111 protein-coding genes, 2 tRNA genes, 1 other RNA gene and 2 pseudogenes (1 of these 116 only partly in view) are annotated in these 112,262 nt (G+C 69.6%); 74 read left to right on the forward strand and 42 right to left on the reverse strand.

The window, feature by feature from the left end:
• Positions 1-223 carry the 3' end of a hypothetical protein gene (locus IH68_RS0135365; protein ID WP_030943436.1) on the forward strand. Its footprint begins 599 nt before the window's first position, so 223 of the gene's 822 nt are visible here — the last part of the coding sequence; its start codon lies off the left edge, out of view; it ends in the stop codon at positions 221-223.
• A gap of 105 nt (positions 224-328) precedes the next feature.
• Here the strand turns inward: IH68_RS0135365 and IH68_RS0135370 are convergent, their stop codons facing one another.
• Positions 329-520, reverse strand: coding sequence for a hypothetical protein (locus tag IH68_RS0135370; RefSeq protein WP_016438128.1), 192 nt, complete (start codon positions 518-520; stop codon positions 329-331).
• Positions 521-867: 347 nt separating this feature from the next.
• On the opposite strand from IH68_RS0135370, the gene ftsE reads away from it, so the two are divergent.
• From ftsE to IH68_RS0135405, 8 genes are all read left to right on the forward strand, one after another.
• Positions 868-1,557 carry a cell division ATP-binding protein FtsE gene (gene ftsE, locus IH68_RS0135375; protein ID WP_030943440.1) on the forward strand — a complete coding sequence of 230 codons (690 nt, stop codon included), beginning with the start codon at positions 868-870 and terminating at the stop codon, positions 1,555-1,557.
• A gap of 34 nt (positions 1,558-1,591) precedes the next feature.
• On the forward strand, positions 1,592-2,512 hold the full coding sequence (gene ftsX, locus IH68_RS0135380) for a permease-like cell division protein FtsX (protein ID WP_030943443.1): 921 nt from the start codon (positions 1,592-1,594) through the stop codon (positions 2,510-2,512).
• Positions 2,513-2,579: 67 nt separating this feature from the next.
• Entirely contained in the window at positions 2,580-3,758 is a 1,179-nt protein-coding gene (locus tag IH68_RS0135385; RefSeq protein ID WP_078912754.1) for a S41 family peptidase, read from the forward strand.
• Positions 3,759-3,849: 91 nt separating this feature from the next.
• The gene (smpB, locus tag IH68_RS0135390; RefSeq protein WP_030943448.1) at positions 3,850-4,392 is read left to right on the forward strand and encodes an SsrA-binding protein SmpB; all 543 of its coding nucleotides are present in this window, start codon (positions 3,850-3,852) and stop codon (positions 4,390-4,392) included.
• Between the two features lie 92 nt (positions 4,393-4,484).
• Positions 4,485-4,871, forward strand: a transfer-messenger RNA (tmRNA) gene (gene ssrA / locus IH68_RS52430).
• Between the two features lie 141 nt (positions 4,872-5,012).
• Entirely contained in the window at positions 5,013-6,395 is a 1,383-nt protein-coding gene (locus tag IH68_RS53920; protein ID WP_051833892.1) for a hypothetical protein, read from the forward strand.
• Positions 6,396-6,485: 90 nt separating this feature from the next.
• Positions 6,486-6,959 (forward strand): hypothetical protein, encoded by a 474-nt coding sequence (locus IH68_RS0135400; protein WP_030943452.1) that lies wholly within the window; start codon positions 6,486-6,488, stop codon positions 6,957-6,959.
• Positions 6,960-7,049: 90 nt separating this feature from the next.
• On the forward strand, positions 7,050-8,036 hold the full coding sequence (locus tag IH68_RS0135405; protein ID WP_030943454.1) for an alpha/beta hydrolase family esterase: 987 nt from the start codon (positions 7,050-7,052) through the stop codon (positions 8,034-8,036).
• On the opposite strand, the gene IH68_RS0135410 is transcribed toward IH68_RS0135405, so the two are convergent.
• The 7 genes from IH68_RS0135410 to IH68_RS0135440 all read right to left on the reverse strand — a co-directional run bounded on the left by IH68_RS0135410 (position 8,023) and on the right by IH68_RS0135440 (position 18,878).
• Positions 8,023-10,929: a glycoside hydrolase family 3 protein gene (locus tag IH68_RS0135410; RefSeq protein WP_030943456.1), complete on the reverse strand. Its 2,907-nt coding sequence runs from the start codon at positions 10,927-10,929 to the stop codon at positions 8,023-8,025. The genes IH68_RS0135405 and IH68_RS0135410 overlap by 14 nt on opposite strands.
• Positions 10,930-10,970: 41 nt before the next feature.
• On the reverse strand, positions 10,971-11,978 hold the full coding sequence (locus IH68_RS0135415) for a LacI family DNA-binding transcriptional regulator (protein ID WP_030943459.1): 1,008 nt from the start codon (positions 11,976-11,978) through the stop codon (positions 10,971-10,973).
• Complete coding sequence (gene yicI / locus IH68_RS0135420) at positions 11,978-14,260, reverse strand: alpha-xylosidase (RefSeq protein WP_030943463.1); 2,283 nt, start codon at positions 14,258-14,260, stop codon at positions 11,978-11,980. Before yicI ends, IH68_RS0135415 begins: the two co-directional genes overlap by 1 nt.
• A gap of 11 nt (positions 14,261-14,271) precedes the next feature.
• On the reverse strand, positions 14,272-15,096 hold the full coding sequence (locus IH68_RS0135425; protein ID WP_030943466.1) for a carbohydrate ABC transporter permease: 825 nt from the start codon (positions 15,094-15,096) through the stop codon (positions 14,272-14,274).
• Positions 15,093-16,052 carry a carbohydrate ABC transporter permease gene (locus IH68_RS0135430; protein WP_030943471.1) on the reverse strand — a complete coding sequence of 320 codons (960 nt, stop codon included), beginning with the start codon at positions 16,050-16,052 and terminating at the stop codon, positions 15,093-15,095. Before IH68_RS0135430 ends, IH68_RS0135425 begins: the two co-directional genes overlap by 4 nt.
• Positions 16,049-17,344 (reverse strand): ABC transporter substrate-binding protein, encoded by a 1,296-nt coding sequence (locus tag IH68_RS0135435; protein WP_051833893.1) that lies wholly within the window; start codon positions 17,342-17,344, stop codon positions 16,049-16,051. Before IH68_RS0135435 ends, IH68_RS0135430 begins: the two co-directional genes overlap by 4 nt.
• A gap of 268 nt (positions 17,345-17,612) precedes the next feature.
• Positions 17,613-18,878, reverse strand: a complete 1,266-nt coding sequence (locus tag IH68_RS0135440; RefSeq protein ID WP_030943477.1) for an MFS transporter — start codon at positions 18,876-18,878, stop codon at positions 17,613-17,615.
• A 96-nt stretch (positions 18,879-18,974) separates the two neighbouring features.
• On the opposite strand from IH68_RS0135440, the gene IH68_RS0135445 reads away from it, so the two are divergent.
• Complete coding sequence (locus IH68_RS0135445; protein WP_030943478.1) at positions 18,975-19,958, forward strand: LysR family transcriptional regulator; 984 nt, start codon at positions 18,975-18,977, stop codon at positions 19,956-19,958.
• 95 nt (positions 19,959-20,053) lie between these two features.
• Here the strand turns inward: IH68_RS0135445 and IH68_RS0135450 are convergent, their stop codons facing one another.
• From IH68_RS0135450 to IH68_RS0135460, 3 genes are read right to left on the reverse strand one after another with little or no spacing between them, the layout of a single operon-like run.
• Positions 20,054-20,842, reverse strand: a complete 789-nt coding sequence (locus IH68_RS0135450; protein ID WP_030943480.1) for an ABC transporter permease — start codon at positions 20,840-20,842, stop codon at positions 20,054-20,056.
• Entirely contained in the window at positions 20,839-21,798 is a 960-nt protein-coding gene (locus IH68_RS0135455) for an ATP-binding cassette domain-containing protein (RefSeq protein ID WP_030943482.1), read from the reverse strand. The genes IH68_RS0135450 and IH68_RS0135455 overlap by 4 nt, the downstream gene beginning before the upstream one ends.
• 30 nt (positions 21,799-21,828) lie before the next feature.
• Positions 21,829-22,497 (reverse strand): DUF4097 family beta strand repeat-containing protein, encoded by a 669-nt coding sequence (locus tag IH68_RS0135460; RefSeq protein WP_030943484.1) that lies wholly within the window; start codon positions 22,495-22,497, stop codon positions 21,829-21,831.
• A gap of 246 nt (positions 22,498-22,743) precedes the next feature.
• On the opposite strand from IH68_RS0135460, the gene IH68_RS0135465 reads away from it, so the two are divergent.
• The 4 genes from IH68_RS0135465 (at position 22,744) to IH68_RS0135480 (ending at position 27,055) form a co-directional block, all read left to right on the forward strand.
• Positions 22,744-23,505: a helix-turn-helix domain-containing protein gene (locus IH68_RS0135465; protein ID WP_030943487.1), complete on the forward strand. Its 762-nt coding sequence runs from the start codon at positions 22,744-22,746 to the stop codon at positions 23,503-23,505.
• A 64-nt stretch (positions 23,506-23,569) separates the two neighbouring features.
• Positions 23,570-24,184, forward strand: a complete 615-nt coding sequence (locus tag IH68_RS0135470) for a Uma2 family endonuclease (protein WP_030943489.1) — start codon at positions 23,570-23,572, stop codon at positions 24,182-24,184.
• 213 nt (positions 24,185-24,397) lie between these two features.
• Complete coding sequence (locus tag IH68_RS0135475; protein WP_030943492.1) at positions 24,398-25,777, forward strand: nitrate/nitrite transporter; 1,380 nt, start codon at positions 24,398-24,400, stop codon at positions 25,775-25,777.
• 117 nt (positions 25,778-25,894) lie between these two features.
• A complete protein-coding gene (locus IH68_RS0135480; protein ID WP_030943495.1) occupies positions 25,895-27,055 on the forward strand; it encodes a uroporphyrinogen-III synthase in 1,161 nt (386 codons plus the stop codon).
• A gap of 53 nt (positions 27,056-27,108) precedes the next feature.
• Here IH68_RS0135480 and IH68_RS0135485 read toward each other — a convergent pair whose 3' ends face one another.
• On the reverse strand, positions 27,109-27,672 hold the full coding sequence (locus tag IH68_RS0135485) for a DUF1772 domain-containing protein (RefSeq protein ID WP_078912755.1): 564 nt from the start codon (positions 27,670-27,672) through the stop codon (positions 27,109-27,111).
• 187 nt (positions 27,673-27,859) lie between these two features.
• Here IH68_RS0135485 and IH68_RS0135490 point away from each other — a divergent pair, with 187 nt between their 5' ends.
• From IH68_RS0135490 to IH68_RS0135515, 6 genes are all read left to right on the forward strand, one after another.
• Entirely contained in the window at positions 27,860-28,459 is a 600-nt protein-coding gene (locus IH68_RS0135490; RefSeq protein ID WP_030943501.1) for a CGNR zinc finger domain-containing protein, read from the forward strand.
• Positions 28,460-28,775: 316 nt separating this feature from the next.
• A complete protein-coding gene (locus IH68_RS0135495; protein ID WP_010039908.1) occupies positions 28,776-29,297 on the forward strand; it encodes a sigma-70 family RNA polymerase sigma factor in 522 nt (173 codons plus the stop codon).
• Positions 29,298-29,344: 47 nt separating this feature from the next.
• Positions 29,345-30,118 (forward strand): anti-sigma factor family protein, encoded by a 774-nt coding sequence (locus IH68_RS0135500; protein ID WP_030943504.1) that lies wholly within the window; start codon positions 29,345-29,347, stop codon positions 30,116-30,118.
• 92 nt (positions 30,119-30,210) lie between these two features.
• A complete protein-coding gene (locus IH68_RS0135505; protein ID WP_030943506.1) occupies positions 30,211-32,616 on the forward strand; it encodes a HelD family protein in 2,406 nt (801 codons plus the stop codon).
• 325 nt (positions 32,617-32,941) lie between these two features.
• The gene (locus IH68_RS0135510) at positions 32,942-34,354 is read left to right on the forward strand and encodes an NAD-dependent malic enzyme (RefSeq protein WP_030943509.1); all 1,413 of its coding nucleotides are present in this window, start codon (positions 32,942-32,944) and stop codon (positions 34,352-34,354) included.
• 345 nt (positions 34,355-34,699) lie between these two features.
• The gene (locus tag IH68_RS0135515) at positions 34,700-34,981 is read left to right on the forward strand and encodes an HU family DNA-binding protein (RefSeq protein WP_007382399.1); all 282 of its coding nucleotides are present in this window, start codon (positions 34,700-34,702) and stop codon (positions 34,979-34,981) included.
• 182 nt (positions 34,982-35,163) lie between these two features.
• On the opposite strand, the gene murA is transcribed toward IH68_RS0135515, so the two are convergent.
• Positions 35,164-36,504 (reverse strand): UDP-N-acetylglucosamine 1-carboxyvinyltransferase, encoded by a 1,341-nt coding sequence (murA, locus tag IH68_RS0135520; RefSeq protein WP_030943512.1) that lies wholly within the window; start codon positions 36,502-36,504, stop codon positions 35,164-35,166.
• A 252-nt stretch (positions 36,505-36,756) separates the two neighbouring features.
• Here murA and IH68_RS0135525 point away from each other — a divergent pair, with 252 nt between their 5' ends.
• The 9 genes from IH68_RS0135525 to IH68_RS0135565 all read left to right on the forward strand — a co-directional run bounded on the left by IH68_RS0135525 (position 36,757) and on the right by IH68_RS0135565 (position 46,814).
• Positions 36,757-37,329 carry a YqgE/AlgH family protein gene (locus IH68_RS0135525; protein WP_030943515.1) on the forward strand — a complete coding sequence of 191 codons (573 nt, stop codon included), beginning with the start codon at positions 36,757-36,759 and terminating at the stop codon, positions 37,327-37,329.
• Positions 37,330-37,359: 30 nt separating this feature from the next.
• Positions 37,360-37,641 carry a DUF3039 domain-containing protein gene (locus IH68_RS0135530; RefSeq protein ID WP_078912757.1) on the forward strand — a complete coding sequence of 94 codons (282 nt, stop codon included), beginning with the start codon at positions 37,360-37,362 and terminating at the stop codon, positions 37,639-37,641.
• 271 nt (positions 37,642-37,912) lie between these two features.
• Positions 37,913-39,562 carry a beta-N-acetylhexosaminidase gene (locus tag IH68_RS0135535; RefSeq protein ID WP_030943521.1) on the forward strand — a complete coding sequence of 550 codons (1,650 nt, stop codon included), beginning with the start codon at positions 37,913-37,915 and terminating at the stop codon, positions 39,560-39,562.
• 244 nt (positions 39,563-39,806) lie between these two features.
• Entirely contained in the window at positions 39,807-40,700 is an 894-nt protein-coding gene (locus IH68_RS0135540; RefSeq protein ID WP_030943523.1) for an FAD binding domain-containing protein, read from the forward strand.
• Positions 40,697-42,478 (forward strand): 2Fe-2S iron-sulfur cluster-binding protein, encoded by a 1,782-nt coding sequence (locus IH68_RS0135545; RefSeq protein WP_030943526.1) that lies wholly within the window; start codon positions 40,697-40,699, stop codon positions 42,476-42,478. Before IH68_RS0135540 ends, IH68_RS0135545 begins: the two co-directional genes overlap by 4 nt.
• The gene (locus IH68_RS0135550) at positions 42,475-44,784 is read left to right on the forward strand and encodes a xanthine dehydrogenase family protein molybdopterin-binding subunit (protein ID WP_030943529.1); all 2,310 of its coding nucleotides are present in this window, start codon (positions 42,475-42,477) and stop codon (positions 44,782-44,784) included. The genes IH68_RS0135545 and IH68_RS0135550 overlap by 4 nt, the downstream gene beginning before the upstream one ends.
• The gene (locus IH68_RS57345) at positions 44,781-44,918 is read left to right on the forward strand and encodes a hypothetical protein (RefSeq protein WP_180292124.1); all 138 of its coding nucleotides are present in this window, start codon (positions 44,781-44,783) and stop codon (positions 44,916-44,918) included. The genes IH68_RS0135550 and IH68_RS57345 overlap by 4 nt, the downstream gene beginning before the upstream one ends.
• Before the next feature lie 20 nt (positions 44,919-44,938).
• Positions 44,939-45,466 (forward strand): AAA family ATPase, encoded by a 528-nt coding sequence (locus tag IH68_RS0135560; RefSeq protein ID WP_030943532.1) that lies wholly within the window; start codon positions 44,939-44,941, stop codon positions 45,464-45,466.
• Positions 45,467-45,638: 172 nt separating this feature from the next.
• A complete protein-coding gene (locus IH68_RS0135565; protein ID WP_030943535.1) occupies positions 45,639-46,814 on the forward strand; it encodes an SUKH-4 family immunity protein in 1,176 nt (391 codons plus the stop codon).
• Between the two features lie 58 nt (positions 46,815-46,872).
• Here the strand turns inward: IH68_RS0135565 and IH68_RS0135570 are convergent.
• A tRNA-Cys gene (locus IH68_RS0135570) sits at positions 46,873-46,947 on the reverse strand.
• Positions 46,948-47,163: 216 nt separating this feature from the next.
• Between IH68_RS0135570 and IH68_RS0135575 the strand changes: the two genes are divergently transcribed.
• The 4 genes from IH68_RS0135575 (at position 47,164) to IH68_RS0135590 (ending at position 50,611) form a co-directional block, all read left to right on the forward strand.
• The gene (locus tag IH68_RS0135575) at positions 47,164-47,361 is read left to right on the forward strand and encodes an Arc family DNA-binding protein (protein WP_013003224.1); all 198 of its coding nucleotides are present in this window, start codon (positions 47,164-47,166) and stop codon (positions 47,359-47,361) included.
• On the forward strand, positions 47,362-47,748 hold the full coding sequence (locus IH68_RS0135580) for a type II toxin-antitoxin system death-on-curing family toxin (RefSeq protein ID WP_030943541.1): 387 nt from the start codon (positions 47,362-47,364) through the stop codon (positions 47,746-47,748).
• 116 nt (positions 47,749-47,864) lie between these two features.
• Positions 47,865-49,670, forward strand: a complete 1,806-nt coding sequence (locus IH68_RS0135585) for a DEAD/DEAH box helicase (protein WP_030943544.1) — start codon at positions 47,865-47,867, stop codon at positions 49,668-49,670.
• Positions 49,671-49,969: 299 nt separating this feature from the next.
• Positions 49,970-50,611 (forward strand): IclR family transcriptional regulator, encoded by a 642-nt coding sequence (locus IH68_RS0135590; protein ID WP_030943546.1) that lies wholly within the window; start codon positions 49,970-49,972, stop codon positions 50,609-50,611.
• A 120-nt stretch (positions 50,612-50,731) separates the two neighbouring features.
• Here the strand turns inward: IH68_RS0135590 and IH68_RS0135595 are convergent, their stop codons facing one another.
• Positions 50,732-52,273: a PucR family transcriptional regulator gene (locus IH68_RS0135595; RefSeq protein ID WP_030943549.1), complete on the reverse strand. Its 1,542-nt coding sequence runs from the start codon at positions 52,271-52,273 to the stop codon at positions 50,732-50,734.
• Between the two features lie 122 nt (positions 52,274-52,395).
• Between IH68_RS0135595 and IH68_RS0135600 the strand changes: the two genes are divergently transcribed.
• From IH68_RS0135600 to IH68_RS0135610, 3 genes are read left to right on the forward strand one after another with little or no spacing between them, the layout of a single operon-like run.
• On the forward strand, positions 52,396-53,166 hold the full coding sequence (locus IH68_RS0135600) for a chorismate synthase (protein WP_234341705.1): 771 nt from the start codon (positions 52,396-52,398) through the stop codon (positions 53,164-53,166).
• The gene (gene menC, locus IH68_RS0135605) at positions 53,163-54,272 is read left to right on the forward strand and encodes an o-succinylbenzoate synthase (protein WP_030943553.1); all 1,110 of its coding nucleotides are present in this window, start codon (positions 53,163-53,165) and stop codon (positions 54,270-54,272) included. Before IH68_RS0135600 ends, menC begins: the two co-directional genes overlap by 4 nt.
• 42 nt (positions 54,273-54,314) lie before the next feature.
• Positions 54,315-55,106: a PDZ domain-containing protein gene (locus IH68_RS0135610; protein ID WP_030943556.1), complete on the forward strand. Its 792-nt coding sequence runs from the start codon at positions 54,315-54,317 to the stop codon at positions 55,104-55,106.
• A gap of 41 nt (positions 55,107-55,147) precedes the next feature.
• Here IH68_RS0135610 and IH68_RS0135615 read toward each other — a convergent pair whose 3' ends face one another.
• From IH68_RS0135615 to IH68_RS0135645, 7 genes are all read right to left on the reverse strand, one after another.
• Entirely contained in the window at positions 55,148-55,567 is a 420-nt protein-coding gene (locus tag IH68_RS0135615; RefSeq protein WP_199931964.1) for a type II toxin-antitoxin system VapC family toxin, read from the reverse strand.
• A gap of 11 nt (positions 55,568-55,578) precedes the next feature.
• Complete coding sequence (locus tag IH68_RS0135620; protein WP_030943561.1) at positions 55,579-55,818, reverse strand: ribbon-helix-helix domain-containing protein; 240 nt, start codon at positions 55,816-55,818, stop codon at positions 55,579-55,581.
• A gap of 65 nt (positions 55,819-55,883) precedes the next feature.
• Complete coding sequence (locus IH68_RS0135625) at positions 55,884-56,843, reverse strand: glycine betaine ABC transporter substrate-binding protein (protein ID WP_030943565.1); 960 nt, start codon at positions 56,841-56,843, stop codon at positions 55,884-55,886.
• Positions 56,840-57,670: an ABC transporter permease gene (locus IH68_RS0135630; RefSeq protein WP_030943568.1), complete on the reverse strand. Its 831-nt coding sequence runs from the start codon at positions 57,668-57,670 to the stop codon at positions 56,840-56,842. Before IH68_RS0135630 ends, IH68_RS0135625 begins: the two co-directional genes overlap by 4 nt.
• The gene (locus tag IH68_RS0135635) at positions 57,667-58,902 is read right to left on the reverse strand and encodes a betaine/proline/choline family ABC transporter ATP-binding protein (protein ID WP_030943571.1); all 1,236 of its coding nucleotides are present in this window, start codon (positions 58,900-58,902) and stop codon (positions 57,667-57,669) included. The genes IH68_RS0135630 and IH68_RS0135635 overlap by 4 nt, the downstream gene beginning before the upstream one ends.
• Positions 58,895-59,542: an ABC transporter permease gene (locus IH68_RS0135640; RefSeq protein ID WP_030943573.1), complete on the reverse strand. Its 648-nt coding sequence runs from the start codon at positions 59,540-59,542 to the stop codon at positions 58,895-58,897. Before IH68_RS0135640 ends, IH68_RS0135635 begins: the two co-directional genes overlap by 8 nt.
• A gap of 21 nt (positions 59,543-59,563) precedes the next feature.
• Positions 59,564-60,043, reverse strand: a complete 480-nt coding sequence (locus tag IH68_RS0135645; RefSeq protein ID WP_030943576.1) for an Lrp/AsnC family transcriptional regulator — start codon at positions 60,041-60,043, stop codon at positions 59,564-59,566.
• 128 nt (positions 60,044-60,171) lie between these two features.
• Here IH68_RS0135645 and hppD point away from each other — a divergent pair, with 128 nt between their 5' ends.
• From hppD to nthA, 5 genes are all read left to right on the forward strand, one after another.
• Complete coding sequence (hppD, locus tag IH68_RS0135650; RefSeq protein WP_030943578.1) at positions 60,172-61,317, forward strand: 4-hydroxyphenylpyruvate dioxygenase; 1,146 nt, start codon at positions 60,172-60,174, stop codon at positions 61,315-61,317.
• Between the two features lie 109 nt (positions 61,318-61,426).
• Positions 61,427-62,296, forward strand: coding sequence for a hypothetical protein (locus tag IH68_RS0135655; RefSeq protein WP_037885776.1), 870 nt, complete (start codon positions 61,427-61,429; stop codon positions 62,294-62,296).
• 30 nt (positions 62,297-62,326) lie between these two features.
• A complete protein-coding gene (locus IH68_RS59535; RefSeq protein ID WP_030943584.1) occupies positions 62,327-62,608 on the forward strand; it encodes an SH3-like domain-containing protein in 282 nt (93 codons plus the stop codon).
• Positions 62,601-62,897 (forward strand): SH3-like domain-containing protein, encoded by a 297-nt coding sequence (locus tag IH68_RS59540; RefSeq protein WP_030943587.1) that lies wholly within the window; start codon positions 62,601-62,603, stop codon positions 62,895-62,897. The genes IH68_RS59535 and IH68_RS59540 overlap by 8 nt, the downstream gene beginning before the upstream one ends.
• Positions 62,894-63,475: a nitrile hydratase subunit alpha gene (gene nthA / locus IH68_RS0135670; RefSeq protein WP_030943591.1), complete on the forward strand. Its 582-nt coding sequence runs from the start codon at positions 62,894-62,896 to the stop codon at positions 63,473-63,475. The genes IH68_RS59540 and nthA overlap by 4 nt, the downstream gene beginning before the upstream one ends.
• Before the next feature lie 22 nt (positions 63,476-63,497).
• Here nthA and IH68_RS0135675 read toward each other — a convergent pair whose 3' ends face one another.
• Complete coding sequence (locus IH68_RS0135675) at positions 63,498-64,934, reverse strand: tetratricopeptide repeat protein (RefSeq protein WP_030943596.1); 1,437 nt, start codon at positions 64,932-64,934, stop codon at positions 63,498-63,500.
• A gap of 101 nt (positions 64,935-65,035) precedes the next feature.
• Here IH68_RS0135675 and IH68_RS0135680 point away from each other — a divergent pair, with 101 nt between their 5' ends.
• Positions 65,036-66,442 (forward strand): FAD-binding oxidoreductase, encoded by a 1,407-nt coding sequence (locus IH68_RS0135680; protein ID WP_030943599.1) that lies wholly within the window; start codon positions 65,036-65,038, stop codon positions 66,440-66,442.
• Between the two features lie 25 nt (positions 66,443-66,467).
• On the opposite strand, the gene IH68_RS0135685 is transcribed toward IH68_RS0135680, so the two are convergent.
• Positions 66,468-66,881, reverse strand: coding sequence for an SsgA family sporulation/cell division regulator (locus tag IH68_RS0135685; protein ID WP_030943602.1), 414 nt, complete (start codon positions 66,879-66,881; stop codon positions 66,468-66,470).
• A 341-nt stretch (positions 66,882-67,222) separates the two neighbouring features.
• Between IH68_RS0135685 and IH68_RS0135690 the strand changes: the two genes are divergently transcribed.
• Positions 67,223-68,671, forward strand: a complete 1,449-nt coding sequence (locus tag IH68_RS0135690; protein WP_030943605.1) for an RDD family protein — start codon at positions 67,223-67,225, stop codon at positions 68,669-68,671.
• Between the two features lie 89 nt (positions 68,672-68,760).
• On the forward strand, positions 68,761-69,393 hold the full coding sequence (locus IH68_RS0135695) for an RDD family protein (protein ID WP_030943608.1): 633 nt from the start codon (positions 68,761-68,763) through the stop codon (positions 69,391-69,393).
• Between the two features lie 147 nt (positions 69,394-69,540).
• On the opposite strand, the gene IH68_RS0135700 is transcribed toward IH68_RS0135695, so the two are convergent.
• On the reverse strand, positions 69,541-69,822 hold the full coding sequence (locus IH68_RS0135700) for a hypothetical protein (protein ID WP_030943611.1): 282 nt from the start codon (positions 69,820-69,822) through the stop codon (positions 69,541-69,543).
• A gap of 333 nt (positions 69,823-70,155) precedes the next feature.
• Here IH68_RS0135700 and IH68_RS0135705 point away from each other — a divergent pair, with 333 nt between their 5' ends.
• Both IH68_RS0135705 and IH68_RS0135710 read left to right on the forward strand, forming a co-directional pair.
• The gene (locus tag IH68_RS0135705; protein WP_030943614.1) at positions 70,156-72,507 is read left to right on the forward strand and encodes an immune inhibitor A domain-containing protein; all 2,352 of its coding nucleotides are present in this window, start codon (positions 70,156-70,158) and stop codon (positions 72,505-72,507) included.
• Positions 72,508-72,640: 133 nt separating this feature from the next.
• A complete protein-coding gene (locus IH68_RS0135710; RefSeq protein WP_030943617.1) occupies positions 72,641-72,985 on the forward strand; it encodes a hypothetical protein in 345 nt (114 codons plus the stop codon).
• Positions 72,986-72,998: 13 nt separating this feature from the next.
• Here IH68_RS0135710 and IH68_RS0135715 read toward each other — a convergent pair whose 3' ends face one another.
• Positions 72,999-73,589, reverse strand: a complete 591-nt coding sequence (locus IH68_RS0135715; protein WP_030943621.1) for an isochorismatase family protein — start codon at positions 73,587-73,589, stop codon at positions 72,999-73,001.
• 127 nt (positions 73,590-73,716) lie between these two features.
• Positions 73,717-75,063 (reverse strand): nicotinate phosphoribosyltransferase, encoded by a 1,347-nt coding sequence (locus IH68_RS0135720; protein ID WP_030943624.1) that lies wholly within the window; start codon positions 75,061-75,063, stop codon positions 73,717-73,719.
• A 139-nt stretch (positions 75,064-75,202) separates the two neighbouring features.
• Here IH68_RS0135720 and clpS point away from each other — a divergent pair, with 139 nt between their 5' ends.
• The 7 genes from clpS to IH68_RS0135755 all read left to right on the forward strand — a co-directional run bounded on the left by clpS (position 75,203) and on the right by IH68_RS0135755 (position 79,936).
• Positions 75,203-75,520: an ATP-dependent Clp protease adapter ClpS gene (gene clpS / locus IH68_RS0135725; RefSeq protein WP_030943626.1), complete on the forward strand. Its 318-nt coding sequence runs from the start codon at positions 75,203-75,205 to the stop codon at positions 75,518-75,520.
• Positions 75,521-75,532: 12 nt separating this feature from the next.
• On the forward strand, positions 75,533-76,135 hold the full coding sequence (locus IH68_RS0135730) for a DUF2017 domain-containing protein (protein WP_030943627.1): 603 nt from the start codon (positions 75,533-75,535) through the stop codon (positions 76,133-76,135).
• 344 nt (positions 76,136-76,479) lie between these two features.
• Positions 76,480-77,913 (forward strand): amino acid permease, encoded by a 1,434-nt coding sequence (locus tag IH68_RS0135735; RefSeq protein WP_030943629.1) that lies wholly within the window; start codon positions 76,480-76,482, stop codon positions 77,911-77,913.
• Between the two features lie 79 nt (positions 77,914-77,992).
• Complete coding sequence (locus tag IH68_RS0135740) at positions 77,993-78,415, forward strand: Mov34/MPN/PAD-1 family protein (RefSeq protein ID WP_030943631.1); 423 nt, start codon at positions 77,993-77,995, stop codon at positions 78,413-78,415.
• A 79-nt stretch (positions 78,416-78,494) separates the two neighbouring features.
• The gene (locus IH68_RS59545; protein ID WP_311736770.1) at positions 78,495-78,596 is read left to right on the forward strand and encodes a putative leader peptide; all 102 of its coding nucleotides are present in this window, start codon (positions 78,495-78,497) and stop codon (positions 78,594-78,596) included.
• Between the two features lie 105 nt (positions 78,597-78,701).
• Complete coding sequence (locus IH68_RS0135750; RefSeq protein WP_030943634.1) at positions 78,702-78,980, forward strand: MoaD/ThiS family protein; 279 nt, start codon at positions 78,702-78,704, stop codon at positions 78,978-78,980.
• A gap of 5 nt (positions 78,981-78,985) precedes the next feature.
• The gene (locus IH68_RS0135755; protein WP_030943637.1) at positions 78,986-79,936 is read left to right on the forward strand and encodes a PLP-dependent cysteine synthase family protein; all 951 of its coding nucleotides are present in this window, start codon (positions 78,986-78,988) and stop codon (positions 79,934-79,936) included.
• A 43-nt stretch (positions 79,937-79,979) separates the two neighbouring features.
• Here IH68_RS0135755 and IH68_RS0135760 read toward each other — a convergent pair whose 3' ends face one another.
• The gene (locus tag IH68_RS0135760; protein WP_030943640.1) at positions 79,980-80,432 is read right to left on the reverse strand and encodes a type II toxin-antitoxin system PemK/MazF family toxin; all 453 of its coding nucleotides are present in this window, start codon (positions 80,430-80,432) and stop codon (positions 79,980-79,982) included.
• Positions 80,433-80,666: 234 nt separating this feature from the next.
• On the opposite strand from IH68_RS0135760, the gene IH68_RS0135765 reads away from it, so the two are divergent.
• A complete protein-coding gene (locus tag IH68_RS0135765; RefSeq protein WP_030943643.1) occupies positions 80,667-81,419 on the forward strand; it encodes an MBL fold metallo-hydrolase in 753 nt (250 codons plus the stop codon).
• 83 nt (positions 81,420-81,502) lie between these two features.
• Here IH68_RS0135765 and IH68_RS0135770 read toward each other — a convergent pair whose 3' ends face one another.
• Together IH68_RS0135770 and IH68_RS50460 are read right to left on the reverse strand one after the other, a co-directional pair.
• A complete protein-coding gene (locus IH68_RS0135770) occupies positions 81,503-82,768 on the reverse strand; it encodes a PTS transporter subunit EIIC (RefSeq protein WP_030943646.1) in 1,266 nt (421 codons plus the stop codon).
• Positions 82,769-82,921: 153 nt separating this feature from the next.
• Positions 82,922-83,828 (reverse strand): annotated as a pseudogene (locus tag IH68_RS50460) (PTS transporter subunit EIIC).
• A 127-nt stretch (positions 83,829-83,955) separates the two neighbouring features.
• Between IH68_RS50460 and IH68_RS0135780 the strand changes: the two are divergent.
• The 4 genes from IH68_RS0135780 to rdgB all read left to right on the forward strand — a co-directional run bounded on the left by IH68_RS0135780 (position 83,956) and on the right by rdgB (position 86,219).
• Positions 83,956-84,189 (forward strand): glucose PTS transporter subunit EIIB, encoded by a 234-nt coding sequence (locus IH68_RS0135780; RefSeq protein ID WP_030943649.1) that lies wholly within the window; start codon positions 83,956-83,958, stop codon positions 84,187-84,189.
• Between the two features lie 105 nt (positions 84,190-84,294).
• Positions 84,295-85,032, forward strand: a complete 738-nt coding sequence (rph, locus tag IH68_RS0135785) for a ribonuclease PH (RefSeq protein ID WP_030943652.1) — start codon at positions 84,295-84,297, stop codon at positions 85,030-85,032.
• Positions 85,033-85,174: 142 nt separating this feature from the next.
• Complete coding sequence (locus tag IH68_RS0135790) at positions 85,175-85,573, forward strand: hypothetical protein (protein WP_030943655.1); 399 nt, start codon at positions 85,175-85,177, stop codon at positions 85,571-85,573.
• A gap of 43 nt (positions 85,574-85,616) precedes the next feature.
• On the forward strand, positions 85,617-86,219 hold the full coding sequence (gene rdgB, locus IH68_RS0135795; protein WP_030943659.1) for an RdgB/HAM1 family non-canonical purine NTP pyrophosphatase: 603 nt from the start codon (positions 85,617-85,619) through the stop codon (positions 86,217-86,219).
• A 45-nt stretch (positions 86,220-86,264) separates the two neighbouring features.
• Here rdgB and IH68_RS0135800 read toward each other — a convergent pair.
• The 4 genes from IH68_RS0135800 to bcp all read right to left on the reverse strand — a co-directional run bounded on the left by IH68_RS0135800 (position 86,265) and on the right by bcp (position 88,286).
• Positions 86,265-86,347, reverse strand: a tRNA-Leu gene (locus tag IH68_RS0135800).
• A gap of 12 nt (positions 86,348-86,359) precedes the next feature.
• The gene (locus tag IH68_RS0135805; RefSeq protein WP_030943662.1) at positions 86,360-87,046 is read right to left on the reverse strand and encodes a hypothetical protein; all 687 of its coding nucleotides are present in this window, start codon (positions 87,044-87,046) and stop codon (positions 86,360-86,362) included.
• Positions 87,043-87,681, reverse strand: coding sequence for an HNH endonuclease signature motif containing protein (locus IH68_RS0135810; protein WP_030943664.1), 639 nt, complete (start codon positions 87,679-87,681; stop codon positions 87,043-87,045). Before IH68_RS0135810 ends, IH68_RS0135805 begins: the two co-directional genes overlap by 4 nt.
• Positions 87,682-87,818: 137 nt before the next feature.
• Entirely contained in the window at positions 87,819-88,286 is a 468-nt protein-coding gene (gene bcp / locus IH68_RS0135815) for a thioredoxin-dependent thiol peroxidase (RefSeq protein WP_030943666.1), read from the reverse strand.
• Between the two features lie 134 nt (positions 88,287-88,420).
• Here bcp and IH68_RS0135820 point away from each other — a divergent pair, with 134 nt between their 5' ends.
• Together IH68_RS0135820 and IH68_RS0135825 are read left to right on the forward strand one after the other, a co-directional pair.
• Entirely contained in the window at positions 88,421-88,750 is a 330-nt protein-coding gene (locus tag IH68_RS0135820; protein WP_030943668.1) for a DUF3618 domain-containing protein, read from the forward strand.
• Between the two features lie 54 nt (positions 88,751-88,804).
• A complete protein-coding gene (locus tag IH68_RS0135825; protein WP_030943670.1) occupies positions 88,805-89,161 on the forward strand; it encodes a GroES family chaperonin in 357 nt (118 codons plus the stop codon).
• A 51-nt stretch (positions 89,162-89,212) separates the two neighbouring features.
• Here the strand turns inward: IH68_RS0135825 and IH68_RS0135830 are convergent, their stop codons facing one another.
• Positions 89,213-91,621: a transglycosylase domain-containing protein gene (locus IH68_RS0135830; RefSeq protein WP_030943673.1), complete on the reverse strand. Its 2,409-nt coding sequence runs from the start codon at positions 91,619-91,621 to the stop codon at positions 89,213-89,215.
• 203 nt (positions 91,622-91,824) lie between these two features.
• On the opposite strand from IH68_RS0135830, the gene IH68_RS0135835 reads away from it, so the two are divergent.
• Genes IH68_RS0135835 through IH68_RS0135850 form a run of 4 tightly spaced genes read left to right on the forward strand, consistent with a single transcriptional unit; the run spans position 91,825 to position 95,312 of the window.
• The gene (locus IH68_RS0135835; protein WP_030943676.1) at positions 91,825-92,625 is read left to right on the forward strand and encodes an ABC transporter permease; all 801 of its coding nucleotides are present in this window, start codon (positions 91,825-91,827) and stop codon (positions 92,623-92,625) included.
• Positions 92,626-92,674: 49 nt separating this feature from the next.
• Positions 92,675-93,439, forward strand: coding sequence for an ABC transporter permease (locus tag IH68_RS0135840; RefSeq protein WP_199931965.1), 765 nt, complete (start codon positions 92,675-92,677; stop codon positions 93,437-93,439).
• 13 nt (positions 93,440-93,452) lie between these two features.
• Entirely contained in the window at positions 93,453-94,442 is a 990-nt protein-coding gene (locus tag IH68_RS0135845; RefSeq protein WP_030943680.1) for an ABC transporter ATP-binding protein, read from the forward strand.
• A gap of 33 nt (positions 94,443-94,475) precedes the next feature.
• Complete coding sequence (locus tag IH68_RS0135850) at positions 94,476-95,312, forward strand: DUF1707 SHOCT-like domain-containing protein (RefSeq protein ID WP_030943683.1); 837 nt, start codon at positions 94,476-94,478, stop codon at positions 95,310-95,312.
• 93 nt (positions 95,313-95,405) lie between these two features.
• On the opposite strand, the gene IH68_RS0135855 is transcribed toward IH68_RS0135850, so the two are convergent.
• Positions 95,406-96,740, reverse strand: a complete 1,335-nt coding sequence (locus tag IH68_RS0135855) for an SGNH/GDSL hydrolase family protein (protein ID WP_030943686.1) — start codon at positions 96,738-96,740, stop codon at positions 95,406-95,408.
• A gap of 219 nt (positions 96,741-96,959) precedes the next feature.
• Between IH68_RS0135855 and IH68_RS0135860 the strand changes: the two genes are divergently transcribed.
• Positions 96,960-98,267 carry a DUF445 domain-containing protein gene (locus IH68_RS0135860; RefSeq protein WP_234341706.1) on the forward strand — a complete coding sequence of 436 codons (1,308 nt, stop codon included), beginning with the start codon at positions 96,960-96,962 and terminating at the stop codon, positions 98,265-98,267.
• A gap of 53 nt (positions 98,268-98,320) precedes the next feature.
• Positions 98,321-99,872, forward strand: a pseudogene (locus tag IH68_RS50465) (MFS transporter).
• Positions 99,873-99,923: 51 nt separating this feature from the next.
• Here the strand turns inward: IH68_RS50465 and IH68_RS0135870 are convergent.
• Both IH68_RS0135870 and IH68_RS0135875 read right to left on the reverse strand, forming a co-directional pair.
• Positions 99,924-101,402 carry an alginate lyase family protein gene (locus IH68_RS0135870; protein ID WP_107057575.1) on the reverse strand — a complete coding sequence of 493 codons (1,479 nt, stop codon included), beginning with the start codon at positions 101,400-101,402 and terminating at the stop codon, positions 99,924-99,926.
• 159 nt (positions 101,403-101,561) lie between these two features.
• Positions 101,562-102,305 carry an alpha/beta fold hydrolase gene (locus IH68_RS0135875; RefSeq protein ID WP_030943695.1) on the reverse strand — a complete coding sequence of 248 codons (744 nt, stop codon included), beginning with the start codon at positions 102,303-102,305 and terminating at the stop codon, positions 101,562-101,564.
• Between the two features lie 62 nt (positions 102,306-102,367).
• Here IH68_RS0135875 and IH68_RS0135880 point away from each other — a divergent pair, with 62 nt between their 5' ends.
• The 3 genes from IH68_RS0135880 to IH68_RS59245 all read left to right on the forward strand — a co-directional run bounded on the left by IH68_RS0135880 (position 102,368) and on the right by IH68_RS59245 (position 104,626).
• Positions 102,368-102,796 carry a MarR family winged helix-turn-helix transcriptional regulator gene (locus IH68_RS0135880; protein ID WP_030943698.1) on the forward strand — a complete coding sequence of 143 codons (429 nt, stop codon included), beginning with the start codon at positions 102,368-102,370 and terminating at the stop codon, positions 102,794-102,796.
• 138 nt (positions 102,797-102,934) lie between these two features.
• Positions 102,935-104,458: a serine/threonine-protein kinase gene (locus IH68_RS0135885; protein ID WP_030943701.1), complete on the forward strand. Its 1,524-nt coding sequence runs from the start codon at positions 102,935-102,937 to the stop codon at positions 104,456-104,458.
• A 15-nt stretch (positions 104,459-104,473) separates the two neighbouring features.
• Positions 104,474-104,626, forward strand: a complete 153-nt coding sequence (locus IH68_RS59245) for a helix-turn-helix domain-containing protein (protein ID WP_078912758.1) — start codon at positions 104,474-104,476, stop codon at positions 104,624-104,626.
• A 33-nt stretch (positions 104,627-104,659) separates the two neighbouring features.
• On the opposite strand, the gene IH68_RS51975 is transcribed toward IH68_RS59245, so the two are convergent.
• A complete protein-coding gene (locus IH68_RS51975) occupies positions 104,660-106,225 on the reverse strand; it encodes a caspase family protein (protein ID WP_051833895.1) in 1,566 nt (521 codons plus the stop codon).
• Between the two features lie 10 nt (positions 106,226-106,235).
• Positions 106,236-106,556 (reverse strand): hypothetical protein, encoded by a 321-nt coding sequence (locus IH68_RS0135895; RefSeq protein ID WP_234341707.1) that lies wholly within the window; start codon positions 106,554-106,556, stop codon positions 106,236-106,238.
• A gap of 222 nt (positions 106,557-106,778) precedes the next feature.
• On the opposite strand from IH68_RS0135895, the gene IH68_RS50470 reads away from it, so the two are divergent.
• Entirely contained in the window at positions 106,779-107,435 is a 657-nt protein-coding gene (locus IH68_RS50470; protein WP_234341708.1) for a nitroreductase family protein, read from the forward strand.
• Here the strand turns inward: IH68_RS50470 and IH68_RS0135905 are convergent.
• A complete protein-coding gene (locus IH68_RS0135905) occupies positions 107,390-107,809 on the reverse strand; it encodes a pyridoxamine 5'-phosphate oxidase family protein (protein ID WP_030943710.1) in 420 nt (139 codons plus the stop codon). The genes IH68_RS50470 and IH68_RS0135905 overlap by 46 nt on opposite strands.
• Before the next feature lie 48 nt (positions 107,810-107,857).
• The gene (locus IH68_RS0135910; RefSeq protein WP_030943713.1) at positions 107,858-108,370 is read right to left on the reverse strand and encodes a hypothetical protein; all 513 of its coding nucleotides are present in this window, start codon (positions 108,368-108,370) and stop codon (positions 107,858-107,860) included.
• A gap of 888 nt (positions 108,371-109,258) precedes the next feature.
• On the opposite strand from IH68_RS0135910, the gene IH68_RS56615 reads away from it, so the two are divergent.
• The 4 genes from IH68_RS56615 to IH68_RS0135940 all read left to right on the forward strand — a co-directional run bounded on the left by IH68_RS56615 (position 109,259) and on the right by IH68_RS0135940 (position 111,868).
• Entirely contained in the window at positions 109,259-109,423 is a 165-nt protein-coding gene (locus IH68_RS56615) for a hypothetical protein (protein WP_159403772.1), read from the forward strand.
• A 31-nt stretch (positions 109,424-109,454) separates the two neighbouring features.
• Positions 109,455-109,928: a protease inhibitor I42 family protein gene (locus IH68_RS0135925; RefSeq protein WP_030943716.1), complete on the forward strand. Its 474-nt coding sequence runs from the start codon at positions 109,455-109,457 to the stop codon at positions 109,926-109,928.
• The gene (locus tag IH68_RS0135930; RefSeq protein WP_030943717.1) at positions 109,925-110,347 is read left to right on the forward strand and encodes a hypothetical protein; all 423 of its coding nucleotides are present in this window, start codon (positions 109,925-109,927) and stop codon (positions 110,345-110,347) included. The genes IH68_RS0135925 and IH68_RS0135930 overlap by 4 nt, the downstream gene beginning before the upstream one ends.
• 582 nt (positions 110,348-110,929) lie before the next feature.
• Positions 110,930-111,868 (forward strand): nuclear transport factor 2 family protein, encoded by a 939-nt coding sequence (locus IH68_RS0135940; protein ID WP_030943719.1) that lies wholly within the window; start codon positions 110,930-110,932, stop codon positions 111,866-111,868.
• The last annotated feature ends 394 nt before the right edge of the window (positions 111,869-112,262 follow it).

Genomic DNA, 112,262 nt, shown 5'->3' on the forward strand with positions numbered 1-112,262 from the left:
CGGTGGCAACAACAACACCCCACAGGACGAGGGCTCCTCGGCCCTCACCGACACCGGTTCCTCGACCGACACCTCGGCCCAGGGCAAGGGTGGGCAGCTCGCCGAGACTGGTGCGGGTGAGACCACGTTCCTGCTGGTCGGGGCCGCCACGATGATCGCCGGCGGTATCGGCTTCCGCATCCTGCCGCGCCTGGTGAACGGCCGTGGCGGTGCGGCTGCCTGACGGTAGCCGTACGCACACGCAACGTGTGTGACGACGTACGACGAGGGGCCCGGAGCGTGCATCGCTCCGGGCCCCTCGGGTGTCTCAGTGCCCCTGTGCCGCGCTCTACGCGGTCTGGTGCGCCAGCAGCGCCACCGCCGCGATCAGCACTGCGAGCAGTGCGATCAGCGCCATGGGGTTGAGCCCCGCGAAGAAGTTCTCCTGCTGCAGCCGCTCGCGGTTCGCGCGGCACACGGGGCACCGGCCCTCGCTCACGGGCGCCGCGCAGTTCGCGCACACCAGCCGGTCGTACGTCATGCGCTCGCCCTCCTTGCGAATACGTTCCACTGGGAGAACGGTTTGTGGTTGCCGAACGTTCCCCTCTCTACTGTGCCAGGTTCCTCCGGAGGGTGCGCGGGGGTCGCTCTCAGGGGGTGCGTGGGGGTTGTCACGCGGCTGCGGGTCGGTGGGGGCCGGTCGCGCCCCGCGGCGAAGCCGCTCATCGATACAGCCCCGCGCCCCTTAGGGGCGCGGCCGCCCCGGCCCCTTACAAAGCCCCGTACAAAAGGGCACAAGTCGTTCTCAAGCGCAACCGCTGCCTGCGCTTGTGCACCCGACTCGCGTATGGTCACGCTCATCTACCCCCGGCGACCCGTGGTGCATCCGTGATCCGATTCGACAACGTCTCCAAGGTCTACCCCAAGCAGACCCGTCCTGCACTCAGGGATGTGTCCCTGGAAGTGGAGAAGGGCGAGTTCGTGTTCCTCGTGGGGTCCTCGGGCTCCGGAAAGTCCACCTTTCTGCGGCTGATCCTCCGCGAGGAGCGGTGCAGTCACGGTCAGGTGCACGTTCTGGGCAAGGACCTCGCGCGCCTGTCCAACTGGAAGGTGCCGCAGATGCGGCGCCAGTTGGGGACGGTGTTCCAGGACTTCCGGCTGCTGCCGAACAAGACGGTGGCGGAGAACGTCGCCTTCGCGCAGGAGGTCATCGGCAAGTCCAAGGGCGAGATCCGCAAGTCCGTGCCGCAGGTGCTCGACCTCGTCGGGCTCGGCGGCAAGGAGGACCGGATGCCCGGCGAGCTGTCCGGTGGTGAGCAGCAGCGAGTGGCGATTGCGCGCGCGTTCGTCAACCGGCCCAAGCTGCTCATCGCCGACGAGCCGACCGGCAACCTCGACCCGCAGACCTCCGTCGGCATCATGAAGCTGCTCGACCGGATCAACCGGACCGGCACCACTGTGGTGATGGCGACGCACGACCAGAACATCGTGGACCAGATGCGCAAGCGCGTCATCGAGCTGGAGAAGGGCCGCCTCGTCCGCGACCAGGCACGCGGCGTCTACGGCTACCAGCACTGACCGCCACGTCCACGGAAAGGCTCAACCAGTCGCCATGCGCGCACAGTTCGTTCTCTCCGAGATCGGTGTCGGTCTCCGCCGCAACCTGACCATGACCTTCGCGGTCATCGTCTCCGTCGCCCTGTCCCTCGCCCTGTTCGGCGGGTCGCTCCTCATGAGCGACCAGGTCAGCACCATGAAGGGCTACTGGTACGACAAGGTCAACGTCTCGATCTTCCTCTGCAACAAGAGCGACGCCGAGTCCGACCCCAACTGCGCCAAGGGTGCAGTAACCGACGACCAGAAGAAGCAGATCCTCTCAGACCTGGACAAGATGGGCACGGTCGTCCAGAAGGTCACCTATGAGTCGCAGGACGCGGCGTACAAGCACTACAAGGAGCAGTTCGGCGACTCCCCGCTGGCCAGTTCCCTCACGCCGGACCAGATGCAGGAGTCGTACCGGATCAAGCTGAAGGACCCGGAGAAGTACCAGGTCATCGCGACCGCCTTCGACGGGCGTGACGGCGTGCAGTCCGTGCAGGACCAAAAGGGCATTCTGGACAATCTGTTCGGGCTGCTCAACGGTATGAACTGGGCCGCGCGGGCCGTGATGGCGCTGATGCTCGTGGTCGCGCTGATGCTGATCGTCAACACCGTGCGGGTGTCCGCGTTCAGCCGGCGGCGCGAGACCGGGATCATGCGCCTGGTCGGTGCCTCGGGCTTCTACATCCAGGCGCCGTTCATCATGGAGGCGGCGGTCGCCGGGCTCATCGGCGGGACGGTCGCCTGCGGATTCCTGGTGGTCGCGCGGTACTTCATCATCGACCATGGTCTGGCCCTGTCCCAGAAGCTGAATCTGATCAACTTCATCGGCTGGGACGCCGTCCTGACCAAGCTGCCGCTCATCCTCGCCACGAGTCTGCTGATGCCCGCGCTGGCCGCGTTCTTCGCGCTGCGCAAGTACCTGAAGGTGTGACGCATGCCAAGAGGGCCGTACGGTCAACCGGCCGTGCGGCCCTTCTTGTTGTCCTAGACTCACCGGCATGTCAGGTCGTGACCTGTTCTGCCAGCCCCGCCGCATTCGCCGCGGGGCCGTCCTGACATTGGTCTTCGCGAGTGTGCTCGTCGCGGGCGCGGCGACCGGCTCGTTCTCCGAGGGCGACCGGAAATCCCCGTCCGGAGCGGCCCGTTCGGCCGTGCCCGCCGGCCATCACGAGGACGTGGCGAAGGCGGCCGAGCAGGCCATGGCCGACGGCAAGTCACCGATGGAGGCCGCCGAACGTGCGGTCAGCCGCAGCGGGGACCGCTGGGGCGCCGTCTACTCCGAGGGCGAGTACCAGGAGTTCGAGGAGGCCCTCGACGGCCGGTACACCGGCGTAGGCCTGTGGGCCAGGCGCGAGCGGGACGGCCGTATCGAGGTGACCAAGGTGGCCGCCGGGTCGCCCGCGGCCGCCGCCGGGATCCGCAAGGGCGACCGGCTGTACAGCATCGACGGCCAGAAGGTCGACGGGCAGCCCGTCACCGAGGTGGTGTCGTTACTGCGCGGCGACGCCACCGACGCGGCCGCCGGTACGGCGGTGCGGCTCGGTATGCAGCGCGGCACGCGCGCGTGGACCGAGACCCTGCGCCGGGCCCGTCTGTCCACCGACTCGGTCGCCGTTCGAAAGCTTGCCGACGGGGTCACGGTGATCAGGATCGCCGCGTTCACCAAGGGCTCCGGCGAGGTCGTCCGCACCGCCGTACGGCAGGCGCCCGCCGGCGCCGGCATCATCCTCGACCTGCGCGGCAACTCCGGCGGCCTGGTCACCGAGGCCGTCACCACCGCCTCCGCCTTCCTCGACGGCGGCCTCGTCGCCACGTACGACGTCAACGGCGAGCAGCAGGCCCTGCACGCCGCCCCCGGCGGCGACACCACCAGACCCCTGGTCGCCCTGGTCGACGGCGGCACCATGAGCGCGGCCGAGCTCCTCACCGGCGCCCTCCAGGACCGCGGCCGTGCGGTCGTCGTGGGCTCCCGCACCTTCGGCAAGGGCTCGGTCCAGATGCCGAGGCAGCTCCCCGGCGGCTCCGTCGCCGAACTGACCGTCGGGCACTACCGCACCCCGTCCGGCCGCAGCGTCGACGGCCGGGGCATCACCCCGGACCTGGACGTCACCTCGCAGGGCCAGGCGGCCGTCGAGCGGGCCGAGACCGTCCTCGGCGGACTGGGCGACGCAGATTAGACGCCGGTCGGACGCCGGATGGATGCCGGTTAAAGGACTGGCCCGGCCACCCCCGCGTAGTGCGAAAATGGACAGCACTATGAGCAAGGGAATGTACGTACCGAAGGAGTCCCAGCCCAAGCAGGGCGGGGCGGCCGCGAAGGCCAGGGACGGCGAGAAGGGCGGCAAGCGCAAGATCGTCGCCCAGAACAAGAAGGCCCGGCACGACTACGCGATCGTCGACACCTACGAGGCCGGCCTCGTGCTGACCGGCACCGAGGTCAAGTCGCTGCGCGAAGGACGGACCTCGCTGACGGACGGTTTCGTCCAGATCGACCGGGGCGAGGCGTGGCTGCACAACGCCCACATCCCGGAGTACCACCAGGGCAGCTGGACCAACCACTCCGCGCGCCGCAAGCGCAAGCTGCTGCTGCACCGCGAGGAGATCGACAAGCTGGAGTCCAAGGCCCAGGAGACGGGTCACACGATCGTGCCCCTCGCCCTGTACTTCAGGGACGGCCGTGCGAAGGCCGAGATCGCCCTCGCCCGAGGCAAGAAGGAGTACGACAAGCGCCAGACCCTGCGGGAGAAGCAGGACCGGCGGGAGTCGGACCGGGCGATCGCGGCGGCGAAGCGGAAGCAGCGGGGCGCGTAGCCCGCGGGAATACGGTGGCATCGGCGCGCGTTGGTCGCGTACGATGGCATCAACACCGGTTGAACCCGGTGTGTGCATTGAAAACAAAACATGGGGATGATCGGTTTCGACAGCGGCTGTCGAAGCAGGGGAAGCGTGTCGAGGAAGCGGCAATGATCTCGTTAACCATATGTCGCAACCAATAATCGCCAATTCCAAGAGCGATTCCCGCGCCTTCGCCCTCGCTGCCTAATAAGCAGTGAGTGAAGGCCCTAACGGGTGTCAGACCGGGGATGTTCCCGACCCGGACCCTGGCATAATCTAGGGGACTAAACCATCGAGCCCGGTCACGGGGTTCGGTGGGAAATCAAACAGTGACTGGGCCCGTCGGCGACTTGTTCGCGTGATCGCCGGGGCCGAGAAAATCGCAGCGAACTGCACACGGAGAAGCCCTGATTCCGCACCGTTGGACGCGGGTTCGATTCCCGCCATCTCCACTCACCCCTTCCGGGGGGTCCCCATGTGGGCAAGGCCCCGTCGCTCCCGAGCGACGGGGCCTTTGTCGTGCACACCTTCACAGATCCCACACAGGTGCCATAAGGTGATCGCCGCGCCCGGCGGAGCCCGACCACTCCGCCCTCGTGCGCGTCGACCTGCGACCGGGGGACCAGATCGTGCGGGACCAGTCCGGCCCCTATTTCGAGAAGTACGACTCCGATTTCGGGCTCAGCGGCCTGACCGAGTCGTTCGCCCTGTCGGCGCCGCCCGGGACGGAGAAGGCGGCACTCGGACTCGTCACGGACAAGCTCGCCGCATACGAGGGTGAGACGCCCGTCGACATGTCGGGCATCGAGCGGCTCGGCGAGGACGAACGGCACATCCTGGGCTTCGACGTGTTCCACGACGACTTCGGGTATGCCGAGGAGCTCCGCCGGGACCTGGGCAAGCTCCTGGACTCCCCGCTGTCCGACGAGGTGCTCGGTGCCGTGTGGCTCGCCGCCACGGGAGGCGTGTGGGATCCGCAGGCGCACGGAATCGGCGTGCGCGAGTGGCTGGCGCGGATGGACGCGACCTGCGCGGCCCGTCCGCCGCGAGTGATGGAAGGCCGGGCACCGGGTCCGTCGTGGTCGTTCTGGCGGCTGCCGGCCGTCGAAACCGTCCGGGCCGCGATCCTGGCGGAGATCCGCGCGTCCGCCGGTGAACTCCCCGGCCTCACCCCGGCGCTGGAGGAGGTCGCCACCCGGGCCGATCTCGATCTCGGGTTCCGGCTCTATCTGCGGGCGCTCAAGACGGCGGGTGTGCCGGTGCCGGAGGAGCGTTGCAACAGGTTCTGCGACCTCAGCCACCCCTTCGGGTATACCTTCCAGGTCGTCCATGAGGGGCTCACCGTCGTGTGGCAGCCCCTGGAGGTCGCGCGGCGTCTCTTCGACGAGGACTTCGGGTTCTCCGAACTCGCCTGGCAGTTCGACCCGATGTGGGAGCGGTCCGTCCCGGCGCCCGAACTGCTGCACCGGACCGTCGTCGCCGACGGCTATCACATCCCGGGCGTCCAGGCGCTCGTGCTGTGGGAGGACACCGTCCGGCTGCTCCGTTCCCCGTTGTCCGGTGACACCCTCACCACGCTCTGGGTCGCCGCGTCGCACACGGACCCCGGCCGCTTCGGAACCGACGGACCGGGCTGGCTGCGCCGGATCGAGGAGGCGTGCCGGGCGCGGCTGGCCGAGGTCGCCCCCGAGCACGCCCTCGCCCTGCCCCCGGTCCGGGCGGACCTGGCGGACGCGGTCCTGCATGAACTCCGGGAAGCCGCACCGCTGCTGGAGCGCGAGCACGCGACCGTCCTGGAGCAGGTCGTCGCCCGGGTCGACCCCGATCTCGGATTCCGGCTGCTGCTGAGAGTCCTGCACACGGCGTCCGGGGCACTCACCGAGCGGCAGTACGCCCGCTGCCGGGCCCTCGGCGAACGCTTCGGCTACGGCGAGGACCACGTGTCCCACGCGATGGAGCACCTCGCCCAGGACGAGTGACTGCCCGGCACGCCCCGCACCGCTGCACGGCCGCACCGCCTCGCCCCACCCGCACGACCTCATCCCACCCGACGAAGGACCCACCCACGCATGTTCCTGATCCGTCTCCTGCCCAGGCTGCCCCGCGAGATCTGCCTCGCCGTCATCGGGCTCATCGGCGGTGTCTTCCTCGCCGGCCACGGCATCGTCCAGGCGCACGCCGAACTCACCGGCATGCCCGGGATCGTCCAGGTCACCGGCTGCCACCGCGCCACCGGAGCGTGGAGCGACCTGTGGGAGGACGGATGGTCCTGTGACGGGTCGTTCGAGTCCGACGACCACAGCGTGCGGATCGCCGCCGTCGGGATCGACGGCATCATGACGTCCCCTCCCGACAAGCCCCTCGCCGCCCGTGTCGCCGGAGCCTCGGCCGACACCGCGACCCAGGACAGCTCCGGCCGCTGGAAGTGGCCCGCCCTCACCGGCGTCGTCGTGCTCGCCTTCACCGCCTGGCGGATCCGATCCATCCGCGGCCTTCTGCGCGAGCGCCGCGCCGACGGAGCCGGAAGCCGCGTCCCGGCCTGAGGACCCGTCACGGCGTCCCACAACCACGGCACCCGATGTGGTGCCCCACCACATGTCGACGGACCGTTCACGCTTCTACGGTCCGTCCCCATGACCCAGACCAGAGCCGCACGTCACATCACCGTCCTCGCGACCCTCCTGGTCGCTCTGATCGCCGCCTTCCTCAGCCCGGGCAGAGCATCCGCCGCCTCCCTCCAGGAAGTCACCGGCTTCGGATCCAACCCCGGCGCCCTGCGCATGTTCCGCTACGTCCCCGACGGGCTGCCCGCCGGGCGCCCCGTCGTCGTCGCCCTGCACGGGTGCACGCAGGACGCGTCCGGTTACGGCACCGGCAGCGGCTGGCTCCAGCTCGCCGACCGGTGGGGGTTCTCCGTGGTGCTGCCGCAGCAGACCGCGGCCAACAATGCCTCCTCCTGCTTCGACTGGTTCCAGAGCGGGGACATCGAACGGGGGCAGGGCGAGGCCGCGAGCGTCGCGCAGATGGTGGACCGGCAGCTCGCCGACGTCGGCGGCGACGCCTCGCGCGTGTACGTCACCGGGCTGTCCGCCGGCGGTGGCATGACCGCCGTGATGATGGCGGACTACCCGGAGAAGTTCGCCGCCGGCGGCATCGTCGCCGGGCTGCCGTACGGATGCGCGCAGGCCGCCGGATCGCCGTATGTGTGCATGTACGTCGGCGCCACCCAGACGGCGAAACAGTGGGGCGACCGGGTGCGTGCCGCCCGGCCGGGCTACACCGGCCCCTGGCCCACGCTCACCGTCTTCCAGGGAACGGCCGACTACACCGTCAAGCCCGTCAACATGACCGACCTGATGAAGCAGTGGACCGATGTGCACGGCGCCGACCAGACCGCGGACGTCAGCGACACCGTCGCCGGTTATCCCCACCAGATCTTCCGGGACCCGGCAGGGAACACCGCCGTCGAGACGTACAGCATCACCGGCATGGGGCACGGGCAGCCTGTCGACCCCGGCAGCGGCACCGCGCAGTGCGGTGCCGCCGGGGCCTATCTCCTCGATGTGAACCTGTGCGCCGCCTACCGGCTCGGGCTCGCCTGGGGCCTCAGCGCAGGGTGAACGTCGACAGGCGTACGCCCTTGCTCAGGACCAGATAGACGTCCGCACGGCCCTTCGCCGCGCCCGACAGCTTCGCGGTCACCGTCGTGTAGTCGTACGGCGACGACGTGCCCGCGAAGTGCGCGGTGCCGACGACGGTGCCGGTCGGTGAGCCGAGGCGCACCTCCACCGTGCCGGACGACGTACCGGCGACTCGTGCGCCGAACTCGCCCACGCCCGAGCCCAGTTGGGTGTCCGCGAACTTCAGCCACGCCCCGTCGGATGCCGCCGACACTGCCGTACCGCTCGCCTTGGACTCGTCGACGAGGTGGACGGCGGAGTAGTCGTCGAAGTTCTCGGCGCGGGTGACCTTCGACAGGTTCCGCGGCGGGATGGTCTCGCCCTTCACCTGCCAGGCGGCCCGGGCACGGATGTCGGAGGACGTCGAGCCCACCAGGACGTCGTAAGTGCCGCTCTCCACCACCCACTTGGAGCAGGTGACGTCCCAGTGCGCCAGGTCCGACGGCCGTACCTTCAGCCGGACCGTCCTCGTCTCACCCGGATTCAGCGACACCCGCTGGAAGGCCTTGAGCTGCTTGAGCGGCTGTTTGTCGCGGGAGGCGCGCTGGTGGGTGTAGAGCTGGACGACCTCCGCGCCCGCCCGGCTGCCGGTGTTGGTGACCTTCACCTCGTAGCCGTCGCCCACCCGCTGCAGCCCGGAGTACGCGAACGTGGTGTACGAGAGGCCGTAGCCGAAGGGATAGAGCGCCTGCCCCTTGAAGTACTGGTACGTGCGGTCCGACTTGATGATGTCGTAGTCGAGGATCGACGGGAGGTCCGAGTCCGACCGGTACCAGGTCTGGGTGAGGCGGCCCGACGGGTTCGCGTCGCCGTAGAGGAGGTCGGCGAGGGCGTTGCCGGTCTCCTGGCCCGCGTGGGTGGTCCACAGCAGCGCGGGGACCTCCTTCTGCAACGACCCCAGCGTGGTCGGGTAGCTGTTCTCGACGATCACGACGGTGTGCGGGTTGGCCGCCCGCACCGCCTTGACCAGGGTCTCCTGTGCCGGTGCCAGGGCCAGGTCAGTGCGGTCGTGGGCCTCGCGGCCGTTGATGGAGGGGTCCGAGCCGACCACCACGACGGCCTGGTCCTTGCCCTTGACCGCGGCGACCGCCTCGTCGACACCGCTGCGGACCACGTCCTTGGTGTAGTGGGCCGCCTGGTCCTTGGCGACCAGGCCGAGGGTGCCGTCCGTGCCGGTCGGGCCCAGGTAGACCGGGTTCGACCACCAGGACTCGGAGGTCTCGTAGCCGGCGTAGCGGAGCAGGTACGTGCCGTCGTCCTGGTGCTCCAGCTTGAACTGCTGCTGCACGAACCAACCGTTCGGCTGTGCCTGGTCGTTGACGAAGTTCGACCAGTTGTAGCCGACGTACTTGCCGTTCGCCGCGGAGCGCAGGGTCACGATGCCGGAGCCCCAGTCGAAGACGTCGAACTGTGCGCCTGTACCGGAATCCGCCGTCTCCTTCAGGGGCGCGCCCCCCTCGCCCGTGCCTGCCGTCACGTACTTGCCGGTCGCCGTGTCCTTCAGCGCGATCCGGTCCACGCCCTCGCTGCTCGCGACCGGGGCGCCGAGCTTCGACTCGATGCCGTCCTTCGGGGTGACGGCGTAGGGGAGGGTGCCGGAGTACCAGTCGGTGTAGAGGGTGTCGGCGAGCGGGCCGACGACGGCGGCACTGCCCGTCTTCTTCAGCGGCAGCGCACCGTCGTTCTTCAGCAGGACCGCCGACTCGGTGGCCGCCTTGCGTGCCAGGGCGCGGTGGGCGGGGCTGTCGATGACGGAGGCGTCGATGGAGCCGTACTTGCCGCCGCCGGGGTCGAACTCGCCGAGGCGGACGCGGATGCTCAGCACATGCCCCGCGGCCTTGTCGACGTCCGACTCCTTCAACAGGCCTGTGGACAGCGCCGACTTGACCGCTGTGGTCGTCGGGCCGGAGTTCGTGTCGTTGTCGGTGAAGCTGTCGACGCCCGCCTTGAGCGCGGCCGCGTCGGCCTCGGTCTGGGTGCCGTAGTAGGCCTGGCTGCCGACCAGGTTGCCGGGCGCCGCGGCGTCCGTGACGTTCAGCAGGTCCTTCGAGGTCCAGCTGCGGACGGTGTCGTCGAGGGCCGGATTCACCGTGTTCGGGCGGCCGTTGACCAGGTTGTACGAGGTCATCACGCCCGTCGCCGCATCGGCTGCGATAGCGGGCCTGAAGGCCTGCTCGTCGTACTCCTTCAGTACGCGCGGGCGCAGTTCGGAGCTCGTGGTGTCGCGGTGCACCTCGTTGTTGTTGGCGAGGAAGTGCTTCGCTGTCGGGGCCGTCTTGAGGTGGTCCGGGTCGCCTCCCGTCAGGCCCGTGCCGTACGCCGTGGAGATCGCGCCGGTCAGATACGGGTCCTCGGAGTAGCCCTCCTCGTTGCGGCCCCAGCGCGGGTCGCGCAGCAGGTTGACCACGGGTGCCCACAGGTTCAGGCCCCAGCCGGCCGGGCGCTGCTGCTGGAAGCCGCGTGCCTCGTCGCCGACCGCCGAGCCGACCTGGCGGAGCAGGGCCGGGTCCCAGGTGGAGGCAAGGCCGACGGCCTGCGGAAACACGGTCGCCTTGCCGAGCCAGGCCACGCCGTGCAGGGCCTCGGTGCCGGTGCGGAAGGACTGGATGCCGAGGCGGGGGATGGCGGGCTCGTACTGGTGGAGGAGGGAGATCTTCTCGTCGAGGGTGAGGCGGGAGAGGAGGTCGAAGACGCGGGCGTCCACCGGGAGACTCGGGTCGCGGAAGGGGTAGGCGGGGTCGTCGGCGTGGGCGGGGACGGTGGCGCCCAGACCCGCGATCAGGGTCAGGGCCGCCAGCAGGGTGGTTCTCTGCTTTCTGCGCTTGCCTTTCATGACACGGCTCCTTCGAGTAGGGCCTTGCACAAAGGGGTTGGTCAGGCGTTGCGCGGCGCGGTGCTCGCCCGCTCCGTCAGCCGCGGCGGCAGCAGCGTCGCCTCGGGTACGGCGTTGCCGCCCAGCTTCTTCATCAGGAGCTCCACCGCCCGCTCGCCCACCTCGGCGGACGGCAGGGCGACGGAGGTGACCGGTACGCGGACGGACTCGGCGAGTTCGTCGGGGCAGATGGCGGTGACGGAGAGGTCGCCTGGGACGCGCAGGCCGAGCTGCTCGAAGGCCTCGATGAGCGGTTCGAGGAGCGGCTCGTTGTGGACGACCACTCCCGTCAACGCCGGGTGTTCGCGCAGGAGTTGTTCGGCCACCAGACGGGCGGCCGCGGGCGAGGCCTCGCAGGGGTGCACGGAGGAGGACAGCCCGCTGCGGTCGGCGGCGGCCGTGAAGCCCTGCACCACCCGCTGGGCGAACGCGGTCTGCCGTACGTACACCTCCGGCGGCGACCCGACCAGCGCCACCACCCGGTGCCCGAGCCGCGCCAGATGCTCCACGCATGCCTCACCGGCCGCCTTGAAGTCGAGGTCGATGCAGGTCAAGCCCTCGGAGTCGGCCGGGAAACCGATCAGCACGGACGGCCGTTCCAGCGAGCGCAGCAACGGCAGCCTGGGCTCACGGAGCTGGACGTCCATCACGATCAGCGCGTCCACCAGCGCCGTGTCCGCCACCCGCCGCAGCCCGTCCTCGCCCTCCTCCTGCGTCAGCAGCAGCACGTCGTGGTCGTGCTTGCGGGCCGTCGTCACCACCGACACCGCGAACTGCATCACCACCGGGACATGGATGCCGGCCCGTAAGGGGATCACGAGTGCCAGGACGTTCGACCTGCTGCTGGCCAGGGCGCGGGCGCCCGCGTGCGGCCGGTAGCCCAGCTCGCGGATGGCCTCCTCGACCCGCTGCCGGGTCTCCTCGGAGATCGGGCGCTTGCCGCTGAGCGCGTAGGAGACGGTGCTGGGGGAGACCCCGGCGTGCCGCGCCACATCGGTGATCTTCACCATCAGCCCAGCTCCAGGGAGAGGAATCCGGTACCCGCCCGCGCCTGCGCCGTCCGCTCCCCGGCCGCCAGACTCCACTCCACCACCGGCTCACTGCACGAGGCCCGCAGCGTGTCCCCTTCGCGTACGACGGTGAAGGTCACGTCCCCCACCGGCACCGTCACCTGTGCGCCCCGCTCCAGGCCGTAGGCCCGCAGGGTGACCCCGTCGGCATGGTCGTAGTCGGGCCGGTCGGCCACTGCGCCCACCGGGATCACCGTCCCCGGTCGTACCAGCAGGGGCACGCTCAGGAAGCCGTGCCGCTCGCGCACCCAGCGCGGTCCGGTCACCGTCTGCCCGCTCAGGAAGTGCGTCCAGGTGCCCTCGGGCACGTAGTAGGACACCTCCCCTTCGTCGTCGAACACCGGCGCGACCAGCAGATCCGGCCCCAGCATGTACTGCCGCTCCAGATGCGCGCACCCCGGATCGTCCGGGAACTCCAGCACCATCGCCCGCATCATCGGCACGCCCTGGGTGTGGGCGGTGCGTGCGGCCTCGTAGAGGTAGGGCATGAGGCTCAGCTTCAGACGGGTGAACTGCCGCAGCACGTCAACGGATTCCTCGTCGAACAGCCAGGGCACGCGGTAGGAGGAGCTGCCGTGCAGCCGGCTGTGGGAGGACAGCAGTCCGAAGGCCAGCCACCGCTTGAACAGGGCGGGTGTCGGGGTGCCCTCGAAGCCGCCGATGTCATGGCTCCAGTAGCCGAAGCCGGACAGACCGAGGGAGAGCCCGCCCCTGAGCGACTCCGCCATCGACTCGTATGTCGCCTCGCAGTCGCCGCCCCAGTGCACCGGGAACTTCTGGCTCCCGGTCGTCGCCGAGCGTGCGAAGAGCACGGCCTCGCCCTCGCCGCGGTGCTTGCGCAGCACGTCGAAGACGGTGCGGTTGTAGAGGTACGTGTAGTAGTTGTGCATCCGCTCCGGGTCGGAGCCGTCGGACCACGCCACGTCGAGGGGCACCCGCTCGCCGAAGTCGGTCTTGAAGCAGTCGACGCCCTGCGCGAGCAGTGCCTCCAGCTTCGAGGCGTACCAGTCGCGGGCGGCCGGGCTGGTGAAGTCGACCAGCGCCATGCCCGGCTGCCACATGTCCCACTGCCAGACGCTGCCGTCGGGCCGCTTCAGCAGATGACCGAGCGCCTTGCCCTCCGCGAACAGGGGCGAGCGCTGGGCGATGTACGGGTTGATCCAGACGCTGACGTGCAGGCCGCGCGCCTTGAGCCGGGCGAGCATGCCCTCCGGGTCGGGGAAGACCCGCGGGTCCCACTGGAAGTCGCACCAGTTGAACTCGCGCATCCAGAAGCAGTCGAAGTGGAAGACGGAGAGCGGGAGTTCACGCTCCCGCATGCCCTCGATGAAGGACGTCACCGTCTCCTCGTCGTACGAGGTCGTGAAGGACGTCGACAGCCACAGGCCGAACGACCAGGCGGGCGGCAGGGCCGGGCGGCCGGTGAGGGCCGTGTACTTGCGGAGGATGTCCTTGGGGCTGGGCCCGTAGATGACGTAGTACGTCAACTCCTGGGTCTCCGCGCTGAACTGGACCCGGGACACCGCCTCCGAGCCGACCTCGAAGGACACCTTGCCCGGGTGGTCGACGAAGACGCCGTAGCCCGCGTCCGTCAGATAGAACGGGACGTTCTTGTAGGCCTGTTCGGTGGCCGTGCCGCCGTCGGCGTTCCAGATGTCGACGACCTGGCCGTTCTTCACCAGCGGGCCGAAGCGCTCGCCGAGGCCGTAGACGCAGTGGCCGACCCCGAGGCCCAGCTGCTCCCGCAGGTAGTGCCTCCCCTCCGCGTTCCGCATGATGCCCATGCCCTTGGGGCCGCTGGAGGTGAGGATGCGGCCGTCCGCGAGGAAGTCGACGTGCCAGGAGCCGGTGCGGGCCACCCGGACCGACAGGGCGCCGGAGGTGAGGGTCGCGTGTTCGTCGTCGTATCCGACCTGGGGCGTGCTGTGCTTTTCTGGGGGACATCCCCCAGACCCCCGGACCTCTTCACCCAGGTCGAATTCGGGGCCGCGCTGCTGCTCGCCCTCGAAGTGGGTGAAGGTGAGGCCGATGACGTCGGGCATCGGGGTGTGCGCGCTGATCGTCACGACCGGTCCCTTCAGCAGGTCGCCGCGGTGGCGGATCGGTTGGGTCGGCGCATGGATCTCCAGCGTGCCGTCCGTGGCGGTGACGTCGAGGACCTCGACGGGGTGGGCCGCGGTGACGCCCTCGCGCAGCAGCCAGTAACCATCGGTGAACTTCACGTGGGGGTTCCTTACTTCACAGCACCGACGGCGATGCCGCGGGTGAGGGTCCGTTGGAAGACGAGGAAGAACACGATCGCCGGGAGGACGCCGAGCAGGGCCGCCGCATTGGTCATCGTGGCGTCCATCAGGCGCTGGCCCTGGAGGACGCCGAGGGCCACCGACACCGTCTGGTTGTCGTTGGAGATCAGCATGACCAGGGGGAGCAGGAACTCGTTCCAGGTCCAGATGAAGAAGAAGACCAGAAGCACGCCGATGGTCGGCCGGCTGACCGGGACGACGATCCGCCACAGCACCTGCCACTTGTTCGCACCGTCGATACGGGCCGCCTCGATGATCTCTCGGGGGAACTGGCCCAGGACCGACGAGAGCAGATAGGTGCCGAAGGCCGCCTGGATCACCGTGAAGACGATGATCACGCTCAGCCTGGTGTCGTAGAGACCGGCCTGCTTGCTCAGGTAGTAGATCGGGTAGACCAGCGCCTCCTGCGGCAGCATGTTGGCGAGGACGAAGAAGGCCAGCACCCAGGTGCGGCCCTTGATCCGGCCGATCCCGATGGCGTACGCGTTGAGGACGGAGAGGATCACCGCGAGCACGGCCACCGAGCCGCTGATCAGCACCGAGTTGACCAGCTTCTGGCCGAAGTCGACGCGTTCCCAGAAGCTCTTGAGGCCGTCCAGATAGAGGCCCTCGGGGAGGCTGAGCGGGCCGTGCTGGGAGTACTCGGCCGGCGACTTGAACGCGTTGAGGGCGACGATCAGGAACGGGACCACCATGAACAGGGCCGCGATGCACAGGGCGATCAGCACCGGGTAGCGGCGCAGGGCAGTCGTCATGTGCGGTCCCCTTCCTCGTCGCGGGTCTGGAGCTTCAGGAGGACGAGGGAGAGCGCCAGGATGATCACCGTGAGGACCGTGGAGATCGCGGCGCCGTAGCCGACCTGGGTCTTCTCGAAGAAGGTGGAGAAGGAGAAGTAGGACGGCACGTCGGTAGCGCCACCCGGGCCGCCCTTGGTCAGCACGTACACCGCTCCGAACACCTTGAGCGCGGCGATCGTGCACCAGGTCAGGACGACGTAGATCTCCGGCCGGATCTGCGGCAGCGTGATGTGCCAGAAGCGGCGCCACCAGCCCGCGCCGTCCAGTTCGGCGGCCTCGTACAGCTGCGGGTCGACTCGCTGCAGGCCCGCCATGAACACCACCAGCGGGAAGCCGATCTGCACCCAGACCATCACGCCCATCACGCTGTACAGCGCGATGTCGGGGTCACCGAGCCAGTCCTGCTGCCAGGAGCCCAGCCCCACTGCCTTCAGCAGCTCGTTCAGGGAGCCGTTGTCGGGGGCGAGGATCCAGCTCCAGACGATGCCGGCGACCGCGATCGGCAGCACCTGCGGGAGGTAGAAGCAGGCGCGGAGCACCGCGGCCCACCGGGATCCGAAGTGCTTGCCGATGTAGTCGAACAGCGCGGCCGCCAGGACGAGGCCGATCACCGTCGGTACGGCGGCCATGGCGACGACCATGAACAGGCTGTGCCGGAACGACGCCCAGAACTCCGAGTCGTCCATCAGCTCGCGGTAGTTGGCGAGCCCGGTCCACTTGGGGCTGCCGATGCCCTGCCACTCCGTGAAGCTCACGCCCGTGTTCATCAGGAACGGGACGACGATGATCGCCGTGAAGGCCAGGATGCCCGGGAGCAGGAACAGGGCGTACGAGTCGCGGGTACGGGGGCGGCGCGGGCCGGTGTGCTGATACTTGGCGGCGGCCCGCGCACCCCGTTCGACGGTGACCGTCATTTCGTCGGCGCGCCCTTGTCGTACGCCTGCTGCAGAGCGCTGAGGTAGGCGTCCGGTTTCTCGCTGCCCGTCATCAGCTTCTGCGTCTCGGAGACGAGGACGTCGTAGAAGCCGTTCACCGGCCAGTCCGGGTAGAAGGCCAGGCCGTCCCGCCCACTGAGGGTGTTGAAGTTGGCGATGAGCTGCTTGGACCTGGGGTCGGTGATGGCGGAGGTGTCGGCCGCGACCGGGATGCCGCCCTTGTTGCCGAGCAGGTTCTGGATCTTCTTCGACATGGTGATGTCGATGAAGTCGTAGGCGAGGTCCTTGTTCTTGGCGTTCTTGGGGACCACCCAGATGTTGCCGCCGGAGCCCAGGGTCAGGTTCGAGCCGGGCCACAGGGTGCTGTCCCAGTCGAACTTGGCCTCCTGCTGGAAGCGGCCGTACCACCAGCTGCCGGAGAACAGGATCGGCGCCTTGCCCTGGATCCAGGAGACGCCCGCGTCCTCGGCCTTGGTGCTGGTGGACTTCTTGCTGATGTAGCCCTTCTTCACCCAGTCGGCGAAGGTGTTCGCCGCGTAGGTCCAGGCCGCGTCATGGAAGTCGGTCTTGCCCTTGTACAGCTCGTACTTGTCGACCCAGGAGCGGTCGGCCTTGGAGAGGGCCAGCTGGTAGAGGTACTGCTGGGCCATGTACTCGGCGCCCGCGTTGGCGAGCGGGGTGACGCCCTTGGCGACGAACTTGTCCATGGCGGCGGTCAGTTCGTCGAACGTCTTCGGCTCGGCGATCCCGTACTTCTTGAAGAGGTCCTTGTTGTAGAAGGCCATCGTGTACTCGGCGTAGTTCGGGACGCCGTACCACTTGCCGGAGCCCATGACGCCGTTGGTGTCGTACATGCTGGTCGTGCGAACGCCCGCGCTGAGTTTCTTGTCCCAGCCGCGCTTGGTGGCCTCGGCGGTGATATCGGTCAGCAGGCCCTGTTTCGCGAGGGCGCCCGCGGTCGCGTTGCCCTTGTTGTACTCCATGATGTCGGGCACGTCCGAGGAGTTCAGGATCATGGGCGCCGTCTTCTGGATCTGTTCGAAGCCCTTCTCCTCGAATTTCACCTTGACGCCCGGGTGCTTCGCCTCGAACTCCTTGATCGCCTCGTTCCAGGCCACGCCCATCGCGCTGTCGGGGCCCTCGTAGTGCCAGAGCTTGAGCGTCTTGGCGTCGGAGGACCCGCTGTCCGAGCCGCCGCATGCCGTCACCAGCAGCGATCCGCCGAGGAGCGCGGCCGTGACCGTCATCACACGCCTTCGTGCCGTCAACATCCCGTGCCTCCAGGAGAGCCGGATGGGTATCGGGGCGTCACGCACCGGTGATCGATTCATCGAATCGATTCGATGCGTGGCGTCGAAGCGCTTCGACGGGTGAAGGTATGTGGGGGCGGGGGGTGCGTCAATGGGTGGGGCGCGAATTCGCTCCGCGGGTCGGGCCGTGATTGGCCGTACGTCGCCTGCGGGTTCGTCGTGGCGTGTCGCGCAGTTCCCCGCGCCCCTTGGGGCGCGGCTGAGCCGCAGCAGACTTCGGCCGAACCGCTTAGGGGCGGTGTGCCAGCGCAATCATCAGTGCTATGGCCGCTGCCGTCACCGGTACCCCGAATCCGGCCGTCGGCGACACGTGGTCCACCAGCCAGCCGCCCGTGGCGGAGCCGCAGGCGATTCCGCCGAGCAGGCCCGTCACCGCGAGGGTCATGCCCTCGTTGAGGCGGCCCTCGGGGGTGCGCTGCTGCACCAGCGTCATGGTGGTGACCATGGTCGGGGCGGTCGCCATGCCTGTGACCAGCAGGGCGGCCGCCAGGAGCAGGAGCGAGCCGGTGAGGGAGGCGGCGAGGAGGGGGAGGGTCATCAGGGTCGTCATTGCAGCGAGGCACCAGGGCAGGCGGGCGTCCGCGGGACCGCTCGGTTTGACGGCTCCGTAGAGCAGCCCCGCGCCGCACGAACCGGCCGCCTGCAACGCGAGCACGACGCCTGCCGCCGACCGGTGCCCCTGTGCGTCCGCGAACGCGATCGTGACGACCTCCATGGAGCCGAACACCGCGCCCATGGCCAGGCAGACGGCGAGCAGCGGGGGCATTCCGGGCGCGCGGAACGGGGACCTGGCGGGAACTTGCCTCTGCACCGGCGGCTCGGTCGAGCGCTGCGCGGCGAACAGCAGCATGCCGGTCAGCAGCAGCACCGCCCCGACCAGCGTGCCCGCCTCCGGGAAGAACGTCCCGCACAAGAAGGCCGCGAGCACCGGGCCCAGCATGAAGCAGAGCTCGTCGGCGGCCTGTTCGAAGGAGTTCGCGGTGTGCAGCGTGCCCTCGTCGCCCTTCAGCAGGTGAGCCCAGCGGGCGCGGGACATGCCGCCGGTGTTCGGGGTCGTCGCGGTGGCGGCGTAGGAGGCGAAGAGGGTCCAGGCGGGGGCGTCGAACTGCACGCAGAGCAGGAGGGCGAGGGAGCCGAGTGCCGCGATCACCGTGGCGGGGACGGCGATCCGGGCCTGGCCGTACCGGTCGACGAGCCGCGCGGTCCACGGGGCGACCACGGCCGTCGTCGCGAGGCCGGTCGCGGTGACGGCACCGGCGAGGGCGTACGAGCCGCGCGCACCGGCGATCATCACGACCGCGCTCACGCTGAACATGCCCATGGGGAGCCGGGCCAGCAGGTTCCCGAGGGTGAAGGCGCGGGCGCCTGGGGTGGCGAAGAGGCGGCGGTAGGGACCGGGCGGGCGGTTGCCGGTACGGGGGTTGAAGTCGACGGCGACGAGGGTGTCGGCGGTGACGGTGAACAGCGGGGCTTTGCGGGGAGTCGGCTGCGGCATGGGCACTACGGTCGCCCGTGGGTGATAAAGGGGTCCAACACCTTCTCTGCGCCGATTCACGCACCTGTGTTGTCAGTCCTGTTGTAGGTTCACCGGATGCCCGCGCCCAGCCATCTCGACCCCCGCCTCCTGCGTGCCTTCCTCGCCGTCGCCGAGGAACTGCACTTCACGCGTGCCGCCGCCCGGCTCTACGTCGCCCAGCAGGCGCTCAGCCGGGATGTGCGGCGGCTGGAGCGGGAGTTGGGGGCCGAGCTGTTCGTGCGCAGCACCCGGCAGGTGACGCTCACGGCCGACGGTGAGCGGCTGCTGCCGTACGCCCGCCGGGTGCTTCGGGCGCAGGACGAGCTGCTGGCCGCGTTCGGGCAGGCCAGGCCCCTGCTGGTCGACCTCAACTACCGGGGCGCGGCCACCGCGCGCCGCGTCCTGCACCGGGCCCGCGAACTCGCCCCCGACCACGAGCTGATGGCGCGTTACGAGAGCGGGCTGACCGGCGCGGCGGAAGAGCTGCTCGCCGGGCGGCTGGACACGTCGTTCGGCCGGTTCGCAGGCCTGGACCCGGTGCTGCGGGCCCGGCTGGAGCACCAGCCCGTGCGCTACGAGCCGATGGCGGTCGTGCTGCCCGAGGACCACCGGCTGGCGGCGCTGGACGCGGTGCCGCTCGCCGCGCTGGCGGGGGAGACGGTGTACGCGGGGGCCGGGAATCCCCGTACGCCGGAGTGGACGGATCTGGCCCGCCGGCTGTTCGACGGGCGGGGCATCGAGATCGCGCCGCCCGTTCCGCTGGCCGTCGGTGAGGAGGAGTTCGAGCGGATCATGGCCAAGATGCGCCAGCCGATTCTCGCCGTGGTGGATTTTCCGGCCATGCCTCGGACGGTACTGCGGCCCCTGGTCGATCCTGTGCCCTTGTCGCCAGTGTCGCTTGTGTGGCGGAAGGGGCTGGTGCACCCCGGATTCGACGCGCTTCGACGGGCGGCGGCCGAGCTGTCGGCGGAGGAGGCGTGGCTGAAGGTGCCTACCGATGGGTGGGTTCCAGTCATCGATTCGGATGTCATGCCCGCCGGGGATCGGCGGAAGGGCTGACGGGACGCGAACAGGGCGGCGTACTCCGACGGTTGCCGGTGTACGCCGCCCTGAGGTGGGACGGGTTGCGGGGGTGACCCGCGCAGCCACGGCGCCTACTTCGGGTCGCTGTTGAACTTCGACGCCGACCAGAAGTAGCCGAGGACCGCGAGGCCGACGCACCAGGCGATGGCGAGCCAGCCGTTGTGGCCGATCGGGGTGCCGAGGAGGAGCCCACGCAGGGTCTCGATGGCGGGCGTGAAGGGCTGGTACTCGGCGATCGGCTGGAACCAGCCCGGCATGCTGTGCAGGGGGACGAAGGTGCTGGAGATGAGCGGGAGGAAGATCAGCGGCATCGCGTTGTTGCTGGCGGCCTCGGCGCTCGGGCTGACCAGGCCCATCCCGACCGCGATCCAGGTGAGCGCCAGGGCGAACAGCGTGACAAGGCCGAATGCGGCGACCCACTCCAGGACGGTGGCATCGGTGGAGCGGAAGCCGATGGCCACGGCGACCGCGCCGACCAGGACCACGCTCATCACGCACTGCAGAACGCTGCCGATGACGTGCCCGATGAGCACCGCCCCGCGGTGGATGGCCATGGTGCGGAAACGGGCGATGATGCCCTCGGTCATGTCCGTGGAGACGGACACGGCGGTGCCGATCGTGGTGGAGCCGATGGTCATCAGCAGCAGGCCCGGCACCAGGTAGGCGATGTAGTCGGAGCGGTCTGCGCCGCCGCCGAGGCCCGCGCTCATCGCGTCTCCGAAGATGTAGACGAAGAGCAGCAGCAGCATGACCGGGGTGAGCAGCAGGTTCAGGGTGAGCGACGGATAGCGGCGGGCGTGCAGCAGATTGCGGCGCAGCATCGTGGAGGAATCGCGCACGGCGAGGGAGAGCGGGCTCATCGGGCAGTCTCCTTGGGCTGGTTGGGAACGTTGCTGTTGCTGGTCAGGGCGAAGAAGACGTCGTCGAGGTCGGGGGTGTGCACGGTCAGCTCCTCGGCCTCGACGCCGGCCGAGTCAAGCCAGTCGAGGATGGAGCGCAGTTCGCGCTGGCTGCCGTCGCTGGGGATCTGCAGGGAGAGGGATTCGTCGTCCCGGGCCGCCTCGCCCAGGGCGGAGGCGGCGCTCTGGTACGCGGCGGGGTCGGTGAAGCGGAGCCGGACATGACCTCCAGGGACGATCCGCTTGAGCTGCTCGGCGGTGCCTTCGGCGGCGATCCTGCCGTCGTGGAGGACGGCGATACGGTCGGCGAGCTCGTCGGCCTCGTCCAGGTACTGGGTGGTGAGGAAGACGGTCACGCCGTCGCCTGTGACGAGGTCGCGGATGATCTGCCACATGGTGTGCCGCGAGCGCGGGTCGAGCCCGGTGGTCGGCTCGTCGAGGAAGATGATCCGCGGACCGCCGACCAGGGTCATGGCGATGTCGAGGCGGCGCTTCATGCCGCCGGAGTAGGTGGAGGCGGGCTTCTTCGCGGCCTCGGTGAGGTCGAAGCGCTCCAGCAGTTCGGCGGTGACCTGCCGCCCCTCGTGCCGGGAGAGGTGGTGCAGGTCCGCCATGAGCAGCATGTTCTCCTCTCCGGTGATCAGGTTGTCGACGGCGGAGAACTGCCCGGTGACGCCGATCGCGGCGCGCACGGCCTGCGCGTCGCCGGCGAGGCTGTGGCCGCCGACGTGCAGGTCACCGGCGTCGGCGCTGATAAGGGTGGAGAGGATCTTGACGGCGGTGGTCTTGCCGGCGCCGTTCGGGCCGAGCAGGGAGAAGATCGTGCCTTCCGCGACGGCCAGGTCGATGCCGTCGAGGACGGTCTTGTCGCCGTACGACTTGCGCAGACCGTGCGCCGCGATGGCCAGGTCGGTCATGAGAGATGCCCCCTATTGAGTGGCTGCGATTTACAGGCTGCGGGCGGTGATGTCGCCGTGGTTGGTGGTGGCGCGGATGTCGAGTTCGGCGGTGCCGTCGTTCTTGAGGGAGTTGCTGACGCGGCCGTGGCCGGTGCCGGCGTCCAGGGCGGCGGAGACGCCGGTGGCGGCGCCGACCGAGATGTCCCCGGACTCGGTGCGCAGCACGAGGGTGCCGCGCACGGCCTCGCCGATCCGGATGGCGCCCCGTGCGGTGCTGATCTCGGAGGAGCCGCCCAGGCGGCCGATCTCGACGTCGCCGTCGACCGCGGTGAGGTGCACGGAGGCCGCCTCGTCGATCTTGATCCGGCGGTAGGCGCCCTCGAAGACGACGTCGCCGAGCCGTCCGACGCCCCGGAGCTCGGCGGCGGCGGACTTCCCCTCGATGCGGGAGCCGGCGGGCAGCTGGACGGTGACCTCGACGGATCCGGAGTTGCCGAGGATCCGGTTCTTCGCCGCCGGGGCCTCGATCCGCAGGACACCGTCGTCGCCGTATGCGACCTCGATCTCCTCGGCCGCCTTCACGTCGCGGCTCTTGGCGGCGTTCGCGGGCAGCACCTCGACCGTGGTGTCGGCGCGGTCGGCGGCGATGAGCTGGATGCGTCCGGCGGGGATGTCGAGGACGGCGACGACAGCGGCGGGGGTGTCGAACTTCTGCATGGTGCTCTCCTTCTTCTACAGTGGGCGCTCTGTCGGCCCGCTGTTTCTGATGATGGAAAGCTACGTTGCATTCAAGGATCCAGCAACATGCTCATTGCGTGGAATCGCTAAAAGTGCAGGTGGCAGGCGATAAATCGTTGCAACGATCCAGAATCTAACGCAATGACTGAGCGTGGCTCGTTGCAATGGACTGGGAGTGAACGCTAGGGTGGAGGCGCCGGAGAAGGGCGTACGAAGGAGATCGTGATGCCGGGAGGCAGACTCACCCAGCAGGACCGCCAGCAGATCGCGCTGGGACTGGCCGACGGACTCGCGTACGCCGAGATCGCCCGAAGCCTCGACCGCCCGACCTCGACGATCACGCGCGAGGTCATGCGCAACGGCGGCCCCACCGCCTACCGCGCCGAGATCGCCCACCGCGCCACCGAACGCCGCGCCCACCGCCGCAGGCAGACCGCGCCCCGGGGGCCGGAGGCGCTGCCGCAGTCCCACGGACGTGACGCCGAGGCCGTACGCGAGTACGAGGAGACGCTCACCACCGTCTTCATACAGTCGGGCACGCCCACGATGGCCGCGCGAGTGATGGCCTGTCTCACCATCAGCGACGCGGGCAGCCTCACCGCATCCGAACTGGTCCAGCGACTCCAGGTCAGCCCGGCGTCCATCTCCAAGGCCGTCGCGTTCCTCGAGGGCCAGGAAATGATCCGCCGGGAACGCGACACCCGCCGCCGTGAGCGCTACGTCATCGACGACGACATCATGTACGAAGCGATGATGGCCAGCGCCCGCGGCACCGCCCAGGTCGCCGACACCGCACGGCAGGGCGTCCCCGTCCTCGGATCCGGCACCCCGGCCGCCACCCGCCTGGAGAACATGGCCCGCTTCCTCGACTTCGTCTCCGAGAGCCTCGTCCGCGCGGCGGACCAGGCCCGCGCGATCCTCCATACGAAACCCGGGGCGATCGCGGAGGGCACGGCGGAGTCGCATTCGGATCACTCATTGAGGTGAGGCGCCGTCATTGCCCCTCAGTACGCTGAACCGACAGTCGAGACTCCGTCCCATGGGAGCACCGATGAGCGCAGCATCCGACGACGGGCTGGACGACGAGCCGGCGTACCGCTGGCCGATTCCGCCCGCCGAAGGCTGGACCGCGGACGACCTCGACCGCATTCCGGGCCTCCCCCCGCACACGGAGTTGATCGACGGGAGTCTCGTCTTCAGAAGCCCGCAGACCGCATTCCACACTCGGTGCATGCGCCTGCTCGAGAACACTCTTCTCGGACAAGTGCCGGATCACCTGGATGTCATGCGGGAGATGACGGTCACGCTGGATGCGAAGAACCGGCCTGAACCGGACGTCCTGGTCCTCCTCCTGGAGGCGAACACCGGACCCGACCAGACCTGGTACAAGCCCGAGGACGTCATCCTCGCCGTCGAAGTCGTCTCCGCCGATTCCCTGGAGCGCGACCGCGAGGTCAAGCCCCGCAAGTACGCGGCAGCAGGCGTTCCGCACTTCTGGCGGGTCGAGCAGGACGAGGACAGGGGCTTCCCCGTCGTGTACGTCTACGAGCTCGACCCGGCGACCAAGTCCTACGGCCTCACCGGCATCTTCCACGACAGGCTCAAGGTCTCCGTGCCGTTCGACATCGAGATCGATCTGACGGCCGTCGACCGCCGCGGTAGGTGACGTCGCCTTCACAGGGAGCTGCTCCCGCGTCGGGAGCCGTTCGTAACCTACCGACGCACTACCTCTCATCCCGTCCCCGGCCGGGGTGAGAGCAAAGTTCCTTTCCGGTCACCCGGTGCCACAGGCCGGAAACGCTGCCTCCCTACCTTCGGGACTCATCACCGCTCATCTGCCCCCGAGCACGACCGAGCCCCGGAGCACCGTGGAGGCGTCATGACAGCCCCTAGCACAGCCCCCGCACCCAGCAGGGGAGGCCGCTGGATCCAGCAGTGGGATCCCGAGGACGAGACCTTCTGGAACGAGACCGGAGAGAAGATCGCCAAGCGGAACCTGTTCTTCTCCGTCCTCTCCGAGCACATCGGGTTCTCGATCTGGACCCTGTGGTCCGTGCTGGTGCTCTTCATGGGCCCGGAGTACGGGCTCACCCCGGCCGACAAGTTCCTGCTGACCTCGATGGTCACCCTGGTCGGCGCCGTCGTCCGCGTCCCCTACACCTTCGCCGTCGCCATCTTCGGTGGCAGGAACTGGACGATCATCTCGGCCAGCCTGCTGCTCATCCCGACGATCGCCGCGTTCGCGGTGATGAAGCCGGGCACGTCCTTCGACACCTTCCTCTGGATCGGCCTGCTGGCCGGCATCGGCGGCGGAAACTTCGCCTCCTCGATGACCAACATCAACGCCTTCTTCCCGCTCCGTAAGAAGGGGTGGGCGCTCGGCCTCAACGCGGGCGGCGGCAACATCGGCGTGCCGGTCATCCAGCTGGTCGCCCTCGCGATCATCGGCGCGAGCGGCGGGCCGCGCGTACTGCTCGGGATCTACATCCCGCTGATCCTCGTCGCCGCCGTCCTCGCCGCCCTGTTCATGGACAACATCGCGTCCGTGAAGAACGACACCGGCGCCGCCAAGGACGCCGCGAAGGACGCGCACACCTGGATCATGTCCTTCCTCTACATCGGGACGTTCGGGTCGTTCATCGGATACGCCTTCGCCTTCGGCCAGGTGCTCCAGGTCCAGTTCGGCCGTACGCCGCTGCAGGCCGCGTACCTCACCTTCATCGGCCCGCTGCTCGGCTCGCTGATCAGGCCCGTGGGCGGCTGGCTCGCCGACAAGTACGGCGGCGCGAAGATCAGCCTCTACAACTACGTCGCCATGGCCGCCGCCACCGGTCTCCTGATCTTCGCCAGCATGCAGAAGTCGCTGCCGCTGTTCGTGTCCGTCTTCGTGGTGCTGTTCGTGCTCAGCGGGCTCGGCAACGGCTCCACGTTCAAGATGATCCCCGGAATCTTCCAGACAAAGGCCCTCGCCAAGGGGCTGGAGGGTGAGGAGGCCGCTGCATACGGCCGCCGGCTCTCCGGTGCCTCCATGGGGCTCATCGGCGCGGTGGGCGCGCTGGGCGGAGTCGGCATCAACATGGCCTTCCGCCAGTCCTTCCTCACCAACGGGTCGGGCACCGGCGCCTTCGTCATCTTCCTCGCCTTCTACGCCCTCTGCTTCGCGGTGACCTGGGCCGTATACCTTCGACGCCCGGCCGCGGCGGCGCAGTCCGAGGCCGCCGCCGAGGCGAAGCCGCAGCTCAGCTACGCAGAGGTGTGACGTAACACCAGCGACATGAAGCCGAACCGAGCCTGTCACGGACCGTTGACAGGCTCGATCGGCATGCCAGGCAGTACCGCCGTACTGCATGTACGACGACTCTTCGGGACGAGAGCCATGTACGACGAACAGCAGCGACAAGACGCGGGCCGGCAGAGCCCCCTGGCAGGATTCACCGTGGGCGTGACCGCCGCCCGCCGGGCCGACGAGCTGGGCGCGCTGCTGCAGCGACGGGGAGCCGCCGTCCTGCATGCACCCGCCCTGCGCATCGTGCCGCTCGCCGACGACAGCGAACTGCTGGCGGCGACGAAGGACCTGATCGACCAGGCACCGGACGTGGTGGTGGCGACGACCGCCATCGGGTTCCGGGGGTGGGTCGAGGCCGCCGAGGGGTGGGGGCTCGGCGAGCCGCTCCTCGACCGGCTGCGGCACGTGGAACTGCTGGCGCGCGGGCCCAAGGTCAAGGGCGCGATACGGGCCGCCGGGCTGACCGAGGAGTGGTCGCCGTCGAGCGAGTCCATGGCCGAGGTGCTGGACCGGTTGCTGGAGGAGGGCGTCGACGGGCGCCGTATCGCCGTACAGCTGCACGGTGAGCCGCTGCCGGGCTTCGTGGAGTCGCTGCGGGCCGCCGGAGGGGAGGTCGTCGGGGTTCCGGTGTACCGGTGGATGCCGCCGGAGGACCTGGCGCCGCTGGACCGGCTGCTGGATGCCGCCGTCTCCCGCGGGCTGGACGCGATCACCTTCACCAGCGCGCCCGCCGCCGCGTCGCTGCTCAACCGGGCCGAGAAGCGCGGGCTGCTGCCCGAGCTGCTCGCCGCCCTCCACCACGACGTCCTGCCGGCCTGCGTCGGACCGGTCACCGCGCTGCCGCTGCAGGCCCATGGCGTCGACACGGTCCAGCCCGAACGCTTCCGGCTCGGTCCCCTGGTCCAGCTGCTGTGCCAGGAGCTTCCGAACCGGGCGCGTTCCTTGCCCATCGCCGGGCACCGGGTGGAGATCCGCGGCCATGCGGTCCTCGTCGACGGCGACCTCAAGCCCGTACCGCCCGCCGGGATGTCGCTGCTGCGGGCGCTGTCGCGGCGGCCGGGGTGGGTGGTGGCCCGGGCCGAGCTGTTGCGGGCGCTGCCCGGGGCCGGGCGCGACGAGCATGCGGTGGAGACCGCGATGGCTCGGCTGCGGACTGCTCTCGGTGCGCCGAAGTTGATCCAGACGGTGGTGAAGCGGGGGTATCGGCTGGCGCTCGATCCCGCCGCCGACGCGAAGTACGCGGACACGTAGTGCTGGGGGCTGCCGCCCCCGGACCCCCGCTTTCGGCCTGAACGGCCTCGTCCTCAAACTCCCCCACTCTCGGCTTCGCTCGAGCGGGGGGACCCCCACGACGGGCTGAGGGGCACTGACCGGCGCTGAGAAGTGCCGCTCGTGACCCGGCCGTACAGCACCAGCGCCCGCACCAAACACCCCAGCGCCACCGTCGACAGCACCGCCCGTACGACGTTCCACGCCACCCACGCATGCTCGAAGTGCTCCCGTGCCGCCGTCGGATCCTTCATGTCCGCCAGGTCGTTGTTGAGCGGGATGTTGACGGCGACCGTGGTGAGGAAGCCGAGCGCGTAGGCCGCCAGGGCCGCCCACACCCACCAGCGGTACGGCTGCCCGCGCAGCTGCCACGAGGACACCGCAGTCAGCAGCAGCGCTCCCATGAAGCCGACGAAGAACACCGGGTTCTGGATCACGTCGTCGATGTTCCGCATGACCTCGACATAGACCCGGTCGTCGCTGCGGGCCAGCGCCGGCATCACGCAGCACGCGAAGATGTAGTAGACCCCGGCGATCAGGCCCATCGCGACCGTGGCCGCACCCAGTACGAATCCCGTGCTCCTGCTGTGGGTTGTCATGTCCTCCAGTCAACGGACGGCGGCGTGGCCGGAACATCGCCGAGAAGCGCAGCCGCATAAGCGCGCGTCCACCCGCCACCTCCTGCACCGCCGGTACGAGGGGTTCCGGCCGCGCGAGCGGGAAGGCACTGTAAGAGGGATCGGTTGCTTCAGCCCTCAGGTTCCCGAGCCAGGCGGTGACAGGCACATGGCACTGGGTACGGCCACGGTCGCGTACGAGCTGCGGTTCGACGCGGGTCGGATCTGTCTCGACCTCCTCGCCACCACCCACCCCGAGGAACGGTTCGACTCCCTCGAGGTGCTGTGCGCCTGGATCACCGGGGCAGGACTGGTCCCCGAGACCACCCCGCTGACCCACGCCGACCCGTCATGGCTGGTCGGCTTCCGTGAACTGCGCGGACAGATCGGGCAGTTGGTGCACGGAGGACTTAAGCCGACAGTGCTCCGGCCGTCGTACGACATCGCGCTCGCCCGCGTGAACGAGACGGCGCTGGTCTCGCCTCCCGCCCCACGCGCCGTGCGGGGCGAGGACGGCTCGCTCGTACGCGAGTTGGACGGCCCGCCCGAGTGTGCGGCGCTGCTCGGTGCGATCGCGCGGGATGCCGTGGAGCTCCTCACCGACCCTGTCGCGCGGGCCGGTCTGCGGCAGTGCGAAGGGGACAACTGCCCGATCGTTTACGTGGATTCGTCCCGGGGGCGCAGGAGGCGCTGGTGCTCCAGTGAGGTCTGTGGGAACCGCGAAAGGGTGGCCCGGCACCGTCGGCGGGCGGCTCTGGCGCGCGCCTGACGTCCGGTATGCGGCTTCTGTGAACGGGCTGTCGAAGTGATTTCGATTACACACCGTTTACCTCATCCGTGACATGGCAGCGGTTGCGATCTCGCCAATGTGGCGGAAATGTAAAGATCGCGAGGTGGGAATGTGCACCCATGTCCCCCTCGTCACGTCACTCAGAAGAAAACTGTCATCTCACGTTGAACATGACACGGCCCACATCCGTACCCGTGGACGAGCGACCGACTGGGGGAACCCCCGGACATCGGAGGTGGGCGTGCGCAAGGATTCCGTCGTGGCCAATGAACGTGGATCGAGGGCCCGACATCGCATGTCCCAGCCCTCGGAACCAGATGAGGAGCTGATGCGTGCCCTCTATCGCGAGCACGCCGGACCTCTCCTTGCGTACGTACTCCGGCTGGTCGCCGGAGACCGGCAGCGTGCCGAGGACGTGGTTCAGGAGACGCTAATCCGTGCCTGGAAGAACGCCGGTCAGCTCAATCGAGCGACCGGATCGGTACGCCCCTGGCTGGTGACGGTTGCGCGCCGCATCGTCATCGACGGCCACCGCAGCCGGCAGGCCCGGCCGCAGGAGGTCGATCCGTCGCCGCTGGAGGTCATCCCCGCGGAGGACGAGATCGACAAGGCGCTGTGGTTGATGACGCTGTCGGACGCGCTGGACGACCTGACCCCGGCCCACCGGGAGGTGCTCGTCGAGACGTATTTCAAGGGACGTACGGTGAATGAGGCGGCCGAGACGCTGGGCATTCCCAGTGGCACGGTGCGGTCTCGGGTGTTCTATGCCCTGCGGTCGATGAAGCTGGCACTGGAGGAGCGGGGGGTGACGGCGTGATGAGTGTTTACGGGGGAAACCAGGGATTCGGTACAGGTGGTTCGGGTATGTCTGGCTCCATGATGGGATCTCCGGGCCCGAGCGAGCATGAAACGGTCGGCGCCTACGCTCTCGGCATCCTCGACGACGCCGAGGCAACGGCTTTCGAGGCACACCTCGCCACCTGCGAGTGGTGCGCCCAGCAGCTCGACGAGCTGGCCGGGATGGAGCCGATGCTCGCCGCCCTCGCGGACCTGCCCGGGACCGGTTCGCCCGCTATCGGGGAGTCCCTGTCCGCCAGGCCCAGCCCGCGGCTCGCGGAGAAGCTGGTCGACGAGGTCTCCGAACGCCGGGCGCAGAAGCGCCGCAAGGGCTTCTACCTGGTGGCGGCCGCGGCCGCGCTGATCATCGGCGGCCCGCTGGCGGTCATGGCCGTCAACGGCGGCAGCGACTCGGGCACCACCGCCACACCGCTGGCGGCCGGCGCCAAGGCGGCCTTCGGCACCATCTCCGACAAGGTCTCGAACACGGACGCGTCGACCAAGGTCAAGGCGACCGTGGCGATGGAGCAGAAGGACTGGGGCACCTGGGGCGTCGTCGAGCTCAGCAACGTCAAGGGCCCGCTGAAGTGCTCGCTCATCGCCGTCGGCAAGAACGGCGAGCGCGAGACCATGTCCTCCTGGTCGGTCCCGAAGTGGGGCTACGGCATCCCGAACGGCAAGACCGAGGAGGCGAAGGAACCGCTCTACGCCCAGGGTGGCGCGGCCTTCAAGCCCAATGAGATCGACCACTTCGAGGTCATGACCTTCCAGGGCAAGAAGCTCGTAGAGATCGACGCGTAGTTCTCGTAGAGATCGACGCGCAGCTTACGTAGCTTTGCCGGGTCCCCTTCGCGTACGGTTGACGGCTGCCATGCACGTCAGAAGGGGGCCCGGTGGCCGCTCAGGCTCAACAGGAAACCGCCGTCGGCTCGGATCACGACTCAGTACGCGACCGAGAGATCAGCGTCGAACAGGAACACCTCGACCGGGTGTACCACCGTCTCGAGGAGAAGATTCACGAGGCCGAGTTCCTGATGAACGACGCGGCCAAGCGCGGTCAGGTCGGCACGCCCGGCGCCCTCGCCGAGCGGGACGCACAGGTCTTCCGGGCGGGTATCCATCTCAACCGGCTCAACAACGAGTTCGAGGACTTCCTCTTCGGAAGGATCGACCTGCTGCTCGGCAAGGACGGCAAGAAGGGGCCCGACGGCGCCTACACCGCCGTGGAGCCTGCTGAGGGTGCCGTGCGGGACGACGACACCGCCGACATCGCCGAGACCCTGCACATCGGCCGGATCGGTGTCCTGGACTCCGACTACGCGCCGCTCGTCATCGACTGGCGGGCGCCCGCCGCCGCCCCGTTCTACCGCTCCACCCCCGTCGACCCCGGCCGGGTCGTGCGCCGCCGCGTCATCCGCTCCAAGGGCCGCAAGGTGCTCGGCGTCGAGGACGACCTGATGCGCCCCGAGCTCAAGGCCTCCCTCGACGGCCACGAACTGCCCGTCATCGGCGACGGCGCCCTGATGGCCGCCCTCGGCCAGGCCCGCAGCCACACCATGCGGGACATCGTCGCCTCCATCCAGGCCGAACAGGACCTGGTCATCCGCGCGCCCGCAGCCTCGGTGACGTATGTCGAGGGCGGGCCGGGCACGGGCAAGACGGCCGTGGCACTCCACCGCGCCGCCTACCTCCTGTACCAGGACCGGCGCCGGTACGCGGGCGGCATCCTGATCGTCTCCCCGACCCCCCTGCTCGTCGCCTACACCGAGGGTGTCCTGCCCTCCCTCGGCGAGGAGGGCCAGGTCGCCATCCGTGCGATCGGCTCGCTCGTCGACGGCGCCGAGGCAACGCTGTACGACTCCCCGTCCACGGCCCGCGCCAAGGGCTCGCACCGCATGCTCAAGGTCCTGCGGAAGGCGGCGCGCGGAGCACTGGAGCTGGGGCCGGGCGGCGGCGCCCGCTCGACCGCCGATTCCGGACGCGCAGCCTCCGCCTCCGGTCAGCTCGCCTTCGGTGAGGACGACACGGACGGGTCCGCCGATGCTCCGACCGGCCCGCCCACCCGGCTCCGCGTCGTCGCCTTCGGCCGCCGTCTCGAACTGGAGGTCGCCGAGCTGGGCCGTATCCGCCAGGCCGTGCTCAGCGGCACCGCGCCCGTGAACCTGCTGCGCCCCCGTGCCCGCAAGCTGCTCCTCGACGCCCTGTGGGCGAAGTCCGGCGCGGCGGGCCGGCACACCGACCCGGAGCTGGCGGCCGAACTGCGGTCCTCCTTCGACGAGGACGTGTCGAGCGAGGACGTCTTCCTCACCTTCCTGGACGCCTGGTGGCCCGAGCTCACGCCCAGGACCGTCCTCGCCGCCATGTCCGACGAGCGCCGCCTGGGCCGCTGGGCCCGCCGGATCCTCAACCCCGGCGAGGTCCGCAGGGTCGCCCGCTCACTCAGACGCGACGGCTGTTCCGTGCACGACATCGCCATGCTCGACGAGCTCCAGTCGATCCTCGGCACCCCGGCCCGCCCGAAGAAGAAGCGCGACCTGGACCCGCTCGACCAGCTCACCGGTCTGGAGGAGCTGATGCCGACGCGCGAGGAGTCGCAGCGCGAGCGCGCCGAGCGACTCGCCCAGGAGCGCACCGAGTACGCCCACGTCATCGTCGACGAGGCCCAGGACCTCACGCCGATGCAGTGGCGCATGGTCGGCCGCCGTGGCCGGCACGCCACCTGGACGGTCGTCGGCGACCCGGCCCAGTCCTCCTGGTCCGACGTCGACGAGGCGGCCGAGGCCAGGGACGAGGCCCTCGGCACCCGCCCCCGCCGCCGCTTCGAGCTCACCGTCAACTACCGCAACCCGGCCGAGATCGCCGAGCTCGCCTCCAAGGTGCTGGCCCTCGCCATGCCGGGCGCCAAGTCCCCGTCGGCCGTACGGTCGACCGGCGTGAAGCCCCGCTTCTCCGTCGTACGGGACTCCCTCGCGCAGTCCGTCCGCGAGGAGGCCGCCCGTCTCCTCGACCGCGTCGACGGCACGGTCGGCGTCGTCGTCGCCATGCAGCGCCGCGAGGAGGCCGCCCGCTGGCTCGCCGGGCTCGGCGACCGGGTGGTGGCCCTCGGCAGCCTGGAGGCGAAGGGCCTGGAGTACGACGCGACGGTCGTCGTCTCGCCCGCGGAGATCGCCGACGAGTCCCCGGCCGGCCTGCGCGTGCTGTACGTCGCCCTCACCCGCGCGACCCAGCAGCTGACCATCGTCTCGTCCGACCGGGACGAGCCGGACGCGAACGCCGTGCCCGACCTGCTCCGGGACTAGCCCCTGCTCCATCAAAGTTAAGAACCGGATGAACTCTCGGTACGGGAATGGCCTTACGGGATCTGTTTGTTAGCCTGGGTGTGGCACCGGCCCGATCCAAGCCCCCGGGCCCAACCTTCGTCGCTACGAGCGACCACTTGCCGCGAGGCGAGCATGGCGGGTCGGTGCCACTTGACTTGCGAGAGGCCCGCGTCACCATGTGACGCGGGCCTCTTTCGCTGTGAACAAAACGATCGCAATCCGGAGCGGCTAACGCCTACTCGGCAGTAGGTGCGACCATCGGACGGCATACCCAGCGTCACGGTGAAAGCAGAGGAAGTCGGCCATGGCAACGGCGCCCAGCGTCTCCTACTCCATTACGGTCCGGTTGGAGGTGCCCGCGAGCGGAACCGCGGTCTCCCAGATCACCACGGCCGTAGAGTCCCACGGAGGCTCGGTGACCGGCCTCGACGTGACCGCCTCCGGCCACGAGAAACTCCGCATCGACGTCACCATCGCGGCGAGCTCCACCGCCCACGCCGACGAGATCGTCACGCAGCTGCGCGGCATCGAGGGCGTCACCCTCGGCAAGGTCTCCGACCGTACGTTCCTGATGCACCTCGGCGGCAAGATCGAGATGGCGTCGAAGCACCCCATCCGCAACCGTGACGACCTCTCCATGATCTACACGCCGGGTGTGGCCCGTGTCTGCATGGCGATCGCCGAGAACCCCGAGGACGCCCGCCGCCTCACCATCAAGCGCAACTCCGTTGCGGTCGTGACGGACGGCTCGGCCGTGCTGGGCCTCGGCAACATCGGCCCGAAGGCCGCCCTCCCGGTCATGGAGGGCAAGGCGGCCCTCTTCAAGCGGTTCGCCGGCATCGACGCCTGGCCGCTCTGCCTCGACACCCAGGACACCGACGCGATCGTCGAGATCGTGAAGGCGATCGCCCCGGGCTTCGCCGGCATCAACCTCGAGGACATCTCGGCGCCCCGCTGCTTCGAGATCGAGGCGCGCCTGCGCGAGGCCCTCGACATCCCCGTCTTCCACGACGACCAGCACGGCACCGCGATCGTCGTTCTCGCCGCCCTCACGAACGCACTTCGCGTCACCGGCAAGGCAATTGAGAACATCCGGGTCGTCATGTCCGGCGCCGGCGCGGCCGGTACGGCCATTCTCAAGCTGCTGCTGGCCGCGGGCGTCAAGAACGCCGTCGTCGCCGACATCCACGGCGTCGTGCACACCGGCCGCGAGGACCTGCGGGAGGCCGCGGCCGACTCGCCGCTGCGCTGGATCGCCGACAACACCAACCCGGAGGGCCTGACCGGCACCCTCAAGGAGGCCGTGCGCGGCGCCGACGTCTTCATCGGCGTCTCCGCCCCGAACGTCCTCGACGGCGACGACGTGGCCGCCATGGCCGACGGCGCCATCGTCTTCGCGCTCGCGAACCCCGACCCCGAGGTGGACCCGGCAATCGCCCGCCAGACGGCGGCCGTTGTGGCCACCGGCCGCTCCGACTTCCCGAACCAGATCAACAACGTGCTGGTCTTCCCGGGCGTCTTCCGCGGTCTGCTGGACGCCCAGTCCCGCACGGTCAACACCGAGATGATGCTGGCCGCCGCGACCGCCCTCGCGGACGTGGTGACCGAGGACGAGCTGAACCCGAACTACATCATCCCGAGCGTCTTCAACGACAAGGTCGCGGGCGCGGTGGCCGGTGCGGTGCGGGAAGCGGCGAAGGCTGCGGCAGGGTCGTAAGTGCTTGCAAGGGCTTTTTCGTAGGCTGTGAGGATCGCCACGGCAAGGCCTTGCACCGGCGCGTCGTGGAACCTGACCCTCCTGGTCGGCGTTTATCGTGTCGGCCAGGCTCCGGCCCTCTTTTCGTGTGACTCCCAAGGGTGTTCTCACGACTCCTGCGGGTGCCGGATTGGCTTTCGCGCCGCAGGTAGGGGCAGGATGCGTCCCTGGGCGCGAGGGGTCTGACCACGGACCCGGGCCCGGGGCCTCTCCGAGGACCCTGGCAGCATCGGCTTCACCGTGCCCGATATGCGGCTCCGCCGCGTGGCACGCCTCAAACGGCAAGAAGAACACGGGAGTAACAACATGAACCGCAGTGAGCTGGTGGCCGCGCTGGCCGACCGCGCCGAGGTGACCCGCAAGGACGCCGACGCCGTGCTGGCCGCGTTCGCCGAGACCGTCGGCGAGATCGTCGCCAAGGGCGACGAGAAGGTCACCATCCCCGGCTTCCTGACCTTCGAGCGCACTCACCGTGCCGCTCGCACCGCGCGCAACCCGCAGACCGGCGACCCGATCCAGATCCCGGCCGGCTACAGCGTCAAGGTCTCCGCGGGCAGCAAGCTGAAGGAAGCCGCGAAGGGCAAGTAGCGCTCCGCTTCGAGCGCCGGGCTGAGGGCCGCTTCTCGGCCGTCGGGACGACCGTGGCTGGTCGCGCCCGCGCGGCGGTAGCCGCATGCAGATACGGCCCCGCGCCCCTTTCAGGGCGCTCAGCGCAACGCCGATGGGGCGGTCACCCGAGTCCGGGTGACCGCCCCATCGGCGTACGTGTGTCAGCCGAGCGCCTTGCCCGGCAGCTCCACCTTCGCGCCGAGCTCGACGAGCTTCTCCATGAAGTTCTCGTAGCCCCGGTTGATGAGGTCGATGCCGTGGACGCGGGACGTGCCCTGGGCCGCCAGAGCGGCGATGAGGTACGAGAAGCCGCCGCGGAGGTCCGGGATGACCAGGTCGGCGCCCTGGAGTTTCGTCGGGCCCGAGACGACGGCCGAGTGCAGGAAGTTGCGCTGCCCGAAGCGGCAGTCGGAGCCGCCCAGGCACTCGCGGTACAGCTGGATGTGAGCGCCCATCTGGTTCAGCGCGGACGTGAAGCCGAGGCGGGACTCGTAGACCGTCTCGTGGATGATCGACAGGCCCGTCGCCTGCGTCAGCGCGACCACCAGCGGCTGCTGCCAGTCCGTCTGGAAGCCCGGGTGCACGTCCGTTTCGAGCGCGATGGACTTCAACTGGCCGCCGGGGTGCCAGAAACGGATGCCCTCGTCGTCGATCTCGAAGGCACCGCCCACCTTCCGGTAGGTGTTCAGGAACGTCATCATCGAGCGCTGCTGCGCGCCGCGGACGTAGATGTTGCCCTCGGTCGCCAGCGCCGCGGACGCCCACGAGGCGGCCTCAAGACGGTCCGGGAGCGCGCGGTGGTTGTAGCCGCCGAGCCGGTCCACACCCGTGACGCGGATGGTGCGGTCGGTGTCCATCGCGATGATGGCGCCCATCTTCTGCAGGACGCAGATCAGGTCCTCGATCTCCGGCTCCACGGCCGCGTTCGAGAGCTCCGTGACGCCCTCCGCGAGGACGGCCGTGAGCAGCACCTGCTCGGTCGCGCCCACGGACGGGTACGGCAGCCGGATCTTCGTACCGCGCAGCCGCTGCGGCGCCTCCAGGTACTGGCCGTCCGCCCGCTTCTCGATCGTCGCGCCGAACTGCCGCAACACCTCGAAGTGGAAGTCGATCGGCCGGCCGCCGATGTCGCAGCCGCCGAGACCCGGGATGAACGCGTGGCCGAGGCGGTGCAGCAGCGGACCGCAGAACAGGATCGGGATACGGCTGGAACCCGCGTGCGCGTCGATGTCCGCGACGTTCGCGCTCTCCACGTGGGACGGGTCCATCACCAGCTCGCCCGGTTCCTCACCCGGACGGACCGTCACGCCGTGCAGCTGCAGCAGTCCGCGTACGACACGAACGTCCCGGATGTCCGGAACGTTGCGCAGTCGACTCGGTTCACTGCCCAGCAGGGCGGCGACCATTGCCTTCGGTACGAGGTTCTTCGCACCGCGGACACGGATCTCGCCCTCCAGCGGGGTTCCGCCGTGGACAAGCAGGACATCGTCGTTGACGGTCATGTATCTCGCGTTCCGATGAGTGGGGCAGGGGCCAGAAGGGAAAGGGTAATCGCCGCCCACCCCCCTTCTGTAAGCCCAAGGACGGCCCAGCTACGTCATAGCTGTGTCACAACACGAACCGTTCCCTGGTGGGCACATGGGGTCACCGGCCCTCGGGCGCGCCCAGGGTGCTTCATTCCTCCCTGAGCTGCATTCACCCGCTAACCGCCATTGCCTCCCCACGCGGAGGCAAGATGCGGGATCATGTCTGCCATGACCGAGGTGTCCTCGCTCACAGGGCGGTTGCTCGTGGCAACGCCCGCCCTGGCGGACCCGAACTTCGACCGTGCGGTGGTGCTCCTTCTCGACCACGACGAGGAGGGCTCCCTCGGTGTCGTCCTCAACCGTCCCACCCCGGTGGACGTCGGCGACATCCTGGAGGGCTGGGCGGACCTCGCGGGTGAACCCGGCGTCGTCTTCCAGGGCGGCCCGGTGTCCCTGGACTCGGCCCTGGGGGTCGCCGTCATCCCTGGCGGCGCGACCGTCGACGGGGCGCCGCTGGGCTGGCGCAGAGTGCACGGCGCGATCGGTCTGGTCGACCTGGAGGCACCGCCCGAGCTGCTGGCCTCGGCTCTCGGGTCCCTGAGGATCTTCGCCGGATACGCCGGCTGGGGCCCCGGTCAGCTGGAGGACGAGCTGGTCGAGGGCGCCTGGTACGTGGTCGAGTCCGAGCCCGGCGACGTCTCCTCGCCGTCCCCGGAAAGACTCTGGCGCGAGGTGCTGCGCCGCCAGCGCAACGAACTGGCGATGGTGGCCACGTATGCGGACGACCCATCGCTGAACTGATCCGTGTGACCTTCAGTACCCTTGGCACTTATGAGCACTCTTGAGCCCGAGCGCGGGACTGGTACGGGGACCCTCGTAGAGCCGACGCCACAGGTGTCCCACGGCGACGGCGACCACGAGCGCTTCGCCCACTACGTCCAGAAGGACAAGATCATGGCGAGCGCACTCGACGGGACCCCCGTCGTGGCGCTGTGCGGCAAGGTGTGGGTGCCCGGCCGCGACCCGAAGAAGTACCCGGTGTGTCCCATGTGCAAGGAGATCTACGAGTCCATGGGCGCCGGCGGCGACAAGGGCAAGGACGGCGACAAGTAGTCCTGCCCTCGGCCCGAGGCAGGTGAGGCCGCCTCCGGCTCGAGCTTCGCGAGGCCCCGGGGCGCGTTTCGGCGCGTCTTCGGGGCCTCGGTCGTGTCAGAGGCGCCGACGGCCCGGACCTAGGCGTGGAACCTGCGACAGGAGCGGCGTTCCGCTTTCGCGACGGGACACGATTCCGCTTCCGCGATGATGACGGTTCCGGTGCTGGTGTTCCTCGTACTCGCACAGCGACGGCCGGCGTCCGGGCCGGGCGGAGCGGTAAAGGACTGACGTGACTTCACAGACGGAACTGATTCCGGCGCCCCGCAGCGTCGCCGCCGCTGCCGGCGAAGTGCGGCTGACGGCGCACTCCCGGCTCTGCGCCGGTACGGCGACGGAGGGCGTCGGCCGCTGGCTGCGCACCGTCCTGTGGCAGGCCACCGGGGTGCCGTTGCGGGAGGGCCGGGAACTCGACGAGACCGACGGCGACGGCATCGCGCTCCGGCTCGACCCGGAGCTCGGTCCCGAGGAGTACCGCCTCGTCAGCGACCGGAACGGCGTCCTCATCGAGGGCGGCAGCGCGGCCGGTGTCTTCTGGGGCGCCCAGACGTTGCGGCAGCTCCTCGGCCCCGATGCCCACCGCAGGGCACCGCTCGACCGCGACCGCACCTGGGCCGTGCCGCACCTCACGATCGAGGACGCTCCCCGCTTCCGCTGGCGCGGACTCATGCTCGACGTCGCCCGGCACTTCATGCCGAAGGAAGGCGTCCTGCGCCACCTCGACCTGATGGCCGCCCACAAACTCAACGTCTTCCACTTCCACTTGACGGACGACCAGGGCTGGCGCGTCGAGATCAAGAGGTACCCGCGGCTGACCGAGGTCGGCTCATGGCGGGCGCGCACGAAATCCGGCCACCGGGCCTCACCCCTGTGGGATGAGAAGCCGCACGGTGGCTTCTACACCCAGGACGACATCCGCGAGATCGTCGCCTACGCCGCCGAGCGGCATATCACCGTCGTCCCCGAGATCGACGTACCCGGCCACTCGCAGGCCGCCATCGCCGCATATCCGGAACTCGGCAACACCGATGTCATCGCTGCATCCGTCAAGGGTGGCACCGCCCTCTCCGTCTGGGACAACTGGGGGATCTCTGCCAACGTACTCGCCCCCACTGACAACACCCTGCGTTTCTACGAGGGGGTGTTCGAGGAACTCCTCGGCCTGTTCCCCTCGGAGTTCGTCCACGTCGGCGGTGACGAATGCCTCAAGGACCAGTGGCGGCAGTCGCCGACCGCGCAGGCCCGCATCAAGGAGCTCGGGCTCGCGGACGAGGACGAGTTGCAGGCGTGGTTCATCGGCCACTTCGACAAATGGCTGACCGCGCGCGGGCGCAGGCTCATCGGCTGGGACGAGATCCTGGAGGGCGGGCTCGCGCAGGGCGCGGCGGTGTCGTCCTGGCGCGGGTACGGGGGCGGCGTCGCCGCGGCCCGGGCCGGTCACGACGTGGTCATGTGCCCCGAGCAGTACGTGTACTTGGACCACCGCCAGGCGGCGGGCGAGGACGAGCCGGTGCCGATCGGCCATGTGCGGACCCTGGAGGACGTCTACCGGTTCGAGCCCGTTCCACCGGAGTTGACCCCCGGCCAGGCCGCACACGTGCTCGGCACGCAGGCCAACGTGTGGACCGAGGTGATGGAGGACCCCGCACGGGTGGACTACCAGACGTACCCGCGGCTTTCGGCCTTCTCGGAGGTGGCCTGGAGTGCGCTTCCCGCCCCGGCGGAACGGGACTTCGCCGACTTCGAGCGGCGGATGACCGCCCACTACCGGCGACTTGACGCCCTGGGAGTGGGCTACCGGCCGCCGACCGGGCCACTGCCGTGGCAGAAGCGTCCCGGCGTGCTCGGGCGGCCGCTGGACGGGGCGCCCCCGAACAGGTAAGTGAGCTCCCGAACAGGTAAGGCAAAAACGTCGTAAGCATCACCGAAGAGTGGCAATTCGCGCGCACCGGTGATGCCGTACGAAAACGGACCATCTCCCTGGTGAAGTGGGCGAATGCCTCCTAGCGGACCCCCGTCTTCGGGCCTTGCGAAGATGTGCCAGAGTTGCCACGTCCGCCCTGTCAGCACGTACCGTACGGCAACACAGGTGGGACCAGGTGGGGCAGCGGGAAGGGGCAGCCGGTTTGACCACGCACGCACCGCAGGCGGCGCAGGCCGTCACGCTGCCCACGACGCTGGACGAGGCCGTGGCGGCACTCACCGCCGTGCCCGCCGCCGTCCCGGTGGCCGGCGGCACCGACCTCATGGCCGCCGTCAACTCCGGGCAGCTCAGGCCCGCCGCACTGGTCGGTCTCGGCAGGATCAGCGAGATCCGCGGCTGGCAGTACCAGGACGGACACGCTCTGCTCGGCGCCGGGCTCACGCACGCGCGCATGGGGCGCCCTGACTTCGCGGCCCTGATCCCGGCGCTCGCCGCCGCCGCGCGCGCGGCGGGCCCGCCGCAGATCCGCAACGCGGGCACCCTGGGCGGCAACATCGCCTCGGCGTCCCCCACCGGGGACGCGCTGCCGGTGCTGGCCGCCCTGGAGGCGACACTGATCATCGCGGGCCCGGGCGGAGCCCGCCGGGAGATCCCGGTGTCGCACCTGCTGGCCGCGGTCGACATGCTGCGCGCCGGCGAACTCATCGGGTACGTGCGCGTGCCGCTGCTGCACGCGCCGCAGGTCTTCCTGAAGGCGACCGGCCGGACCGGTCCCGGACGCGCGGTCGCGTCCGTCGCGCTCGTCCTCGACCCCGCCCGTCGCGGAGTCCGGTGCGCCGTCGGTGCCATAGCGCCGATGCCGCTCAGGCCTCTGGACGCCGAGCAGTGGGTCGCCCGGCTCATCGACTGGGACAACGGCCGGACCATCGTCCCGGAGGCGCTGACCGCCTTCGGGGAGTACGTCGCGGCGGCCTGCATCCCCGACCCCGTTCCCGAACCGGACGGCACCGTCCAACAGCTTCCGCCCGCCGTACTGCACCTGCGGCGCACCGTCGCCGCGCTGGCCCGACGAGCACTGGGGAGGGCGCTGTCGTGACCGACGACCAGCACGGAGAGGGCACCCCCCACGGCGGCGGCCGCTGGGACCCGCTGCCCCAGGGTGACTACGACGACGGCGCCACCGCCTTCGTGAAACTCCCCGAAGGGGGCATCGACGCCCTCCTGGCCTCCGCCGACAGTCCCCTTGCGGCGCCCGGCCACGGCTATGTGCCGCCGCCGATAACGGCCGACCCCGGCTCGGCCGCGGGGACCGACCCGGCGGCGACCGGGAACTGGGCCGTGCCCGCCGACGGCGCCCAGTGGCCCGACCCCAACGCCGTGCCGCAGGACCCCACGGGCGACCGGTTCACGTACAACCCCGCGGCCACCCAGCAGTGGAACTTCGGGGAGACGGCGACCCAGGAGTCCGCCCCCGCGCCGGGTCACGACGTGACCGGACAGTGGTCGATCCCGGTGGCCGGGGGTGACCTTCCGGACGAATCGGGCGAGTTCACCACGTCGTCCCTGGTGCAGCAGTGGGGCGGCACGCCGCCGGCCACGCTCCCGGGCGGCGCCCCCGCCCCCTGGGCGGCGGAGGCCGCGGGACAGCCCTGGGGGCAGCCGCAGACCGAGGAGCCGACGGCGCCCGAGGACGGCTCCGGGCACGCGCGCGAACACGGCGCCGAGACTCCGGCCGGTGCGGGGCACGCGTACGAGCAGCCTCCGGCCCACACCGACGGCCGCTCTGCCGAGCACGCCGACGCCGCCCATGCGCCCGTGGAGCAGGACCCCGCTGCACACGAGCCCGAGGCCGCGCGGGCGCACACCGCCGGGCAGCCCCGCCCTCAGACCGACGAGTACGGGGCTCCGACCGACGACGCCTACGCGCAGACGCCGACCGAATCCGCCACAGCCGCCTCACAGCCCGCGCACGAGCCCGATGAGGCCGCCGGGGCGGCCGAGAGTGCCGAGGAGGCCGCAGGGGCGCCTGAGGGGGCCGTGGAGCCGCTCGCGGACGCCGCGGCGGATGCCGGGCCGGACGGCACCGCACCGTCCGCGCGGACGCCGGCTGGACCCGCCGCCTCCAACACGCCCGACTCCCCGGACACTTCAGACACTCCGGTCGACCCGGACGCGCCCGGCGGTTCCGACACCGAAGCCGCCGACGAGGCCCCGCCGCCCTCCGGCGAGGAGCACCCCCTCGCCTCCTACGTCCTGCGCGTCAACGGCGTGGAACGCCCCGTCTCGGACGCCTGGATCGGAGAGTCGCTGCTCTACGTGCTGCGCGAGCGGCTCGGTCTCGCGGGCGCCAAGGACGGCTGCTCCCAGGGCGAGTGCGGGGCCTGCAATGTCCAGGTCGACGGGCGCCTCGTGGCCTCCTGCCTGGTGCCCGCCGTGACCGCCGCCGGCAGCGAGGTCCGTACGGTCGAGGGCCTCGCCGTCGACGGGCAGCCCTCGGACGTGCAGCGCGCGCTCGCCCGGTGCGGCGCCGTGCAGTGCGGTTTCTGCGTGCCCGGCATGGCGATGACCGTGCACGACCTGCTGGAGGGCAACCCGGCGCCCACCGAGCTGGAGACCCGCCAGGCCCTGTGCGGCAACCTGTGCCGCTGCTCCGGCTACCGGGGCGTCGTGGAGGCCGTCCAGGAGGTCGTCGCCGAACGCGAGGCGCACTCCGAAGGTGACGCTTCCGAACAGAACGGCGACGAGGCACGTATCCCTCACCAGGCGGGCCCCGGAGCCGGAGGTGTCAACGCGTCGGCGTTCGAGTCACCCGGGTTCCCCGCACCGCAGGGACCGCATGACCAGGCGTACGGACAGGACGGAGGCCAGGCGTGAGCAACGAAGCCGCCACCGCGACCACCGCCGCGGAGGCAGCACCCGCCCCCGAGCAGCTGCCGCACGGCCTCGGCGCCTCCCTGCCGGCCGCCGACACCCGCGCCAAGACCGAGGGCACGTTCCCGTACGCGGCGGACCTGTGGGCCGAAGGCCTGCTGTGGGCCGCCGTACTGCGCTCCCCGCACCCGCACGCGCGCATTGTGTCCATCGACACGTCCCACGCGCGCGAGATGCCCGGAGTGCGGGCCGTCGTCACGCACGAGGACGTGCCGGGCACCGCCCGCCACGGCCGCCGCAACGCCGACCGGCCCGTGTTCGCCTCCGAGGTCGTGCGCCACCACGGCGAGCCCATCGCCGCCGTCGCCGCGGACCACCCGGACACCGCGCGCATGGCCGCCGCGGCCGTCATTGTCGAGTACGAGGTACTCGACCCGGTGACCGACCCCGAGCATGCCTTCGAGGCCGAGCCGCTGCACCCCGACGGCAACCTGATCCGGCACATCCCGCTGCGCCACGGCGACCCGGACGCGGCCGGCGAGATCGTCGTCGAGGGCCAGTACCGCATCGGCCGCCAGGACCCGGCCCCCATCGGCGCCGAGGCCGGCCTGGCGGTGCCCCGTCCCGACGGCGGCGTCGAGCTGTACCTCGCCTCCACCGACCCGCACGCGGACCGCGACACCGCTGCCGCCTGCTACGGCCTCGAACCCGAACGCGTCAAGATCGTCGTCACCGGGGTCCCCGGCGCGACGGCCGACCGCGAGGACCAGGGCTTCCAACTCCCGCTGGGCCTGCTGGCGTTGAAGACCGGCTGCCCGGTGAAGCTCACCGCGACGCGCGAAGAGTCCTTCCTGGGGCACACCCACCGTCACCCCACCCTGCTGCGCTACCGCCACCACGCCGACGCCGAGGGCAGGCTGGTGAAGGTCGAGGCGCAGATCCTCCTCGACGCGGGCGCGTACGCCGATACGTCCTCCGAGGCCCTCGCGGCCGCCGTCGGCTTCGCCTGCGGCCCCTATGTCGTCCCGAACGCCTTCATCGAGGGCTGGGCCGTACGCACCAACAACCCGCCCTCCGGCCATGTGCGCGGCGAGGGCGCGATGCAGGTGTGCGCCGCCTACGAGGCCCAGATGGACAAGCTGGCGAAGAAGCTGGGCATGGACCCGGCGGAACTGCGCCTGCGCAACGCGCTGGCCACCGGGGACGTACTCCCGACGGGCCAGACGGTGACCTGCCCGGCCCCGGTGGCGGAGTTGTTGCAGGCCGTCCGTGACTTCCCGCTCCCCGCGCTGCCCAAGGACACCCCCGAGGACGAGTGGCTGCTGCCAGGCGGCCCCGAGGGTGCGGGCGAACCGGGCGCGGTGCGGCGGGGCGTGGGCTACGGCCTGGGCATGGTGCACATGCTCGGAGCGGAGGGCGCCGACGAGGTCTCCACCGCGACCGTCAAGGTCCACGACGGCGTCGCGACCGTGCTCTGCGCGGCCGTCGAGACCGGTCAGGGATTCACCACACTGGCCCGCCAGATCGTCCAGGAGACCCTCGGCATCGACGAGGTGCACGTGGCGCCCGTCGACACCGACCAGCCGCCGGCCGGCGCGGGCTGCCGCGGCCGCCACACGTGGGTGTCGGGCGGCGCAGTGGAGCGGGCGGCCAAGATGGTCCGCACGCAGCTTCTGCAGCCCCTGGCCCACAAGTTCGGCATGTCGACCGAGCTGCTCCAGATCACCGACGGCAAGATCACCTCGTACGACGGTGTCCTGTCGACCACCGTCACCGAGGCGATGGACGGCAAGGAACTGTGGGCCACGGCCCAGTGCAGACCGCACCCCACGGAGCCGCTGAACGAGGCCGGCCAGGGCGACGCCTTCGTCGGCATGGCGTTCTGCGCGATCCGCGCGGTCGTCGACGTCGACATCGAGCTCGGTTCGGTACGGGTCGTGGAGCTGGCCCTCGCCCAGGACGTCGGCCGGGTCCTCAACCCGGCCCAGCTGGCCGCCCGTATCGAGGCGGGCGTCACCCAGGGTGTGGGCATCGCGCTGACGGAGAACCTGCGCACCGCGCGCGGGCTGATCCGCCACCCCGACCTGACGGGTTATGCCCTGCCGACCGCCCTGGACGCGCCCGACATCCGGATCGTCAAGCTCGTCGAGGAACGCGACGTGGTCGCCCCCTTCGGCGCGAAGGCGGTCAGCGCGGTGCCGGTGGTGACGTCCCCGGCGGCCATCGCCTCCGCCGTACGGGCCGCCACGGGCCGCCCGGTGAACCGGCTGCCGATAAGACCACAGGCCGCCGTGGTGACCGACCGGTGACCACTCAGGAGACCGGACCCGAGGACGAGCAGCGGTACGAACCGGCGCCCGGCATCGGCAAGTTGCTGGTGTGGGTGCTGGTGTTCATGGTGGCGGCGCTGGCGGTCGTGCTGGGTGGCGTGTACTTCACGTAGACCGTGAGGCGTGACGTGTGATGCGCGGCGTGGTGCTGATCACCGGCGTGATGGCGGCCGGGAAGTCCACGGTCGCGCAGGCGCTGGCCGAGCGGCTGCCGCGTGCGGCACACGTGCGTGGGGACGTCTTCCGGCGAATGATCGTGTCCGGGCGAGAGGACTACGTCCCCGGGGCCGGCGGCGAGAGCGAGGCGCAGCTCCGGCTGCGGTACCGGCTGTCGGCGGCGACCGCGGACGGGTACGCGGAGGCCGGGTTCACAGCGGTGGTCCAGGACGTGGTGCTGGGGCAGGACCTCAGCTCGTACGTCGGCCTGGTGCGCACTCGCCCCCTCTTCGTCGTCGTACTGGCTCCGAGCCCCGAGGCCATGGCCGGGCGGGAGGCGGGGCGGGCGAAGACGGGTTATGGCGCGTGGTCGGTCGAGGACCTGGACGGGGCGCTGCGCGCGGACACCCCCCGGCTCGGGCTGTGGCTGGACAGCTCGGAGCTGACCGTGGAGGAGACGGTGGACGCGATCCTCGCGGGGCGGGAACGGGCGAGGGTGCGCTGAGCGTCCTGTGGTCCGGGGCGTTGTCAGTGGCGGGGCGTACTGTTCTGAGCAGTGGGGAACGGCTGCCGGAGTCGTACGGCGCAACGGCACATGCCCGGCCGCGCCCTGCACGGGGACTGTGAGCAGACACATGCGCCGAGGCACATGTGACGAAGCACATGCGGGGGATGCAATGAGCACGACCAGTGCCGCCACGGCGGTGATCACACTGACCGAGGACCAACTCGATCCTTACGTCACGCACGGAGCGACGCGCCGCTGGCTGACGGGGCCCGGACTGCCGGGCGACAGCGGCCTGTTCACCTTCGAGGAGCTGTGCCGGGAGGGCCTGCGGACGGTCGGGGACTCCACCGGCGACCCCGACGGCCGCCTGGCGGCGGAGCTGCGGGACCAGCTGGTCATAGGGGCGCTGCTCGACCCCCGGGGCCTGGAGACGGAGTCGGTGCTGCTCGACGGCGCGACGGGCGAGATCGCAACGACGTACTTCCTGCACGACCGCCCCGACCTGATGGACAGCCGCCCGCTCGCACCGTCGCTCGGCACCCTGGTGCGGTTCGCGGCGGCGGCGGACGAACTGGCAGGGCTGCGCGGCCAGTTCGCGTCCTACGCCGGCCGTTTCGGCCCGAAGGCGGCCGCGGAGGCGTCACGCCACCTGCTGGCGGTGTTCGAGGAGGGCGCGAACGGCGAGGTGCCGCCGTTCTGGAAGATGGCGGCCCTGATCCGCCCCCTGTCCCTGGTGGCGGGTCCGGGAGCGGCCTGCGGACTCGCCCTCGACCTCCCCACCCGCCTGCTGGACCGGGAGTTCGGCCACGGCAAGGTCTGGCGCTTCGAGGACGTCGACTTCCCCTCGACCCTCACGCACGAGCCGACCCGCCGCTTCCTGCGCGATACCGGCCTGCCCGAGGACGGCGTGCTCTTCCACCTCGACACGGACGTCCCCCTGCCGACCCTGGCCGAGCACTACGCCTACCAGGGCCCCGACGGCTTCGATCCCGCCCGGCTCCCGCACAGGGCTTCTCACCTGATACGGCTCGGCCACCTCCTCGAGGACCACAGCCTGGTCATCGACGGCGAAACAGGCGCGGTCCTCAACTGGAGCGAGCTCGAGGCCACCCTGTACCCGCTGAACACGGACGTCTCCACCCTGGCCTTCACCCTCTGGCTCCTGCACCGCGAGAAGGCCATCGACGAGGACCTGGCAGGCGAGCTGACGACCGACGCCTACGACCAGCTGGCCACGACGATGCTCCACACCCTGTCGGCCGTCGACCCGACCCTCATCCCGACCGACCCGGGCCGGCACTACTGGACGGAGGCGTTCCAGGACGAGGCGGGCGGGGTCCTGTGAACACGGCGAGGGCGGCACCCTCAGTGGATGCCGCCCTTTCGTTGCCTGGTGAAGGCCATGGAGGCCGTGGCGGGAATTGAACCCACGTACCTCGCTTTGCAGGCGAGTCCCTAAGCCACTCGGGCACACGGCCGGGTCGGGGTGGAGGTTGGGGCTCCGTTCCGAACTCGGTGAGATGACCGTATGGCGGGGCCGGGAGGGGGCTCAAGGGAAACACAGGGGCTGCAACGGGACTGCCATACGCCGTTCATGAATGGGTCGGCGAGTTCGATGGTGGTCTTCAGGACGAGGGGGCGTGGCTGTTTCGGTACCAGGGTGACCCCAATAGTGGTACCGTCGTGGTATGGCTATGAACCTTCGTCTGCGCGACGACCAGCAGGAGGCGCTCAAGCTGCGTGCCGAGGAGGAGGGGCGCAGCATGCACGCCATAGTGCTTCAAGCGATCGACCGGTATCTGGAGCAGGAAGCAGACCGGGCCACCGTCCGTCGGCTGGGGGCGAAGTACGCGGCGGGCCACGCCGATCTGCTGCGGAGGCTGGGGGAATAGATGAAGTACCTCACGGTCCAGGAAGTCCTGGACCTGGCGGAACTGGCGTGCGGGGAGCAGACGCAGGTTGCCGTCCGGGACCTGGGTCTGCTCACCTCGGCCGTCCACCGTCCCCAGTCGCAGATGTTCGGCGTGGAGGCGTACAGCGACCTCTTCGAGAAGGCTGCGGCACTGCTTCAGTCGCTGGTCCTGAACCATCCTCTGGTGGACGGCAACAAGCGCATGGGGTGGATGTGCACCGTCGTCTTTCTCGACGTCAACGGCACCGAGATGCTCGACGTCGACCAGGACGAGGCGTACAAGCTCGTCATCGAGGTGGCGTCCGGCGGTCTGGAGGACGTTGGGCTGATCGCCGTTCGTTTGAGAGCGCTGCGCGACGCGATGTGACGTGAGTCCCACCCGCGGGCGGCCCGGCCTTGTCCGCGCGTTGACGCCACCGTGCCGCCGGTAGGGTGGCCCGGTTGTCATACCCAGCCGAGCCGCCCGACCACCCCACGGAGACCGTGACTACCACCGCTGCAGCCAGCTCTGCCTCGCACTCCCACCATCTCTCTCCCGCCTTCCCCGGCCGCGCCCCGTGGGGCACCGCCAGCAAGCTGCGTGCCTGGCAGCAGGGGGCGATGGAGAAGTATGTCCAGGAGCAGCCGCGTGATTTCCTCGCCGTTGCCACCCCCGGCGCCGGCAAGACGACCTTCGCGCTGACGCTCGCCTCCTGGCTGCTGCACCACCACGTCGTGCAGCAGGTGACCGTGGTCGCGCCGACCGAGCACCTGAAGAAGCAGTGGGCGGAAGCGGCCGCGCGGATAGGCATCAAGCTCGATCCCGAGTACAGCGCCGGGCCCCTCGGCAAGGACTACCAGGGCGTCGCGGTGACGTATGCCGGTGTCGGCGTGCGGCCCATGCTGCACCGCAACCGCGTCGAGCAGCGCAAGACGCTCGTCATCCTCGACGAGATCCACCACGCCGGTGACTCCAAGTCCTGGGGCGAGGCCTGTCTGGAGGCCTTCGAGCCGGCCACGCGGCGGCTCGCGCTCACCGGTACGCCGTTCCGCTCCGACACCAACCCCATCCCCTTCGTGACCTACGAGGAGGGGAACGACGGAATCCGGCGGTCCGCCGCCGACTACACGTACGGGTATGGGAACGCGCTGGCCGACCACGTCGTGCGGCCCGTCATCTTCCTCTCCTACAGCGGCAACATGCGCTGGCGCACGAAGGCCGGTGACGAGATCGCCGCCCGGCTCGGCGAGCCCATGACCAAGGACGCGATCAGCCAGGCCTGGCGGACCGCCCTGGACCCGCGCGGCGAGTGGATGCCCAGCGTGCTGCGCGCCGCCGACCAGCGGTTGACCGAGGTCAGGAAAGCCATCCCGGACGCGGGCGCCCTGGTCATCGCCTCCGACCAGGACTCCGCGCGGGCCTACGCCAAGTTGATCCGCGAGATCACCGGCAACAAGGCGACCCTCGTCCTCTCCGACGACGTCGGCGCCTCGAAGCGGATCGACGAGTTCAGCGAGAGCAACGACCGGTGGATGGTCGCCGTGCGGATGGTGTCCGAGGGCGTCGACGTGCCCCGGCTCGCGGTCGGCGTGTACGCCACGACCATCTCCACCCCCCTCTTCTTCGCCCAGGCCGTCGGCCGCTTCGTGCGGTCCCGGCGGCGCGGCGAGACCGCCTCCGTCTTCCTCCCCACCGTCCCCGACCTCCTCACCTTCGCCAACGAGATGGAGGTCGAGCGCGACCACGCCCTCGACAAGCCGAAGAAGGAGGGCGAGGAGGACCCGTACGCCGAATCCGAGAAGGAGATGGAGGAGGCGAACAAGGAGCAGGACGAGGACACCGGTGAGCAGGAGGAGTTCTCCTTCGAGGCGCTGGAGTCCGACGCCGTCTTCGACCGGGTCCTCTACGACGGCGCCGAGTTCGGTATGCAGGCTCACCCGGGGAGTGAGGAGGAGCAGGACTACCTCGGTATTCCGGGGCTCCTCGAACCCGATCAGGTGCAGCTCCTCCTCCAGAAGCGGCAGGCCCGGCAGATCGCGCACAGCCGCAAGAAGCCGGACGCCGAAGCGGACCTGCTGGAGGTGCCCGCCGAGCGGCGCCCGGTCGTCTCGCACAAGGAGATGATGGAGCTGCGCAAGCAGCTCAACACGATGGTCAGCGCGTACGTCCACCAGAGCGGCAAGCCCCACGGCGTCATCCACACCGAACTGCGCCGCACCTGCGGCGGCCCGCCGAGCGCCGAGGCCACGGCGGGACAGCTGCGGCAGCGGATCGCCAAGGTGCAGGAGTGGGCCACACGCATGAAGTGAGGGTCGTTGCGCGCCGGACCTTTCACGCCGTACGTATCGGGACATACGGAGGTACTCCCTCCCCGTATGTGCCCGGATTCTGGACCGAGCCTTCCGCTCAGCGAACTCCCTTCGCTACTGTCCGGCTACGCACACGCCCCGTGGCAGCGCCGCCGCGGAGCGCAGCCGTGAAGCGACGCGGCCCGGCACAGGCCGGGCCGCCGGCCGATCGGCGGCCTCTGTTGCGCGTCACCGACGGGACTCGGTGGCGCACCGCCGCGCGGAGGTCGCCGACCTCACCACTTGGAGGAGTGGGCGTCGTGACCGCGGAGACCTCTCAGACGCTCGACCGAGGACTGCGTGTCCTCAAGCTGCTGGCCGATACGGACCACGGGCTGACCGTCACCGAGCTTTCCAACAAACTGGGCGTGAACCGGACCGTGGTGTACCGGTTGCTGGCCACGCTGGAACAGCATGCGCTCGTACGGCGTGACTTGGGCGGCCGCGCCCGGGTCGGGCTGGGGGTGCTCAGGCTCGGCCGGCAGGTGCATCCGCTGGTGCGGGAGGCCGCGTTGCCGGCGCTCCGGTCGCTGGCCGAGGACATAGGCGCGACGGCCCATCTGACCCTGGTGGACGGGGCGGATGCGCTGGCCGTGGCCGTCGTCGAGCCGACGTGGACGGACTATCACGTGGCCTATCGGGCCGGGTTCAGGCACCCCTTGGACCGGGGGGCCGCCGGCAAGGCGATTCTTGCTGCGCGGGCCAAGCCGGTGGGGGAGCCCGGGTACACGCTGACCCATGGGGAGTTGGAGGCCGGGGCCAGTGGAGCCGCGGCGCCGCTCCTCGGCGTTACGGGGGTCGAGGGCAGCGTCGGAGTGGTGATGCTGGCCGACGCGGTGCCCGAGCGGGTCGGGCCGCGGGTGGTCGATGCGGCTCGGGAGGTTGCCGAAGCCCTGCGTTGAGCTGCGGCCGGGGGTGCGGGCCAGGGCGGTGCGCAAGCCCGGCGGTGCGGGGTGCCGCCTCTCTTTGGGACGGGAGCCGCCCTGGGCGGCACGATTGCCCGCAGGCTGCGGCGGCGGGCGTCAGGGAGTGGGTGCTCTGAGGTTCGCCAGCGTCCTCAACTGAAGCCACAGCACCAGCCGTTCGTCGGCGTCGTCGAGGTCGATCCCGACCTGCTGCTGGGCCTGCTTCAGGCGGTAGCGGCAGGTGTTCGGGTGCACGGCGAGCAGCTTCGCCGCGCCCGCCATGTCACAGCCGGCGTCGAACCAGCTGACCAGGGTGCGTGCGTAGTCGGTGCCGTGCTGCTCGTCGTACGCCAGCACCCCTCGCCACGCTCCCGCGCTCAGCTCCCGCCGCTCGCCGAGCACTTCGGTCAGCCGCAGCAGCGTCACCCGCGGTCGCACCTCGTCCACGGTCGCCACCGGCAGGTCCGGGCCGAGCACCCGCAGTACCAGCTCGGCGTCCTCCCGCGACCCCACGACCTCCGCCGGCCCGGCCACCACCTCGCCCAGCGCCGCCCGCACGGGCACCCGCAGCGCCTGCCCGGCCCGCGCCACGATGTCCTCGGCGAGCCGCTTGTGACGCGCGCCCGGGCCGGGAAGGACCGCGTACACCACCCCGTCGACCAGCACGCACGCGTGCCGCCCGTAACGCGCCTCGCACTGCAGCCGTACGACGTCCAGCAGGCGCAGGGCGGTCTGCTCGGCGTCCGGCAGGCTCGCGGCGGCCGGCACGAAGGCGGCCACCCGGACCGCGCCCTCAAGTCCCAGGCGGTCGAAGGCCGTTGACGGGTCCGCCGTGCCGTCGAGCAGGCGGCGCAGCAGGTCGCTGTTCTGGTGACGGGCCAGCTCCTGCGCCGCCCGGGCCCGCAGCAGGAGCAGTGCCGCCGTGGACGCGCCCTGCGCGAGGGTCTCCTCGGCGTCGGGTGCGAGCGTGCCGTCGTCGACCACCCAGACCGAGCCGAGCGTCTCGCCGCCGGCGCGGACGGCGACCGCGAGGCGCGGCAGGTCGCCGTCCCGGAGCGCGGGCATCCGTACCGGCCCCGGGGCCGCGAACAGCAGCCGGTACTGCTCGGTGTTGGGCGTGCTGGCCGGCACCTGGAGGCCGAGGATGCTCTGCCGCCGGTCCTCGTCGACCGGCTGGCCCGGGACCGTGGAGTAGGCGAGGATCCGCTGGCGCGGGTCCTCCACGGCGGTCGCACCGCCGGTCGCCGCGGCGACCGCGTCCGCGAGCGCGAACAGGTCCCCGAGGCCCCCGGCCGACGGTGCGGGCCGGGCGCCGATCGCCGAGGAAAGCAGCAGGTGGACGTGGTGCCAGGCCGCGTCCTCGTCGACCGACAGCAGTGCGACGCCGTGCGCCTGAGCCTCCCCGGCCGGCCCGTCCGGGCCGCGTACCACGAGCCCGGTCATCCCGGCCTCCGCGGCCGCCCGGACGAGGGGGCCGGCGGCCGCCGCCCGCACGCCCACGGCCAGCAGCAGAGCGCCCGGTGCAGGCGGCATCGGGGCGTGGGCGTCGTACAGCAGCGCCTCGGTGACCGGGGCGGTGAGCCCGGCGGGGGCCGTGTGCAGGCGCAGGGCGGGGCCGCCGACGACGTCCAGGACGTCGCCGAGGGTGCGGGCGTCCATGTGGCTCCTCACGGGCGGGGCTGCGGCCGAGCAGGCGTGATTGGCCGATCTCGAAACGAACGTACGCAGCCGTTGTGCAGACGCACAACCCGGAGGGGCCTGGCTGCCTCGAAACTCGACCCATGACCCTCGACCGCCCGCCCGGAATGAGCATCCGCACCGTCCACGACGTCGCCGGTCTAGCCGCCGTCAGCGACTACTTCAGCGAGGTCTGGCAGACCCCGCGCAGCGCCCCGCCCTATCCGGCCGAAGTGCTGCACAGCCTCGTCCACGCGGGCGGCGCCGTGCACGCCGCGTACGACGGGACGCGGCTCGCGGGAGCGTCGGTCGCGGTGTTCGGGCCGCACGGGGCCGCGTACTCCCTGGTCGCCGCCGCCGACCAGGGCCGCGGGTATGCCGTCAAGCAGGCCCAGCGCGCCTGGGCCCTGGACCTCGGTGCCCGCACCATGCGCTGGACCTTCGACCCGCTGGTCGGCCGCAACGCCCGTTTCAACCTGGCGAAACTGGGCGCCACCGGCACCGAGTACCTCGTCGACTTCTACGGCCCCATGGCGGACGGCGTGAACGGCGGCGACGAGAGCGACCGGCTGACGGTGACATGGGAGCTGGCGGCGCCGACCCCCTCGTACGAGACCACGGACCGGGAGACCGCCCCCGGCACCCACACCGCCCCGGACGGCGCGACGCTCGCCCGCCGGGACCTCGCCGGCCGTCACATCTGGTGCCGTGTACCGGACGACATCGTCCGGCTCCGCGCCGCCGCCCCGGAGCTCGCCCTGCGCTGGCGGTATGCCGTCCGTGAGGTGTTCACGGAGGCCTTTGCGCAGGGGTTCAGGGCGACGGGTATGTCCCGTGACGGCTGGTACACCCTTTCGAGAGAGGCAGCGGCATGAAGCTGGAACGCGTGGAGATCGTCCATGTGGAGATCCCGCTCGTCACCCCGTTCCGTACGTCCTTCGGCACGATGACGACCAAGGACACCTTCCTGCTCCATGTCGTGACCGACGCGGCCGAGGGCTGGTCCGAGTTCGCCGCCGACCCCGAACCGCGGTACTGCTCGGAGTTCGTGGCCGGAGCGGAGATCGTGCTGCGGGACTTCCTGCTGCCGCGTGTCGCCGCCCTGCCGCAGCTCACCGCGGCCGCGCTCGCCCCCGCCACGGCGAAGACCAAGGGCCATGAGCTGGCGAAGGCGGCCCTGGAGACGGCGGTCCTGGACGCGGAGCTGCGGTCCTACGGCATGCCGCTCGCCACCTACCTGGGCGCGGTGCGCGACCGGGTCCCCGCGGGGGTGTCCGTCGGGATCAAGGATTCCGTCCCCGACCTGCTGGACGACGTCGAGCGCTACCTCGCCGAGGGCTACGTCCGCATCAAGCTGAAGATCGAGCCGGGCTGGGACGTGGAGCCGGTCCGGGCGGTCCGCGAGCGCTTCGGGGACGCGCTGCCCCTCCAGGTCGACGCCAACACGGCGTACACCCTGGCCGACGCCGAGCATCTGCGGCGCCTGGACTCCTTCGGGCTGCTGCTGATCGAGGAGCCGCTGGACGAGAACAACCTGTACGCCCACGCACAGCTCCAGAGGCGTCTGCAGACGCCCGTCTGCCTCGACGAGTCCCTCCACAACGCCCGTGACACCGCCTCCGCGATCGCGATGGAGGCATGCCGGGTCGTCAATGTGAAGCCCGCGCGCGTGGGCGGCTATCTGGAGGCCCGCCGCATCCACGACGTGGCGCAGGCGCACGGGGTGCCGGTGTGGTGCGGCGGCATGCTGGAGACGGGAATCGGCCGCGCCCCCAACCTCGCACTGGCCGCCCTTCCGGGCTTCACCCTCCCCGGGGACACCTCGGCGTCCGCGCGCTACTTCGCCGAGGACATCACCGAGCCGTTCGTCCTCAAGGACGGCCACCTGCTCGTCCCCACCGCGCCCGGGATCGGCGTCGAACCGCTGCCGGACGCACTCCGGCGGTTCACGAGGGAGCGGCGAGACTTGTACGTGAGCTGACCGGCACCTGGCCGGAAGTGGCCGTCACGTTAGATTGATCCCGTGCTCTCTCGCCTCACACGTCCCCAGGCCCTCGCTGTCTGCGCCCTGCCCGTCGTGGCGCTGGTCGCCACCGCGGTCTTCGCGCCGCTGCCGTTCTCGCTGGCGCAGCCCGGCCTGACGGCGAACGTGCTCGGGGACAACAAGGGCACTCCGGTGATCACGATCTCGGGGGCGAAGACGCGGCAGACGAGCGGGCAGCTGCGGATGACGACGATCGAGGCGACCAACCCGGACGCGCATGTCTCGCTGGGCGATGTGATCAGTGCCTGGTTCGCCACGGACCGCGCCGTCATGCCGCACGACTCGGTGTATCCGAGCGGCGAGTCCACCAAGGAGATCGAGCAGCACAACAGCGCGCAGATGAAGCAGTCCCAGAACGCGGCGACCCGGGCCGCCCTGGACTATCTGCACCTCAGCGACAAGAAGGTCAAGGTCACGCTGAAGCTCGCCGACGTGGGCGGCCCCAGCGCCGGGCTCCTGTTCACCCTCGGCATCATCGACAAGCTGGACGGGAACGGCAGCGGCGGCGACCTCACGGCCGGGCGCACCATCGCCGGTACGGGGACCATCGACGGCGACGGGACGGTCGGTGCGGTCGGGGGAGTGGCTTTGAAGACACAGGCCGCGCGCCGGGACGGCGCGACCGTCTTCCTCGTCCCGAAGGCCGAGTGCTCCGACGCCAAGTCCGAGCTGCCCAAGGGCCTGCGGCTGATTCCGGTGACCACGCTCAAGGGCGCGGTGAACTCGCTGGTGGCGCTGGAGTCGGGGAAGGGTTCCGTGCCGAGCTGCTGACCCGGCCCTTTGGAGGCGGACCGGCTCAGCAGGGCGCTGGGTCAGGTGTCCTCCAGTGGGTGCTGCCAGCGCAGGCCCGGGAACCGGGCGAAGTCGCGGTCGGCGGAGTAGAAGATGGCGCCTGCTTCGATGGCGAGGGCCGCGAGGTAGGCGTCCTGAACGAGGTTGCCGCGAGCGCCCGCCTTGCGGCACAGCCGCTCGAAGATCTCCCAGTGACGGGGGCCCTCGATCAGGGGCACGGAGGTCGGTGCGTCCCGCAGGACCTGCACGAATTCCAGAGCGGCGTCTATCGGCGCCGGATCGCGATAGATCCGGGAATGCGTCACGATGCGCAGGAAACTGCTGAGGACCACCGAGCTGAGGCCGATGGGCTCGTCGCCCTGGAGTCGCTCGGTGAGCCACGGGTTATACGCCTCATGCTCATCGAGGTCCTTGCGGAAGGCGTACACCAGGACGTTCACGTCGCAGAAGATCACTCGAGACCGTCCATGAGGTCGAGGAGCGCGGCGTTGTTGTCGAGATCGACACCGGGGCGCACCCCGCCGGTTCCGTAGGTGGGCAGCTTCGCGATGTTCTGCGCCGCCGCCACATCCCGTGCGAACGACGCCCGCAGTGCATCCTCTATCACCGCACTGACCGTGACGCGTCTGCGCGCAGCCCGCAGCTTGGCTTGCTGGATCAGGTCCTCGGAGAGGTCGACAGTAGTCCTCATGCGTATGAGTGTAGATACTGCGCATCATGATGCGCCAGGGTGAATCGATGATGCGCCGAGTTGACCTACTTCACGAACCCCTCCGCCTTCATCCATTCCAAAGCCACCTGATGCGGATCCTCCCCGTCCACATCCACCTTCGCGTTCAGCGTCCGCGCCACCGTGTTGTTCAGCCTCTTCGTCACGGGGTCGAGGACCCGCGCGATCGCCGGCCACTTCGTCAGTGCCTTGGTGTTGATCTCCGGTGCCACGTTGTAGTTGGGGAAGAACTTCTTGTCGTCCTCCATCACCGCCAGGTTCATGGACTTGATGCGGCCGTCGGTGGTGAACACCTCGCCGTAGGTGCAGCTCCCCTTCTTCACCTGGGTGTAGATGATCCCGGTGTCCATCTGCGTGACGTTCTTCGCGGGCACGCTCATCCCGTATGCCTTCTCCATGCCCGGCAGCCCGTCCGCCCGGTTGGCGAACTCGCTCTCCACGCACAGGGTCACGGCGCCTGGGTCCTTCTTGGCCAGCGCGGCCACGTCCGACAGTGTCCTGGTGCCGTACTTCTTGAAGTTCGCCTGGTTCATGGCCAGTGCGTAGGTGTTGTTGAGCTGCGAGGGCGGCAGCCAGGTCAGGCCGTTCTTGAGGTCCGCGTCGTGCACCGCCTGCCACTGCTTCTGCGGGTCGGGGATCGGCTTGCTGTTGCCCTGGTACGTGATCCAGGCGGTGCCCGTGTACTCGTACATGCCGTCCGCGTCACCGGACTTGACGGCTTCCCGCGCACCGATGGAGCCCTGGATGCCCGTGCGGTCGAGGACGTCCGCGCCGGCCGCCTGGAAGGCGATGCCCATCATCGCGCCGAGGATGAGCTGCTCGGTGAACTCCTTGGAGGTGACGGTGAGATGGGCGCCCTTGAGGGGTTCGCCCCGGGCGATGGAGCCGGGCTTGACGTCGTCGACCATGGGGGAGCCGCTCTGCAGACCGCAGGCCGACGCGGCCATCAGGACCGCGGTCAGCAGCAGGCACGTACGCCCTCTCACGTCCCCACCTCCAACCCCCGGGGCCTGAGCAGGAGTTCCGCCAGCGAGGCCAGCCAGTCCACCAGCAGCGCCAGGGCGACCGTGAGGATCGAACCCAGCATCAGCACCGGCATCCGCTGTGTGGTGATGCCGGTCGTGATCAGCACGCCCAGGCCGCCGCCCCCGCCGAAGGTCGCCAGGGTCGCCGTGCCGACGTTCAGGACCAGTGCCGTACGGACGCCCGCGAGGATCAGCGGTACGGCCAGCGGGAGTTCGACCCTCGCAAGCACCCCCAGCGGGGACATGCCGATGCCGCGGGCCGCCTCCAGCAGCGTCGGGTCGTTCGCCTTCAGGCCGGCGATCGTGTTGGAGAGGACCGGGAGCACGGCGTAGATGATGATGCCGATCAGGGCCGCCTTCGTGCCGGTGCCGAGCCAGATCACCAGCAGGGCCAGCAGGCCGATCGCCGGGGTCGCCTGGCCCATGTTGGCGATCGCCATCGCCACCGGGGTGCCTCTGCGAAACGCCCTGCGGGTGAGCAGGATGCCCAGCGGGATCGCGATGATCAGGACGAAGAAGGTGGAGATCGCGACGAGCTTGATCTGCTGCCAGAGGGCCTTCGACACCTGGCCGCCCGAGAGCGCGTTCTCGGAGATCGTGTCCAGGTCGGCCTGACGGAACCACAGCCAGGTCGCGAGCAGGACGGCGATGATCACGGCGGGCAGGAAGGTCAGCTTCTGCCAGGTGATGCGTGATTTCGGGGGACCCGGCGCCGGCGGCGGGGCCTCGGTCTCCGCCGGGGCCTCCTGTTCGGACTGCTCGGGTTCCTCCAGCTCGGGCGTGGTCATGCCTTGGTCACCCCGCCGGGGCCCTCCTGCTCGGCGTGTGTCTGGGCGGCCCGTAGCTCCTCCAGCTCGTGCTGGGCCTCCAGCGCCTCCAGCCGGTCCGCCTCCAGCAGCTCGTGCACGGAGTTCATGAGCGTCTCCATGTCGACGACGCCCTCGTACTCGCCGCGCCGCCCGGTCACCGCGACCCGCCCCGCGTTGTCGGTCAGGACCGCCTCCAGGGCGTCCCGGAGCGTGGCGTCCCTGGTCACCGTGTCGTTCACCAGCGTGCCCGCCCGGGCGAGCGAGCCCCGCGCGCGCATGAGGTCGCCGCGCCTGAGCCACTTGTAGGGGCGGCCGCGCTTGTCGAGCAGCAGGATCTCGTTGGTCCCGCTGCCGCGGAGCCGGTTGAAGATCTCCTGGAGCGGGTCGTCGAGGCTGACGGCCGGGTAGTCGGTGATCTCGACGTCCCGTACGCGCGTGAGGTTCAGCCGCTTCAGGGCGGCCCCCGCGCCCACGAACCCGGACACGAAGTCGTCCGCCGGGTTGGTGAGGATCGCCTCCGGGGTGTCGAACTGCGCGATGTGCGAGCGTTCGCGCAGCACGGCGATGCGGTCGCCGAGCTTGATCGCCTCGTCGAAGTCGTGCGTGACGAACACGATCGTCTTGTGGAGCTCGTGCTGCAGCCTGATCAGCTCGTCCTGGAGATGGTCGCGGGTGATCGGGTCGACCGCACCGAACGGCTCGTCCATCAGCAGGACCGGCGGATCGGCGGCCAACGCCCGTGCCACGCCCACGCGTTGCTGCTGTCCGCCCGACAGCTGCCGCGGATAGCGGGCGCGGAACTCGACCGGGTCGAGACCGACCAGGTCGAGCAGCTCCTCCACCCGGTCCCGGATCCGCGCCTTGGACCAGCCGATCATCCTCGGTACGAGGGCGATGTTCTGGGCGACCGTCATGTGCGGGAAGAGCCCGGCCGACTGGATCGCATAGCCCACCTTGCGGCGCAGCTTGACCGGATCGATGTCGGTCACGTCCTCACCGTTGATCCGGATGCGGCCACCGGTCGGCTCGATCAACCTGTTGATCATCTTGAGCGTCGTCGACTTACCGCATCCGGACGGGCCGACGAAGATGACGAGCTCGCCCGCCTTGATCTCCATGTTGACGTTGTCGACGGCAGGGCTGGGGTTGCCCGGATACCGCTTGGAGAGGTTCTCCAGCTCGATCGTCGCCCCATGGGTGGCCTCAGGCACGGATCCCCCTAGGAATGGTCATCCTTCCGATCAGGACGTACGCGGCGTCGAACAGCAGCGCGAGGACGATGATCCCGAGGGTGCCCGCGAGGACCTGGTTGAGCGCGTTCTTGCTGCCCAGTGAGCCGATGCCACGGAAGATCTCGTTGCCGAGGCCCGGCCCGGAGGCGTAGGCGGCGATCGCGGCGATGCCCATCAGCATCTGCGTCGAGACCCGGATCCCGGTCAGGATCGGCGGCCAGGCGAGCGGCAGCTCGACCCGCGCCAGCCGCATCAGCCGGGACATCCCGATGCCCCGCGCCGCGTCCACCAGCGACGGGTCGACCCCGCGCAGTCCCACGATCGAGTTCCGCACGATGGGCAGCAGCCCGTACAGCGTCAGCGCGATCACCGTGGGCGGCACGCCCAGGCCCACGACCGGGATCAGCAGACCGATCATGGCGAGCGAGGGAATGGTCAGAATGGTCGAGGTGGACGTGGTCGCGAGGCTGCCTGCCCATTCGCTGCGGTAGGTGACGATCCCGATCAGTACGCCGATCACGGTCGCCACGACCATGCACTGGAACACCGCGCTGGCGTGCTGGTAGGCGTCGGTGAGCAGCTGCTGGTGCCGGTTGCCCAAGTACTCCCAGAAGCTCATTCGCTCACCCCCGGCCGTCGGCTAGGTCCTCTCGACGTCCTCCGCCGCCTGCTCCACCAGCGGGATGATCCGCAGCGGAACGGGGTTCTCCATCACGATCGCGGTGGCGGCCCGGACAATGCCATCAAAACCGACAACCAGGTCGATGACCCGCTGGAGATCGGCATTGGAGCGGGCCACCAGCCGGCACAGCATGTCCCCGCTGCCGGTGGTGGTGTGCAGCTCAAGCACCTCGGGCACGGTCGCCAAGTGCGCCCGGACGTCGGCCCCTTGGCCCTGCCGGATCTGGAGGGTGGCGAAGGCGGTGACGGGGTACCCGAGGGCGGCAGGGTCCACCTGCGGTCCGAACCCGCGGATGACGCCATTCGACTGAAGGCGGTCCAGCCGCGCCTGCACCGTGCCGCGCGCCACGCCGAGCCGCCGGGACATCTCCAGCACCCCGATCCGCGGCTCCCGCGCCAGCAGCACGATGATCCGGCCGTCCAGATGGTCGATCGCCACAGCAGCCTCCCTGGTGTGGTGGTCATCCTGTACAGAAGTCCGGGAAATCCGGTCCATCGACTGAACAGATTGCCCAGCAAAAAAAGAAACTATTGCGCACCTTGCCGTATGGGGATGAGGCTGCCGCTATGACGCAGACCACACACCACACTCCCGACACCGCCCGGCAGGCCGACCCCTTCCCGGTCAAGGGAATGGACGCGGTCGTCTTCGCCGTGGGCAACGCCAAGCAGGCGGCGCACTACTACTCCACCGCCTTCGGCATGAAGCTGGTCGCCTACTCCGGACCGGAGAACGGCAGCCGCGAGACCGCGAGCTACGTCCTCGAGAACGGCTCCGCCCGCTTCGTCCTCACCTCCGTCATCAAGCCCGCCACCACCTGGGGCCACTTCCTCGCCCGGCATGTGGCCGAGCACGGCGACGGCGTCGTCGACCTCGCCATCGAGGTCCCGGACGCCCGCCGCGCGTACGCCTACGCCATCGAGCACGGCGCCCGCTCGGTCGCGGAGCCGTACGAGCTGAAGGACGAGCACGGCACCGTCGTCCTCGCCGCGATCGCCACCTACGGCGAGACCCGCCACACCCTCGTCGACCGCTCCGGCTACGACGGCCCCTACCTCCCCGGCTTCGTCACCGCCGCCCCCATGGTCGAACCGCCCGCCCAGCGCACCTTCCAGGCCATCGACCACTGCGTGGGCAACGTCGAGCTCGGCAGGATGAACGAGTGGGTGGCCTTCTACAACAAGGTGATGGGCTTCACGAACATGAAGGAGTTCGTGGGCGACGACATCGCCACCGAGTACAGCGCGCTGATGTCGAAGGTGGTCGCCGACGGCACCCTCAAGGTGAAGTTCCCGATCAACGAGCCCGCCATCGCCAAGAAGAAGTCCCAGATCGACGAGTATCTGGAGTTCTACGGCGGCGCGGGCGTCCAGCACATCGCGCTCAACACGAACGACATCGTGCAGACGGTACGCACGATGCGCGCGGCCGGCGTGGAGTTCCTGAACACCCCGGACTCGTACTACGACACCCTCGGCGAGTGGGTCGGTGATACCCGCGTGCCGATCGACACGCTGCGCGAGCTGAAGATCCTCGCCGACCGCGACGAGGACGGCTATCTGCTGCAGATCTTCACCAAGCCGGTCCAGGACCGTCCGACCGTCTTCTTCGAGATCATCGAGCGGCACGGCTCGATGGGCTTCGGCAAGGGCAACTTCAAGGCCCTGTTCGAGGCGATCGAGCGGGAGCAGGAGAAGCGCGGCAACCTGTGAGGCCTGTGCGACGCCTGTGAATTCGTAGAACGTGCAACCAATGAACGGCGGTTGACGCTCTCATGTCCTGTGGGTGCCAAGGGGGGACCCACAGGACTCGGGGGAGCGCGTGACCACTCCGACAGACCTCGCCGTACCGTCCGACCGCTGGCTGTGGCAGAAGGCCACGCTGAAGGAGCCGACGGTGCTCCAGTCGTTCGCGTTCGACGAGGCGCACAAGCACCTGTACGTCCTTCAGGTCACCGCCACCGGCCACGCGGCCGGCGACCTGTGCCTCAACCGGCTGGACTATCAGGGCAACCGGCTGGGCGCCATGCGGCTGAAGGGCTTCGGGCACGGCGTCAGCATGGGCGTCCAGCGCGACGCCGAGGACGGCTCCACCTGGATCTGGACCGAGGCCGACGCCGAGAACGGCTACGGGCAGGGCGTCACCCGCTTCCACTTCAAGAACGCGGCCGTCCGCACCGGAGCGGACGTCAGGATCCGCAAACCCGTCCCGGGCTCCACCAACAACCAGCCGTCCGTGTGCATGGCGTCCAAGCGCATCGCCGTCCGCTACCGCGACAAGGCGGGCAGGCCCCGCTACCGCATCTGGGACCTGGACGCCTTCACCGCACACGACTACGGCAACCCGATCGCGGACATCGCCCAGACCGGCGCCCACCCCGACCCGGAGATCCCCTTCCAGGGCTACGCCCTGCACGGCGACTTCATCTACCAGCTCGCGGGCACGGCCTACGACCCGAAGACCAACCCGGCAGCCAAGAAGGGCAACACGTACATCTCCAGCCTCGACATCACCACCGGCAAGCTGCTCCAGCGGCAGCGCACCGAAGCCGGGTACACGCTCACCCACCGCGAGCCGGAGGGTGTCGCCGTGCGCGGCGGCTCAGATCGGAAGGTGTACCTGGGCTTCGCCTCCGGGGAGCTCGGGGCGCGCCGCTTCTCGATCTTCGTCAAGGACGCCGAACAGCCGTAGCGGGAGACGGCCCAGCCGTAGGCTTGCCGCATGGCCAGGATCAACGACGTGGGCGGCACGGAGGGCTTCGGCGCCGTCGACATCACCGACGACGCCCAGCCCTTCCACGCGGACTGGGAGGCCCGTGTCGTCGGGCTCCTCGGCGCCCTGCGCGCGCAGGGGATCTTCAACACGAACGAGTTCCGGGACGCCATCGAGTCGATGCCGCCCAGGGAGTACCTGGCGGCGTCGTACTACGAGCGCTGGTTCGAGGCGATCTGCACCCTGCTGGAACGCAAGGGTGTCATCAAGCCGGGTGAGCTCGATGGCTGACGGCGACCGTTTCCCGCCGGGCACGGCCGTCCGCACCTTCCACCACGACCCGCCGCACCACACCCGACTGCCGCGGTACGCACGCGGCAAGCGGGGCGTCGTGGTCGAGCCGGAGGGGCGGGCGGAACTGGCCGACGTCAGCGCGCAGGGGCGCGGCGACGCGCCGGTCGAGCAGGTCTACGCGGTCCGGTTCGCGGCCCGTGACCTGTGGGGCGAGGGCGACCACCACGTCGTACTGGACCTGTGGGAGAGCTACTTGGAAGCGGACGAAGAAGGTGCGGCCCGATGAGCGGTGACCACTCCGACGCGACGATCGCGCAGCGGGTACGGCGCCTGGAGACCCTGCTGGAGGAGAAGGGGGTCCTGTCGGGCGCCAGGCTGGACGAGATCATCGACGCGTCCTTGACCGGGGCCTCGCCCGCCCACGGCGCGCGGGTCGTCGCCCGCGCCTGGACCGACGCGGACTTCAGGGCGCGGCTGCTGGCGGACGGCACCGCGGCGGTCCGCGAACTCGGCTTCATGGAGGGCCCGTACCAGCGCCTGCGGGTCGTCGAGAACACGGACACCACCCACAACGTCATCGTCTGCACCCTCTGCTCCTGCTACCCGCTGCGCCTGCTCGGCCCGTCCCCGAGCTGGTACAAGTCCGAGGCCTACCGCTCCCGAGTGGTCCGCGAACCCCGGGCCGTACTGGCCGAGTTCGGCCTGGAGCTGCCCGCCGGCACGGAGATCACGGTGTGGGACTCCAGCGCGGAGACGCGCTACATGGTGCTGCCGCGCCGCCCGGAGGGCACGGACAACCTGGGCGAGGAACAGCTCACGGCCCTGGTCACACGCAACGCACTGATCGGAACCGCGGCCGTCTGACCTTCCGGCGGCTGTGGACGTCCTAGTCGTCCTCGGCGCTCGGGCTGCCCGTCGGCAGCGGCTCGTCCGGCGGGTCACCCAGCGCCGCCAGCGCCTGCTTCGCCAGCGGCACCCTCAGCGGCGAGAAGTACGGATTGATCCGCAACGCCTCCTGCAGATGCCGCCGCGCGGGCCAGGCCAGCTCCAGCTCCTGTTCGATCATGCCCCGGTGGTACGCGTACAGCGCACTGCGTACGGCGCCCCCGTGCACCTTGTCCGTCGCCGCCATGGCGAACTTCAGCGCCCCCTTGTCGTCCCCGGCCATGCGCAGCGCCCACCCCAGCGCATCCGCCACCTCGGTCCCCGGCTGCCGACGCCACTCGGCACGCAGCAGCCGCACGGCCGCCCGCGCATCCCCGTGGTCCGCCTCGAACACACCGAGCACCAGGTCGTCGTCCACACCGCCCGCCACCTCGTCCTGCACCCGCGTGCCCAGCACGTCGTACTCCGCCCGGGCGGCATCCGCCATCCCCAGCGACTCGTACAACTCACCCAGTTCCAGGGCGTATTGGGGGCAGGGCTGCTTGTCGAGCGCCACCCGGTACGCGTTCAGCGCCTCCGTCGTGCGGCCCAGTGCCGCCAGCGTCCTGCCCTGCCCGGCCTGCGCGGCCCGCTGGTCGGGATCGAGCCGCACCGCTGCCTGGAAGCGCCTGAGGGCCTCCTCCAGGTCGCCCCGCTCGAAGGCCAGCTGCCCGGACCGCTCCAGCCATGCCGCCTGCTCGGCCGGTGTGCCCGCTGCCGCCGCCGCGTCGGACAGGGCGGCCGCGGCGTCCTCCCGCCAGCCCCGGTCGCGGTAGAGGGCCGCGGCCCGCGCCCGCACGGCGGCCGCCCCGGGGTGCAGCTCCAGCAGCCGGTCCAGTGTCTTCTTGGCCGCCTTGTAGTCGCCGAGCCCCGTGTAGGCGTCGATCAGCAGCGGATACGTCGACCACCGCTTCGGCGCGAGCTTCAGCGCCGCACGGCCCCAGGTCCGCGCCGACCGGAAGTCCCGGCGGGCGTTCGCCAGCGCCGCCATGCCGTCCAGCGCCGCGGTTCTTACGTCGTTTCCCTTCTCCCGGACCTTCAGCGAGGTCCGCAGCGCCTTCTCGGCCCGCGGATAGTTCGTCGCGTCCGCCGTGCGCCGCCCCTGTTCCACGTAGGCCGTCCCGAGCACCGCCCACGACTGCGCATCCTCGGGGTGCGCCCGCACCCGGGCCTCGCGTCCGGCGATCAGCAGCGCCAGGTCGGGCAGCGCGGCAGGCACTCCGGAGGTGACCGCCGTCAGCGCCTGCGCGCCCGGCGCCGGCGCCACCGGCCGGGGCGCAGCGGGCCGCTCCCAGGGCCACAGCGCCAGCGCCCCGCCGAGCACGGCACACCCCGCCACGGCGGCGATCAGCACCCGCCGGACCGCCCGCGGACGGCGACCCTCCGCTTGCTTCTCCATGGCGATCACTGTGCGTCATTGCCGTCAATACGACGAGCACATCCCGGCATACGTCCAGTGCCGTAGACGGGGTTCACACCGATGGCCCCGGGTGCGACGCTGTGATCATGAGCCGTATCGAAGCGCCTCGCGACGAAGCGACCGGAAACCTCGTCGACCGTCTGCTGGGCGGTCTGCCCGCCGAGGCCGTCCTGACCGACCCGGACGTCACGGCCTCCTACGCCAACGACATGGCCAGCTTCTGCCCGGCCGGCACCCCCGCGGTGGTCGTGCTGCCCCGCACGGTCGAAGAAGTCCAGCACGTCATGCGCATCGCCACCGAACTGCGTGTCCCGGTCGTCCCGCAGGGCGCCCGCACGGGCCTGTCGGGCGGCGCCAACGCCTCCGACGGCTGCATCGTGCTGTCCCTGACGAAGATGGACCGCATCCTGGAGATCAATCCCGTCGACCGCGTCGCCGTGGTCGAACCGGGCGTCATCAACGCGACCCTCTCCCGTGCGGTCGGCGAACACGGCCTGTACTACCCGCCGGACCCGTCCAGCTGGGAGATGTGCACGATCGGCGGCAACATCGGGACGGCCTCGGGCGGTCTGTGCTGTGTGAAGTACGGGGTCACGGCCGAGTACGTGCTCGGCCTGGAGGTGGTGCTGGCCGACGGGCGACTCATGTCCACCGGCCGCCGTACGGCCAAGGGCGTCGCCGGTTACGACCTCACCCGGCTCTTCGTCGGCTCCGAGGGCTCGCTCGGCATCGTCGTACGGGCGATCCTGGCCCTCAGGCCGCAGCCGCCGCAGCAGCTCGTACTGGCCGCCGAGTTCGCGTCGGGCGCCGCCGCCTGCGACGCCGTGTGCCGGATCATGGAGGGCGGCCACGTCCCGTCGCTCCTCGAACTCATGGATCGTACGACGGTCAAGGCGGTCAACGACCTCGCGCACATGGGCCTCCCGGAGACCACGGAAGCCCTGCTCCTGGCCGCCTTCGACACCCCGGACCCCGCCGCCGACCTCGCCGCCCTCGGCGCGCTGTGCGAGGCGGCCGGCGCCACCCAGGTCGTCCCGGCCGACGACTTCGCCGAGTCCGAACTCCTGTTCCAGGCGCGGCGGTTGTCGCTCACCGCGCTCGAAGCCGTCAGCGGTACGACGATGATCGACGACGTGTGCGTGCCCCGGTCCAGGCTCGGCGAGATGCTCGAAGGAACCGAGCGGATCGCCGAGAAGTACCAGCTCACCATCGGGGTCGTCGCCCACGCCGGAGACGGCAACACCCATCCGACGGTCTGCTTCGACGCCGCCGACCCCGACGAGTCCCGGCGCGCCCGCGAGTCCTTCGACGAGATCATGGCGCTGGGCCTGGAACTCGGCGGCACGATCACCGGCGAGCACGGCGTGGGCGTCCTGAAGAAGGAGTGGCTGGCGCGCGAGATCGGCCCGGTGGGGGTGGAGATGCAGCGGGCGGTCAAGCAGGTCTTCGACCCGCTGGGCATCCTGAACCCGGGCAAGCTGTTCTGATCCCGTTCCGCCGGGATCGCCGAGGTCACTGGGCGAGCAGCTGGTCGAGCGCGTCGTCGATCCCCAGTTGCTCGCCCTCAGTCCCCGGGGGAACCACCCGCAGCGTCCGCTCCAGCCAGGCCGACACCTGAGCGGCCGGCGCCTCAAGCAGGGCGTCACCGTCGGGTGAACTCAGCGCCATCAGCACGACGCTGCGGCCCTCCGACTTGGTCGGCCACACCCGCACGTCCCCGTGCCCGCAGGCCCGGAACACGCCCTCCACCAGGAGGTCGCGGGAGAACGTCCAGTACACGGGGTTCTCGGAGTTGATGTGGAAGGTGATGTGGACGGCGTACGGGTCGTCGGTTCGGTAGCTCAGCCGGGCCGGCACCGGAATGCTGCGCTCCGGCGAAAGGATGAGTCTGAGCTCCAGTTCGCGCTCCACCACGGTGTAGTGCATGTCGTGCGGTTCCTCTCTCGGGCAGGTGTGCGGGGCCGCCCTGCGGGTGGGCCCGTACACGTGGAGAGGGGAGAGGCACGCGAGCATTACGCGGGTTCGGAGAATTTTTTTCCGAACGTGTGAGGGCGGTGCACGGCGTTGCCCGGCTGTGTCTTCCCGGGGGCCACCCCCGGACCCCCGGCCGAAAGATTCGTGGCGCCCTGGGTTCCACTCGTGTGAAGTACATGTACGAGGTTGCCCGGAAAGGGGTGGGACTGGCGGGACTGTCGGTGGGGGTTGCGTGGGTCTGATAGATGTGGAGGCCCCCATATTCACCCCCGAGCAGATACGGGACGACGGACATGAGCGCCCCAACCCCGGCCCCCGGTGACAACAGGCCCCGCGAAGGGTATTACCCGGACCCGTCCATTCCTGGATATGTCCGGTACTGGAACGGTGCGTCCTGGGTACCGGGCACCAGCCGTCCGGCTCCGACGGACGGCGAGTCGCTCGCCCCGCCGCCCGGCGGCGACCCGGCTCCGGTCGAGGAGACGGGACCGCACTTCTTCGACGAGGACCCCGCGCCGCAGTCGGCCCCGGCCCAGCACGGGAGCCGGTCCGAACCCGCGACCGCCTGGGGCGCCGACAGTTCCCAGCAGTCCGGCTTCGGCGGCGACCAGGACCGCCGGGTGTCCTGGGGAAACCCGCAGTCCGCCGACCCGCGCCTCGCCGACGGCGCCCCGGCCCGGCCGGACGGCCAGGCGTCCCGCACCGACGGCACGGCGACGATCCCGCCGGCGGACTCGGACGCGGACGACCCGGCCTCCGGCGGCACCTTCGTGTTCCGCAGGCCGACGGCACAGACCGGGGAGACGGAGCCCCCGGCAGCGGCCGGCCACGGCATCCCCGGCCCCGGTGGCCCCGCCGCCGACGAGGGCACCATGACGTTCCGTGCGCTGTCCCAGCGCACGGGCAGGCAGGGCGGGGCGCAGAACGGCAGCACGGGGGCGCCCGGCTTCGGCGCGGGCAAGGCGGCCGCCGACCGCGCCGCCGCGGCGCAGGGGCAGCCCGCCCCTTCGGGCCCCCAGCAGGCCACCCCGGTGATCCCGCCGCAGGGCGGCGGCGCCCGGCCCGCAGCGGCCGCCCAGCCCCCCGCCGCGCAGGCGCCCGCCCCCGTCGCCGCCCCCATGACCAGCGGCCCCGGCGGCGGTCAGCACTCCTGGGCGCAGCAGGTGCACCGGCTCGCGGGTGCCGACGAGGACCAGCCCGTCGCCCCCTGGAAGCCGCCGGTCGAGGACATCTTCCAGGCGGCCGCCAGGCGCCAGGCGGCGGCCCGCCCCGCGGCCCTCGGCAAGCGGCTGGCCGCCCGGCTGCTGGACACCGTCGTCCTCGCGGCCGTCACGGCCGTGGCCGCCGTACCGCTCGGCACCAAGGCGGTCGACCACGTCAACGAGAAGATCGACGAGGCCAGGCTCTCCGGCCAGACCGTGACCGTCTGGCTGCTGGACGGAACGACGTCGCTGTACCTGGGCATCATCCTGGCCGTCCTGCTCGTCTTCGGCGTCCTCTACGAGGTGCTGCCCACCGCCAAGTGGGGCCGCACCCTCGGCAAGAAGCTGCTGGGCCTGGAGGTGCGGGACATCGAGGCGCACGAGCCGCCGACCTTCGGCGGGGCGCTGCGCCGCTGGCTCGTCTACAGCGTGCCCGGCCTGCTCGGGGTCGGTGTCGTGGGCGTCGCGTGGTGCGTGTTCGACCGCCCGTGGCACCAGTGCTGGCACGACAAGGCCGCGGGTACGTTCGTCGCGGGCTGACCGCATACGACGGATGCACCAGCCGATTCGGTACTCCGGACGGCCGTTCGCCGGATGCGGAGCCGGGAGGTTCGCGGTCCACTCGGGCCATGAGCAGCGAACCGCCCCCCGGATCCGGCGGACCGCCGGAGGACGACCCGTTCAGGAAGCAGCCCCCTCCAGGCCAGGGACCGGGCTCACCGTACGACGCAGCCGGTGGCGGCGGGCAACCCCCGCCGTACGGCGGCGGTGACCCCTACGGCGGCGGCCAGTACCCCACCGACCCGCTCGCCGGTATGCCCCCGCTCGCCGACAGCGGCAGGCGCACGCTCGCCCGGATCATCGACCTGATCCTCGTGGGCATCGTCGTCTGGCTGCTCACCTGGGCGTTCAACGTGCACGAGTACGACGTGAACGGCAACAACCTCTCCTACAGCAAGTCCTTCGCGCAGTCGCTGATCGCCGCCGTGCTCTACATCGGCTACGACACGTATCTGATCAGCAGGACGGGACAGACGCTCGGCAAGAAGTGGCTGAGCATGCGCGTGGCCAACCTCGACAACGGCTCCACCCCCTCCGTACAGACCTCACTGGTCCGTTCGGCGGTCCTGTGGATCCCGTTCGCGTTCTGCTGCGCCTGCATCTGGACCGCGATCTCGGGCGGCTGGAGCTACTTCGACCGCCCGTACAAACAGGGCCTGCACGACAAGGCCGCCAAGACGGTTGTGGTGAGCACCAGTTGAGCCACCGCCCTGAAGGGGCGCGGGGCCCCGCCGCGGCAGCGGCTGATGTCACAGCCGATATCCGGCTCCGTCGCGGGGAGCGACCGGCCACGCTGCTGCCGCAGACGCGCGACGGCAGATCGTGGCACGTCCGATGGAGCGCCTCGTTCAGGATGCAGCGCGCTCGTGCACCGGCTCGGGTGCCGCCGCAGCCACCGCGGCCCGTACGGGCATTTCCTCCGCAACCGCCGGAGGCTGCTGCACCGCGACAACCCTCGGCTTCGGCAGCGGAACCGTCATGGCGACCAGGAGCCCGAGAGCGAGTGCCGCGAAGGCGATGACCGCGATCCCCACGCCCGAACTCGTCTGCGACAGCAGCAGCATGGCGAGCGTCGAGAAGATCACGGTGCACGAACCGTAGACGAGCTGGGCGGGCGTCGGACGAGGCATGGCAATCGTGTCCTCGGAAGTGGGGGTCCACGGGGGAGTCAGCCTGGGTTTCTGCCGATTTCCGGGCAGTCCGCCAACCGACTCTAATCGCGTGCATGCCCGAGTGGAACGAACAGTAAGCGTGACCTAACCAACAGTGCCGGTGCACAGGGGGCGCACGGAGTCATGGCGTCCATCAAGTGGACGTTCGAACGCGCCGGTCAGGGCGTCCGTAAAGCGGACTTCAACTCCGCATAGTGCAATTGTTGTGTCCAAGTCAAGGTCTGTTCTTTCTTGCCGACCTCTAGTCAAATTGCGTCACTTGACTTGCCACCTTGACCAAGAGGAACTCAAGTGACCCCAAAACCCTGGACGTTCAGAGCAACCGCGGTCGGCGTCGCGCTCGCGGCGGCCACCGCCACGTTCTCGACGTTCGCCGTGGCCCAGGCCGCCGACCCGGCCGCGACGGCCACCCGTGACCGCCATGACCCGGCGGCGGTCAGGAGCATGGAGCAGGACGACCTCGACGGTCCGCTCTCCAAGACCCAGGATGCCCAGCGCCAGGAGGCCCTGAACCAGGTCATATCCGGCCAGGCCCAGGTCAAGGACCGGGGCGGTTCGCAGGTCGTCCAGCTGAAGAGCAAGAAGGGCGACCGCAAGTACGTAGAACTGGGCCGGGAGAAGACCGACAAGATCTTCACGATCCTGGTCGAGTTCGGCGACAAGATCGACAGCACGTACGGCGGCACGGTGGGCCCCGCGCACAACGGGATAGCCCAGCCCGACCGGGCGAAGGACAACTCGACCGCCTGGCAGGCGGACTACAACCGGCAGCACTTCCAGGACCTCTACTTCGGGTCCGGCACCGACTCCATGAAGTCCTTCTACGAGAAGCAGTCCTCGGGCCGCTACTCGGTGGACGGCGAGGTCGCCGACTGGGTCAAGGTCCCCTACAACGAGGCCCGCTACGGCAACAACGCCTGCGGCTCCACCAACTGCCCCAGCGTGTGGAACGTCGTCAGCGACGGCGTCACCGCGTGGGTCGCCCAGCAGAAGGCGGCCGGCAAGTCCGACGCCGACATCAGGACGGACCTGGCGAAGTTCGACCAGTGGGACCGCTACGACTACGACCACGACGGCAACTTCAACGAGCCCGACGGCTACATCGACCACTTCCAGATCGTGCACGCCGGAGAGGACGAGTCCGCGGGCGGCGGGGTCCAGGGCAAGGACGCGATCTGGGCGCACCGCTGGTACGCGTTCGGCAGCGACTCCGGCAGCACCGGTCCCACGGGCAACAAGCTGGGTGGCGCGCAGATCGGCGACACCGGCATCTGGGTCGGCGACTACACCATCCAGCCGGAGAACGGCGGACTCGGCGTCTTCGCCCACGAGTACGGCCACGATCTGGGCCTGCCGGACCACTACGACACCACCAACGCCGGTGAGAACTCGACCGGTTTCTGGACGCTGATGTCCAACGGGTCCTGGCTCGGCACCGGCAAGGACGCCATCGGCGACCTGCCGGGCAACTTCAACGCCTGGGACAAGCTGCAGTTGGGCTGGCTGAACTACGACACGGCGAAGGCCGCGACGAAGTCGAAGCACAAGCTGGGTGTCGCCGAGTACAACACCAAGAACAAGCAGGCTCTGGTGGTCTCGCTGCCCGACAAGGCGGTCACCACCAATGTGGTCACCCCGGCGCAGGGCTCGACCCAGTGGTGGAGCGGCAGCGGCAACGACCTCAAGAACACGCTGACCCGGTCGGTCGACCTCACCGGCAAGTCCAAGGCCACGCTGACTCTCGACGGCTACTACGACACCGAGGCCAACTTCGACTACCTCTACACCGAGGTGTCGACCGACGACGGCGCCAACTGGACCCCGCTCGACGGCACGGTGGACGGCCAGGCCATCCCGCGCGACGGCAGCGGCAAGCCGGCGCTGACGGGCACGGTCGACGGCTACAAGAAGCTGTCGTACTCGCTGGACGCCTACGCGGGCAAGAAGATCGGCCTGCGCTTCCGCTACCAGACCGACAGCGGTGTGGCGCAGAAGGGCTTCGCTGCCGACGAGATCACGGTGACCGCGGACGGCACGGCGCTGTTCACCGACAACGCCGAGAGCGCGGACCCGGGTTGGACCGCAGCCGGTTTCTCCCGCATCGGCGCGTCCTTCACCAAGGACTACAAGCAGTACTACATCGCCGAGAACCGCCAGTACGTGTCGTACGACAAGACGCTCAAGGTCGGTCCGTACAACTTCGGCTTCTCGACGACCCGTCCGGACTGGGTGGAGCACTACCCGTACCAGAACGGCCTGTTGATCTGGAAGTGGGACACCTCGCAGCAGGACAACAACACCAGCCAGCACCCCGGTGCCGGCCTGGTCCTGCCGGTCGACTCGCACCCCACGGCGCTGAAGTGGTCCGACGGCACGCTGATGCGCAGCCGTATCCAGTCCTACGACTCGCCGTTCAGCCTGTACCGCACGGACGGCATCACGCTGCACAACGCGGACGTCGTAACGAAGATCCCGTCGTCGAAGGGCGTGCCGGTCTTCGACGACCACACGAGCACGTACTACGACGACTCGACCCCCTTCGCGGGAGTCAAGATCACTGACACCAACACCAAGATCAGGATCGTCAAGGAGGCCAAGGACGGCTCGACGATCAAGGTCGAGGTGGGCCCCGCGGTGAAGTAGTCGGTATTTGCGCAGGTCAGAAGCGTATCGGCGGTGACCCCCTGGCGGGTCGCCGCCGATCGTGTTTAGGTGCGTCCTGTGCTTCCCTTATTGACACCGGTAACGACAACGACTCGCACGGGGGTGTGACTGCATGGCCGCAGGAGGTTTCTGCAAGCTGCCGACAGGCAGCGTGGTGGTGGCGCTGAACCTGCCCAGCCCCGCCGCCGACGGCACGGGCTGCATACGCTTCCTCGTGCACGCCCAGAACCGGGCGCGCGCCCTGACCAGGCTGCGCAACCTGGGCATGCGGGCGGTGTACCTGCGTGGCAACGCCGCCCCGCCGACGCCCGACGAGATCACCGCGGTCCTGCACCACCCCGACGGCCTCATATGGCGCACGGCACCCGACAACGGTGTCGTGCACGGCCCGGAGCTCCCCCAGGAGCTGTGGCACCCGGTCAGGGCCCTGCTACGGCGCCCCACGGCTCCCGCGTGAGCCCGGGCGGCCCCTAGGCGACGACAGGCTTCCCGGAGAGCTCCACGCCCGCCTCACGCAGCTCCTCCAGCGCCCGCTCCGTGGTCTCCTCGGCCACCCCGGCGGTCAGGTCGAGCAGTACCTGGGTGCGGAAGCCCTCCCGCGCGGCGTCCAGGGCGGTGGCGCGCACGCAGTGGTCGGTGGCGATCCCGACGACGTCGACCTCGCCGACCTCCCGGGCGCGCAGCCAGTCGGCGAGCTTCACGCCGTTCTCGTCGGCCCCCTCGAACCCGCTGTACGCCGCCGCGTACGCCCCCTTGTCGAAGACGGCGTCGACCGCCCCGGAGGCGACGGCGGGCGCGAAGTTCGGGTGGAAGCCGACGCCCTCGGTGCCCGCGACGCAGTGCGCGGGCCAGGAGTGCTGGAAGTCGGGGTTGTCGGCGAAGTGGCCGCCGGGTGCGATGTGGTGGTCGCGGGTGGCCACCACGTGCCGGTAGCCGGAGCCGCCCGCCTGCCCGATCAGCTCGGTGATGGCGGCGGCGACGTCGGCACCTCCGGCCACGGCGAGGCTGCCCCCCTCGCAGAAGTCGTTCTGCACGTCAACGACGATCAAGGCGCGGCGCATGGTGGGTGTCCTTCTCGACGATGGGGTCGGGGGAGGGGTGCGGGCCCGGCCATTGAACTTCCGAGCGTATTGAGTTCCCGTCCGGTAGGGGAGGGGGCGTTACGGGGCGTATCCGGCGGCACTTGCTTTAGCTACCCGAGCGCCCGTGCACGTACTCCGTCGGAATGACCGGTTCCCCGCGCGAGAGCTGGGTCGCGGACAGCGGCAGGTTGGCGCGCGCGGCCGTGTGCCGGTCGCGTACGACGTCCAGCGGCTCGCGCGCCACCACGTCGCCGCCCTTGACCAGCTCGACCAGCAGCTGCCGGTCCGCCAGCTCGGCCGGGACGGTGCCGGTGCCGACGACCTCGGCCTCCGCGACGCCGTCCGCGTCCGGCCTTCGCGCGGCCCACTTGCGGCCGCCGATGGACGTCTTGCCGCCGCTGGACTTCTTCGCCACCGGCACCAGCGGCGCCTTCGGGTCGGCGGACTCGGCGCGGGCGACCAGCTTGTACACCATCGAGCAGGTCGGATGCCCGGACCCGGTCACCAGCTGCGTACCGACGCCGTACGCGTCCACGGGCGCCGCGGCGAGCGAGGCGATGGCGTACTCGTCGAGGTCCGAGGTCACGATGATCTTCGTTGCCGTCGCGCCCAGCTCGTCCAGCTGCTGCCGTACCCGGTGCGCGACCAGCAGCAGATCGCCGGAGTCGATGCGCACGGCGCCCAGCTCCGGCCCGGCGATCTGGACGGCCGTCCGGACGGCCTCGGCGACGTCGTAGGTGTCCACGAGCAGGGTGGTGTTCCGGCCGAGCGAGTTCACCTGGGCCTGGAAGGCGTCCCGCTCGCGGTCGTGCAGGAGGGTGAAGGCGTGCGCGGAGGTGCCGACGGTCGGGATGTTGTAGCGGAAGCCGGCCGCGAGGTCCGAGGTGGAGGCGAAGCCGCCCACGTACGCGGCGCGGGAGGCGGCGACGGCGGCGAGCTCGTGCGTACGCCGGGCGCCCATCTCGATCAGCGGGCGCTGCCCGGCGGCCGAGGACATCCGGGAGGCGGCCGCCGCGATCGCGGAGTCGTGGTTGAGGATGGAGAGGATCACCGTCTCCAGCAGCACGCACTCGGCGAACGACCCCTCGACCCGCATGATCGGCGAGCCCGGGAAGTACACCTCGCCCTCCGGATAGCCCCACACGTCACCGGAGAAGCGGTAGGAGGCGAGCCACTCGAGGGTCGCCTCGTCGACGATGTTCCGCTCGCGCAGGAAGCCCAGGACGTCCGCGTCGAAACGGAAGTTCTCGACGGCGTCCAGGACCCGCCCGGTGCCGGCCACGACGCCGTAGCGCCGCCCCTCCGGCAGCCGCCGGGTGAAGACCTCGAAGACGCTTCGCCGTTCGGCCGTACCGGCCCTGAGGGCGGCCTGCAGCATCGTGAGCTCGTACTGGTCCGTGAAGAGCGCCGTCGAGGGAACGTCCACCGGCAGCCCAAGGTCCGCTACGTCCACGAAAGCTCTCCTAGCTATGACTCGCCGGGTGCCCCCAGGTCGGCCGGGGGTCCGGGGGTTGTCCCCCGGTGTGTGCAGCATGACGACAGATGGTACACCCCTTTGCGTCAGTGTGACGATTTGTAGGGCCCGTGGCAGCATGGGCTGTGTGACGTCACCCGCTCCCCTTGAGATCGAACGGACCGAATCCGCGGAAGAGGTCTTCGCCGTACCCGAGCCGGACGTCCCCTGGGTCACGATCGTCCACAACGACCCGGTCAACCTCATGAGCTATGTGACGTACGTCTTCCAGACGTACTTCGGCTACACCAAGGACAAGGCCACCAAGCTCATGCTCGATGTCCACCACAAGGGCCGGGCGGTCGTCTCCAGCGGCACTCGCGAGGAGATGGAACGCGACGTGCAGGCGATGCACGGCTACGGACTGTGGGCCACCCTCCAGCAGGACCGGAAGTAGCGACTCAACCTGATGCCAGGAACCTTCGAACCGCTCCCCGGCGGCGGCGCGGCCGTCGCGCTCGACGACGTCGAGATCTCCATCATCCGGTCGCTGGCCGTCCAGCTCCTGGAGCTCATCGGACCCGGCCCCGGTGAGGACGCCCCCGACGACCCGCTGGCCGAGCTCTTCGCCGAGGGCCCGAGCGAGCCCCCGAAGGACCCCGTGCTCAAGCGGCTCTTCCCGGACGCCTACAGCGACCCGGAGGGCACCCCCGGGCCCAAGGAGGCCGAGGAGCAGCAGGCGTACTCCGCCGAGTTCCGCCGTTTCACGGAGAACGACCTGCGCGCCGCCAAGCGCGAGAGCGCCCTCGCCGTGATCCGCTCCCTGGACGCGCTCACGCCGGCCGGAGACGGCGGCGCGATCCTCAAGCTGTCCCCCGAGGAGTCCCGACAGTGGCTCGGCGCCCTCAACGACCTGCGCCTGGCGATCGGCTCCCGGCTGGAGATCACCGACGAGGACGACACCGACCTCCTCTACCGCCTCCCGGACGAGGACCCGCGCAAGCCGATGGTGATGGCGTATCTGTGGCTGGGCGGACTCCAGGAGACGCTCGTCTCGACCCTTATGCCCTGAGATGTGACGCTTTTGTGTTCGCTCAGAGGACGCTCAAATCCGGATAACGATCGCATCACCGCTCCGGTCAGGTGTGCCCGTCTTGTGTCCCGTATGTCCCCTTCTTCTTGTGTGATGCGCCACATCTCACACAGTTGATCAAGGTTGCGGCCGTGATAAATCTTCACGACCGCCCGGCGAACACCACCCATGTTCGGCCGGGTGCGCCACCGAGCCGGCGGATCGCCGGCCAGGCACGGGCGGGTCCGCAAAACCCGCTCAACTCCATCAATCCGGGGGGATCGAGACCCGATCCGGGGCCGACGAGAGGCCCGGGGTCGGAATGGAGAAAGGCGCACCACCACATGACCTCCGCTCAGGTCGGTACGGACAACGCCCCCGAAGGGGCCGAAGAGGGGTACGAGCGCGGACTGGGCAGCCGTCAGGTCCAGATGATCGCGATCGGCGGCGCCATCGGCGTCGGCCTCTTCCTGGGTGCCGGGGCGAACATCGCCAAGGCCGGCCCCAGCCTCATCTTCATGTACGCCCTCGCGGGCGTGATCATCTTCTTCATCATGCGGGCGCTCGGCGAGCTGCTCCTCTACCGCCCGGTCTCGGGCTCCTTCGCGGAGTACTCCCGCGAGTTCCTCGGCCCGTTCTTCGGCTACTTCACCGCCTGGACGTACTGGCTGATGTGGGTCGTGACCGGCATGGCCGAGCTGACGGCCGCCGCGATCTACGTCCACTACTGGTTCCCGCACGTCCCGCAATGGACGACCGCCCTGGTCTTCCTGGTGATCCTCTTCGGGGCCAACCTGATCTCCGTGAAGCTCTTCGGCGAGCTGGAGTTCTGGTTCTCGATGGTCAAGGTCACCGCGCTGATCGGCATGATCGTCATCGGCCTCGGTGTCCTCACCTTCGGCTTCAGCGCCGCCGGTGACACCGCCTCCGTCGCCAACCTCTGGCAGTTCGACGGCTTCTTCCCCAAGGGCGTCGGCTCGTCCCTGATGACCCTGCAGGGCGTCATGTTCGCCTACCTCGCCGTCGAGCTGGTCGGCGTCACGGCCGGCGAGTCCGAGGACCCGGAGAAGACCCTTCCCAAGGCGATCAACACCCTGCCCTGGCGCATCGCGCTGTTCTACGTCGGCGCGCTCACCGTCATCCTCTGTGTCGTCAAGTGGACCGAGTTCGCGGACGGCGTCAGCCCCTTCGTGAAGGCGTTCGCGCTGATCGGCATCCCGGCCGGCGCGGGCATCGTCAACTTCGTCGTCCTGACCGCGGCCCTGTCCTCCTGCAACTCGGGCATGTACTCCACGGGCCGCATGCTGCGCACGCTGGCCGACAACGGCGAGGCCCCGCGCGCCTTCTCCAAGCTGTCGGCCTCCAAGACGCCGGCCCTCGGCATCACGGTCTCCGTGGCCTTCATGGGCATCGGCGTGGTCCTCAACTACATCGTCCCGGAGAAGGCCTTCGGCTACGTCACCTCGGTGGCCACCGCGGCCGGCATCTGGACCTGGCTGATGATCCTGATCAGCCACGTCCTCTACCGCCGCGCGGTCGTCGCGGGCCGGCTGCCCGCCTCGTCCTTCCCGGCGCCGGGCGGCGCGGTGTGCTCGTACATCGCCATCGTGTTCCTGCTCTTCGTCACCGGCCTGATCGCCTACGACGCCGACTCCCGCGTCTGCCTCTATGTGATGGCCGGCTGGGCGGTCGTCCTCGGTATCGGCTGGGCGATCCTCAAGGCGAGCAACCCGGAGGTCACCCGGCGGCGCGAGCCGGAGCTGGAGAAGGTCGGCTGACCGACGCCCCCTGTTCGGCATCCGGGCCGTCCCGTACCACCCATCGGTACGGGGCGGCCCTCTGCTTATCCTGACGAGCATGCTGACCATCACCCAGGCCCTCGTCGACCAGATCGTCGCGCACGCGCGCAAGGACCACCCCGACGAGGCGTGCGGCGTCGTCGCGGGCCCGGCCGGGTCGGACCGTCCCGAGCGGTTCATCCCGATGCTGAACGCGGCCATGTCGCCCACGTTCTACGAGTTCGACTCCGGCGACCTGCTCAAGCTCTACCGCGAGATGGACGACCGCGACGAGGAGCCGGTGGTCATCTACCACTCCCACACCGCGACCGAGGCCTACCCGTCCCGCACCGACATCTCCTACGCCAACGAGCCCGGCGCCCACTACGTCCTGGTCTCCACCGCGGACACCGACGGCCTCGGCGACTTCCAGTTCCGCTCGTACCGGATCGTGGAGGGCGAGGTCGCGGAGGAGGAGGTCACGGTCGTGGAGGCCTACTGATCTCGCGGTTCGGTCAGAATCCGTCCAGTATGCGAGATCACACTCCGGGACCCGGACCGGGAATCGATACGATGACCCCATGGTTTTCCACGACGTGAGCGACAAGACGCCGGGCATGCTGCTCGTGGCGCGGCTGCACGTCGACCTGTGCAGGCTGCAGAGCGCCATCTGTACGCGCTGACCCCTGCCGCCGTACGGCCGTGAGCCGCGGCGCCTCAGGCACCACCTGCTGTACTGCGCTGCCGCGCGCCCACCGACTGACTACTCCCGACAGGAGCCCTGAGCCATGGCCATCGAGGTCCGCATCCCCACCATCCTTCGCACCTACACCGACGGCCAGAAGGCGGTGGAGGGCAACGGGGACACCCTCGCCGAGCTCTTCGCCGACCTCGAGACCCGGCATGCGGGCATCCAGGCCCGCATCGTGGACAACGGCGAGCTGCGCCGCTTCGTCAACGTCTACCTGAACGACGAGGACGTCCGCTTCCTCGAGGGCATCAACACCAAGGTCGCCGACGGCGACAACGTGACGATCCTGCCGGCCGTGGCCGGCGGCATGGCCTGATCCGCATGCGCTACGACTCCCCGCTGGCCGCGGTGGGCAACACCCCTCTGGTGCGCCTGCCGCGGTTGTCGCCGTCCGAGGACGTCCGCATCTGGGCCAAACTGGAGGACCGCAACCCCACCGGCTCGGTCAAGGACCGGCCCGCCCTGCACATGATCGAACAGGCGGAGAAGGACGGCCGCCTGACCCCCGGCTGCACGATCCTGGAGCCGACGAGCGGCAACACCGGCATCTCGCTCGCCATGGCCGCGAAGCTCAAGGGCTACCGCATGGTGTGCGTGATGCCCGAGAACACCTCGCAGGAGCGCCGCGACCTGCTCGGCATGTGGGGCGCGGAGATCATCTCCTCCCCGGCGGCGGGCGGTTCCAACACCGCGGTCAGGGTGGCCAAGGAACTCTCGGCCGAGCACCCGGACTGGGTGATGCTCTACCAGTACGGCAATCCGGACAACGCGGGCGCGCACTACGCGACGACCGGCCCCGAGATCCTCGCCGACCTCCCCTCGGTCACCCACTTCGTGGCGGGCCTCGGCACGACGGGCACGCTGATGGGCGTCGGCCGCTTCCTGCGCGAGAACAAGCCGGACGTGAAGATCGTCGCCGCTGAACCGCGCTACGACGACCTGGTCTACGGGCTCAGGAACCTCGACGAGGGCTTCGTACCGGAGCTGTACGACGCCTCCGTGCTGACGACCCGCTTCTCCGTCGGCTCGGCGGACGCCGTCACCCGCACCCGTGAACTCCTCCAGCAGGAGGGCATCTTCGCGGGCGTCTCCACCGGCGCGGCCCTGCACGCGGCGATCGGCGTCGGCAACAAGGCGGTCAAGGCCGGCGAGAGCGCGGACATCGTGTTCGTCGTGGCCGACGGCGGCTGGAAGTACCTGTCGACGGGCGTCTACACGGCGGCCACGACGGAGGAAGCGATCGAGACGCTGCACGGGCAGCTCTGGGCGTAGTCGTTCAATGAGCCTGCTCGATTCGTGAGCCTGCTCGAAGGGCTTACGTAGCCAGGTGACGGACCTGGTCCCACAGGACCGGGTCCACCACACCCACCCGCCGCCGGAACTCCCACACCGGCACCTCGCGCAGCTCGTCCGTCTCCAGGAAGCTCGCGCGCCCCTGCGCATCGCCCACGGCGCCCGGAGGCAACGGGATCACCCCGGCCCGCTCGTCGTGGTACTTGCTGGTGATCTTCGCGACGACCGCCCGCTCCCCGTGCACCACCAGCACCAGACAGGGTCGGTCCTTGTTGCCCGGCCGGTCCTCGTAGGGAACGTTCGCCCACCAGATCTCCGCGGGCTTGGGCCGCCCGCCACCCCGCACGCCCGGCCGACCCGGCGGCCGCGTCCGGCGCCCTTCCGGCCGCCGCCCCCGCCCCCAGCCGTCGACAAGCGTGGCGACCAGCGCGAGCAGTATCACCGCGGCGAGCGCGAGCCACCATGACGTGTCCATACGAAGACGTTACCGGCGCACGATCAGCGCCGCGCGCCCTCTGTGCAACCCGTGCTCGCCCTCTCACGCCACACCCGCCCCGCTTCCAGCCGAACCGGTGACACCACAGGTGAGTTCGCCCACAACAGCCCTTGCCTGAGGAGCGACCGGACCTTTTGCGCCTTACGCTCGACGGACCGCACGACCCCCGTTCTCCTTCCCGGAAAAGTTCCCGCCAGCGGAGGTTTCTGCTTCATGAAGCTCACCGTCGTCGGTTGCTCGGGGTCGTTCCCGTCCGCGGAATCGGCCTGCTCGAGCTACCTCGTAGAGGCCGACGGCTTCCGGCTGCTTCTCGACATGGGCAACGGTGCCCTTGGCGAGCTGCAGCGCCACTGCGGTCTCTACGACCTCGACGCGATCTTCCTCAGCCATCTGCACGCCGACCACTGCATCGACATGTGCGCCTACTTCGTGGCGCGCTACTACCGGCACGACGGCGGCCGCTGCGACCCCATCCCGGTCTACGGACCCGAGGGCACCGAGCACCGGCTCACCACCGCCTACGCCGACACCCCCACCGCCTCCTCCATGAGCGAGGTCTTCGACTTCCACACGGTCAAGCCGTCCACGTTCGAGATCGGCCCGTTCACGGTGCACACGGAACGCGTGGCCCATCCCGTGGAGGCGTACGGCATCCGCATCGAGCACGGTGGGACGTCCCTGACCTACTCCGGCGACACGGGCACGACTTCCGTCCTGGACGAACTCGCCCGCGACACCGACCTGTTCCTGTGCGAGGCCGCTTTCACGCACGGCAAGGAAAGCATCCCCGACCTGCACCTCAACGGCCGCGAGGCGGGCGAGGCGGCGGCCCGGGCGGGCGCCCGGCGCCTGGTCCTGACCCACATCCCGCCGTGGACCGACCCGCAGGTCAACCTGGCCGACGCCCGTGCGGTGTTCGACGGCCCGGTGGCCCTGGCGGCGCCGGGGCAGACGTACGAGATCTGAAGCAGTCGTACGAGATCCAGCGCACATGCCGAAGGCTCCCGGAACCAGGGGTTCCGGGAGCCTTCGCGCACGTTGGGGCAGGCCTACTTGGCCTCCGCCTTCTGCAGTTCCGCCAGTTCCTCGTCGGACTCGCGGCCCGGCGTCGGCAGGTTGAACCTGATGATCGCGAAGCGGAAGATCACGTAGTAGAGGACGCCGAAGCAAAGGCCCACCAGGATCAGCCCCAGCGGGTTGGTCGCGATGCCCCAGTTCAGGCCGAAGTCCACCACGCCCGCCGAGAAGCCGAAGCCGTCCTTCATGCCGAGCGCCCAGGTCAGCGCCAGCGAGACACCGGTGAGGACCGCGTGGATGGCGTACAGGACCGGCGCGATGAACATGAAGGTGAACTCGATCGGCTCGGTCACACCCGTCACGAACGACGTCAGCGCGATCGAGAACATCATGCCGCCGACCACCTTGCGGCGCTCCGGACGGGCGCAGTGCACGATCGCGAGACAGGCCGCCGGCAGACCGAACATCATGATCGGGAAGAAGCCGGTCATGAACTGGCCCGCGGTCGGGTCGCCCGCCAGGAAGCGCGCGATGTCACCGCTCTTGCCGTGGTAGTCGCCGGCCTGGAACCACGGGAACGAGTTCAGCAGGTGGTGCATGCCGATCGGGATCAGCGCACGGTTGGCCACACCGAAGATGCCCGCGCCGACCGCGCCCGACCCCACCAGCCACTCGCCGAAGTTGTGCAGACCCGTGCCGAGGACCGGCCAGATGTAGCCGAAGACGATGCCGATGACCAGGCCCGCGAAGGCCGACAGGATCGGTACGAGTCGGCGGCCGCCGAAGAAGCCCGCCCAGTCCGGCAGCTTGGTGCGGTAGAAGCGCTGGTAGAGCAGTGCGACCACGAGGCCCATCACCACACCGCCGAGCACCTTGGCGTCGACCGGGGCGTTCACCATGACGACCTTGCCGTCGACGGCCGTCGCCACCTTCGGCAGGTTCTTGTCCGTGAACGTGGCCAGCACGTTCTTGAAGACCAGGTAGCCGACGACCGCGGCGAGCGCCGTCGAGCCGTCCGACTTCTTGGCGAAGCCGATCGCGATGCCCACGGCGAACAGCAGCGCCATGTTGTCGAGGATCGCGTTGCCGCCCGCCGCCATGAACCCCGCGATCTTCGTGAGGAACGTGGGGAAGGACGGGCGTCCGAGCATGTCCGTGTTGCCCAGCCGCACCAGCAGGGCGGCGGCGGGCAGGACGGCCACCGGCAGCATCAGGCTGCGGCCGATACGCTGCAGCACAGCCATCGCGCCGGGGCCCTTCTTCTTCTCGGCCGCGGGAGCGGCGCTGGCCGTGGTCACAACTTCCTCCAGGGGGCAGAGCGCCGCCCGGGGACAGGGGAAGAGGACGGCGGCGTCGCTGGTCTGTACCACTCAGTGGTGTAGACCTGTGGTGTAGACCTGTTGTAGCACGGTGAAGGCCGGATAAGGAACCCGCTGTTTTCTGGTGGGCTGTCAGGCCTTCGTGACGTCGTCGTGCTCCTCCTCCGGCTCCCGCCCCGGAGTCCTCAGATCGAACCTCGTGATCGCGAAACGGAAGACCACGTAGTAGACCAGCGCGAACATCATGATCGGGAAGAACCCGGACGTGAACTGGCCCGCGTTCGGATCGCCCGCCAGGAACATGTTGATGCCACCGTGCACCACCGACCCGTCCGGCTTCGTGTAGCTGCCGAACTGGAACCAGATGGGCACGTTCAGGAACTGGTGCAGCCCCACCACCAGCAGCGCCCGGTTCGCGACCCCGAAGATGCCCGCGCCCCAGGCGTCGAGTCCGTCGAGCCAGTCGCTGAAGTTCTCCAGGCCGTCACCGATGGGCGGCCAGATCCACAGGCACAGCGCGGCGAACGCGATCGCAACGAACGCCATGATGATCGGGACCAGCCGCCGCCCGTTGAAGAAACCGAGCCCCCGAAGATACCCGGATTCTGGTACGTGAACACCGTCACCGTGCCGTCGGACGCCTGACAGCCGATCCCGGCCACCGCCTTCGCCCCGCCCACGCAGTCCTTCGGGAACTGGCGCAGCACGTTGTAGTAGACGAGAAACCCGCGACCGCCGCCAGCGCCGTCGAACCGTCGGCCTTCTTCGCCATACCGATCGCAACGCCGACACAGAAGAGAAGCGGAAGCCCCAGAGAACCGTCGAGCAGCGCGCCGCCCGCACCGCCCATCACCTTCGAGACGTTCGTCCACCCCAGCCCGTCGTCCCCGAACACGTCCGGCTGCCCCAGCCGGTTGAGGATGCCCGCCGCCGGCAGCACCGCGATCGGCAACTGGAGACTGCGGCCCATCTTCTGCAGACCCTGAAATAGGCTGTTCCATCGCCTCCGGGCAGGGGAGATCTCCGTGGTGGCACTCATGGGTTGGCGACCGCCTGTCAGGTGGTGTAGACCAGTTACGGGCGATATGGCTGCTGTGACGTCATCCTTCGGTACGCACGACGCAATCGCTCGCGAAGTTGAGCCAACCGTGCGTGAGGAGACTGACATGGCCAGCAAGGCTGAGAAGATCGTTGCCGGGCTCGGCGGCATCGACAACATCGAGGAGATCGAGGGCTGCATCACTCGGCTGCGCACCGAGGTCAGCGACGCCTCGCTGGTCGACGAGACCGCCCTGAAGGCCGCCGGCGCCCACGGCGTCGTCAAGATGGGCACCGCGATCCAGGTCGTCATCGGCACCGACGCCGACCCCATCGCCGCGGAGATCGAAGACATGATGTGAACAGACATGAGCTGAGCCACGGCCGACCCGGCCCACACTCACTCATTGGGGCCCCTTCCCACCGCGGGAGGGGCCCTTTCCGCTCGTACGGCTAGGCTCGTCGCCATGTCTCGAATCGACGGCCGCACCCCCGAACAACTCCGCCCCATCACCATCGAACGGGGCTGGAGCAAGCACGCCGAGGGCTCCGTCCTCATCGCCTTCGGCGACACCAAGGTCTTCTGCACCGCCTCCGTCACCGAAGGCGTCCCCCGCTGGCGCAAGGGCAGCGGCGAGGGCTGGGTCACCGCCGAGTACTCCATGCTGCCCCGCGCCACCAACACCCGCGGCGACCGCGAGTCCGTACGCGGCAAGATCGGCGGCCGCACCCACGAGATCAGCCGCCTCATCGGCCGCTCCCTGCGCGCGGTCATCGACTACAAGGCACTCGGCGAGAACACCATCGTCCTCGACTGCGACGTCCTGCAGGCTGACGGCGGCACGCGTACCGCTGCGATCACCGGCGCGTACGTGGCACTGGCCGACGCCGTCGCCTGGGCTCAGGGCAAGAAGCTGATCAAGGCCGGCCGCCAGCCGCTCACCGGCACCGTCTCGGCGGTCTCGGTCGGCATCGTCGGCGGCATCCCCCTCCTCGACCTCTGCTACGAGGAGGACGTGCGGGCCGACACCGACATGAACGTCGTCTGCACCGGCGACGGCCGCTTCGTCGAGGTCCAGGGCACCGCGGAGGCCGAGCCGTTCGCCCGCGAGGAGCTCAACTCCCTTCTGGACCTGGCGGTTTCCGGCTGCTCGGAACTCGCTGTCCTTCAGCGCAAGGCTCTTGATACGGTCCTCGAAAAGTAAAGGACGCACCAAGCGGAACGGCGGCCCGGGGCAACCCCGCTGCCCGTCCCAGCGTCCCTACGAGTACGGGCGCACGGCACACCACCGTGCGCCCGGCCAGTACGGGGGGCCCACGGGCCTGGACAACGGAGGGACCACAGTCATGGCCGCGAGCCGAGGCCGCCGCATCACCACCACCATCGCAGCACTGGCAGCCATCGGGCTGACCGCAGGCCTCACCACCGGCTGCGACGCCGTCAACAAGGCCCTGGACTGCGTCCAGACCGCCGACACCATCGCCGACAGCGTCACCGACCTCCAGCAGGCCGTGGAAAACGCCTCGAACGACCCGACCCAGCTCGACGAGTCGCTCGCCTCCATAGACAAGAACCTCGACAAGATCGGCGACAAGACCGACAACGCCGACGTCAACAAGGCGGTCGACGACCTCAACAAGGCCGTCTCGAACGTCCGCACCGCCATCAAGAACGGCGACAACACCCCCGACGTCAGCCCGGTCACGGACGCGGCAGGCGAACTGACGAAGGTGTGCACGTCGTAACGGGCGGGGCGGGGGAGCGCCGGGAGCCGGAATACTGGTCGACATGACGCGCTTGATCCTCGCCACCCGCAACGCCGGAAAAATCACCGAGCTCAGGGCGATCCTCGCCGACGCAGGCCTGCCCCACGACCTGGTCGGCGCAGACGCCTACCCGGACGTCCCCGACGTCAAGGAAACGGGCGTGACATTCGCCGAGAACGCCCTGCTGAAGGCCCATGCCCTGGCCCAGGCCACGGGTCTTCCGGCCGTCGCCGACGACTCGGGTCTCTGTGTCGACGTCCTGAACGGCGCCCCCGGCATCTTCTCCGCCCGCTGGGCCGGCAAGCACGGCGACGACCGCGCCAACCTGGAACTGCTCCTGGCCCAGCTCGGAGACATCGCGGACGAACACCGCGGCGCCCACTTCGCCTGCGCGGCGGCGCTGGCGCTGCCGGACGGCCGGGAACGGGTGGTCGAGGGACAGCTGCGGGGGGTGCTGCGGCACGCGCCGGTCGGCACGAACGGGTTCGGGTACGACCCGATCCTGCAGCCGGAGGGGGAGTCGCGGACGTGCGCGGAGCTGAGCCCCGAGGAGAAGAACGCGATCAGCCATCGGGGGAAGGCCTTCAGGGCGTTGGTGCCGGTGGTTCGGGAGTTGTTGGGCTGAGGACAGAGACACGGCCCTCACCTTTGATCTAAAGGTGAGGGCCGGTGCGGCCGGTGGGATTCGAACCCACACGGGTTTCCACCCAAGGGCTTCTAAGGCCCTCGCGTATGCCATTTCGCCACGGCCGCGCAGCTGACATGCTACCGGTCGCGCGGAGCTTGCTTACGCGGGCCTCTCCGACCCCCTCGACACCAGGTGCTCGTCGTCGCATGGCAGTTGGGACACAGCAACCGCAGGTTCTCGCGTCGGTCGTCCCGCCAATCCCCGTTGATGCGATCGACCTCCAACGTCATTGGCTTGCCGAGCCATTCAGGGCCGACGCCACACTCGGCGCACTCCTCGGACACTCCCAATTCGCGAAGCGCGCGACGTAGCAGATGGGTCCTCGTCCGGCGCTCGCCGTCGTGCCGCACGAGAACCTCCTCGGCGCGTTTGACGGGGGTCGTGCCCGGCCTCCCGCGTTGATGTGCTTGTCCCAGGAAGTGGGAGGTGTCCAGACCGTCCTCGGCCACCCAAAGAGGGAAATCGGCGCGCAGTCGGCTGCGGTATGGATCCATACCCAGCGCGCGCAGAGCACCAGCGATGGATGTCGCCTCAGCGACGGCGCACCGCAGTTCCTCGGCGGTGGGCCTGCATACCAGCTGGCCCCGTCTCTGCCGTGGCATGTGAGAGATATCGATCCCGAAGTGATCGAACCGCCGGAAGAGATGGTGGCGAAGATTGCCGTAAGGCTGAGTGCCGAAGAACGCGATGACCTCATCGATGTCCGAGCACTCCGCCGCGGCCTCGACCAGCCGTACCCGGGTGTACTGCACGCCGCTGCTCATGAAGCCCTGCCTTTGCCGCGCCCTCGGTAACTGTCCGTCGTCGAATGGCAGTTGGGGCACAGGAATCGGAGGTTCTCGATGCGGTTGTCGCGCCAGTTGCCGTCGATGTGGTCGACTTCCAGAGGGAGCGGGCGCCCTCGCCAGACCGCTTCTACGCCGCACATCGCGCAGCGCCCCGGCATGCCTGTGGCCGTCATCGCCCACTTGAGACGATCGCTCGGGATGCGCCGAGCCTGGCCGGTCGGCTGCTCGACGAGCAGGCCCTCCGGTGTTCGGGGACGCCAGGCCTTGCCCTGTTGGGTCGGCACCTGGAAGTGCGAGATGTCGATGCCGTACGCCTTGATCCGGCGGCTGATGTGCGTGTGGTGACCGCCGACGACCTCCAGCCCCAGCCGACGCAGCACCTCGCACATGTTCGTCGATGCCGAAACCGCCTCCTGAAGGACCTCCCGCGTCCACTTCACCTCGCGCTCGAAGTGCGAGACATCCACGCCCAGCCTCTTCATCCGCTCGAACACGTACCGCCGCGTCGAACTCTTCGGATCCACCCCCAATCTCCCCAACGCCTCCGACAACGTCCGCGCCCCCCGAGCCGCCTCCTCCAGCCGCTCCTTGGTGTACGCACTGGCCCCCATGGGTCCCCTCCGTTCCGGCCGCGCGTTCGCAGCCCGTACGGAGTAACGAACCGTTTATCGGACAGTCACGCCCGAAACGTAAAACAGCCCGTACCGGAACCGTCCGGTACGGGCCGTCGAGCAGCGGAAACGGGGCCTCAGATGCCCAGGTCCTTGATGATCTTGGCTACGTGACCCGTCGCGCGGACGTTGTACAGCGCCCGTTCGACCTTGCCCTCCTCGTCCACGACGATCGTCGAGCGGATGACGCCCATGTACGTCTTGCCGTAGTTCTTCTTCGCGCCGTACGCGCCGTACGCCTCGGTGACCGTCTTCTCCGGGTCGGCCGCCAGCGTGATCTTCAGGGACTCCTTCTCGCGGAACTTGGCCAGCTTCTCCGGCTTGTCCGGGGAGATGCCGATGACGTCGTAGCCGGCGCCGGCCAGGAGTTCCAGGTTGTCCGTGAAGTCGCAGGCCTGCTTGGTGCAGCCGGGCGTCAGGGCCGCGGGGTAGAAGTAGACGATGACCTTGCGGCCCTTGTGGGCCGAGAGGGACACGTCGTTGCCGTCGGCGTCGGGGAGGGTGAAGTCGGGGGCCACGTCCCCGGGCTGGAGTCGCTCGCTCATCGAACCAGCGTAACCGGGGGTCCTGACAGTGCACGGGCGGGCGGAACTGACAGACTGTCCAGAACAAGCAGCACCAAGCAGTAACAAGTAGCAGCAAGCAGCAGCAGGCATCAGCTGACTTCGGAGGCCTTACGGTGGCGGACACGTCGGACACCAGAACCCCGGCGCAGATCGAGGCGGACATCAGGCGCCGCCGCGAAGTGCTGGCCGAGACGCTCGACGAGATCGGGGTGCGGGTGCATCCGAAGACGATCGTCGGGGATGCCAAGGCCAAGGTCGTGTCGAACATCGATCAGACCCTGGGACGGGCCTATGTCGGGGTCAACAAGGTCGTGAGCGATGTGAAGGCGCAGTTCGTGGACGAGGAGGGCGCGCCCCGGCTGGAGCGGATCGTGCCGGTCGCGGTCGTCGCCGTCGGACTGGTGGGCCTGCTCGCGCTCGGTACCCGGCGGCGCAGGGACTGAGCAAGCGCCGACCCGGCGGCGTAGGGACTCCGTAAAGGCAGGTAGGTTCAAGGCGTGAGCGCCAAGAGAAACGAGCACAGCACCCAGCACGACAAGCTGCCCATCCGGATGCTGCACGACCGGGTCCTGGTCAAGCAGGAGAGCGGCGAGGGCGAGCGGCGGTCGGGCGGGGGCATTCTGATTCCCGCCACGGCGGCGGTCGGGCGTCGGCTGGCCTGGGCCGAGGTCGTAGCGGTGGGGCAGAACGTACGGACCGTGGAGCCGGGCGACCGGGTGCTGTACGACCCGGAGGACCGTGCCGAGGTGGAGGTCCGGGGCGTCGCCTATGTGCTCATGCGTGAGCGTGACCTGCATGCCGTGGCCGCGGACCGGTTCGAGGGGTCCGAGGACACGACGGGGCTGTACCTGTAGAACAGCGACGAAGAGGGCTGGTGACCATGGTCACCAGCCCTCTTCGTCGCTTCAGGTCGGTGGGCCGCCCGTGCCCGCGGACGTACCCACGTCCGTACCGGCCGTCGTGCCGCCGTCGGTCGTGCCTCCGGTGTCCGTGCCGTCCGTCGTCCCGCCGTCCGTCGTGTCGCCGGTCGTCCCGCCCGTCGTGGTGTTTCCGCCGTTCGTGGTGCCGCCGTTCGTGTTGTCGCCCGTGGTTCCGCCGTTCGTGGTGTTGCCCGTGGTGTTGGTCCCGCCGTTGGTCGTGCCGCCGTTGTTCTGGCCCTGGGTCTGGCCCTGGTTGTTCTGGCCGTTCGTGGTGGGCGTGGGGCCGGTGGTGCCGCCCGTGGTGGGCTGCTGCGAGGGTTCGGTGGTGACGGGCGGCTCGGTCTCTTCGGCGCCCGCCTGGAGCTGGAGGTCGAAGTCCGTGACCGGCTTCCCCTTGAGGGCGGCCTTGGTGTATTGCACCCAGATCTGGGCGGGCGGGCCGCTGCCGTTGACGCGGGGCAGGCCCATTGCGCCGTACAGCGACTTGTGGGCGGCCGTGACCGGGTCCTGGCCCATGACGGAGACGACCGTCGCGAGGTCGGGTGTGTAGCCGGCGAACCAGGCGGCCGTGTCCTCCTCCGCGGTGCCGGTCTTGGCGGCGGCGGGGCGGCCCGCATTCTGGGCGGCGGTCGCGGTGCCGTTCTCGACGACGCTCTGCAGGATGGATGTGGTGGTGTCGGCGGCCTCGCGGCTGACGGCCTTCGAGGTGGTGTCCTTCGGCAGGTCCACGACGTCCTTGCCGTCCTTGGTGATCGATTCGATCATCGTGTACACGCTGTGCTCGCCGTGGTTGGCGAGCGTCGCGTAGGCCTCTGCCATGTCGAGGACGCTGGCGGTGTTCACGCCGAGCGCGATGGACGGGGTCGAGGTCAGGTCGGGGGTGTCGGACGGGATGCCGAGGGCGACCGCCGTGTCCTTCACCTTGTCGGGGCCCACGTCAACGGCCATCTGCGCGTACACCGAGTTGACGGACTTGTCGGTGGCGGTGCGCACGCTGATGTCTCCGTACGACACCTCGTCCTCGTTCTCCGGTGCGTAGGTGCCGCCGTTCCAGCCCTCCACGGGGCGCTTGTTGGTGCCGTCGTAGTAGGTGTTCGGGGTGATGGTCTCGCCGTCCTGCGTCGTGGAGTGGTTCTGGACGGCCGAGGTGAAGACGAAGGGCTTGAAGGTGGAGCCGACCTGGAAGTCGCCGCGGGTCGCGCCGTTCGTGTACTGCTTGACGTAGTCGATGCCGCCGTACATCGCGACGACCTTGCCGGTCTTCGGGTCGACGGAGGCGCCGCCCGCGCGGACGTAGTTGTCGACCTTGTTGTTCTTCTTGTCGAGCTTGGACATCAACTTGTCGTTGACGGCCTTCACGAAGGCGTTCTGCCTGCTCTTCTGCAGGGTGGTGGTGATGCGGTAACCGCCGGCCTCGAGGTCGTCCGTGGTGACGATCTTGTTCTTGGTGAGGTAGTCCCTGATCGCGGTGACGATGTAGCCGCGCTGCCCGGACATGCCGGTGGAGGCGGTCTGTTCCTTCGGCATCGGGAACTTGAGACCGGCGCGCTTGGCCTCGCTCAGCCAGCCCTTCTTGACCATGCCGTCCAGGACGTAGTTCCAGCGGGCCACGGCCGCCGACTTGTTCTCGGGGTGCGCGATCACGTCGTACTCGCTGGGGGCGTTGACGAGCGCGGCGAGGTAGGCGGCGTGGGCCGGGTCGAGGCTGGTGGCGTTCTGGCCGTAGTAGGCCTGGGCGGCGGCCTGGATGCCGTAGGCGTTGCGGCCGAAGTAGCTGGTGTTGAGGTAGCCCTCGAGGATCTTGTCCTTGGGCTGCTCCCGGTCCAGCTTGATCGAGATGAAGAACTCCCTGGCCTTGCGGGTGAGGGTCTGCTCCTGCGCGAGGTAGTAGTTCTTCACGTACTGCTGGGTGATCGTCGAACCGGACTGCTTGCCCTTGCCGGTGGCGGTGTTCCAGGCCGCGCGCAGCATCGCCTTGGGGTCGATGGCGGACTCGGAGTAGAAGTCGCGGTCCTCGGCGGCCAGGACGGCGTGCTGGGCGTCCTTGGAGACCTGGGCGAGCGTCACGTTCTCCCGGTTGATGTCACCGTCACGGGCGATCTGGGAGCCGTCCGCGTAGAGGTAGACGTTGGCCTGCTTGGTGGCGAGGGCGTTGGCCGGCGGGATCTTCACCAGCGAGTAGCCGAGGAAGAACAGGCCGATCAGCAGCAGTATCCCGATGACGAAGGTGCCGAGCACCATGCGCCAGGTCGGGATGAGCCGGCGCCAGCCGGTGCGCCTCGGCCGCTTCGGTTTCGCGCCGCCCGGCTCGGGAGCGCCCGGCTCGGCCGCGCCTTGCGGCTCTCTCGGTGCCCAGCCCTGGGTCGGCTGCTGCGGCTGCGGCTCGTCGCTCATCTCGTGCACGGACTCCTGTTTCGCGTCGTACGTTCCCGTACGCCCTCGTACGCCATCTGCATCCCCTCTTGAAGACTCTCGCACCATGCGTTCCGTTCCCGGATCACGGCACGCGTCCCCCCGGGAAAATGCGTGGCGTACGTCACTGCCTGCGGACTAGGCTCCTGCGCTTCGGTGTCGGGCGGTCCGGGAGGTTGACTGACGTGGGCTCGGGACGGTTGTACGCGGCCGTCGTAGCGGGCGGTTTCAGACGTTACGCGACGTATCGGGCGGCCACTGCGGCAGGGGTGTTCACCAACACCGTCTTCGGGCTGATCCTCGTCTACACCTATCTGGCGCTGTGGGACGAGAAGCCGCACCTCGGAGGGTACGACCAGGCGCAGGCAGTTACCTATGTGTGGCTGGGGCAGGCGATCTTCGCGGCGCTCGCGATCGGGGGTGGCGGGATCGAGGGCGAGTTGATGGAACGGATCCGGACAGGCGACGTCGCGATCGACCTGTACCGGCCCGCCGATCTTCAACTGTGGTGGCTGGCGGCCGACGTGGGGCGCGCGCTGTTCCAGCTGCTCGGGCGGGGTGTGATCCCGTTCGTGTTCGGTGCGCTGGTCTTTCCGGTGGCGCTGCCGGGGGACGTGGCGACCTGGGGTGCGTTCCTGGTGACGCTGGTGCTGGCCATGGTGGTCGGTTTCGGTATCCGGTACCTGGTCGCGCTGTTGACGTTCTGGCTGATGGACGGCACCGGCGTGACGCACATGACCATGCTCGCCGGGTTCTTCTGCTCGGGGATGATGCTGCCGCTCAATGTGTTCCCGGGCGCTCTCGGCGATGTCGTACGGGAGTTGCCGTGGTCGGCGCTGCTGCAGAAGCCGGCGGACGTGCTGCTCGGGGAGGCCGATCCGTGGGGGACGTTCGCCTTCCAGGGCGCGTGGGCGGTGGTGCTGCTGGGGGCCGGGCGGCTGCTGCAGTCGGTGGCGACGCGGAGGGTGGTCGTTCAGGGTGGCTGAGGTGGGCCGGGTGGTGGACGGGCTGCGGGCCTACCGCCTGATCGGCGGGATGTGGATCCGCTCCACGATGGCGTACCGGGCGTCCTTCGCGATGACCACGTTCGCGAACTTCGCGGTGACCGCGCTGGACTTCGTGGGCATCCTGCTGATGTTCTCGCGGGTGAAGGTGCTGGGCGGCTGGCCGCTGCCCGAAGTCGCCTTCCTGTACGGCCTGTCGAGTGTCGCGTTCGGTTTCGCGGATCTGGCGATCGGCTCGATGGAGCGGCTGGGGCAGCGGGTGCGCGACGGCACGCTGGACACGCTGCTGGTGCGTCCTGCGCCGGTGCTGGCGCAGGTCGCGGCCGACCGTTTCGCGCTGCGCCGGCTGGGGCGGATCATGCAGGGCGCGCTGGTGCTCGGGTATGCGCTGACTGCCGTCGACATTCACTGGACGCCGCTGAAGGTGCTGTTGATGCCGGTGATGGTGGTGAGCGGTGCGGGGATCTTCTGCGCGGTGTTCGTGGCGGGCGCGGCCTTCCAGTTCGTGGCGCAGGACGCCTCCGAGGTGCAGAACGCGTTCACGTACGGCGGCGCGACGCTGTTGCAGTATCCGCCGACGGTGTTCGGCAGGGAGCTGGTGCGCGGGGTGACGTTCCTGCTGCCGCTGGCCTTCGTCACCTGGCTGCCCGCCGCCCATGTGCTGGGGCGGCCGATGCCGCTCGGGCTGCCGCAGTGGGTGGCCTTCGCGCCGCCCCTGGTGGCGGCGGCGTGCCTTGCGCTGTCCGGTCTGGCATGGCGGGCCGGGCTCAGGTCGTATCGGAGCACGGGGAGTTAGGGGAGTCAGCAGGGTGACGACGGACGCCTTCATTGAACTGGACCGCGTCGAGAAGGTCTTCGACGTACGCAAGAAGACCGGCTTCCTCAAGCGTGAGCGGCGGCAGGTGCGCGCCGTCGACGGCATCTCCTTCACGGTGGCGCGCGGCGAGATGGTCGGCTACATCGGCCCGAACGGCGCCGGGAAGTCGACGACGATCAAGATGCTGACGGGGATTCTGACCCCTTCCGGTGGCCGGCTGCGGGTCGCGGGCATCGACCCCTCGCGCGAGCGGACGCGGCTCGCGCACCGCATCGGGGTGGTGTTCGGGCAGCGTACGACGCTGTGGTGGGACCTGCCGCTGATCGACTCGTACCGGCTGATGCACCGCATGTACCGGATCCCGGACGCCCGTTACCGCGAGAACCTCGACCGCTGTGTCGAACTCCTCGAACTGGGCGAGCTGTTGGACGTTCCGGTACGGCAGCTGTCCCTCGGGCAGCGGATGCGCGGGGACATCGCGGCGGCACTGCTGCACGATCCGGAGGTGCTGTATCTCGACGAGCCGACGATCGGGCTGGACGTCATCTCCAAGGCGAAGGTACGGGGCTTCCTGCGGGAGTTGAACGCCGAGCGGGGCACCACCGTGCTGCTGACGACTCACGACCTGCAGGACATCGAGCAGCTGTGCTCGCGCGTGATGGTCATCGACCACGGGCGGCTCATGTACGACGGTGCGCTCGCCGGGCTGCACGAGGTGGGGGAGAGCGAACGCACCCTGGTGGTGGACCTGGAGCGGGAGACGGCGCCGATCGACGCGGCGCCCGCCCGGGTGGTGAAGGTGGAGGGGCCGCGGCAGTGGCTGGCGTTCCCCGCGGGGGAGTCGGCGGCGGCGCTCGTGGCGCGGATCGCGGCGGAGTATCCGCTGGCGGATCTGTCGGTGCGGGAGCCGGACATCGAGGATGTCATCGCGAAAATGTATGCCGGTTCGGCCCCGGGACAGGCGGAGAAAGCGGTCTCGTAGCCGCGAGGCGGGCGAACTCGTAGGCTGCCTTGTATGACCGACGACGCCGCAGTCCCGGAGCTCCGCGCATCCGACGCCGATCGTGAACGAGTCGCCGAGGTCCTGCGGGACGCCCTCGCGGAGGGGCGTCTCGACATGGAGGAGTTCGAGGAGCGGCTGGAGGCCACCTACAAGGCGCGGACCTACGGCGAACTGACGCCGATCACCCGTGACCTGCCGGTCGCCGGGGTCACCCCGCCGCCTCCCGTGTCGCTGGTCAAGGAGCCCGTGCAGAGCGGGAGTTGGGCGGGGCGGATCCTCGGCGGTGAGGGGTCGTCCTCGTGGGCCGTCGCCGTGATGTCGGGGTTCCAGCGCAAGGGGCGCTGGACCGTGCCGAAGGTGTTCAACTGCTTTGCCTTCTGGGGCGGCGGGGAGATCGATCTGCGCGAGGCGAACTTCGCCGACCACGAGGTCGAGATCAACTGCGTTGCGATCATGGGCGGGGTGAACATCATCGTGCCGCCGGGGGTCGAGGTCGTGGTGCGGGGCATCGGGATCATGGGCGGGTTCGACCACAGGGAGGAAGGCGTGCCGGGGGAGCCGGGCGCTCCGCGCGTGATCGTGAACGGGTTTGCGTTCTGGGGTGGGGTCGGGGTCGAGCGGAAGCTGACGCGGGAGGAGCGGCGGCGGCTGAAGGAGGAGCGGCGGCAGGGGAAGCTGGATCGTGGGGGGTCGCAGTCGCTGGGCGAGGGGTTCGCGGATCATCGGCGGATGCTGGAGGAGCATCGGGAATGGCGGCGTGATCTGCACGAGCAGCGGCGGGAGCGCCATGAGGAGCGGCGGGAGCGGCATCGGGAGCGGCGGGATCGGCGGCGGGACGGGGAGTACTGAACCGGCGGTGAGGCTGGGGTGACGGCGGGGGGCGCTTGTCGGCGCTTGCCGCGTGCCGCCCCAGGCGGCAAGCCTGCCCGCAGGTTCCGCCGGTTACAGCTCCGCCGGTGCCGAGCCCTTCAATTCGTTCAGGTCGAAGGTCTGGGCCATCCTTGCGAAGCCCTTGTCCGTCGGGTGGAGATGGTCGCCCGAGTCGTAGTCGGAGCGGAGGCGGCGCGGGTTGTACGGGTCCCTCAGGGCCTTGTCGAAGTCGACGACCGCGTCGTAGACGCGGCCCGAGCGGATCTCCGCGTTGATCCGGTCCCGTACCGCCTCGCGGGCCGGGGTGTAGCCGCGGTGGCCCTGGAAGGGCATGAGGGTGGCGCCGATGACCTTGATGCCGTGGGAGTGGGCCTGGCGGACCAGGGTGCGCAGGCCGTCGAGGATCTTGTCCGGGTCGGCGAGGCGAGGGTTGCGCAGGATGTCGTTGACGCCGAGGTCGATGACGATGACCTTGACGTTCGTACGGGCGAGGGCGTCACGGGAGAAGCGGCCCAGGCCGCTCTGGTTGTCGGCGGGGCGGCCCAGGCCGTTGGCAAGGACCTGGTTGCCGCTGATGCCCTGGTTGACGACGCTGTAGCGGGGCAGGTCCTGGCCGGACCTGATGGCCGTGCGCAGCCGCTCCGAAAGGACGTCCGTCCAGCGGTGGTTGGCGTTCTGCGTGGACGTTATACCGTCGGTGAGGGAGTCGCCGAACGCGACGACGGTGCCGTCCGACTCGTTGCTCAGCACGTCCAGCGCGGTGAGGTAGCGCCAGAACGGCGTCTGCTCGGTGTAGCCGGTGCCGGTCACGTCCTCGGTGAGGTCGCCCTCGGCGACGTAGGAGATCTGACGTGCGTGCGGGTGGTAGGTGACCGGGCCGGAGGGGCTCGGGGAGTACGTGGTGACCAGTACGTCGCTGCCCTCGGGGATCACGATGCGGACGGCGTCGCTCAGGACCTGCTGTCCGGCCGGGATGACGACCGTGGTGCTGCCGCCGAAGGTCAGCCGCCGCATGGTGTCCGCGGACGCCGCCGCGGTGTCGGAGGCGACGGCCACGGCGATCGAGGCGTGAGTGACGGTCAGCGCCGTCTGGCCGTAGAGGTTGGAGAGGGTGATACGGGCACTCGTACCGCCCACGCTCGTGTGCACGACGTTGCGGACCGAGCGACCCGCCATGCCGAACGTCTCGGTGCCGGGCTCGGCGCCGGCCGGGGAGGCCGACCAGGAGCCGACCCAGATGCCGGTCGAGGCGGGGGCGGCGGGGTTGCGCGGGGCGCCTCCCCTGCCGAGTGCGTTGGTGCTGGTGTTGCCGTCGTCGGCTGCGACCCCGACGTATATGGCGGTTGAAAGGCCCACGATCACGGCGATGATCGCGGAAAGCAGGGCATAACCGTGACGCTTGGTCATGCGGTGCGGGTCTCCTCGGGCAAGTGGAGCCCGAGGCTCCGAAGTGATCACCCCATGATGCGGCATGGGGTGAGGGGTGGCCGAACAGGACCCCCCTTTGGGCCACCGGAGTTCACGAAGAGCCTCCCCCTCCTTTCAGACGCCGGGAACTCTCGTTCCGTTCCAGTAGTCGGTCAGGAAGGGACAATGTGTGCAGGGGATCACGAACGGGTGGAGTGTATGGAGCGCACGAATCCGGTTGAGAAGGGTGTCACCGCCCGCGCGATGACGACGTTCAGCGCCGCCGACGAGGAGAAGCAGCGCGGGGTGCGCCGCATGAAGCTCACCGCGGCCGGACTGCTGCTCTTCGTGGCGCTGGTGTACGTCCTCGCCAAGTGGGCGGACAACGCAGGGGCCGGACCCTGGGCGGGCTATGTCGCCGCGGCCTCCGAGGCGGGCATGGTGGGCGCGCTCGCCGACTGGTTCGCGGTCACCGCCCTCTTCCGGCACCCGCTGGGTCTGCCGATCCCGCACACGGCGATCATCCCGACCAAGAAGGACCAGCTCGGGGTGTCCCTGGGCGAGTTCGTCGGCGAGAACTTCCTCTCCGAGGACGTCGTACGACAGCGGCTGCGCGCCGTCGGCATCGGCAGCCGGCTGGGCGCATGGCTCGCCGACCCCGAGCACGCGGACCGGGTGACGGCCGAGCTGTCGGCGGCGCTGCGGGGTGCGCTGACGGTGCTGCGCGACTCGGACGTGCAGGCGGTCGTCGGCGAGGCGATCACGCGGCGCGCGGACGCCCAGGAGATCGCACCCGGCATCGGGAAGATGCTGGAGAAGGTCGTCGCGGACGGCGGCCACAAACGGGTCGTCGACCTGATCGTGACTCGGGCGCACGACTGGCTGGTCTGGCACGACACCGAGATCATGGAGGCCGTCCAGGGCGGCGCCCCCGGCTGGACCCCGCGCTTCGTCGACAAGAGGGTCGGCGAGCGCGTCTACAAGGAACTCCTCCGCTTCGTCACCGAGATGCGCGACATGCCCACCCACCCGGCGCGTGGGGCGCTGGACCGGTTCTTGACGGACTTCGCCTCCGACCTGCAGTCCGACACGGACACCCGGGCGCGCGTGGAGCGCCTCAAGGGCGAGGTGCTGGGCCGCGGCGAGGTGCAGGACCTGATCGCGTCCGCCTGGACCGCCGTACGGTCGATGATCGTGTCGGCGGCGGAGGACGAGCGCAGCGAGCTGCGGCTGCGCGTGCGGGCCTCGCTGCTGTCGCTGGGCGCGCGGATGGCCGTGGAACCCAAGCTGCAGGCGAAGGTCGACGGCTGGGTGGAGGGCGCGGCGGTGTACGTGGTCACCACCTACCGCAAGGAGATCACCTCCCTGATCACCGACACGGTGGCCGGCTGGGACGCCGAGCACACCACCCGCAAGATCGAGGCCCACATCGGCCGTGACCTGCAGTTCATCCGGATCAACGGCACGGTGGTGGGCTCGCTGGCGGGGCTGTTGATCTACACGGTGACGCGGGCGCTGGGGGCGTAAGGGGGCGGCGTACGGGCACCCGGCCGGGGTTCCGCTCAATGAGGAGGGAGCCCATGACCACAGCGCAGGCCGCCACCGGCCGCACCGTGACCACCGACATCCCCGCCCGTCTCGACCGTCTCCCATGGTCGCGCTGGCACTGGACGATCGTCATCGGCCTCGGCACCGTCTGGATCCTCGACGGCCTGGAGGTCACGGTCGTCGGCAACATCGCGAGCCGGCTGTCCGAGTCCGGCAGCGGCCTGCCGATCTCCTCGGGCCAGGTCACCGGCATCGCGGCCGCCCTGTATGTGGCGGGAGCGTGTGCCGGTGCCCTGTTCTGGGGCCGGCTGACCGACAAGTGGGGCCGGAAGAAGCACGGGGGTCTGGGGGTGTCCCCCAGATAGCACAGCATGATCACCCTGGCCGTGTATCTCGCGGCCACCGCCCTGACCGCCGTCTCCTTCTCGAGCTGGTGGTTCTTCGCCTTCCGCTTCCTGACCGGATTCGGCATCGGCGGCGAGTACGCGGAGATCAACTCGGCGATCGACGAGCTCATCCCGGCGTTCTACCGCGGTCGCGTCGACCTGATCATCAACGGCAGCTTCTGGCTCGGCGCGGTGGGCGGCTCACTGCTGTCGATCGTCGCGCTGAACACCGACATCCTGCCGAAGAACGTGGGCTGGCGACTGACGTTCGCCCTCGGCGCGCTCCTGGCGTTCGTGATCCTTCTCGTACGACGCCACGTCCCGGAGAGCCCACGGTGGCTGCTGATCCACGGCAGGGACCGTGAGGCAGAAGAGATCGTGACATCGATCGAGGAACGGGTGGAGGCGGAGAAGGGACAGCCGCTGGAGCGCCCCGAGGGCGAGATCACGATCCACCAGCGCCGCAGCGTGACCTTCGGGGAGATCGCCCGCACGCTGTTCTCCGACTACCGCCGGCGCTCGGTCCCTCGGCTTCTCGCTCTTCATCGGCCAGGCCTTCCTCTACAACGCGATCACCTTCGGCTTCGGCGCGATCCTGACGACTTTCTTCGACGTCCCGACCGGCGACACCGGCTACTACTTCGCGGTGATCGCGATCGGCAACTTCTGCGGTCCGCTGCTGCTCGGCAAGCTCTTCGACACGGTCGGCCGCCGGGTGATGATCTCGTCGACGTACCTGATCTCGGGCCTGCTGCTGTTCGGCACGGCATGGCTGTTCGACCAGGGCTCGCTGAGCGCGGGCACGCTGACGGCCTGCTGGTGCGCGGTCCTGTTCTTCGCGTCGGCCGGCGCGTCCAGCGCCTACCTGACGGTCTCCGAGGTCTTCCCGATGGAGACCCGCGCGATGTCCATCGCCTTCCTCTACGCCCTCGGCACCGCGGCCGGCGGCATCAGCGGCCCGCTGCTGTTCGCCGACCTCACCGGCACGGGCAAGGTCGGCGACACGGTCCTCGCCTTCCAGATCGGCGCGGCCCTGATGTGCGCGGCGGGCCTGGTCGCGGCGTTCCTGGCGGTACGAGCGGAACGCCGCTCCCTGGAGGACATCGCGAAGCCGCTCACGGCGGCGGCATCGACGGTGACCGGGAAGGCCCGGTCGGCGAAGGAGGGGCGGGGGAGGTCGCGACCGGCCACGGCGTAGGACCGCGGCGTAGGGCCATGACCTGGGACGCCGAAGGGATACGGCCTGCGGTCACCGGGAGCCGCCCTGACGGACCCGGTCACGGCGCCGCAGGAACAGCAGCCCACCGGCGACGGCGGTGACCCCCGCGGCGGCTGCCCACCCGACGGCGTCCCCGGAACCGGTGGCCGCGAGGTCGCCGCCGGCCGGGGAGGCGGATGCGGAGGCCGACGCGGTGGCCGCCGTCCGGGGCAGCGAACCGGATCCGGCGTCGGAGGCCGAGGCCGACGGCGTGGGCGTGGGCGTGGCGGCAGTGGTCACCCCCTTGTCCCGGGTGAATGCCAGCGTCCCGAAGCCGAGTTGGTCGTACCCGCCGCTGTTGGGCCCGTAGTCCCCGCCGCCGCCCTCGGGCGCGGACTTGGCGGCGATCTGCGTGAGGTAGGTGGCGGACAGCCCGCGCCGCTTGGTGTAGTGGTTGGCGATCATGGCCCAGACCGGCCGCACCTGCGCAGGGTCGGCGGGGGCGACGTCGGTGGGCATCTGGATCCCCGGCCGATGGTCCAGTTGGGCGTAGGGCGTGTACGGCACGTTCCCGCCCAGGCTCCACTTGGCCACGTACTGGGCGCCCTTGAGGAACCGGTTGTCGTCGTAGCCGTACAGGTCGATGCCCTGGTTCCAGGCCATCTCGCAGATGGTGCCCATCAGGCCGACGCCCAGCAGCGAGTGCCCCTGGTCGCGCCCGGCCTCCATCCACTGAGCGAGCCCGTCGTCCAGCACGAGCGGGATGGCGTGCTTGATCGAGCCCATGCCGACGCCGTGCTTGAAGTACTCGACGGCCTGCTCGACCTTGGCCTGGTCGTCGCAGAAGATGCCCGTGGCCAGCGCGCAGGCCATGTTGCTCAGGTCCCAGTTGGGCCAGTAGTGGGGGGCGGGAGTGCCGTTGTGGCGGACGAGGAAGTCCTCACTCGCCGAGTAGAAGACGTCGAGCAGCATCTTCTGGAATCTCTCGAGTTGGAAGTCCTTGTGGTCGCGGACGAGTTCGGCGGCGTTGGCGGCCTGGTAGCCCTGCAGCCCGGCGAGGAGCCACCGGTCGGCGTTGCCGAAGACCTTCGTCAGCTTCGCCGACCAGGCGTTGAGGATTGCGACGGCGGTGTCGGCGTGGGCGCTGTCGCCGCTGACGTGGTAGCGCAGGGCGTTCTGGTACGCGGCGTGGATGTCGTTGTAGAGGATCCCGTAGTTCTGCTGCCACGTGCTGGGAGGGCGCACTTCCACGCCCCGGTACACGATGGTCTGCGGATTGGGCGTCCAGTCGCTCTGCGAATGCCGGTTGGCGGTCAGCTTCGCGTACCCGGCGGTGTAGGGGGAGGCGCCGGCCTTCACTTTGGCGGCCATACGGGCGAGGTCGGCGCCGGTGTGGAGGAGCCCGGGATGCGCGAAGGCCCCGCCCGCGGCCACCGCGGGGGTGGCGACAGCGGCGAGGCCGACGGCTCCGGCTGCGGCGCCCGTGGCCTTGAGCATGGTGCGGCGGCTGATCTGTCGTGTCACGTGCATGGCACGGAGACGCGGCGGGGCGGGGCCCGATAACGAAAACTGGACGGGCAGCCGTCGTACCGGGGCCGGGGCACGGCTTTGAGGGACGCGGGGAACTGCGCGACCAGCCACAACGGCGCCGCAGACAAAACACGCCCCATCCCGGCCCAACCTGCGGAGCTAAACGTGGCGAGTCGTCCGCCGAAGATGCTCCTCGACGAGGCCAAGGGTGGCCTCCGGCTGCTCGATCTGCGGTAGATGCCCGGCCTTGGGGACGACCTCGAGCCGCCCGTTCCCGAAGGCGGCGGCGTACGCGGCCCCATACCCGGGCGTCACGATCCGGTCGCTCTCGCCCCACACCAGCAGCGCAGGCGTCTGCACACGCCCCAGCCGCCGCAGCAGCTTCGGATCGTGCATGTACGGCTCGCCTGCGAGCGCGCGCATGGTGGCCATGTTGGCCTGGCGGACGGCGAGTTGGTCAGCGGGCAGCGCGGCAGGGTCGATGTAGTAGCGGTCCGGGTCGTGCCAGGAGAGCTCCGCCGCCGCACGGGGATCGAGGGCGAAGTAGTCCGCGATCGGCTCGGACTCGACGTACACACCGACCGCATCGATCAGCACCAGCCCGCTGATCCGCTGCCCGCTGTCCCGTACGGCCATCTCGGCCGCGATCCAGCCGCCGAGGGAGGAGCCGATGACCAGGACGTCGTGCAGGTCGCGGTCCTGGAGGAGGTGGAGGTAGGCGAGGGCGAGGTCGTCGACCCCGGTGCACCAGTCGGGGCGGGGAGTGCCGTCCCAGCCGGGGTGCACAGGGGCGAGGACGCGGGCGGCAGGGGACAGGTGCTGAGCGATCCCTGCGACGGTGGCGGGGCCTCCGCCGCCGTGGAGGACAAGGACGGGACGGCCGGAGCTGTGATCTGTAGTCATGCCCGCCAGACTAACTAAAGATGCTTATATAAGCTAGCTTAGTTTTCAGCTAGACTCCCTCCATGCACGCTGACCTGCAACTGCAACTCCTCGGCCGGGCGGTCAAACAAGCCCAGTACCGCCAACACCGCGCCCTGGACAGCGCCTTGACGACGGTCGGCACCACCCTCGCCCAGTGGGACGCGCTCCGCGCGATCGCCCGCACGCCCGGCGCATCGGCACGCGAACTGGCCGCGGCCACCTTCCAGACCGAGCAGGCCTTCGGCACCCTGGTGGGCCGTCTGACCGCACAGGACCTGGTCGAGCGCCGCCCGGGACACGGCCGCCGCATCGAACACCACCTCACACCGGCAGGCGAACGGATCCTGAAGGCCGGACACAAGGTGGCCGACGAGGTGCTGGCCGAGGCCTTCGCGCCGCTGCCCGAGCCGGACCGGGCGACGCTGCTGGATCTGCTGCAACGCCTGAACGGAACGGCCGGTAACCCCTGACCGAGCGGCGCTCCCGCCCGTTCAGTCGAATGAGTTGCCGAATGAGCTATCGTGCCTCTTCGATCTCCCTCGTTCTCTCTCGTTCGCGAATGGGAAGCACAGAAGGAGAGGTCGGAAGGGGACTCAGAAGGAGACACGGTGTCCGATCTTGGGCGGCTCGTCGCCGGCCGGTATCTGCTGGTCGAGCGGGTGGGCAGCGGCGGCATGGGCACCGTGTGGCGTGCCGAGGACAAGCTGCTCGGCCGCCACGTCGCCGTGAAGAAGCTGCACATCCCGCCGCACCTGCACGACGACGAGGTCCGCACCCTCCACGAGCGCACCCGGCGCGAGGCCCGCAGCGCCGCCCGTATCACCCACCCCAACGTGATCGTGGTGCACGACGTCGTCGACGACGAGGGCCTGCCGTGCATCGTCATGGAGTACATCCCTTCGGCCACCCTGAGCGACGTCCTGAAGCGCCGGGGCGCGCTGCCGCCCCACGAGGCCGCCCGGATCGGCCGCGCCATGGCCGCCGCGCTGCGCGCCGCCCACAACGCCGGAGTCCTGCACCGGGACGTCAAACCCGCCAACGTCCTGCTCGCCGACGACGGCCGGATCGTCCTCACCGACTTCGGGATCGCCATGGAGTCGGGCACGTCCTCGCTCACCAAGTCCGGCGAACTGATCGGCTCCATCCGCTACCTGGCACCCGAGCGCCTCAGAGCCTCGAGCACCGGTCCCGGCCCCGCCGCCGACCTGTGGGCCCTGGGCGCGACGCTCTACCAGGTGGTCGAGGGCCGCCACCCGTTCCAGCGCGCCACCCCCATCGAAACCGCGTACGCCATTGCAACCGATGCGTACGAGCCCCTGCGCCACGCCGGCGGCCTGGCCCCGGTGATCGAGGGCCTGCTCCTCAAGGAGCCGGAACAGCGCATGGACGTGCACGAGGTCGAACGCCGCCTCGGCGACGTGACGGCCACCCGAACCTCTCCCCTCGATCCCCCCACGCGCCCGGAACCCGTCGGCACCGTCGAGGCTCCCGGGCGAAAGGGAGGCGGCAACCGCCGTCGTACGGCGCTGCTGGCGGTCTCGGCGGTGGTGCTCGCCGCCTGTGCGGCAGGCGGCGCCACGTGGTGGCTGAAGGGTGGCGCGGATGCACAGGGCAGCCACGCCTCCCGGACGACCGGCTCGACCGCGTCTCCGTCTCCGAGCACGAGCCCCACAGTCCCGGCCGTGCCCACCGGCTACCACCTGGTGAAGGCGGACACCGGCATCTCCGTTCCCGTACGGGACGGCTGGACCCGTAAGACGCTGCCGGGCGGCGAGATCGGCTACATAGACGAGTCCGGCCTGGTGGGCCTGAGGGTCAACGTCGTCCAGTTCGCGGGCACCGACCCCGTGCAGCACTGGAGCGAGACGGAAGAGGACCAGACCCGTCGGGACAACCCCGGCTACGAACGCGTGCGGATGACCAAGACCACGTTCCGCGGACAGCCCGCGGGCTACTGGGAGTTCACCTTCGACGGCAGGGCCCGTAAGTTCCGCGCGGCGGAACTGGCGTTCGCCAGTGCCGACGGTACGCAGTACGTGATCTACCTCTCCGCTCCGAATGCCCAATGGGGCGAGTACCGGCCGGTGTTCGACATCGCGGCCAACGGGGTCCGGCTGAGTTCGACTTCGTAGTCCCACGGTGCCGGATTGCCGAACAGCAGGGAGGGCGCCAGGGGCGCCTGCTGGAGTTGTCTCTCTGGGTGGCGCCGCGCGAAGGCGATCCGCTTCTCCACGCTCGGCGCGATATGCCGGGAGCTGGGATACCAGCCGGGGGACCTGCTGAGCTTCCGCGATTCCTGACGGTCGGGCGGCGAGGTCCCCTCCGGCCCATCCCTATTTGTCCAGCACGAATGAGGTCTCCGCCGTACCGAACCCACGCCTCACTGTCAGCTCCGCCAGATACGTCCCTGCCCCGGCCGGAGGCGTCGCCGGTCTCGCGCACTGCGGAGCACTCGGCTCGCGGTTCCACTTCACGGTGTACGTGACGACCCTGTGGGCGGGTACCCGATCCGGCGCGCTGCCAGAGGCCTTGGGGCAGTCGCCGGAGGACCAGTATTCGTCGTCACCGCCCGCCTGGGTGATCGTCAACACCGCGCTCTTCGGCCCGGGATCGACCTTGCAGTCTGTGTCGGAGAAGTTCTTCGCGCTCAGCAGCAGGGTGGGGGTGTCAGCGGGGCCGTAGGCGTTGTGCAGGCTCCGCAGGGTCCATTCCACAGACCTCGGCGTGCAGTCGTGCAGTGCGGAGACGGCGGCCGCGTTCGCCTCCGCCGACGGTGAACCACCTCTGCTCTTCGGGCTGTTGGTGCCGGAATCGGCCTTGTTCGACGCCTTGCCCGGCAGCCTGTCAGTGCCGTTGTCGGCACCGGTGTGGAGGTAGGTGTCCGCCGCCCAGGCGGCGACGCCGAGCAGGCCGAGCAGGGCCAGCGCGGAGAGCAGCTGTCGGCCCCGCCGAATGCCGCGCGGCGGCTGCGTCGGCCGGGATGTGCCACCTCCGGCACCGACAGCCATCGCAGTGCTTCCGGCAGTCGTCGTATCGGCGTCCGCTCTCACGGCGGAAGTCCCGGAGTCGGAGTCACGGGCCGGCCGCGTCCTCACCCTCCTCCTCGGCGGAGGCAGGAAGCTGAACTCGTCGTACCGGATGTCGGTGACGACCCGCAGAGTCTGGGGCTCCCCCTTCTTCCGGTACGCGCGGTGCAGTTCCTTCATCCGTTCCTGTACGGCGTTCTGGAACTGGCCGAGGTCGAGCGCCGCGGCAGCGGGGTGGGTGGCGACGACGTCCGACACGGACCGGGAGAAGATGCTGAACGATTCGCCGGCCCGGACGCCGGCGGCACGGTCGACGGTCGAGTCCTGTGGGCGCACGAACAGCGCGTACTGCCCCGGCGAGCAGGCGTAGACGTAGGCCACCTTGCGACGGAGCGCATCGCTCACCTTCTGCCGGCTCCACTGTCTGACGGCGGCGACGCCCATCGAGTCCTGCTCGATTCCCTCCCGGCAGGCGTCGATCAGGAACACGACATGACCGGCAGAGGTCGCCTCGAGGTGCTCACTCCAGTCGATCGGCACGCACCCGGAGACGAAGGGGTGCGTGCCCTCGTCGATGTCCTCGGGTACGAGGTAGTCGCGTCCTCCGGCGTGAACGCCGTGCCCGCTCAGCAGAATGAGCAAAGTGTCGTCGGGCTCGGCGTCCCCGAGAAAGTCGTTGACCCGGCCCATCACGAAGTTCCGCGAGACCTGTCTGCGCCCTTCGAGCCCGGCCAGGACCCGCACGTCGTCGAAGCCACGGGCCTTGAGCGCCTTGCCGAGACGGTCGAGGTCACCGGGGATGAAGGGAAGCGGCGAGATGCCCGGCATCTCGTGGCGCCCGGCCCCGATGAGCAGGGCTCTGTGACGCGCCATCAGACACCGCTCACTGCTTGAAGACCAACGTGATGCCGTGGCTGCGCTGCACCTGAGCGGAACCGACGAACTGCACACCACCGCTCGCGGTCACTTGAAACGACAGATGCGCCTCCCGCAACGGCAGAGGCCCGCCTCGCGCGGCGGCCTCGGTGAACACCTGCTGCAACGCGTCCACGGCATCGGCGAGGTTCTTGCGCAACGGACCCAGGGGTACGTTCCGCAGCCGCACCTCGGCGTCCCTGCCGCCGAACAGGCCCATGGAGTCGCCCTCGTCATCGAGTGGACCGTCCTGGTCGTCGTACGACACCCAGAAGGGCAACGCAGGCACGCCGGACGGCTCGGAGGGCTCGGAAGACGCGGACGTTTCGGCAGCTGAGCTCACGGATTCCCCTAGATCAGTGACGTTGAGTCCACTGTACGGAGACGGAGGGTAATTCATGGCCCTCTCCCGGGAACAAGTGGCACACGGGCTGTGCAGGAGGTGAAGGAGGCGGCAAGGGACGCACAACAGCCCCTGTCAGCCGGGGAGTTCATGGCAGGATCCGCCACCATGGAATTCTCCGAGGTGGTCCGTCGTCGCCGTATGATCCGGCACTACTCCGACAAGGCCCTGGCCCCGGAGGTGATCGAGCGCATCCTCGCCTCCGCGCTCCGGGCGCCCTCGGCCGGCTTCTCGCAAGGCTGGGCATTTCTCGCCCTGACCGCCCCCGCCGACCGGGCCCGCTTCTGGCCGTTCGTGCCGACCCGCGTCGAGAAGACGCCGACCATGCAGGACGCTCCGCTGGTCGTCGTGCCCCTGGCCCACAAGGCCGCGTACCTGGAGCGCTATGCCGAACCCGACAAGGGCTGGGAAGACCGCGCCGAGGCCCGCTGGCCCGCGCCCTACTGGCACATCGACACCGGCATGGCGGCCCTCCTCATGCTGCTGACCGCGGTCGACGAAGGGCTCGGCGCCTGCTTCTTCGGCATCATGCGGAGCATCTGCAGCCGTTTCGGGAGGAGTTCGGGGTGCCCGAGGAGTACGCCCCCATCGGTGGGATCACGGTCGGCTACCGTGCCGACGACCAGCCCCCGAAGAGCAGGCGTGTCGCGGAACGTCGGCGGGGCGCGGACGAGGTCATTCACCGGGGGCAATGGGGGCGGCACGCCTGAGGAAACCGTTCAGGACAGCGGGATCTCCTGTACTCCGGAGCTTCCCGGGCGGTAGTCGCTGTGGCGCCCCCAGTCCGGCCTGACCCGGACGTAGACGATGTCCGGCCACGCCGCCCGCTCCCGCCCGCTCGGAAACTGCTCGTAGTACGCGGCCACGTCCGGGTCGTCCTGCGTGATCTCGGCTGCCACGCCCTCCAGTTGGACGGTCTGCTCGTCTCCCCAGTCGAACCCGATGACCAGGGCCACGCGCGGCTGCCTGCGGAGGTTGGCGAACTTACGGGAGCTCCGCGTCGTATCGAAGACGAGGTCGCCCGTGTCGGTCGCCGCGATCCCGACCACCGCGGCCTGCGGACGGCCGTCGGCCGCAGTGGTGGCCAGCACGGCCAGTCGGCGGGCGCGGATGAAGTGGACGAGGGCGTTTCGGTCCATTCGCCCAAAATATCGGCACGGGGCCCAGTACGGGGTTCAGTGCTCGGCTCAGTCGAAGAGCGCGACCCTCGGGGCCACCGTGCCCTTGGCCTGCGGGTTGACGACGGTGAGCCGGTAGACCCGCGTGAGGGTCTCGCCCGCGTGCAGCGTGCGCCGCGCGGTCGAGAGATCGGTGAACAGCGTGCCGGTCTGACTGCCGACCTGCACGGCCTCCCAGCAGCCGTCCGCCTTGCGGCGCTCCAGCCTGATGTCCGACGGAGCCAGGAACGGCCCCGCGTCCGGCGACTCCACCAGCAGTTGGGGAGCGACGGTCCGGTCCGCCGACGAGTCGTTGCGGTAGGTGACCGTGAACTCGTGCTGCGCGCCGTCGGCCGGGAGGGCGCTCGTGGGCAGGTCCACGAAGCCGGTGGGTATGGCGGGCGCCTGCTCCTGCGACCCCGCGACCGCCCCCGCGACGGTGTGCTGCGTGGCTGCCATGGCAGGGCTGGCCATGGCCAGTCCGGAGACCGCCACGACGAGAGCCACGGAAGCAAGCCTGAGACGACTGTTCTTCAACGACACGTTCGCTGTTCCTTCGGGTTCGCTGGGGTGAACTGGCCCGCCCCGTGGGGCTGTCGCTCACGGACGTTCTCAAGATTACGCAGCGCAGCATAGGCAGCCGAAGGCGCCCGGCGGATCGGCCGAAAGGACGAGGCGGACGTGCTGATTTCTGACCGAAGGGCGCCAGCGGGAAGGTTCGACTCCTGGCTGAACATGCGAGGCGAACGACGCGTGAAGCCCGGCGATCCGACTGGGTGCAGATGTGAAGACCCTGCAAGGAACGCGCCGCCGAGGCATCCCTCAGGGGCGGCGCACCGTCACGTCCTGCTCCTCCGGCTCCCAGGCCCCAAGCTGGTCGAAGACACGCCGGTCGCCATCCATCCCTCCCCCAGCTGCTGCACTAGATCGAACAGCGTCTTCTCAAGAGTCTTTTCCACTGCGGCTGCCTTTCACCTGCTCCGACAGGCGCCCAGCGATTTTCGCAGCTGAGGCGGCAGTTGCTCGGGAAGGCCAGGGCCGCTCGAAGTCTCGCAGTACCGTCAGGGCGCATGGTGTCCCTGTTCGCGACCTTCGGCCCGCCCGCAATAACCCTCCTTCTCTTTGCCGTTGGGGTATTGCCGTACGCGTTGTGGGTCACCAGGAGGAAGCCCTCGCGGCCGACCCGCTGGGCTGTGATCGGAGCCGCGACAGCGATCGCCGCATACGGAGCCGGAACCGTCTACGGCCTCGCCCTCACGCACCCGCTCGACGTATGCGCGGACCCAACCGGCGACGGCGTGTACATGGACGCCGGACGGGAGTACCACCTGACCTCGGTGAGCGTGGACAGCTTCCCTCCATCCGTCACCTGCCACTGGACCAGCGGGTACAGCACCGAAGCGGTGTGGTTCTGGGCCGGGCCACTGCTGTATGCGGGGTTGGCGTGCGCCGTCGTGTGCTCCGCCCTGCTTCTACAACCCGTGGGGCCAGACCACCTGGGTCAGCGAGGACGACTTCGTCAACGGCCACATGGTCAAGGCCTCCGACAACCGCATGCCCGACGCGTACGCCGTCCACCTGCCCGCCGACCGATGACCGACCGACAGCCGACCGACAAGTGAGCGTCATGACCAGTGCCCTGCGCCGACTCGCCCTCCCCGCCTTGCTGATGACCGTGCTCGCGGGCTGCGGCAGCACCGGGCCGGACACCTACGAGCTGGGTGACAAGCACATACAGGTGGATGCGGGGAAGGAGTTCAGGCTGTCCGTACCGGTCGACACCGCGATGGGGGAGTGGTGGTACCTGACCTCGCCGAAGCCCGACCCCGGCGTCGTCCGCAGGACAGGCAAGCAGGAGGAGATCAAGGCCGACGACGACGCCGTCGGCAGCGGAAGCGGAACGGACTACTTCGGCTTCAAGGCCGTCGGTCCGGGCACGACGAAGATCCGGCTCATCCAGTGCCCGGTCGGTGCCTGCGCCGGCGGCGGCGATGCTGGCGGTCCCGTCACCCCGTCCCCCGTCCCCAGTGGCAGCCCCACCCCTCCAAAGGATGAGCTGGCCACCGTCCACACCTTCACCGTCACCGTGAGGAAGCCATGACCTCCGCGCCGCAGACCCCGCCCCCCGGCCGGACCGACGACGACCTCGCGCAGTCGGACATCCCGGCGATGCTGCGCTACGGCCTCTCCTTCGCCGGCCCGCACCGCACCGCCCTCTTCGGCGACGGCGCGGTGGGCGCCGCCGTCCTGCTGGACCGCCTCGGCATCCAGCCGCGGGCAGTGGCCTTCCTCGCCAAGGTGGTACGCAGCGGGGGCATCCGGTACGCGGCCGAACTGCCCGAGCCGGTACCGGGCGACGAGGCGGCGTCCATGGTGCGCGCCTGGCTGGAGTCCGCGTCCACCGCCGCCGACGGCATCGACGGCGACGAGGAAACCGCCCGCTGGCTGGAGGCGGTCGCCGAACTCCTCGGCCTCCGGCACGTCCACCGCGCTCGGGCGGCCGGGGAGACCAGTTCATGAAGCGTGCGCCTGCTGCTTGGGCCGCCCTGGCCGTCGGCATGGCTTTGGCGGGATGTACCGGTCACCCGGCAGACCAAGCCACCGCTGATACTCACCCTTCCACGACGGCGAGGCCGGCCCATACCGCATCGCCTCCGTCTGTGACCGCGTCCGGGACAGGGCTGCGTCTTGTCGCTGGAACCCCCGTCCACTTCGGTGCCGACAGCACGCCGGGAGTGGCCGGGAAGCTCGTGTTGACGTGCCGGGGTGAGGGGCTGGTTCGTGTCCAGCCGAACAAGGGGCAGGCCACAGACGTACAGTGCGGCGGCTCTTTGGAGCTGCAGACCGAGTCCGGCGGCACCATGTTCACGGTCTCCACCACGAGCAAGTCGGCAATGATGCTGAGCTGGACTCTTGAGACGATGGCGCGTTGATCCTCTCGCTTGAAGCAGGCTGAACGGAGCACCAGTCCCGGCTACTTGGAGCCGGGGCATTGCCCCACAGCCTCTGGGCAACGACTCCCTTGACACTAACTAGAAGTTAGTGCTTTCCTGTGGAAAGTTTTAGCTTGAAGTTTCAATATTCAGCCTCACGGGAGCCCCCATGCCCACCACCACGCCTGTCCGCAGTGCGCTTGTCGCCGTAGTCGCATCGGCCGCCGTGCTCGGCGCGGCCGCCGTCCCGGCCGTCGCGGCACCGCACACCGCCTCCGTCTCTCGCGCCGGTTCCTTCGGCCACGGCGACTCCGCCCGCCTCGCCTACCAGAAGGCGGTCGCCGTACGGGTGTTGAAGGGCGTCTTCGAAAAGGGAGACGTCAGCGTCGTCGACCGGTACGTACGGTCCGACTACATCCAGCACAACCCGGGCGCAGCGGACGGCGCGGAGGTGCTGAAGAACCTCGGCACGGCCGTGCACCAGCAGTTCCCCGAGGCCAGGTACGAGGTCGAGCGGGTCATCTCCGAGGGCGACCTCGTGCTCGTGCACTCCCACGTGGTGCTGACGCCCGGCAGCCGGGGCTCCGCGGTCTTCGACATTTTCCGCTTCCAGGACGGGAAGATCGCCGAGCACTGGGACACCGGCCAGCAGGTGCCGGAGAAGACGGCCAACGGCAACGACATGTTCTCGACGGTGAGCTGGCCGCGGACGCAGCAGCCGACACAGCACTTCCTCACCGAGTACAACAAGAAGCTGGTCGTGAAGGCCTTCGACCAGCTCCTCGTCGACAAGGACATCTCTGCGATCGACCGGTACTGGGGGCCCGAGTACGACCAGCACAACCCGAACATCCCGAACGGGGTGGACGGCGTGAAGGCCGGGCTGGGGGCCTACTTCAAGGCGTTCCCCCAGCTGAAGGTGGAGCCCAAGCGGGTCATCGCCGAGGGCGACCTCGTGGCCGTCCACAGCCACTACATTCCGGCGCCGGGGGAGCGGGGTCAGGCGATCGTGGATCTGTTCCGGGTGCGCTGCGGGAAGATCGTGGAGCACTGGGACGTGATCCAGGATGTGCCGGCCACCTCGGCGAACGACAACACGATGTTCTAGGGCCTCGCCTGTCCGGCGAGGAGTGGGCTTGATCGCGAAGCCCACGGAAGCCCTGCTTGACGCAGGCTGAACGGAGCATGCGCCCCGGCTACTTGGAGCCGGGGCGTTGCCGTTCGACCAGAAGAGGCCACAGCCGACGTCTACCAGTCCTGGGCGCCGCACTACGACGCTCCCGGCAACCAGGTGATCGACATCGAGTAGCCCGTCGTCCGGCGCATCCTGAACGGCCTGCCCGTCGGCACGGCGCTGGACGCCGCCTGCGCTGTGAGGTGCCGGTGCTGCGGCAGGCGACGTGGGTTCGGTTGCAGGTCACCGACGGCGGTCCTCAGTTTCCTTGCAGGCGGGCCGAGTTGCTGCCGGAGGCGGAGCCCGGGCCGGGGGCTGGCGTTGGTCG

Source organism: Streptomyces sp. NRRL S-646 (genome assembly GCF_000720765.1).
Taxonomy (GTDB): domain Bacteria; phylum Actinomycetota; class Actinomycetes; order Streptomycetales; family Streptomycetaceae; genus Streptomyces.

Bases quoted from the DNA above. Each gene is read 5' to 3' on its own strand.
- IH68_RS0135560 (WP_030943532.1), top strand. From the start codon at position 44,939: ATGCGCGGCGTGGTGCTGATCACCGGCGTGATGGCGGCCGGGAAGTCC.
- IH68_RS0135790 (WP_030943655.1), top strand. From the start codon at position 85,175: ATGGCCGCGAGCCGAGGCCGCCGCATCACCACCACCATCGCAGCACTG.
- hppD (WP_030943578.1), top strand. From the start codon at position 60,172: ATGACGCAGACCACACACCACACTCCCGACACCGCCCGGCAGGCCGAC.
- IH68_RS0135485 (WP_078912755.1), bottom strand. From the start codon at position 27,672: ATGACAACCCACAGCAGGAGCACGGGATTCGTACTGGGTGCGGCCACG.
- IH68_RS0135465 (WP_030943487.1), top strand. From the start codon at position 22,744: ATGCCGGGAGGCAGACTCACCCAGCAGGACCGCCAGCAGATCGCGCTG.
- IH68_RS0135905 (WP_030943710.1), bottom strand. From the start codon at position 107,809: ATGGACCGAAACGCCCTCGTCCACTTCATCCGCGCCCGCCGACTGGCC.
- IH68_RS0135715 (WP_030943621.1), bottom strand. From the start codon at position 73,589: ATGCGCCGCGCCTTGATCGTCGTTGACGTGCAGAACGACTTCTGCGAG.
- IH68_RS0135450 (WP_030943480.1), bottom strand. From the start codon at position 20,842: ATGAGCCCGCTCTCCCTCGCCGTGCGCGATTCCTCCACGATGCTGCGC.
- IH68_RS0135700 (WP_030943611.1), bottom strand. From the start codon at position 69,822: ATGCCTCGTCCGACGCCCGCCCAGCTCGTCTACGGTTCGTGCACCGTG.
- IH68_RS0135565 (WP_030943535.1), top strand. From the start codon at position 45,639: ATGAGCACGACCAGTGCCGCCACGGCGGTGATCACACTGACCGAGGAC.
- IH68_RS0135510 (WP_030943509.1), top strand. From the start codon at position 32,942: ATGGCAACGGCGCCCAGCGTCTCCTACTCCATTACGGTCCGGTTGGAG.
- IH68_RS0135385 (WP_078912754.1), top strand. From the start codon at position 2,580: ATGTCAGGTCGTGACCTGTTCTGCCAGCCCCGCCGCATTCGCCGCGGG.
- IH68_RS0135430 (WP_030943471.1), bottom strand. From the start codon at position 16,052: ATGACGGTCACCGTCGAACGGGGTGCGCGGGCCGCCGCCAAGTATCAG.
- IH68_RS0135425 (WP_030943466.1), bottom strand. From the start codon at position 15,096: ATGACGACTGCCCTGCGCCGCTACCCGGTGCTGATCGCCCTGTGCATC.
- IH68_RS0135410 (WP_030943456.1), bottom strand. From the start codon at position 10,929: ATGAAAGGCAAGCGCAGAAAGCAGAGAACCACCCTGCTGGCGGCCCTG.
- IH68_RS0135735 (WP_030943629.1), top strand. From the start codon at position 76,480: ATGACCTCCGCTCAGGTCGGTACGGACAACGCCCCCGAAGGGGCCGAA.
- IH68_RS0135925 (WP_030943716.1), top strand. From the start codon at position 109,455: ATGACCAGTGCCCTGCGCCGACTCGCCCTCCCCGCCTTGCTGATGACC.
- rph (WP_030943652.1), top strand. From the start codon at position 84,295: ATGTCTCGAATCGACGGCCGCACCCCCGAACAACTCCGCCCCATCACC.
- IH68_RS0135580 (WP_030943541.1), top strand. From the start codon at position 47,362: ATGAAGTACCTCACGGTCCAGGAAGTCCTGGACCTGGCGGAACTGGCG.
- IH68_RS0135455 (WP_030943482.1), bottom strand. From the start codon at position 21,798: ATGACCGACCTGGCCATCGCGGCGCACGGTCTGCGCAAGTCGTACGGC.
- IH68_RS0135710 (WP_030943617.1), top strand. From the start codon at position 72,641: ATGGCCGCAGGAGGTTTCTGCAAGCTGCCGACAGGCAGCGTGGTGGTG.
- IH68_RS0135600 (WP_234341705.1), top strand. From the start codon at position 52,396: ATGACCCTCGACCGCCCGCCCGGAATGAGCATCCGCACCGTCCACGAC.
- IH68_RS0135780 (WP_030943649.1), top strand. From the start codon at position 83,956: ATGGCCAGCAAGGCTGAGAAGATCGTTGCCGGGCTCGGCGGCATCGAC.
- IH68_RS0135530 (WP_078912757.1), top strand. From the start codon at position 37,360: ATGAGCACTCTTGAGCCCGAGCGCGGGACTGGTACGGGGACCCTCGTA.
- ftsX (WP_030943443.1), top strand. From the start codon at position 1,592: ATGCGCGCACAGTTCGTTCTCTCCGAGATCGGTGTCGGTCTCCGCCGC.
- IH68_RS0135640 (WP_030943573.1), bottom strand. From the start codon at position 59,542: ATGAGCTTCTGGGAGTACTTGGGCAACCGGCACCAGCAGCTGCTCACC.
- IH68_RS0135595 (WP_030943549.1), bottom strand. From the start codon at position 52,273: ATGGACGCCCGCACCCTCGGCGACGTCCTGGACGTCGTCGGCGGCCCC.
- clpS (WP_030943626.1), top strand. From the start codon at position 75,203: ATGGGCTGTGTGACGTCACCCGCTCCCCTTGAGATCGAACGGACCGAA.
- smpB (WP_030943448.1), top strand. From the start codon at position 3,850: ATGTACGTACCGAAGGAGTCCCAGCCCAAGCAGGGCGGGGCGGCCGCG.
- IH68_RS0135405 (WP_030943454.1), top strand. From the start codon at position 7,050: ATGACCCAGACCAGAGCCGCACGTCACATCACCGTCCTCGCGACCCTC.
- menC (WP_030943553.1), top strand. From the start codon at position 53,163: ATGAAGCTGGAACGCGTGGAGATCGTCCATGTGGAGATCCCGCTCGTC.
- IH68_RS0135740 (WP_030943631.1), top strand. From the start codon at position 77,993: ATGCTGACCATCACCCAGGCCCTCGTCGACCAGATCGTCGCGCACGCG.
- IH68_RS0135750 (WP_030943634.1), top strand. From the start codon at position 78,702: ATGGCCATCGAGGTCCGCATCCCCACCATCCTTCGCACCTACACCGAC.
- IH68_RS0135855 (WP_030943686.1), bottom strand. From the start codon at position 96,740: ATGACCAAGCGTCACGGTTATGCCCTGCTTTCCGCGATCATCGCCGTG.
- IH68_RS0135460 (WP_030943484.1), bottom strand. From the start codon at position 22,497: ATGCAGAAGTTCGACACCCCCGCCGCTGTCGTCGCCGTCCTCGACATC.
- IH68_RS0135630 (WP_030943568.1), bottom strand. From the start codon at position 57,670: ATGACCACGCCCGAGCTGGAGGAACCCGAGCAGTCCGAACAGGAGGCC.
- IH68_RS0135675 (WP_030943596.1), bottom strand. From the start codon at position 64,934: ATGGAGAAGCAAGCGGAGGGTCGCCGTCCGCGGGCGGTCCGGCGGGTG.
- IH68_RS0135495 (WP_010039908.1), top strand. From the start codon at position 28,776: ATGTCCCAGCCCTCGGAACCAGATGAGGAGCTGATGCGTGCCCTCTAT.
- IH68_RS59545 (WP_311736770.1), top strand. From the start codon at position 78,495: ATGGTTTTCCACGACGTGAGCGACAAGACGCCGGGCATGCTGCTCGTG.
- IH68_RS0135880 (WP_030943698.1), top strand. From the start codon at position 102,368: ATGCACGCTGACCTGCAACTGCAACTCCTCGGCCGGGCGGTCAAACAA.
- IH68_RS0135445 (WP_030943478.1), top strand. From the start codon at position 18,975: ATGCCCGCGCCCAGCCATCTCGACCCCCGCCTCCTGCGTGCCTTCCTC.
- IH68_RS51975 (WP_051833895.1), bottom strand. From the start codon at position 106,225: ATGGCGCGTCACAGAGCCCTGCTCATCGGGGCCGGGCGCCACGAGATG.
- IH68_RS0135810 (WP_030943664.1), bottom strand. From the start codon at position 87,681: ATGGGGGCCAGTGCGTACACCAAGGAGCGGCTGGAGGAGGCGGCTCGG.
- IH68_RS0135575 (WP_013003224.1), top strand. From the start codon at position 47,164: ATGAACCTTCGTCTGCGCGACGACCAGCAGGAGGCGCTCAAGCTGCGT.
- IH68_RS0135440 (WP_030943477.1), bottom strand. From the start codon at position 18,878: ATGCCGCAGCCGACTCCCCGCAAAGCCCCGCTGTTCACCGTCACCGCC.
- IH68_RS0135695 (WP_030943608.1), top strand. From the start codon at position 68,761: ATGAGCAGCGAACCGCCCCCCGGATCCGGCGGACCGCCGGAGGACGAC.
- IH68_RS0135730 (WP_030943627.1), top strand. From the start codon at position 75,533: ATGCCAGGAACCTTCGAACCGCTCCCCGGCGGCGGCGCGGCCGTCGCG.
- IH68_RS0135860 (WP_234341706.1), top strand. From the start codon at position 96,960: ATGGAGCGCACGAATCCGGTTGAGAAGGGTGTCACCGCCCGCGCGATG.
- IH68_RS0135765 (WP_030943643.1), top strand. From the start codon at position 80,667: ATGAAGCTCACCGTCGTCGGTTGCTCGGGGTCGTTCCCGTCCGCGGAA.
- IH68_RS0135930 (WP_030943717.1), top strand. From the start codon at position 109,925: ATGACCTCCGCGCCGCAGACCCCGCCCCCCGGCCGGACCGACGACGAC.
- IH68_RS0135480 (WP_030943495.1), top strand. From the start codon at position 25,895: ATGTACGACGAACAGCAGCGACAAGACGCGGGCCGGCAGAGCCCCCTG.
- murA (WP_030943512.1), bottom strand. From the start codon at position 36,504: ATGACCGTCAACGACGATGTCCTGCTTGTCCACGGCGGAACCCCGCTG.
- IH68_RS0135830 (WP_030943673.1), bottom strand. From the start codon at position 91,621: ATGAGCGACGAGCCGCAGCCGCAGCAGCCGACCCAGGGCTGGGCACCG.
- rdgB (WP_030943659.1), top strand. From the start codon at position 85,617: ATGACGCGCTTGATCCTCGCCACCCGCAACGCCGGAAAAATCACCGAG.
- IH68_RS0135870 (WP_107057575.1), bottom strand. From the start codon at position 101,402: ATGCACGTGACACGACAGATCAGCCGCCGCACCATGCTCAAGGCCACG.
- IH68_RS59540 (WP_030943587.1), top strand. From the start codon at position 62,601: ATGGCTGACGGCGACCGTTTCCCGCCGGGCACGGCCGTCCGCACCTTC.
- IH68_RS0135415 (WP_030943459.1), bottom strand. From the start codon at position 11,978: ATGGTGAAGATCACCGATGTGGCGCGGCACGCCGGGGTCTCCCCCAGC.
- IH68_RS0135685 (WP_030943602.1), bottom strand. From the start codon at position 66,881: ATGCACTACACCGTGGTGGAGCGCGAACTGGAGCTCAGACTCATCCTT.
- IH68_RS0135850 (WP_030943683.1), top strand. From the start codon at position 94,476: ATGACCGACGACGCCGCAGTCCCGGAGCTCCGCGCATCCGACGCCGAT.
- IH68_RS0135500 (WP_030943504.1), top strand. From the start codon at position 29,345: ATGTCTGGCTCCATGATGGGATCTCCGGGCCCGAGCGAGCATGAAACG.
- IH68_RS0135805 (WP_030943662.1), bottom strand. From the start codon at position 87,046: ATGAGCAGCGGCGTGCAGTACACCCGGGTACGGCTGGTCGAGGCCGCG.
- IH68_RS0135515 (WP_007382399.1), top strand. From the start codon at position 34,700: ATGAACCGCAGTGAGCTGGTGGCCGCGCTGGCCGACCGCGCCGAGGTG.
- IH68_RS0135760 (WP_030943640.1), bottom strand. From the start codon at position 80,432: ATGGACACGTCATGGTGGCTCGCGCTCGCCGCGGTGATACTGCTCGCG.
- IH68_RS0135690 (WP_030943605.1), top strand. From the start codon at position 67,223: ATGAGCGCCCCAACCCCGGCCCCCGGTGACAACAGGCCCCGCGAAGGG.
- IH68_RS0135525 (WP_030943515.1), top strand. From the start codon at position 36,757: ATGACCGAGGTGTCCTCGCTCACAGGGCGGTTGCTCGTGGCAACGCCC.
- IH68_RS0135400 (WP_030943452.1), top strand. From the start codon at position 6,486: ATGTTCCTGATCCGTCTCCTGCCCAGGCTGCCCCGCGAGATCTGCCTC.
- IH68_RS56615 (WP_159403772.1), top strand. From the start codon at position 109,259: ATGCGGGGTTGGCGTGCGCCGTCGTGTGCTCCGCCCTGCTTCTACAAC.
- IH68_RS0135470 (WP_030943489.1), top strand. From the start codon at position 23,570: ATGAGCGCAGCATCCGACGACGGGCTGGACGACGAGCCGGCGTACCGC.
- IH68_RS59535 (WP_030943584.1), top strand. From the start codon at position 62,327: ATGGCCAGGATCAACGACGTGGGCGGCACGGAGGGCTTCGGCGCCGTC.
- IH68_RS0135755 (WP_030943637.1), top strand. From the start codon at position 78,986: ATGCGCTACGACTCCCCGCTGGCCGCGGTGGGCAACACCCCTCTGGTG.
- IH68_RS50470 (WP_234341708.1), top strand. From the start codon at position 106,779: ATGGAATTCTCCGAGGTGGTCCGTCGTCGCCGTATGATCCGGCACTAC.
- IH68_RS0135435 (WP_051833893.1), bottom strand. From the start codon at position 17,344: ATGTTGACGGCACGAAGGCGTGTGATGACGGTCACGGCCGCGCTCCTC.
- IH68_RS0135875 (WP_030943695.1), bottom strand. From the start codon at position 102,305: ATGACTACAGATCACAGCTCCGGCCGTCCCGTCCTTGTCCTCCACGGC.
- IH68_RS0135475 (WP_030943492.1), top strand. From the start codon at position 24,398: ATGACAGCCCCTAGCACAGCCCCCGCACCCAGCAGGGGAGGCCGCTGG.
- nthA (WP_030943591.1), top strand. From the start codon at position 62,894: ATGAGCGGTGACCACTCCGACGCGACGATCGCGCAGCGGGTACGGCGC.
- IH68_RS0135840 (WP_199931965.1), top strand. From the start codon at position 92,675: ATGTGGATCCGCTCCACGATGGCGTACCGGGCGTCCTTCGCGATGACC.
- bcp (WP_030943666.1), bottom strand. From the start codon at position 88,286: ATGAGCGAGCGACTCCAGCCCGGGGACGTGGCCCCCGACTTCACCCTC.
- IH68_RS0135620 (WP_030943561.1), bottom strand. From the start codon at position 55,818: ATGAGGACTACTGTCGACCTCTCCGAGGACCTGATCCAGCAAGCCAAG.
- IH68_RS0135940 (WP_030943719.1), top strand. From the start codon at position 110,930: ATGCCCACCACCACGCCTGTCCGCAGTGCGCTTGTCGCCGTAGTCGCA.
- IH68_RS0135370 (WP_016438128.1), bottom strand. From the start codon at position 520: ATGACGTACGACCGGCTGGTGTGCGCGAACTGCGCGGCGCCCGTGAGC.
- IH68_RS0135490 (WP_030943501.1), top strand. From the start codon at position 27,860: ATGGCACTGGGTACGGCCACGGTCGCGTACGAGCTGCGGTTCGACGCG.